113 protein-coding genes and 2 pseudogenes are annotated in these 110,750 nt (G+C 64.8%); 58 read left to right on the top strand and 57 right to left on the bottom strand.

The features are described 5' to 3' along the window. Positions 1-238 precede the first annotated feature (238 nt). The 6 genes from BMY35_RS33585 to BMY35_RS38475 form a co-directional block, all read right to left on the bottom strand. On the bottom strand, positions 239-859 hold the full coding sequence (locus BMY35_RS33585; RefSeq protein ID WP_371287229.1) for a Crp/Fnr family transcriptional regulator: 621 nt from the start codon (positions 857-859) through the stop codon (positions 239-241). 205 nt (positions 860-1,064) lie between these two features. Continuing rightward, positions 1,065-1,781, bottom strand: a complete 717-nt coding sequence (locus BMY35_RS33580; protein ID WP_093208815.1) for a Crp/Fnr family transcriptional regulator — start codon at positions 1,779-1,781, stop codon at positions 1,065-1,067. A 167-nt stretch (positions 1,782-1,948) separates the two neighbouring features. Further along, positions 1,949-2,299 carry a hypothetical protein gene (locus tag BMY35_RS33575; RefSeq protein ID WP_256230366.1) on the bottom strand — a complete coding sequence of 117 codons (351 nt, stop codon included), beginning with the start codon at positions 2,297-2,299 and terminating at the stop codon, positions 1,949-1,951. A gap of 94 nt (positions 2,300-2,393) precedes the next feature. Further along, entirely contained in the window at positions 2,394-3,188 is a 795-nt protein-coding gene (locus tag BMY35_RS33570; RefSeq protein WP_093208769.1) for a response regulator transcription factor, read from the bottom strand. A 599-nt stretch (positions 3,189-3,787) separates the two neighbouring features. Further along, the gene (locus BMY35_RS33565) at positions 3,788-4,009 is read right to left on the bottom strand and encodes a hypothetical protein (RefSeq protein WP_093208766.1); all 222 of its coding nucleotides are present in this window, start codon (positions 4,007-4,009) and stop codon (positions 3,788-3,790) included. 290 nt (positions 4,010-4,299) lie between these two features. Next, positions 4,300-4,446, bottom strand: coding sequence for a hypothetical protein (locus tag BMY35_RS38475; RefSeq protein WP_176947695.1), 147 nt, complete (start codon positions 4,444-4,446; stop codon positions 4,300-4,302). Positions 4,447-4,809: 363 nt separating this feature from the next. On the opposite strand from BMY35_RS38475, the gene BMY35_RS33560 reads away from it, so the two are divergent. Next, complete coding sequence (locus BMY35_RS33560) at positions 4,810-5,103, top strand: hypothetical protein (RefSeq protein ID WP_093208763.1); 294 nt, start codon at positions 4,810-4,812, stop codon at positions 5,101-5,103. Positions 5,104-5,465: 362 nt separating this feature from the next. Further along, positions 5,466-6,005 (top strand): hypothetical protein, encoded by a 540-nt coding sequence (locus BMY35_RS33555; RefSeq protein ID WP_093208760.1) that lies wholly within the window; start codon positions 5,466-5,468, stop codon positions 6,003-6,005. Positions 6,006-6,109: 104 nt separating this feature from the next. On the opposite strand, the gene BMY35_RS33550 is transcribed toward BMY35_RS33555, so the two are convergent. After that, the gene (locus BMY35_RS33550) at positions 6,110-7,186 is read right to left on the bottom strand and encodes a zinc-binding metallopeptidase family protein (protein ID WP_093208758.1); all 1,077 of its coding nucleotides are present in this window, start codon (positions 7,184-7,186) and stop codon (positions 6,110-6,112) included. 471 nt (positions 7,187-7,657) lie between these two features. On the opposite strand from BMY35_RS33550, the gene BMY35_RS33545 reads away from it, so the two are divergent. Continuing rightward, positions 7,658-7,918: a hypothetical protein gene (locus tag BMY35_RS33545; protein WP_093208755.1), complete on the top strand. Its 261-nt coding sequence runs from the start codon at positions 7,658-7,660 to the stop codon at positions 7,916-7,918. A 100-nt stretch (positions 7,919-8,018) separates the two neighbouring features. Here BMY35_RS33545 and BMY35_RS33540 read toward each other — a convergent pair whose 3' ends face one another. The 4 genes from BMY35_RS33540 to BMY35_RS33530 all read right to left on the bottom strand — a co-directional run bounded on the left by BMY35_RS33540 (position 8,019) and on the right by BMY35_RS33530 (position 12,953). Further along, positions 8,019-10,181, bottom strand: coding sequence for an amylo-alpha-1,6-glucosidase (locus tag BMY35_RS33540; RefSeq protein WP_093208753.1), 2,163 nt, complete (start codon positions 10,179-10,181; stop codon positions 8,019-8,021). Further along, positions 10,178-11,236, bottom strand: a complete 1,059-nt coding sequence (locus BMY35_RS33535) for a glycosyltransferase family 4 protein (protein WP_093208750.1) — start codon at positions 11,234-11,236, stop codon at positions 10,178-10,180. Before BMY35_RS33535 ends, BMY35_RS33540 begins: the two co-directional genes overlap by 4 nt. Positions 11,237-11,299: 63 nt before the next feature. After that, a complete protein-coding gene (locus BMY35_RS38050) occupies positions 11,300-11,578 on the bottom strand; it encodes a hypothetical protein (protein ID WP_093429448.1) in 279 nt (92 codons plus the stop codon). Between the two features lie 577 nt (positions 11,579-12,155). Beyond that, a complete protein-coding gene (locus tag BMY35_RS33530) occupies positions 12,156-12,953 on the bottom strand; it encodes an IS3 family transposase (RefSeq protein WP_093208748.1) in 798 nt (265 codons plus the stop codon). 807 nt (positions 12,954-13,760) lie between these two features. Here BMY35_RS33530 and BMY35_RS33520 point away from each other — a divergent pair. Both BMY35_RS33520 and BMY35_RS38045 read left to right on the top strand, forming a co-directional pair. After that, positions 13,761-15,623 carry a tetratricopeptide repeat protein gene (locus BMY35_RS33520; protein WP_093208745.1) on the top strand — a complete coding sequence of 621 codons (1,863 nt, stop codon included), beginning with the start codon at positions 13,761-13,763 and terminating at the stop codon, positions 15,621-15,623. Positions 15,624-15,859: 236 nt separating this feature from the next. Beyond that, entirely contained in the window at positions 15,860-16,072 is a 213-nt protein-coding gene (locus BMY35_RS38045) for a DUF427 domain-containing protein (protein ID WP_143080797.1), read from the top strand. A gap of 8 nt (positions 16,073-16,080) precedes the next feature. Here the strand turns inward: BMY35_RS38045 and BMY35_RS33515 are convergent, their stop codons facing one another. Then, positions 16,081-17,793, bottom strand: coding sequence for a site-specific integrase (locus tag BMY35_RS33515; RefSeq protein ID WP_093208742.1), 1,713 nt, complete (start codon positions 17,791-17,793; stop codon positions 16,081-16,083). A 550-nt stretch (positions 17,794-18,343) separates the two neighbouring features. Between BMY35_RS33515 and yjjJ the strand changes: the two genes are divergently transcribed. The 3 genes from yjjJ to BMY35_RS33500 all read left to right on the top strand — a co-directional run bounded on the left by yjjJ (position 18,344) and on the right by BMY35_RS33500 (position 23,084). Next, entirely contained in the window at positions 18,344-19,729 is a 1,386-nt protein-coding gene (gene yjjJ / locus BMY35_RS33510) for a type II toxin-antitoxin system HipA family toxin YjjJ (RefSeq protein WP_093208740.1), read from the top strand. A 351-nt stretch (positions 19,730-20,080) separates the two neighbouring features. Beyond that, positions 20,081-22,228, top strand: a complete 2,148-nt coding sequence (pabB, locus tag BMY35_RS33505) for an aminodeoxychorismate synthase component I (protein ID WP_093208737.1) — start codon at positions 20,081-20,083, stop codon at positions 22,226-22,228. Next, positions 22,167-23,084 carry a DMT family transporter gene (locus BMY35_RS33500; protein ID WP_371287228.1) on the top strand — a complete coding sequence of 306 codons (918 nt, stop codon included), beginning with the start codon at positions 22,167-22,169 and terminating at the stop codon, positions 23,082-23,084. Before pabB ends, BMY35_RS33500 begins: the two co-directional genes overlap by 62 nt. Before the next feature lie 70 nt (positions 23,085-23,154). On the opposite strand, the gene BMY35_RS33495 is transcribed toward BMY35_RS33500, so the two are convergent. Then, positions 23,155-23,727 carry a helix-turn-helix domain-containing protein gene (locus tag BMY35_RS33495; protein WP_093208812.1) on the bottom strand — a complete coding sequence of 191 codons (573 nt, stop codon included), beginning with the start codon at positions 23,725-23,727 and terminating at the stop codon, positions 23,155-23,157. A gap of 482 nt (positions 23,728-24,209) precedes the next feature. Between BMY35_RS33495 and BMY35_RS33490 the strand changes: the two genes are divergently transcribed. After that, positions 24,210-24,806 (top strand): acyl-homoserine-lactone synthase, encoded by a 597-nt coding sequence (locus BMY35_RS33490; RefSeq protein ID WP_093208732.1) that lies wholly within the window; start codon positions 24,210-24,212, stop codon positions 24,804-24,806. Positions 24,807-24,847: 41 nt separating this feature from the next. Here the strand turns inward: BMY35_RS33490 and BMY35_RS33485 are convergent, their stop codons facing one another. Further along, a complete protein-coding gene (locus BMY35_RS33485) occupies positions 24,848-25,558 on the bottom strand; it encodes an autoinducer binding domain-containing protein (RefSeq protein WP_093208730.1) in 711 nt (236 codons plus the stop codon). 244 nt (positions 25,559-25,802) lie between these two features. On the opposite strand from BMY35_RS33485, the gene BMY35_RS33480 reads away from it, so the two are divergent. Further along, entirely contained in the window at positions 25,803-26,780 is a 978-nt protein-coding gene (locus tag BMY35_RS33480) for a GlxA family transcriptional regulator (RefSeq protein ID WP_093208727.1), read from the top strand. A gap of 3 nt (positions 26,781-26,783) precedes the next feature. On the opposite strand, the gene BMY35_RS33475 is transcribed toward BMY35_RS33480, so the two are convergent. Beyond that, entirely contained in the window at positions 26,784-27,722 is a 939-nt protein-coding gene (locus BMY35_RS33475) for a ParB/RepB/Spo0J family partition protein (RefSeq protein ID WP_093208725.1), read from the bottom strand. Next, the gene (locus BMY35_RS33470; protein WP_240652248.1) at positions 27,719-28,498 is read right to left on the bottom strand and encodes a ParA family protein; all 780 of its coding nucleotides are present in this window, start codon (positions 28,496-28,498) and stop codon (positions 27,719-27,721) included. Before BMY35_RS33470 ends, BMY35_RS33475 begins: the two co-directional genes overlap by 4 nt. 136 nt (positions 28,499-28,634) lie before the next feature. On the opposite strand from BMY35_RS33470, the gene BMY35_RS38040 reads away from it, so the two are divergent. From BMY35_RS38040 to BMY35_RS33400, 15 genes are all read left to right on the top strand, one after another. Next, complete coding sequence (locus BMY35_RS38040; RefSeq protein ID WP_126472280.1) at positions 28,635-29,201, top strand: hypothetical protein; 567 nt, start codon at positions 28,635-28,637, stop codon at positions 29,199-29,201. Next, positions 29,198-29,575, top strand: coding sequence for a TrbC/VirB2 family protein (locus BMY35_RS33465; protein WP_240652236.1), 378 nt, complete (start codon positions 29,198-29,200; stop codon positions 29,573-29,575). Before BMY35_RS38040 ends, BMY35_RS33465 begins: the two co-directional genes overlap by 4 nt. An 11-nt stretch (positions 29,576-29,586) precedes the next feature. Then, positions 29,587-29,952 carry a VirB3 family type IV secretion system protein gene (locus BMY35_RS33460; RefSeq protein WP_093208719.1) on the top strand — a complete coding sequence of 122 codons (366 nt, stop codon included), beginning with the start codon at positions 29,587-29,589 and terminating at the stop codon, positions 29,950-29,952. Between the two features lie 24 nt (positions 29,953-29,976). Next, a complete protein-coding gene (locus BMY35_RS33455) occupies positions 29,977-32,484 on the top strand; it encodes a VirB4 family type IV secretion/conjugal transfer ATPase (RefSeq protein WP_093208717.1) in 2,508 nt (835 codons plus the stop codon). Then, positions 32,477-33,214, top strand: a complete 738-nt coding sequence (virB5, locus tag BMY35_RS33450; RefSeq protein WP_093208714.1) for a P-type DNA transfer protein VirB5 — start codon at positions 32,477-32,479, stop codon at positions 33,212-33,214. The genes BMY35_RS33455 and virB5 overlap by 8 nt, the downstream gene beginning before the upstream one ends. Before the next feature lie 17 nt (positions 33,215-33,231). After that, a complete protein-coding gene (locus BMY35_RS33445; protein ID WP_126472281.1) occupies positions 33,232-33,471 on the top strand; it encodes a hypothetical protein in 240 nt (79 codons plus the stop codon). Further along, positions 33,471-34,535, top strand: coding sequence for a TrbL/VirB6 family protein (locus BMY35_RS33440; RefSeq protein ID WP_256230353.1), 1,065 nt, complete (start codon positions 33,471-33,473; stop codon positions 34,533-34,535). The genes BMY35_RS33445 and BMY35_RS33440 overlap by 1 nt, the downstream gene beginning before the upstream one ends. Positions 34,536-34,688: 153 nt before the next feature. Next, positions 34,689-35,411 carry a VirB8 family type IV secretion system protein gene (locus BMY35_RS33435; protein WP_093208709.1) on the top strand — a complete coding sequence of 241 codons (723 nt, stop codon included), beginning with the start codon at positions 34,689-34,691 and terminating at the stop codon, positions 35,409-35,411. Beyond that, positions 35,408-36,238 (top strand): TrbG/VirB9 family P-type conjugative transfer protein, encoded by an 831-nt coding sequence (locus BMY35_RS33430; RefSeq protein WP_093208706.1) that lies wholly within the window; start codon positions 35,408-35,410, stop codon positions 36,236-36,238. Before BMY35_RS33435 ends, BMY35_RS33430 begins: the two co-directional genes overlap by 4 nt. After that, positions 36,235-37,566 (top strand): type IV secretion system protein VirB10, encoded by a 1,332-nt coding sequence (gene virB10, locus BMY35_RS33425; RefSeq protein WP_093208703.1) that lies wholly within the window; start codon positions 36,235-36,237, stop codon positions 37,564-37,566. The genes BMY35_RS33430 and virB10 overlap by 4 nt, the downstream gene beginning before the upstream one ends. A 37-nt stretch (positions 37,567-37,603) precedes the next feature. Further along, positions 37,604-38,683, top strand: a complete 1,080-nt coding sequence (virB11, locus tag BMY35_RS33420) for a P-type DNA transfer ATPase VirB11 (protein ID WP_240652239.1) — start codon at positions 37,604-37,606, stop codon at positions 38,681-38,683. Next, a complete protein-coding gene (locus tag BMY35_RS33415) occupies positions 38,649-40,553 on the top strand; it encodes a type IV secretory system conjugative DNA transfer family protein (protein ID WP_093208697.1) in 1,905 nt (634 codons plus the stop codon). The genes virB11 and BMY35_RS33415 overlap by 35 nt, the downstream gene beginning before the upstream one ends. A gap of 69 nt (positions 40,554-40,622) precedes the next feature. Then, entirely contained in the window at positions 40,623-41,735 is a 1,113-nt protein-coding gene (locus tag BMY35_RS33410) for an LPD7 domain-containing protein (RefSeq protein WP_093208695.1), read from the top strand. After that, complete coding sequence (locus BMY35_RS33405; RefSeq protein ID WP_143080796.1) at positions 41,722-41,994, top strand: hypothetical protein; 273 nt, start codon at positions 41,722-41,724, stop codon at positions 41,992-41,994. Before BMY35_RS33410 ends, BMY35_RS33405 begins: the two co-directional genes overlap by 14 nt. Positions 41,995-42,022: 28 nt before the next feature. Continuing rightward, on the top strand, positions 42,023-42,733 hold the full coding sequence (locus BMY35_RS33400; RefSeq protein ID WP_093208690.1) for a TraX family protein: 711 nt from the start codon (positions 42,023-42,025) through the stop codon (positions 42,731-42,733). 51 nt (positions 42,734-42,784) lie between these two features. Here the strand turns inward: BMY35_RS33400 and BMY35_RS33395 are convergent, their stop codons facing one another. Both BMY35_RS33395 and BMY35_RS38960 read right to left on the bottom strand, forming a co-directional pair. After that, entirely contained in the window at positions 42,785-43,873 is a 1,089-nt protein-coding gene (locus BMY35_RS33395; RefSeq protein WP_177213767.1) for a relaxase/mobilization nuclease domain-containing protein, read from the bottom strand. Continuing rightward, positions 43,866-44,432, bottom strand: coding sequence for a hypothetical protein (locus BMY35_RS38960; RefSeq protein WP_240652241.1), 567 nt, complete (start codon positions 44,430-44,432; stop codon positions 43,866-43,868). The genes BMY35_RS33395 and BMY35_RS38960 overlap by 8 nt, the downstream gene beginning before the upstream one ends. Before the next feature lie 478 nt (positions 44,433-44,910). Here BMY35_RS38960 and BMY35_RS38035 point away from each other — a divergent pair, with 478 nt between their 5' ends. Further along, a complete protein-coding gene (locus tag BMY35_RS38035; RefSeq protein WP_256230347.1) occupies positions 44,911-45,306 on the top strand; it encodes a helix-turn-helix domain-containing protein in 396 nt (131 codons plus the stop codon). A gap of 4 nt (positions 45,307-45,310) precedes the next feature. Here the strand turns inward: BMY35_RS38035 and BMY35_RS33380 are convergent, their stop codons facing one another. The 3 genes from BMY35_RS33380 to BMY35_RS33370 all read right to left on the bottom strand — a co-directional run bounded on the left by BMY35_RS33380 (position 45,311) and on the right by BMY35_RS33370 (position 47,893). Next, a complete protein-coding gene (locus BMY35_RS33380) occupies positions 45,311-45,937 on the bottom strand; it encodes a type IV toxin-antitoxin system AbiEi family antitoxin domain-containing protein (protein WP_240652243.1) in 627 nt (208 codons plus the stop codon). 406 nt (positions 45,938-46,343) lie between these two features. After that, positions 46,344-47,129 (bottom strand): DUF932 domain-containing protein, encoded by a 786-nt coding sequence (locus tag BMY35_RS33375; RefSeq protein WP_177213766.1) that lies wholly within the window; start codon positions 47,127-47,129, stop codon positions 46,344-46,346. Positions 47,130-47,533: 404 nt separating this feature from the next. After that, positions 47,534-47,893: a DUF2958 domain-containing protein gene (locus BMY35_RS33370; RefSeq protein ID WP_093208684.1), complete on the bottom strand. Its 360-nt coding sequence runs from the start codon at positions 47,891-47,893 to the stop codon at positions 47,534-47,536. A 320-nt stretch (positions 47,894-48,213) separates the two neighbouring features. Between BMY35_RS33370 and BMY35_RS33365 the strand changes: the two genes are divergently transcribed. The 4 genes from BMY35_RS33365 to BMY35_RS33350 all read left to right on the top strand — a co-directional run bounded on the left by BMY35_RS33365 (position 48,214) and on the right by BMY35_RS33350 (position 50,281). Beyond that, positions 48,214-48,471 carry a type II toxin-antitoxin system ParD family antitoxin gene (locus BMY35_RS33365; RefSeq protein WP_093208681.1) on the top strand — a complete coding sequence of 86 codons (258 nt, stop codon included), beginning with the start codon at positions 48,214-48,216 and terminating at the stop codon, positions 48,469-48,471. Then, positions 48,468-48,797, top strand: coding sequence for a type II toxin-antitoxin system RelE/ParE family toxin (locus BMY35_RS33360; protein WP_093208678.1), 330 nt, complete (start codon positions 48,468-48,470; stop codon positions 48,795-48,797). The genes BMY35_RS33365 and BMY35_RS33360 overlap by 4 nt, the downstream gene beginning before the upstream one ends. A 741-nt stretch (positions 48,798-49,538) precedes the next feature. Next, positions 49,539-49,856 (top strand): type II toxin-antitoxin system Phd/YefM family antitoxin, encoded by a 318-nt coding sequence (locus tag BMY35_RS33355; protein ID WP_093208675.1) that lies wholly within the window; start codon positions 49,539-49,541, stop codon positions 49,854-49,856. Positions 49,857-49,861: 5 nt separating this feature from the next. After that, positions 49,862-50,281, top strand: coding sequence for a type II toxin-antitoxin system RelE/ParE family toxin (locus tag BMY35_RS33350; RefSeq protein WP_093208672.1), 420 nt, complete (start codon positions 49,862-49,864; stop codon positions 50,279-50,281). Positions 50,282-50,817: 536 nt separating this feature from the next. Here BMY35_RS33350 and BMY35_RS33345 read toward each other — a convergent pair. From BMY35_RS33345 to BMY35_RS38460, 6 genes are all read right to left on the bottom strand, one after another. Next, a complete protein-coding gene (locus BMY35_RS33345; RefSeq protein WP_256230373.1) occupies positions 50,818-51,231 on the bottom strand; it encodes a DUF4189 domain-containing protein in 414 nt (137 codons plus the stop codon). A gap of 110 nt (positions 51,232-51,341) precedes the next feature. Beyond that, positions 51,342-51,827, bottom strand: a complete 486-nt coding sequence (locus BMY35_RS38585; protein ID WP_218153036.1) for a DUF4189 domain-containing protein — start codon at positions 51,825-51,827, stop codon at positions 51,342-51,344. Between the two features lie 69 nt (positions 51,828-51,896). After that, positions 51,897-52,493, bottom strand: a complete 597-nt coding sequence (locus BMY35_RS33335; protein WP_218153035.1) for a hypothetical protein — start codon at positions 52,491-52,493, stop codon at positions 51,897-51,899. Positions 52,494-52,507: 14 nt separating this feature from the next. Then, entirely contained in the window at positions 52,508-53,155 is a 648-nt protein-coding gene (locus tag BMY35_RS33330; RefSeq protein WP_143080795.1) for a hypothetical protein, read from the bottom strand. A gap of 22 nt (positions 53,156-53,177) precedes the next feature. Then, the gene (locus tag BMY35_RS33325; protein WP_143080794.1) at positions 53,178-53,936 is read right to left on the bottom strand and encodes a hypothetical protein; all 759 of its coding nucleotides are present in this window, start codon (positions 53,934-53,936) and stop codon (positions 53,178-53,180) included. Between the two features lie 47 nt (positions 53,937-53,983). Further along, positions 53,984-54,826: a PASTA domain-containing protein gene (locus BMY35_RS38460; RefSeq protein WP_093208794.1), complete on the bottom strand. Its 843-nt coding sequence runs from the start codon at positions 54,824-54,826 to the stop codon at positions 53,984-53,986. A 237-nt stretch (positions 54,827-55,063) separates the two neighbouring features. Between BMY35_RS38460 and BMY35_RS33315 the strand changes: the two genes are divergently transcribed. From BMY35_RS33315 to BMY35_RS33305, 3 genes are all read left to right on the top strand, one after another. Beyond that, positions 55,064-56,191: a helix-turn-helix domain-containing protein gene (locus tag BMY35_RS33315; protein WP_256230342.1), complete on the top strand. Its 1,128-nt coding sequence runs from the start codon at positions 55,064-55,066 to the stop codon at positions 56,189-56,191. A 64-nt stretch (positions 56,192-56,255) separates the two neighbouring features. Beyond that, positions 56,256-57,074, top strand: coding sequence for a DUF4189 domain-containing protein (locus tag BMY35_RS33310; protein ID WP_093208659.1), 819 nt, complete (start codon positions 56,256-56,258; stop codon positions 57,072-57,074). Further along, positions 57,052-57,438 (top strand): hypothetical protein, encoded by a 387-nt coding sequence (locus BMY35_RS33305; RefSeq protein ID WP_093208656.1) that lies wholly within the window; start codon positions 57,052-57,054, stop codon positions 57,436-57,438. The genes BMY35_RS33310 and BMY35_RS33305 overlap by 23 nt, the downstream gene beginning before the upstream one ends. Before the next feature lie 425 nt (positions 57,439-57,863). On the opposite strand, the gene BMY35_RS33300 is transcribed toward BMY35_RS33305, so the two are convergent. The 3 genes from BMY35_RS33300 to BMY35_RS33290 form a co-directional block, all read right to left on the bottom strand. Further along, entirely contained in the window at positions 57,864-58,214 is a 351-nt protein-coding gene (locus tag BMY35_RS33300) for a hypothetical protein (RefSeq protein ID WP_093208653.1), read from the bottom strand. A gap of 223 nt (positions 58,215-58,437) precedes the next feature. Next, positions 58,438-58,776 carry a hypothetical protein gene (locus BMY35_RS33295; RefSeq protein WP_093208651.1) on the bottom strand — a complete coding sequence of 113 codons (339 nt, stop codon included), beginning with the start codon at positions 58,774-58,776 and terminating at the stop codon, positions 58,438-58,440. Positions 58,777-58,926: 150 nt separating this feature from the next. Beyond that, positions 58,927-59,367 carry a hypothetical protein gene (locus tag BMY35_RS33290; RefSeq protein ID WP_093208648.1) on the bottom strand — a complete coding sequence of 147 codons (441 nt, stop codon included), beginning with the start codon at positions 59,365-59,367 and terminating at the stop codon, positions 58,927-58,929. 403 nt (positions 59,368-59,770) lie between these two features. On the opposite strand from BMY35_RS33290, the gene BMY35_RS33285 reads away from it, so the two are divergent. From BMY35_RS33285 to BMY35_RS33265, 5 genes are all read left to right on the top strand, one after another. Continuing rightward, complete coding sequence (locus BMY35_RS33285; protein ID WP_126472295.1) at positions 59,771-62,185, top strand: ankyrin repeat domain-containing protein; 2,415 nt, start codon at positions 59,771-59,773, stop codon at positions 62,183-62,185. A gap of 410 nt (positions 62,186-62,595) precedes the next feature. Continuing rightward, a complete protein-coding gene (locus BMY35_RS33280) occupies positions 62,596-62,880 on the top strand; it encodes an autotransporter outer membrane beta-barrel domain-containing protein (RefSeq protein WP_093208643.1) in 285 nt (94 codons plus the stop codon). Positions 62,881-62,891: 11 nt separating this feature from the next. Further along, on the top strand, positions 62,892-63,305 hold the full coding sequence (locus BMY35_RS33275; protein WP_126472297.1) for a hypothetical protein: 414 nt from the start codon (positions 62,892-62,894) through the stop codon (positions 63,303-63,305). A 427-nt stretch (positions 63,306-63,732) separates the two neighbouring features. After that, positions 63,733-64,254, top strand: coding sequence for a helix-turn-helix domain-containing protein (locus BMY35_RS33270; protein ID WP_177213763.1), 522 nt, complete (start codon positions 63,733-63,735; stop codon positions 64,252-64,254). Next, positions 64,251-64,670, top strand: coding sequence for a nucleotidyl transferase AbiEii/AbiGii toxin family protein (locus BMY35_RS33265; RefSeq protein WP_256230338.1), 420 nt, complete (start codon positions 64,251-64,253; stop codon positions 64,668-64,670). The genes BMY35_RS33270 and BMY35_RS33265 overlap by 4 nt, the downstream gene beginning before the upstream one ends. 208 nt (positions 64,671-64,878) lie before the next feature. Here BMY35_RS33265 and BMY35_RS33260 read toward each other — a convergent pair whose 3' ends face one another. Further along, positions 64,879-65,274, bottom strand: coding sequence for an ATPase (locus BMY35_RS33260; RefSeq protein WP_093208635.1), 396 nt, complete (start codon positions 65,272-65,274; stop codon positions 64,879-64,881). A 285-nt stretch (positions 65,275-65,559) separates the two neighbouring features. Next, the gene (gene radC / locus BMY35_RS33255; RefSeq protein ID WP_093208633.1) at positions 65,560-66,210 is read right to left on the bottom strand and encodes a RadC family protein; all 651 of its coding nucleotides are present in this window, start codon (positions 66,208-66,210) and stop codon (positions 65,560-65,562) included. A 464-nt stretch (positions 66,211-66,674) separates the two neighbouring features. Between radC and BMY35_RS33250 the strand changes: the two genes are divergently transcribed. Continuing rightward, positions 66,675-66,989, top strand: a complete 315-nt coding sequence (locus BMY35_RS33250) for a helix-turn-helix domain-containing protein (protein ID WP_093208631.1) — start codon at positions 66,675-66,677, stop codon at positions 66,987-66,989. Beyond that, positions 66,982-68,244, top strand: coding sequence for a type II toxin-antitoxin system HipA family toxin (locus tag BMY35_RS33245; RefSeq protein WP_093208628.1), 1,263 nt, complete (start codon positions 66,982-66,984; stop codon positions 68,242-68,244). The genes BMY35_RS33250 and BMY35_RS33245 overlap by 8 nt, the downstream gene beginning before the upstream one ends. A 93-nt stretch (positions 68,245-68,337) precedes the next feature. Here the strand turns inward: BMY35_RS33245 and BMY35_RS33240 are convergent, their stop codons facing one another. Continuing rightward, positions 68,338-69,000, bottom strand: a complete 663-nt coding sequence (locus tag BMY35_RS33240) for a TetR/AcrR family transcriptional regulator (RefSeq protein WP_093208626.1) — start codon at positions 68,998-69,000, stop codon at positions 68,338-68,340. Positions 69,001-69,130: 130 nt separating this feature from the next. Here BMY35_RS33240 and BMY35_RS33235 point away from each other — a divergent pair, with 130 nt between their 5' ends. Then, a complete protein-coding gene (locus BMY35_RS33235) occupies positions 69,131-69,832 on the top strand; it encodes a class I SAM-dependent methyltransferase (protein WP_093208624.1) in 702 nt (233 codons plus the stop codon). Continuing rightward, complete coding sequence (locus tag BMY35_RS33230) at positions 69,829-71,019, top strand: MFS transporter (RefSeq protein ID WP_093208621.1); 1,191 nt, start codon at positions 69,829-69,831, stop codon at positions 71,017-71,019. Before BMY35_RS33235 ends, BMY35_RS33230 begins: the two co-directional genes overlap by 4 nt. Before the next feature lie 162 nt (positions 71,020-71,181). On the opposite strand, the gene BMY35_RS33225 is transcribed toward BMY35_RS33230, so the two are convergent. Beyond that, positions 71,182-72,186, bottom strand: coding sequence for a LysR family transcriptional regulator (locus BMY35_RS33225; protein WP_093208618.1), 1,005 nt, complete (start codon positions 72,184-72,186; stop codon positions 71,182-71,184). A gap of 102 nt (positions 72,187-72,288) precedes the next feature. On the opposite strand from BMY35_RS33225, the gene BMY35_RS33220 reads away from it, so the two are divergent. Beyond that, positions 72,289-72,663, top strand: coding sequence for a nuclear transport factor 2 family protein (locus tag BMY35_RS33220; protein ID WP_176947697.1), 375 nt, complete (start codon positions 72,289-72,291; stop codon positions 72,661-72,663). Between the two features lie 378 nt (positions 72,664-73,041). Here the strand turns inward: BMY35_RS33220 and BMY35_RS38455 are convergent, their stop codons facing one another. The 4 genes and pseudogenes from BMY35_RS38455 to BMY35_RS38025 form a co-directional block, all read right to left on the bottom strand. Then, a complete protein-coding gene (locus BMY35_RS38455) occupies positions 73,042-73,218 on the bottom strand; it encodes a hypothetical protein (RefSeq protein WP_176947698.1) in 177 nt (58 codons plus the stop codon). A gap of 111 nt (positions 73,219-73,329) precedes the next feature. Continuing rightward, positions 73,330-74,313, bottom strand: coding sequence for a GSU2403 family nucleotidyltransferase fold protein (locus BMY35_RS33215; RefSeq protein WP_093208612.1), 984 nt, complete (start codon positions 74,311-74,313; stop codon positions 73,330-73,332). 308 nt (positions 74,314-74,621) lie between these two features. Then, positions 74,622-75,683, bottom strand: a complete 1,062-nt coding sequence (locus tag BMY35_RS33210) for an ArdC family protein (RefSeq protein WP_256230331.1) — start codon at positions 75,681-75,683, stop codon at positions 74,622-74,624. A 310-nt stretch (positions 75,684-75,993) separates the two neighbouring features. Next, positions 75,994-76,104 (bottom strand): annotated as a pseudogene (locus BMY35_RS38025) (XRE family transcriptional regulator); the annotation flags it as partial. 1,287 nt (positions 76,105-77,391) lie between these two features. On the opposite strand from BMY35_RS38025, the gene BMY35_RS33200 reads away from it, so the two are divergent. Next, complete coding sequence (locus tag BMY35_RS33200; RefSeq protein WP_256230329.1) at positions 77,392-78,207, top strand: type IV toxin-antitoxin system AbiEi family antitoxin domain-containing protein; 816 nt, start codon at positions 77,392-77,394, stop codon at positions 78,205-78,207. Here the strand turns inward: BMY35_RS33200 and BMY35_RS33195 are convergent. Beyond that, complete coding sequence (locus BMY35_RS33195) at positions 78,204-79,157, bottom strand: nucleotidyl transferase AbiEii/AbiGii toxin family protein (protein WP_256230327.1); 954 nt, start codon at positions 79,155-79,157, stop codon at positions 78,204-78,206. The two genes, BMY35_RS33200 and BMY35_RS33195, sit on opposite strands and share 4 nt — an antisense overlap. Positions 79,158-79,953: 796 nt before the next feature. On the opposite strand from BMY35_RS33195, the gene BMY35_RS33185 reads away from it, so the two are divergent. Further along, positions 79,954-80,214, top strand: a complete 261-nt coding sequence (locus tag BMY35_RS33185) for a hypothetical protein (RefSeq protein ID WP_093208604.1) — start codon at positions 79,954-79,956, stop codon at positions 80,212-80,214. Positions 80,215-80,275: 61 nt separating this feature from the next. Further along, positions 80,276-81,685, top strand: a complete 1,410-nt coding sequence (locus tag BMY35_RS33180) for a GAD-like domain-containing protein (RefSeq protein WP_093208601.1) — start codon at positions 80,276-80,278, stop codon at positions 81,683-81,685. Positions 81,686-82,089: 404 nt separating this feature from the next. Here the strand turns inward: BMY35_RS33180 and BMY35_RS33175 are convergent, their stop codons facing one another. After that, positions 82,090-82,419 carry a DUF5615 family PIN-like protein gene (locus tag BMY35_RS33175; protein WP_177213762.1) on the bottom strand — a complete coding sequence of 110 codons (330 nt, stop codon included), beginning with the start codon at positions 82,417-82,419 and terminating at the stop codon, positions 82,090-82,092. Beyond that, positions 82,416-83,378 (bottom strand): DUF433 domain-containing protein, encoded by a 963-nt coding sequence (locus tag BMY35_RS33170; RefSeq protein ID WP_093208599.1) that lies wholly within the window; start codon positions 83,376-83,378, stop codon positions 82,416-82,418. The genes BMY35_RS33175 and BMY35_RS33170 overlap by 4 nt, the downstream gene beginning before the upstream one ends. 34 nt (positions 83,379-83,412) lie before the next feature. Here BMY35_RS33170 and BMY35_RS33165 point away from each other — a divergent pair, with 34 nt between their 5' ends. The 5 genes from BMY35_RS33165 (at position 83,413) to BMY35_RS33150 (ending at position 86,960) form a co-directional block, all read left to right on the top strand. Further along, complete coding sequence (locus BMY35_RS33165) at positions 83,413-83,676, top strand: type II toxin-antitoxin system ParD family antitoxin (RefSeq protein WP_256230371.1); 264 nt, start codon at positions 83,413-83,415, stop codon at positions 83,674-83,676. Next, the gene (locus BMY35_RS33160; RefSeq protein WP_093208594.1) at positions 83,673-84,020 is read left to right on the top strand and encodes a hypothetical protein; all 348 of its coding nucleotides are present in this window, start codon (positions 83,673-83,675) and stop codon (positions 84,018-84,020) included. Before BMY35_RS33165 ends, BMY35_RS33160 begins: the two co-directional genes overlap by 4 nt. An 88-nt stretch (positions 84,021-84,108) precedes the next feature. After that, complete coding sequence (locus BMY35_RS33155) at positions 84,109-85,554, top strand: IS1182 family transposase (protein WP_093208592.1); 1,446 nt, start codon at positions 84,109-84,111, stop codon at positions 85,552-85,554. Positions 85,555-85,857: 303 nt separating this feature from the next. Then, entirely contained in the window at positions 85,858-86,403 is a 546-nt protein-coding gene (locus BMY35_RS38020; RefSeq protein WP_126472302.1) for a hypothetical protein, read from the top strand. A gap of 146 nt (positions 86,404-86,549) precedes the next feature. Continuing rightward, a complete protein-coding gene (locus BMY35_RS33150) occupies positions 86,550-86,960 on the top strand; it encodes a hypothetical protein (RefSeq protein ID WP_093208590.1) in 411 nt (136 codons plus the stop codon). 189 nt (positions 86,961-87,149) lie between these two features. Here BMY35_RS33150 and BMY35_RS33145 read toward each other — a convergent pair whose 3' ends face one another. Next, complete coding sequence (locus BMY35_RS33145) at positions 87,150-88,019, bottom strand: helix-turn-helix domain-containing protein (RefSeq protein WP_093208587.1); 870 nt, start codon at positions 88,017-88,019, stop codon at positions 87,150-87,152. Positions 88,020-88,205: 186 nt separating this feature from the next. Between BMY35_RS33145 and BMY35_RS33140 the strand changes: the two genes are divergently transcribed. The 3 genes from BMY35_RS33140 to BMY35_RS33130 are packed head-to-tail and all read left to right on the top strand — an operon-like array spanning position 88,206 to position 91,275. Then, entirely contained in the window at positions 88,206-89,075 is an 870-nt protein-coding gene (locus BMY35_RS33140; RefSeq protein WP_093208584.1) for a fumarylacetoacetate hydrolase family protein, read from the top strand. Between the two features lie 10 nt (positions 89,076-89,085). Then, positions 89,086-89,874 (top strand): alpha/beta fold hydrolase, encoded by a 789-nt coding sequence (locus tag BMY35_RS33135; protein WP_093208583.1) that lies wholly within the window; start codon positions 89,086-89,088, stop codon positions 89,872-89,874. 60 nt (positions 89,875-89,934) lie between these two features. Then, positions 89,935-91,275 carry a metal-dependent hydrolase family protein gene (locus tag BMY35_RS33130; protein ID WP_093208580.1) on the top strand — a complete coding sequence of 447 codons (1,341 nt, stop codon included), beginning with the start codon at positions 89,935-89,937 and terminating at the stop codon, positions 91,273-91,275. Here BMY35_RS33130 and BMY35_RS39145 read toward each other — a convergent pair. The 7 genes from BMY35_RS39145 to BMY35_RS33100 all read right to left on the bottom strand — a co-directional run bounded on the left by BMY35_RS39145 (position 91,210) and on the right by BMY35_RS33100 (position 97,847). Then, positions 91,210-91,428 carry a hypothetical protein gene (locus tag BMY35_RS39145; protein ID WP_371287226.1) on the bottom strand — a complete coding sequence of 73 codons (219 nt, stop codon included), beginning with the start codon at positions 91,426-91,428 and terminating at the stop codon, positions 91,210-91,212. The two genes, BMY35_RS33130 and BMY35_RS39145, sit on opposite strands and share 66 nt — an antisense overlap. A gap of 198 nt (positions 91,429-91,626) precedes the next feature. Next, on the bottom strand, positions 91,627-92,163 hold the full coding sequence (locus BMY35_RS33125) for a hypothetical protein (RefSeq protein ID WP_218153034.1): 537 nt from the start codon (positions 92,161-92,163) through the stop codon (positions 91,627-91,629). A 326-nt stretch (positions 92,164-92,489) separates the two neighbouring features. Then, the gene (locus BMY35_RS33120) at positions 92,490-94,040 is read right to left on the bottom strand and encodes a bifunctional 3-(3-hydroxy-phenyl)propionate/3-hydroxycinnamic acid hydroxylase (RefSeq protein ID WP_256230321.1); all 1,551 of its coding nucleotides are present in this window, start codon (positions 94,038-94,040) and stop codon (positions 92,490-92,492) included. Next, on the bottom strand, positions 94,037-94,900 hold the full coding sequence (locus tag BMY35_RS33115) for a fumarylacetoacetate hydrolase family protein (RefSeq protein ID WP_093208579.1): 864 nt from the start codon (positions 94,898-94,900) through the stop codon (positions 94,037-94,039). The genes BMY35_RS33120 and BMY35_RS33115 overlap by 4 nt, the downstream gene beginning before the upstream one ends. A gap of 24 nt (positions 94,901-94,924) precedes the next feature. Continuing rightward, entirely contained in the window at positions 94,925-95,830 is a 906-nt protein-coding gene (locus BMY35_RS33110) for a VOC family protein (RefSeq protein WP_093208576.1), read from the bottom strand. After that, complete coding sequence (locus tag BMY35_RS33105; protein WP_093208574.1) at positions 95,827-96,852, bottom strand: amidohydrolase family protein; 1,026 nt, start codon at positions 96,850-96,852, stop codon at positions 95,827-95,829. Before BMY35_RS33105 ends, BMY35_RS33110 begins: the two co-directional genes overlap by 4 nt. 20 nt (positions 96,853-96,872) lie before the next feature. Beyond that, positions 96,873-97,847 (bottom strand): Bug family tripartite tricarboxylate transporter substrate binding protein, encoded by a 975-nt coding sequence (locus BMY35_RS33100; RefSeq protein ID WP_093208572.1) that lies wholly within the window; start codon positions 97,845-97,847, stop codon positions 96,873-96,875. A gap of 87 nt (positions 97,848-97,934) precedes the next feature. On the opposite strand from BMY35_RS33100, the gene BMY35_RS33095 reads away from it, so the two are divergent. Further along, on the top strand, positions 97,935-98,876 hold the full coding sequence (locus BMY35_RS33095; protein WP_170217196.1) for a LysR family transcriptional regulator: 942 nt from the start codon (positions 97,935-97,937) through the stop codon (positions 98,874-98,876). 7 nt (positions 98,877-98,883) lie between these two features. Here BMY35_RS33095 and BMY35_RS33090 read toward each other — a convergent pair whose 3' ends face one another. Genes BMY35_RS33090 through BMY35_RS33080 form a run of 3 tightly spaced genes read right to left on the bottom strand, consistent with a single transcriptional unit; the run spans position 98,884 to position 102,066 of the window. Next, positions 98,884-99,309, bottom strand: coding sequence for a GlcG/HbpS family heme-binding protein (locus BMY35_RS33090; RefSeq protein ID WP_218153033.1), 426 nt, complete (start codon positions 99,307-99,309; stop codon positions 98,884-98,886). A 24-nt stretch (positions 99,310-99,333) separates the two neighbouring features. Further along, a complete protein-coding gene (locus tag BMY35_RS33085) occupies positions 99,334-101,076 on the bottom strand; it encodes a thiamine pyrophosphate-binding protein (protein WP_093208566.1) in 1,743 nt (580 codons plus the stop codon). 3 nt (positions 101,077-101,079) lie between these two features. Next, positions 101,080-102,066 (bottom strand): Bug family tripartite tricarboxylate transporter substrate binding protein, encoded by a 987-nt coding sequence (locus tag BMY35_RS33080; protein WP_093208564.1) that lies wholly within the window; start codon positions 102,064-102,066, stop codon positions 101,080-101,082. Positions 102,067-102,202: 136 nt separating this feature from the next. Here BMY35_RS33080 and BMY35_RS33075 point away from each other — a divergent pair, with 136 nt between their 5' ends. Together BMY35_RS33075 and BMY35_RS38580 are read left to right on the top strand one after the other, a co-directional pair. Then, on the top strand, positions 102,203-103,099 hold the full coding sequence (locus tag BMY35_RS33075; RefSeq protein ID WP_170217197.1) for a helix-turn-helix domain-containing protein: 897 nt from the start codon (positions 102,203-102,205) through the stop codon (positions 103,097-103,099). 96 nt (positions 103,100-103,195) lie between these two features. After that, positions 103,196-103,402, top strand: a complete 207-nt coding sequence (locus BMY35_RS38580) for a hypothetical protein (protein WP_126472311.1) — start codon at positions 103,196-103,198, stop codon at positions 103,400-103,402. A gap of 779 nt (positions 103,403-104,181) precedes the next feature. Here BMY35_RS38580 and BMY35_RS33070 read toward each other — a convergent pair. After that, a complete protein-coding gene (locus BMY35_RS33070) occupies positions 104,182-104,910 on the bottom strand; it encodes a nitroreductase family protein (protein ID WP_093208560.1) in 729 nt (242 codons plus the stop codon). Between the two features lie 58 nt (positions 104,911-104,968). Between BMY35_RS33070 and BMY35_RS33065 the strand changes: the two genes are divergently transcribed. Beyond that, positions 104,969-105,595 carry a TetR/AcrR family transcriptional regulator gene (locus BMY35_RS33065; RefSeq protein ID WP_093208558.1) on the top strand — a complete coding sequence of 209 codons (627 nt, stop codon included), beginning with the start codon at positions 104,969-104,971 and terminating at the stop codon, positions 105,593-105,595. Positions 105,596-105,772: 177 nt separating this feature from the next. On the opposite strand, the pseudogene BMY35_RS33060 reads toward BMY35_RS33065, so the two are convergent. From BMY35_RS33060 to BMY35_RS33045, 4 genes and pseudogenes are all read right to left on the bottom strand, one after another. Beyond that, positions 105,773-106,309: pseudogene (locus BMY35_RS33060) on the bottom strand (transposase); the annotation flags it as partial. 60 nt (positions 106,310-106,369) lie between these two features. Beyond that, positions 106,370-107,038: a hypothetical protein gene (locus BMY35_RS33055; RefSeq protein ID WP_143080790.1), complete on the bottom strand. Its 669-nt coding sequence runs from the start codon at positions 107,036-107,038 to the stop codon at positions 106,370-106,372. Then, positions 106,999-110,211, bottom strand: coding sequence for an autotransporter outer membrane beta-barrel domain-containing protein (locus BMY35_RS33050; protein WP_093208545.1), 3,213 nt, complete (start codon positions 110,209-110,211; stop codon positions 106,999-107,001). Before BMY35_RS33050 ends, BMY35_RS33055 begins: the two co-directional genes overlap by 40 nt. A gap of 382 nt (positions 110,212-110,593) precedes the next feature. After that, positions 110,594-110,734, bottom strand: coding sequence for a nucleotidyl cyclase domain-containing protein (locus BMY35_RS33045; RefSeq protein WP_256230369.1), 141 nt, complete (start codon positions 110,732-110,734; stop codon positions 110,594-110,596). Between the last annotated feature and the right edge of the window lie 16 nt (positions 110,735-110,750).

Here is a 110,750-nt window from a genome sequence, read left to right as displayed (position 1 = left end):
TCGTCGATGGCAATCCATGCGGCGGGTCGCAGCCACTCCATGTGTCGACGCACGTGCGGAACGCAGTTGAACATGAGCAGAACAGCGGCGAAAGTAGTTGATTTCCTTGGACAAACATTCCAGCACGCCACGAGACATTGGTCAGCCAAGCCACTGAACATTGGTCAATGCCGATTCTGTGCCACCAGACTTTGGTCTGCGCGAAGTGAACAAACAGGAATGCAATTGTCTGGTCGTCCTACCGCTGGAGTGAGTCCAGCGTGTCGGCGTAGGCCTTCCGATCTGACGCATAGCAGCCGCACGCTGCCGTTTCCAGGCCGCCGCGATCGAGCACCGTGATATCGCCCCGGTGGTAGGCAATCAGCCCGCTGTGCTGCAGGGCGTTGGCAGCCACGGTGATGCCCACGCGTCGCACGCCGAGCATGTAGGCCAGGAACTCATGCGTCACGCGAAAGCTGTCGGCTTGGGCGCGATCCTGGCTCATCAGCAGCCACCGGGCCAGACGTGGGCCGATCTGATGGAAGCGAAGGCATCCGGCTGAAGTTGTCAATTGGTCCATCAGCACGTAGAGATAGCGGTTCAGCACGCGTCGCAGCGCCGGGCTGCGCTCGAGTTCCTTTCGGAAGGCTCGAGCGTCGATGCGCCACGCCTTCCCCGAGCCCTGCACCACCGCACGCAGGGGCGTCATTCCCACGCCCAGCACCATCTGCACGCCCAGCATGCCCTCGCGCCCGACCATGCCGACTTCGAGCTCGGGGCTGCCGCCCGTCAAGGTCAGCAGCGAAATGAAGCCCTCCGTGGGGAAATAGGCATAGCGCGTGCGCTCTCCGGGCGTGCACAGCACGTCGGCCCAGATCAAGGGAGCAGGTTCGCAGAGGGCGAGGAAGCGCCTCCGGTCCCTCGCGGGAAGCCGTTGGATCAGGTGGTTCTCTACGGTGGTCAATCTCGCCCTCCGCTGTGTTGGCAGTCCGAACGAGTCTGCAACGAGCGCCGGGAATTCACCGTTCGATGGCGCACACAGTGCGCCGGCGTCCGCGGACGCCGGTCATCACCACTCGCAACACCTACACCGCGACCCCATCCGGCAAAAGCCGGTCGTATTCCTTCTTGACCACCGCGTAGCACTCGCAGGTGCGTTGCTCCAAGCCTCGGCGATTCAGCACCGAGATGCGACCGCGCGCGTAGCGGATCAGCCCGGCCCCCTGCAGCTTGAGCGCCCCCTCGGTCACGCCTTCGCGGCGCACACCGAGCATGTTGGCGATCAGTTCCTGCGTCATCACGAGCTCGTTTCCTTCCAGCCTGTCCAGGCTCAGCAGCAGCCAACGGCAAAGCTGCTGATCCAGAGAATGGTGTCGGTTGCACACCGCCGTCTGCGCCATCTGCGTGATCAGCGCCTGGGTGTAGCGCAGCAACAGGTGGAGGATGGGAGGACGTGTGAATTCTTCCTTGATGGCCTGCGCCCTTAGCCGGAAGCCCTGCCCTGCGCTTTGCACGACGGCGCGGCTGAGCGTGGATTCTCCGCCCATGAACAGCGAGATGCCGACGATGCCCTCGTTGCCAACCACAGCGATTTCGGCCGATGCGCCGTTCTCCATCACGTACAGCAACGAGACGATGGCAGTCGTTGGAAAGTAAACGTGGCTCAGTGCGATGCCCGATTCGTACAGCACCTGACCCAGCGGCATTTCCACCGCTTCGAGTTGCGGCCGCCAGCGTTGCCATTCGGCTTCAGGCAGTGACGCCAGCAGCTTGTTTCTTCTCGGGTCGATCGCAACGGGCATCGCGTGCTCCAGACGGCTCAGGAGATGAATCGGCATCCGGTTTCAGGCGCAGAGCCTCCTTCAGTATAGGCAGCGGTGACATTTTCTGTGCGCTATCGCACATATCGGCTTCTCGCGAACACCCCGGCCGTTCAACCCAAATCACGGTGCCGAAAACGCCGTTTCCTTCAGCAAGCAGGATTTTTCGCTGGCGATGTCTGCCGCTGTTCCGGCACGGCATGACGCACCTCAGCGAGGGCCCGGCTGATCAGCTCGCCCATTGCAGACAGGCTGCGCTTCAGGACGGTCCCGGTGGCACCGCCCGCGGTTATGTTGCCGAGTTTGAGGGCGTGGATCGCCAGGGTTGCTGTCCCGAGGGCGCTGCGCACCTCGTGCACCAGGAAGCCGAAACGCTCGGCCACGTCCAGGCTCTGCTGGCGGGCAATCTGCGTGTCGCGCTGAAGGCTGAATTCGGTGTCCTTCTCCCGCACGCTGACGGGACGCCAGAGATTGGCGGGAGCGCTTGCCATCGAGTTCACCCCAAGCTTTTCAAACAGCAGTGGAAAGCTCCAGGATTCACGGCCCCGGGGACTGGCTCGCGATCGATCGCCTTTGAGGGGGTTGGCAGCCTCTCTACAGAAGGCCCTTGTTCGTCGCACAAGTCACAGCCTGCGCGCGTGTGTGGACCTGCAGCTTGCGGTAGATGCTTTTTATGTGGACGTTGACGGTTTGCGGACTGATCCTGAGTTGTTTCGCGATAGCGGCGCCGACGTTCCCGAGCGCAATAAGCTGCAGCACCTCCAGTTCTCGTTCGGTCAATGTCGCGCGGCCAGTCGGTGGCCGGACAGGATTGCCATTGGCGCGCGAGTGGTTCAGGTGAGCGAGCAACCTGCGGGCCAGGGTCGGAGTGACAGCAGCTCCGCCGTTGACCACATGCAAGACAGCCTGTGCGTAGCTCTGCAGCCACGCGGTTTGGACCAGGTAGCCTGAGGCTCCGAGGTCAAACGCATGCAGGGCCTGGGCCTCGTCCAGGCGCGCTGAAATGGCGATGACTTCGGGCGTACTGCGATGCTTCTTGGCCTCTTCAATCAGTTCGAAGCCGCTGCCGTCCACGAGGCAGACGTCCACCATCAACACCTCGAATTCGAGCCGCATCAACAAGCGTCGCCCTTCGCGCAAGGTGTTCGCCTGGGCTTCGAGCTGGATGCGACGATCGTCAAGCAACTCCTGTGCGATTACACGTTGGATCGAGGGATCCGGAGCCACCAGCAGCACTCGTACCGGCTTGGCGTGTTGCCCAGCCAGAAAGTGCGGCCACTGAACCGCAGTCGCACTTTGCGGGGCCGGCTCCTCAAATTGCCCGCGCCCCGAGTAGTTTCGCGTCCGACCTTCCTCGCTCACTACCAAGCTATCGTTTTCTCTCTCCATTTGCAGCTTCCTTTTTGATCATCGGTATTGCTTGGACTGTGGAATTCGGAGCGCTTCCCTCAATGCAGAGGATTCCTTCATGTCCGCCCTAACTCCAAGGACCATGGGCCAGCGATGTCTGTGGCGCAGGGCCGTCCCTTTGGCTGTGCAGTCGATCTGCATGGAAAGAGCTTGGGAAGAAGCTTCGCCGTATGGCCCGTTCAACAGAACCATTCGTGCCGCTTGCTCGAACGTGATCGCTCATACGGAACAGGGACAACGTGCCAGTTCAGAGGCGCGAACCTCGCTATCCAAGATTGCTTGCCTGCCGTGGCGAAGGGGTTTGTCAGACATCCGCAAAGTCCGTTGCGCTCTACTTCGCTGGCGGGGTCTCTGGAGCTGGTGTGACGATTACAGTAGTTCTTTCGCTGGGCTTGCCAGTCTCCCCTTTCTTTCCATCGACGCCTTGGGCATCCGCTATACCGGCCACGCTCAATACGCCGAGCAGCGTCAAAGTCAGTGGTAGATGGCTCATGCAGAATCCTTTGAAGGCCCCTCGGACTAGGCGCATTCCGGGCATGAGACGGTGCTCCAGCGAACACAGGCGCACTGCGCTTTGGCTAGGGGGCGGTATGCCCGACGTCGGCGGCAAACCAGCGAAAGATCTTGGCCGGATTTCTCCAATCGCTCGTGTACCGAACGAACAGGAAGCCGGACGCTGCGTTGCCGATCGCGTCGATGGGAATGCCGGCAGCCTGCAACGCTGCCTCTTCTTCTGCAACGCTCGTGTCGAGCGGCAGCTTCAGCGTGACGGTCGCGCTGTGGATGACTTGCCTTGTCATTGGCTTTTCTCCCTTGAGTACGCTGGCACGTTAGAAAAGTCGAGAAGATCGGTCTGTGCGTTGCCGCACACAATGAGCGCTACGTTCCCCGCGAGCGGGTCCGAAGGAAACACCGGCAATGGCTCGACCTGAGCAGAAACGCCGCCTGTATCTCTTCGTGAGAAAGCACTGCCTGGAGTGCGGTGACGTCCAGTGGCAGTGCCGGCGCGCAGACGGGATACGCCGCCCAGGCCGTGTTCGGCACAGGAGTGAAAATGCCCGCTCGAGGCGGGCATCGAAAAGTTGAAACGTCAGGATTTGCCGTGCTGCTGGGAGTCGGTTTGGCGAGGCTCCGGCTTGTGGGACGGCTGGCCCTGCTGCTTTTGCTTCTCCGGCTGGGATTGGTCTTGCTGCTTCTGCGGCTGTGGAGCCGGCTTCTTGTCTGGGTGGTTGGACATGGAAGAATTCCTGGTGACGCAGCGACATTGACTGCCAGTCCATTCAGCTGCAACGAGATCCTGCGGCTGTAGGCGTTTGCCGGGACAGGAGGTAAGAAGTCGGGCTCTGTGTGCAGTCGGCCTCCAAGGCCGAATCTTCGATCCGAAAACGGCTCTTTCACAGGCGCCCTGGACAGCGACGGCCTGCCAGCATCGAGGCTGCGCTCTTGATGGGCGGGCGCCTAAGCTACCTCTACCAGCGCTGGATGGCCGTCGACGAAATCATGGCGTGGCTCCGGCGCTCGGTCTGTGTGCTATCGCACAGTCCCATCTTCCTTTCCGCGGTAGGTTCACGACTCCGACCTCTTCCGAATGGAGGACTCCATGACTCCCTCCCAATTCACCGCCGAGTCCCTGCTTCGCACCTACCTCGGTGGTCGCAGCATGCCGAAGATCCTGCGTGACGCAGTTGTATGGGTGATCGAGGCCCGGCTGACCAACAACGAGACGCCGACTCTCGATGAAGCGCTGCGCATGGACATCGATAACCATGCTGTAGCGCCTCCTGGGCAGCCGATCGCACGCGCTTTGCAGCGTCGCTTGGGCGAGATGGAAGTCGCAACGCATGCAAGCGCAAGACAATCAGCGCCCAGAGAGTTCGGAACCTCTGTGTATTGATACGAGTGCCTGGATCCCAAGGCCATCCGTTGCTTCGATTTTTTGCTCGGCGGTCCGTACGGCCGGGACGCCATCGAGGTTTGCTCGCAGACCATGGCAGCGCATCTTGCGCAGACTATTCCGGCAGGCTCCGGTACGCCTTCGCAAGGGAGTCTTTTTCGGCCCTCTACCTGGGCGCGAGACACCACACAAGCACTTTCGTCGAACACGACGACACGCAGTCGGCCTACAGCGGCAACCGTGCCGGCCTAGTCAGTCGCAGGCTTAGCAGGACCGCTGTGGACCGGGCGTACTCATGTCCCTTTGCGGCTATGTTTGCTGGCGCACGGAGGCTCACCCAATACAGGTCTAAGGTGAAACGCATGGATGCAGCTCCCAAGCCCTTGAAAGACGTGCTGTCCGCAGGCCGCAGCGACGGACTCGTGCCGGATCGAGCGCAGTGGACGACGTCAGTAGATGCCGTGTCCATGGATGGCGGATTGCGCTACCACGCCGACGTTTTCAAGAACGAGAGTTTCGTCTGCCGCATGGCGCTGTCGGGCAAATTCGAAGATCAGGCAACGGCGGAGAACGAATTCGAACGTCGCCTGAGAGGCTGGATCGCCGAATACGAGTTGGGCGATGAGTGGTTGCCTGGGACGGAGTCGGACACGCGAGCCAGAAAAAGGCTGCCGGATATCGGCGACGGAAGGTCTGAGTCGGGAACGAAGATGCTCTACGCCAAGCTGAAGTGGGAGGTTGCCTGTGAGCGGCTGGCCTGCGCCTTGGATGCCGGGCCGAGCTTTTCTGCGGATGAGAAAGGGGATCTGGAGCTCGCGTTCAAGTTGGTTCGAGCTGCACTGGAGGAAGTCTGCACGGCGTTCAAGGCCCGTACGGGGCAAGAGGGCGCAGCGGTTGGATAGCCCCGAGGGCGAGGGCATCGCCTGTCTTTGAATGCAGCTTGCACAAGGACGCAGGCAGAGGGCTTTCCCCTCCGCGATCTGGTGTCACAGAGGACAGGCGACGCTCAGCAGCGCGGCAGGAAATTCATTGGCATGCGACCCGCGCTTGCGGCGCGCACCACGCGGTGGATGAAGTCGAGCTTCTCGATCACCGGCGGAACAATGACGAATGGATAGCTGTCGTGCGCGCCGAGGCTGCGGTCCATCGCGTTGATGAACTGTGAGACGGGCAACCATTGCAGGATGATGAGCTCATGGATCGATTCGGCATCCAGGTCGAGCGGGCGCACTTTCAAGGCTGGACCGGACGGTGAGGGAAATTCCAGGTGAGCACCCCAGGAGGCGGCTGTTTCCAAGCCATCCACCAGGTGCAAGTAATGGGCCCAGGTTTCGGCCCAGTCTTCCCACGGATGCGAGCTCGCATAGGCGCTGATGAAGTGTTGAGGCCAGTCGCGGTCTGGCCATGCATAGTGGGTGTTCAGTGCCGAGTCGTAGTCCGCGCGTTCGTCTCCGAAGAACGATCGGTACTCCGTGACCCACGGCGTGTCGCGCACCAGCCGATCCCAGTAGTAGTGGCCAATCTCGTGGCGAAAGTGACCCAGCAGCGTACGGCTGGGCTCGTGCATCGAAAGGCGGATGTGCTCGCGGCAGGCATCGTCCGCTTCGGCAATGTCGAGCGTGATGATGCCTTCGTCATGCCCGATGAGTACCCGCTGCTGCGAGTTCATCTGCTCGAGAAACTCGAACGACAAGCCATTGACAGGGTCTTCGCGCTTGTTGGGTGTCGGCAGTCCAAGTTCGATGAGCGTGTAGAAGAGACGGCGCTTGGCCTGTTCGAGCGCCGCCCAGTAGCCGTGGTTTTCCGACTTGGCCAGCGCAGGGATCGTGTGGGTCGTTCGGCACGACAGACAAAGGCCGTGGTCGGTGAGAGAGGGCACCATCCAGTTGCACCCATTCGCCTCGCGATTGGCGCACGGCCTGTATGCGGGGCCTTCCGAGCCCAGGCGGCGCCATGAACCCTCGTGCGAGACCTCGAAGGCAAGCATGCGCTGCGCATCCGTTGCGTAGCCGAGGGACGAGCTGCAGACTTCGCAGCGAAGGTTCTCGAAGAACACGCGATTGCCGCAATCCGAGCAGCTCATCTGCTTCACGCAGGCACCCAGGTATCGGCATCCAGCGTGTTCTTCAACGACGCCTCTCGATGCGCATCGGCTTGTATGTCTCGATTCAAAGCGGGGTTCCGTTCCGATGTTGCCGAGGACGCGGCCGTCCTGACCGAGAGGCTTGCTTGCGCGGAGTTGGCGATGGGGCTTGTCTCGCCTTGCCACATGCCCCTCATGGGATCTTCATCAACCAGCAGTGGATGATTTCGATCTTCCGTACTTGTGTGCGAATCATTTTGCGCTCTCAACTCTGATGTCGCCAGAGAATTCGGGCCGCGTCGATGTGGGATGTAGTGCGATCCGGCCCGCTGCGGTGGACCCTGCAGTCGGGCAACGCGCGAAAGTCCCTGCACTCTGTCCATCGGCTGGAGTCACGGTGCCAGTGCCGTTGCGTTGGTGTCCTTGCAGGTCCATCATGTATGAAGTCAAGCTTTCGCAAACGGATCGGCGATGGAACAAATAGAAAATCTCATACAGGTTGAAACCGGACCGCGCCATGTCATTCAGGGCACATACCAAGGTGTCCGCATTGAGGTCATCGCCGGTTACAGCATCGACACGGACGAGTGGTTGTTCCACGTGCGCCTTCACGACAACCAGGGGCGTGCCGATCGCTTGACGGGTTGCCCGACAACCCATCGGGCTCATGGGCTGCAAGACGCCTTCGATCTGGGCCTCGAACTCGCCGTGTCACACCTGAAAAGCCGCTGAGCTCCTCCTGCAACTTGCGAAAGCAGGCTCCCTGGGGGCGCACATGACTTCTTTCTTGCATGCCGCTGCAATTGGCTCGCGCCGTGGCAGCCAGCGTGCATCACAGGCGAAGATCGATCTGCAGGCTGTCTGCCCCTGATCGTCGTGAGGCCACCGCCTGCATCGTGCCGCCCCTGCGATGCAGGCGCAGGTCCGCCGTTCCCTGGGGTAGCCGCAAATCACGCAGCACGAGCTCATCGATCTCGCTGGGAAGCACCGGTTGAGCCACTACGATGCGGCCGTGCATGGCATCGATGTCGATGCCCAGGCAACCCTGCAGGAGCATGAACACCGAGCCGGCGGCCCAGGCCTGCGGCAGGCAAGCCACCGGATAGGACACGGGTGCCTCGCCATGCGCCTTTTCAAACCCACAGAACAACTCGGGCAGGCGCATGCCAACCTGGCTGGCGCATTCGAACATCTCGCTCGTTAGCCGCGCGGTGCTGTCTCGCTCGCCGTAGCGAGCCATGCCGGCAGCACACAGGGCCACGTCATGCGGCCAGACCGAACCGTTGTGGTACGACATGGGGTTGTAGCGGATGGCCTTGGATGACAGCGTGCGCAACCCCCAGCCCGATTCGAGCCCGGACGCCAGCAGTCGGCGTGCCACGGCGCGCCCGCGCGCCTCGCTGGGCAGCCCGGTGTACAGCAGGTGGCCGGCGTTGGAGGCATAGACGCGGCAGGGCGCACCAGCTCCATCCAGCGCGAGTGCGTAGAACTGCATGTCCTCCTGCCAGAAGCGCGATTCCACCCGTTCGGCCCAGGCTTCGGCGGCTTCCGCGTAGGGTGCGGCTTCTGCATCGTTGCCGAGCCACTTCGCCAGCAGCGCCATGCCTCGAAGCGCAGCGACCGCATAGCCTTGGACTTCGACCAGGGCGATAGGGCCCTCGGGTGTGCGCCCGTCTTCGTGGAAGATCGCGTCGTGGCTATCCTTCCAGCCCTGGTTGGCCAAGCCGGACGCCTGGGCACGCGCATAGGACAGGAAGCCGTCGTGACGGTAGGCGTTGCGCTGAATCCAGTCCGTCGCCGCCACCAACGCGGGCCACAGCCCCACGATGAACGAACGGTCGGCGCTGCGCCGTGCATAGGCCGCGGCCAGCATGACGAACAGGGGCGTCGTGTCCACGCCGCCGTAGTAGCGACCGAAGGGCAGCTCGCCCATGGCGGTCATTTCCCCTTTGCGCAGCTCGTGCATGATCTTGCCGGGCTCTGCATCGTGGAATGCCGAGGTTTCCTGTGCCTGGTGGCTGGCGAGGTACGCCAGCACGCCACGCGCCAGCGATGGCTTGAGCCACAGCGTCTGCAGCGCGGTGATGATCGCATCGCGACCGAAGGGGGTGGAGAACCAGGGGATGCCCGCGTAGGGGTACGGACCCGTCGGCAATGCCGTGGTCAGCAGCGCGAGGTCGGCGCCCGAGCGGTCCAGCCAGGCCTGGAACTGCCGCGACGAAGTCCGTATCCGCGCGCCGCTGCGCTGGCGGATGCGCATGCTCCGCCTGGCTGCCGCACCCGCAGCCCGGAACTGCGCACGCGCCGGGGCCGACGCAGCAGGGCCGATGTCCACGTACAGCGCGATATCCTCCCGGCCACCCAGGATGAGATCGAAGTGGCAGCGTCGCTCGTCGATGGCGGTGGGCTCAATCGAGAAAGCCAGCCGAGTGCACCGCGTGACGCCGTCCAGCCCCCGGTAGCTGAGCTCGATGCTCGCCGCCTGCACCCGAGGCGCAAGAAACTCCCCCCGCTGCGGACGGCGCTCTCCGCGTACCTCGAAGGTGTCGCTGAAATCGGCGCCATAGACCAGCTCGAGCTGCAGTCGCGTGGCCGTCGTGCTGTAGTTGCTCAGAGTGATGCGCTCGCGCAGCAGACCGTCCCACAGCAGGCGTCGCCGCTCGATGTGCACCACGCCTTGAGGCAATGAGTCGCCTCCCAGAGGAGGCAGTGGCCGATTGGTGAGGTGCGCGGTAAAGAAGACGTTGTCACGGCTCACGTCGCTGGACAACAGGGTCGGTCGTTCGCCCTCCAGCAGGAGGTGAAAGCACGACAGCAGCCGCGTATCGTCCTGGAAGAAGCCATCGCCCGAGCCCGCGATGTCGCCATAGGTGTCGGCCACCGCAAAGCTGTCGCCATCCTTGAGAACGAACAGGTGATCGGGCGTGCGCGGCACCGAGGTGTCCGCCGTGGTGGATCGAGCGGGTTGCGCACCCTCGGGATGAGGCGAGGTCATGCCACTTCACTCTCGCGCAGACGGCGGGCATGCACCAGTTGCCAGTAGAGCCGGGCATAGCGCTTGGCCATCGCTTGCGCGGTGAAGCGCTCGTCGAACGCCCGGCGTACGCGCGCACGCGACAGGCCGGTGATGCCGTGCACCGCCTTCACGGCCCCGGCAATGTCGTCGACGATGAGGCCGGAGATGCCGTGCTGCACGACCTCCGGAACAGAACCGCAGCGCCAGGCGATGACCGGTGTGCCGCATGCCATCGCCTCGATCATGACGAGGCCGAAGGGCTCGGGCCAGTCGATCGGGAACAGCAGGGCTCGCGCGCCACCCAGAAAGGCACTCTTCTGAGCGTTGCCGATCTCGCCCACGAACTCGATCAGCGGATGATCCAGCATCGGCCGGATGCAGGTGTCGAAGTAGACGCGGTCGGCGGCGTCCACCTTGGCCGCGATCTTCAGCGGCACGCCGGCGGCCTTCGCGATCTCGATCGCCCGATCGGGCCGCTTCTCCGGCGAGATCCGCCCGAGGAAGGCGAGGTAGCCGTCCTGTGCCCGCGGGCTGAACCGGTATTGGTCGGGCAGCATGCCGTGCTGCACCGTGGCGTACCAGTTGGCCTCCGGCAGTGGAGCACGCTGGCTGCGGGAAATGGACACCAGCGGGCACGAAGGCCAGCGCGCATAGACGTCGCGCAGGTCATCGATGTCGAGCCGGCCATGCAGCGTCGTGAGAGTGCGTTCCGGCATCCCCTCGAAGAAGGGAAAGTGGATCAGGTCGACGTGGAAGTGAATGACGTCGAAAGCATCGGCCCGCCGTCGCACCTCATGGATCATGGCGAGGTGGCTTGCCAGGTCGGAGTTCAGGCGCCCGCTATCCAGCCGCAGTGGCTGGGCGCGTGTCGCGACCAGGCGGGCCTTGGTCTGGGTCTCGCCCGCAGCGAACAGCGTGACTTCGTGTCCTTGGTCAACCAAGGCGTCGGTGAGGTGCGCTACGACGCGCTCAGTGCCGCCGTACAGCTTGGGCGGAACGGCCTCGAACAGCGGGGCTACCTGTGCAATCCTCATCCTGTCGCTCCTGCGTCCGTGCTTTCGAGCATGAGGATCAAGAACATCGCAGGCCCATGCGCTTCAGGGTTGCCCGGCAATCGCCCCGCGTGAGCGGATCAGCTCGGCATAGTCGGCGGCGTCGGAGAACCGGTCGTAGCGATAGCCCGCGAACGTGTACTGGTGGCCATCGAATCCGATCGCCAGGTCCTTCATCCGGGCTGCCGTACCCAAAGGTTCATTGGCCCGGCCCGGTTTTGGCGTGTTGGGTTCGAAGCCGGCACGGCCGCCTTCGTTGAGGAGCGAGTCCTCGGCCTGGATGGCTTCGGACGGGCGATGACCGAGGGCGACTGAAGAGTCCATGGGAAGGTCTGACCGAACGCAGGCACGCCCTGGGGGAATCGCAGGTAGTAGCAGGTCGCAATCACGCTCAGCAGGGGAATGCAGGCCGCGATTCAGTTCGAGCTGAGGGGGAGGATGGGCGTCTTCGCAGGAAGATCGTCGGAAATGGAGTTGACAGAACATTGCTGCCTCCTTCGGGGGCGTGCTGAATGGCAGCGACAGATCATCATCTGCCTATAGTCGCGAATCACCTAGCGTTGCTTTGACCTATCTTTTGTGGTGCCAATGCGATCTGGTTGTTGGGTGCTACATGGCGCATCATCGCGATCTGCGAGACGTCCAGATAGTTGTCGGTCGTCGTCGACTTCGTCGAGCGCGGTCTGGTCGCTCAAGAAATCCCCACCGAGGCCAAGACCACCGCCGCTAGTTAGTTGACGGGCAAGCTAGCGGACTACTGGCGTTGGGGGCCGGTGTTCATTACCGAGTGAGGAAAGCCGATGCTCGTGCTGCTGAAGATTGACGGCCATGTATTGAATTCCGCAGATCCCTGACCCTAGATTGGAGTGAACCCCTGCGGCTGGACCACCCGGAGTCAGATCTAAGCCGCTTGCTGGACTAGTTGATCTTCGAACTCGTTGGGGGACCGATAGCCAAGCGCCGAGTGCAGGCGCTTGGCGTTATAGACCTCTTCGATGAACCTCGGCAGCCGGGCCGCGACATCGGCGAAGGTCTCATAGCCGCCGATGTAGATGTCCTCGACCTTGAGCGTCTTCATGAAGCTCTCGGCCTGTGCATTGTGGTACGGATTGCCGGGTGAGCTCATCGAGCCGCGCAGCCCCGCTTCCTGCAAGGCCCTGCGGTAGGTCTCGCTTGCGTACTGCGCCCCGCGGTCCGTATGGAAGATGCAGCCAGGCGCAGGGCATCGGCTTTGCACGGCGGATCGCAGTGCCGCCAAGGCCAGCGTCGTATCGATATTGCGCGAGATCGCGTAGCCCACCACCTTGCGGCTGCAGGCATCCAGAATGGCCGCCAGATAGCAGAACCCCGTGGCAATCCGGATGTAGGTGAAGTCAGCCACCCACACCACGTTGGGCTGGGTCGGGATGACATTGCGGTACAGGTTTGGAAAGATCGGCGAGTCATGCCTGCTGTCGGTGGTGCGCACAAAGCGCCTGCGCGGCTTGATGCCTAAGCCTTGGGCCCTCATCACACGCGCGACACGCTTGTGATTGACCACATGCCCACGTCTGTGCAGTTCGTGCGTCACGCGCCGGTAGCCATAGCCAGGCAACTCGTCCTGAATGCTCTCGATCAGTTCGATGAGGCACCCATCGTTGAGGTACTCGCTGGTCGCCGTCGACCGATAGTAGAAGGTGCTGCGCGGCAGTTCGATCACTTGGCCCCCCGTCGGATGGAGCAGGCTGCGGGCCGGTGACGATCAACAAGTTCTCGTTGTCGCTCACGAGGCGCAGGCGTGGCGTTTTTTTGACCAGGTCCAGCTCCATCGTGAGCTGGCCGACCTTGCGCTCAAGCGCAGCGATCTTGGCTTCGTACTCCGCGATGACCGATGCTTCGGCCTCTTCGGTGCTGAGCTCACCCCGGTCGTACTGCGTCAGCCACAGCTGAATCAGATTGGTCGACAGGGTGTACTTCCTGGCCGCATCACGGCGCCCGATGGCGCCGCTGCAGATGTCCTGGCACAGCTGGATCTTGAACTCCGGCGCGTGGCGCCGGTACGGGCCTCTCGATGACATGACCTTCTCCTGGTTGAAGGCTCAGCCAGCGTATCAGTTCTGATTTGCCCGGTGGTCCAGCCGCAGGGGTTCACTCCAGCGTTCACTAATCTCCACTGGCGTTCCGCAGCACGATGTCGCACTTCATCAGACGCCAGTAGTCGTCGCCGTCGATAGGCTTCTGCCGTGGAGGCACTGCCGCACGCAGGGTCAGGTCTTCGGAAGTGAAGCCGATGACGCGCGCGGCGAGGCCTGGCCCGAGCAGGCGTTGTGCTGAATCGACCACTTGGCGCGCGGCTACGGCAATCGACCAAGTATGGGGAGGCTGTTCAACTGAAGATCGTCGGGATCTGTTCAAGCGGACGGCACCCGCTCTGCCCGCATGGACAATGCATGGAACACATACGACACAACAGGGAGGAATGGCCATGTCATGGTGGAAGCGCATTTTCAGGAATCGAACCGCCGGAATGGATGAGATCGATCCTTACGCCACGCACGAGTCCGACAAGAAGCCTGCGGCCGAATTCCGAACCGGCACCGCCGAGTTCGAGCTCTTCATCGCTCAGAGCGAACTCGATGGCGGCGAGAACCTTGCGCACGGTGCCGAGCATCTCGCCAACCTGCTCAAGCTGGACCCAGCCCATGCGCCCTGGCTCGCGCTGGCGCAGCAGTACGCGGCCCGCGCCGGTGCCGATCCGGTCGGCACGCTGCTGCCCGAGGCAGAAGAACGCTATGCCAGCACCGAGGCACTGCGCGCCTGGCTGTTGCAGCACGAAGGCCGGCTCGAGGAGGCGGTGGAGTTGATCGTCGCAGTCATGCAGGCGGCGCCCGATGCGAAATACCTCGACGCCTGGGTGCTCGGATGGGTCGAGGCCGAAGGCACGCTCGAATCGATGTCGTCCACGTCGCAACTGCGGCTGGCCAAGGCGCTGATCGAGGCCTCCTCCGAGGCGCGGCTGACCAGCGCGCGCAGGCTGCAGGCGATGCAGCGCTGGTCGCAGGTGCTCGGGCGTCTCACCCCGCCCGAGGACATGCAAGCCGCATGGCGGATGCTGCACATCGGCCTGCTGCGGCGCGCGGGACGCTTCGACGAGGCGCTGCAGGTGGCGGGCCCGCTGGCCGACGCGCCCGACTGGCATATCGCGACCGCCATCGGCCTCGTGCTGCGGCAGCAGCGCCGCATGTCCGAAGCCGAGGCGGCGTTCCGTCGCGCCATTGCACACGACCCTAACACTCTGAGCACCTTCCTCGAAGCGGGCGACGGCTGGCTCGAGAGCGAAGACTGGCAGGCCGCGCTGGGCTGGTACGAGCAGGTGCTCGCCCGCGAGGCCGGCCATGCCTGGGCGCAGCCCTCTTCCTGGCTCTGCCAATGGAAACTCACGCAGGATCAGGCATGGAGCGACCGCCTGCTCGAGGCGGCGAAGGCCGGTAACGAGCGGGCCCGGCGGCTCTGGGTAGACGCTTTCGCAGCCGTGCCTGAGCCGCAGGACGCCAGCGCCAACGTGTTGCGGCAGGTGCGGGACAACCTGCGGAGCAAGCCGCAGCCGCCCGCCGCGGACCAGCGGGAGCCGCAGAAGCCCAATCGCATTTCCATGGCCGTGTCGTCGCTGGAGGCCCCGTCGAACGCACTGGCCTTCGCGCTCGAATTTGCCGCGGCCGGGACGCCGACCGAATTGGAGATGAAGTTCGAGAACATCCCGCAACCCGATCCGCGCGAACCGGTCGAGCCCGTGGCCTACCCGCTCTGGCGCTACACCGGCACCGAGGGCCAGGCGGCCCTGCCGCCACCGGCGCCGCACGTGCAGGAGCGCATCGCCCAACTGGCACGCGCGCCGTACCGCCCTACTGCCAACTGGGCCGCCGCGAGCCATGTCGCGCTGGCGCTGGGCCCCGCCTCGGGAGAAGACCGGTCGCTCGACGTGCTGGCTTGCATGGTGCATCCGCCGACGCTGCCGTCTGGCACACCCGCGTTGGCCTGGGTGCCACGCGTGCAACTGGTGGCCGCGCAGGTGCTGGCGCAAGTCGACGAGGGCTGGGAAGGCTCGCGCCGTCGCGAGTTGCTGCTGTCAGTGTTATTCGGCCCGAGCGACTGGGCCACCAGCGCCGCCATCCAGGCGCTGGCGTGGATTGGCCAGGACGAACCCGCGCATGCGCTCGACATCCACCGCTGCTTCGAGCGCCTGGAAGCCCACCGGCCCGACAGTGGCTATTGTTGCTGGCTGGCCACGCTGTACGACTCTTGGCGGCACCTGCCGGTGCTGTTCGAGCCGGAGCGCGAGGCGCTGGCGGTCAAGCTCGCCGAGCTTTCCAGCGACGAAGCCGAAGGCTGAGCGCGCTGGGGCAAGCTTCGCCGCTCCTGAAACTGGATGAGTGGACTCTCGCGCGGCCCTTCACGGCTGGCCGGTTGGAAATGACGTCCTGACATGCATCAGGGGACGCGTACGCCTGTTTCCGTCTCCGTATCCGCCTTCTCTATCCAAGCGATGCATCGGCACTTGAGCATGCCGACGCCGGCTTCGATGGAACTGCATGGCTGGCACAGCACGAGCTTGCATCGCTGCTCGCCATGAAGAGCAATATCGCCCACTACGGAGAACCACCGAGTGCCCCTTCAAAGGAGCAGCCAACTCCACGGGTTGATCTCGGCAAAAGAACGCTGGAAGACGCGGTCTGGGCCTATGAGGATCCGCGTGACGAACATCACGGCCCGAAGACGAAGCTTGCCTTCTACGACGACAAGTTTCCCGAGATCCATGTTCGGGTTGCGCGCCGCACGTGAGCGGCTCCTCACCATCCTTTCGCTGATCCGGAGATCCGAGCCGGAAAGGCTTCTCCAATTTGCCGCGCTCTCTTGACCTCGTCGGTATGCAGGTACACCGACGTGGTCGCTACGGACGCGTGCCGCAAGTTGTCTCGCACGGTGGTCAGCTCAGCGCCCCGTGCGAGGGCGTGGGTTGCATGGGTGTGCCGCATCCAGTGCGGTGTCGCACGCTTGAGCTTGTCCGCTACGGACGCATTCACGCTCTCCAGTGCTTGTGCGGCATGGAGAAAGAAGCGGCGCATCACAGCCCACAGGCGCGATGCGCTGATCCCTGCTGCGTCCTCTGTCAAGCCTGGCAACAGCGCAGTGTTTGGGCTCCAGCGAGAAGGCGTCACCGGCAAACCTCGCTGGGCCAAGTACTGATCGAGCGCGCCGCGAGCCAACAGTGGCAGGGCGACCTTGCCGCGCTTGTTCCCCTTGCCCACGACGTTCAACCAGGTATCGCCCTGCGCATCCGGCTCGATGCTGCCCAGTCGTGCATCGACCATTTCGCTGGGCCGAAGGCCGGTCGCGTACCAGAAATCCAGCACAAAGCGCAGTCGCTGAGCCCCCTCCTCGCTCCATCCACCGATCCATTCGATGCCGTCGGCTGTGGAGCGGATCAGGCTCCATTCGTGCTCTGTAAATACGCGAGATCCGTCGAAGGCTCCCCCGTGCCCTGCGCCCTTGACTTTCACGCCGGCGAATGGATTGGCCAGCGCATAGCGCTGCTCGATCAGCCACCGGTACAACGCGCCGATCACCGACAACGCGTAGGCCACCGAGCGCGGTGCCAGTGCCCCCTGGAAAGGCCGCCACTCCGCGGACGTACGTGGCCGCGCCGGGCCGACCCATCGTTCCCGCGGCGAGGGTCGTCGCAAGAATGCGCGGTACGCAATGGCATCCTCTGTCGTCAGCGATGACAGTGCCCTGCCGCGCTCGAGGATTGCCCACAGCATGAGCCGCTCTGCCTCCTTTCGGTAGGCGCGCTGGGTGGCTGCAGACTCCTGCAGCGAAAGCCAGGCCCGGACGGCTTCATAGTCATTGCTCGCCGACAGCGTACAAGTAGCCTGCGGCGCCCTGAAGGTGCCTCGGGAACCGTCGACCTCCTGCGGCACGATCAGGTGTTCCCATGGCGAGATCTCGGTTCTCGGCGCAACCACCAGCGCCCTCGCCCGCTCGGTCAACTCGGGGTTTGCGGCAAAGAACTCCTCGATCTGGCGTGCGCTGCGCGCTCCCAGCCCCGGCACGACAGCCCACCATCGACGCCGGCGCGGCACACGTAGCGTCAGATCCGCCAGGGTCCGGATGCCAGAAGTCTGCAGGGCTCGTGCAGCGCGCGTCGGCAGCCAGCGATCGACGCTGTCCGTCACCATCGGCACAGGCAGCGGCAGTTGCTGCAGCTTCTCGATCGCGTCCCTCACCGCCCGAGCACGCTCCTCACGCTCGGCGGCGGGATGGGCGATCAACAAGGCGAGATCGTCCCGGTGCCGCTGCCGCGCGAATTCCGCCAACTGGCGACGGATGCCACTCAGCATGGCGCGGGACGACTGTCCAGTCGCCCTGCTCTGCCCAAGATACTGGGCCACCGCCGCGCGAGCCGGTAAACCGGCGTACCAGGCGCGCAGCGCCGCCAACTGCGACAAGGTCGGGAAACCAGCGCTTTCTGACTCCACCCCGTGCACCGTGCTCCTTTTCATGATCTTCAGTTTAGCCTCGAAAAGTTACTATCGTGATAAGAAGAGTTATCTTTATAGAAGAAAAGGCTTTGACATTCCGCGGCCTCCATTCAGGTCCGAGGCCATCGCTTTTGTCTCGTGCGACCTCGGCGTGGCGCGCCTGCTGTGCGACGCGTGCTGGTGATGCGCGAACGACACATCGTCGACAAAGCCCCTCGCGCGAACTGCTCGACCGGCCACGCCACGAGTACATCAGTCGCCTGGCCCGCGGCGATCCCGGGCTCCCTGCATCCAAGGACTTCCCGACGTCCGCAAAGTCTTCGACCGATGCAGGCGGCACGATTGGGAGTGAATCGAAGCCCACGTCACTCGGCAGGAGAGTACTCAGGAGCGGGTCGCCACGGGACTGCCGCCTCCGGAGTCGGTGGAGCCGAAGGCCTCAAATCGTCTCCGGGGCAATCAAATTTGCCCCCGACATAAAATCGTTTCACACATCGTTTCACAAATTAGATTGCGATGGTTACTTTCTCAATATAAATTTAAGATTTGATCATTCCATATATCGTTTCACATGGCCGCTGATCCTGTTGCGATCCTCCGAGCCAAGGGGCCCCTTCAGGCTGGCGCACTTGCTGACGCGATGGACGTGAGCCGCCCTACCCTGAGCCGAGTCATCCGCGCAGCGGGGGCCGAGGTCATCATCCGCGGAAACGCCAGACGCACAAAGTACGCGGCCCGCCGCGCGCTCAGAGGGGATCTCAATCCCATCCCGCTCTTCCGAATTGATCGCGATGGCAACCAGCACGAGGTTGCCATGCTGGACCTGCTGTATCCCGACGGGACTGCCGCTGAGTTTTCCGAGAGGCTCGGCTGGCCACTGGACGACGAAATGCGGCAGGGATGGTTTGAAGGGTTGCCGTACATGTTGCAGGACATGCGACCTCAAGGCTTCCTGGGACGCAACTTCGCACGACACCATGCAGCCTTGCTGAAGGTGAGCGATGACCCGACGACCTGGTCGGACGATGACGTGCTGTATGCGCTCTCCCTGCTCGGTACCGATGTTCCAGGCGATCTGCTTGTCGGCGAGGCTGCGGCCAGAACGTGGCTTGCGCAGGTTCAGGCGCAAAGCGAGGGTCTCGGCTCCCATGGATTGAGCGACGATCAGTTGCGGCAATCCTATCCACAACTCGCTGCAGACATGCTGGAGCTTGGCGTGGCCGGTTCGTCGGCAGGCGGGGAGTTTCCGAAGTTCACCGCCATGCGGAGCATGGATGGGGAAGACCGGCATGTTCTCGTGAAGTTCTCCGGCTCCGATGATTCCCCAGGCACCCGGCGTTGGTCGGATCTGCTCGTGTGCGAGCACCTTGCGGCCTGCGCATTGACCACACATGCGGGCATCAAAGTGCCCCAATCAAGAATCCACCTCCTTGCGGGCCGAACATTTCTCGAGGTCGATCGGTTCGACAGGCATGGCGCCATCGGCCGCTCTCCTGTCGTCTCCTGGAGCACCCTGAACTCGACCTTTGTCGGCAGTGGCGGGCGCCGTTGGCCAGAAGGCGTCGAGCCTCTGGTCCAGAGAGGCTGGGTCACCAACGAAGACTTGCGCTGCATCGATCTTGTCTGGCACTTCGGACAGCTCATCGGCAATACCGACATGCACGACGGCAACCTGGCGTTCCAGCCCATCCAGGATGCCGAGCGGGCGGTACTACAGCTGGCTCCGATCTACGACATGCTTCCGATGACCTACGCTCCTGTGCGCGGCGTGGAACTTCCCCCGAGGACCTATACCCCGCAGTTGCCTCTGCCCTCCGAGCGAGGTGCCTGGCAGCGGGCTGCGCGTGCCGCAATCGCATTTTGGGAGAGCGCGGAAGCTGACAAGCGAATCAGCACCGAATTCCGGGACATGTGCGCTCAGAACTCCCGGACACTTCGAAGAAGCAGCCGTATCTGACGCTTGAACCCCAGCGCGTCCAATCACGACCGAGATTGGTCCTGGACTTCATCAGTTCTACTTGGACCTTGAAGACAAGAAGTAGCGGCGGGGAGATCTTGGAAAAGGCACAAATGAATGGCCACGCCGTCGAGGAACGCGGGCCACATGTCGATATCAAACCCGCCCTTACCGCTGCTCCTCCCGCACGCCACGACCGCTCGGCCATTGGCCAGGCACCGTGAGGACAACGCCTCCGCTTCGAGCGTGCTTCGCACATAGGCACCCCTGGGGCAACTGGCACATTGCGCAGTGGCTCCCCTCCAGCGGTTCGTCAACGATGCAAGTGCAGCCATGCGCCAAGGAGTCCCCATGCGCACCCTCTTGATCGACAACCACGATTCGTTCACCTACAACCTCTACCAGTACCTTGCCGCCTGCAACGCCGAGCCACCGGTCGTCGTGCGCAACGACGAGATGAGCTGGGACGAGGTCGAGCGCATGCCGTTCGACAATATCGTGATCTCGCCGGGGCCTGGGCGTCCCCAGCATCCCGCGGATCTGGGTATCTCCGCAGATGCGCTGCAGCGCTCCCGCAAGCCTGTGCTCGGTGTCTGCCTTGGCCACCAGGCCATCGCCCACCATTGCGGCGCCCGCGTCGACCTGGCTGTGCGGCCCATGCATGGACGCCTGGACCGCATCTCGCACGCGCAGCGCGATCTCTTCCAGGGCATCCCCGACCGTTTCGAGGCGGTGCGCTACCACTCCCTCGCGGTCACACAACTGCCCGCCTCCCTGGAACCCCTGGCCTGGACATCGGACGGCACACTGATGGCGCTGCGCCACCTCTCGCGGCCCTGGTGGGGTGTGCAGTTCCACCCGGAATCGATCTGCACGGAATTCGGTGCAAGGCTGTTGCGCAATTTCCGGGAACTGACCCAGGAATGGCACGCACAGGCATCGCGACGCGAGGCCAGGCATCGCCTCGGGCCGCCCCTTCGGCTCGAAGGGCCGCAGGCGCTCGCGCTTCATGCCGAGTGCATCGATACCACCGCCGAACCCGAGGCGGTGTTCATGGCGGCATTCGCGCCAAGCGACAGCGTTTTCTGGCTCGACAGCAGCCTCGCTGAAACCGGGCGCGCGCGCTTTTCCTTCATGGGCGACGCGAGCGGTCCCCGGGCCCTGGTGCTGACCTACCGCACGGCGCCACGCGAACTGCTGGTGCATCGGGGCGACGCCGGTCAGGTACGCGAGGAAAGCATCTTCGATTACCTGCGCGACCATATTCCCGGCCGGCAGCCCGACGGGCCAAACCTGCCCTTCGACTTCGCCGGCGGCTTCGTGGGTTACTTCGGCTACGAACTCAAGCGCGAGCTCGACGGGGCGCGCATGCACGACGCCGACGCGCCGGATGCGACATGGATCCTCGCCGACCGCTTCCTCGCTTTCGACCATGCCGAACAGCAGGCGTGGATCGTCTGTCTGGACGAGGCCGTTCTGGGGAAGGAGAACGCCCGCTGGATGCGGGCCATGCGCGAATGCATCGACAATGCTCGGACACCGGCCCGTGACACGACGGCGGATGCGGCCAGCGATCTGCACTCACTGCAATGGCGAGTGGACCTGAACACCTACCGCGACCTCATCCTTCGCTGCCAGCATGAGATCCTGCAGGGCGAGACCTACGAGGTCTGCCTGACGAACCAGTTGATCGGCGAAGGGCGCATCGATCCGCTGGAGGTCTACAGGGCGCTGCGCAAGCACAACCCCGCGCCCTATGCGGCCTACCTGCGCGCTGGCGGTCGCGCCGTGCTGTGTGCCTCGCCAGAGCTCTTCCTGCACATCTCGGCCGACCGTCACGTGGAATCCAAACCCATCAAGGGTACCGCGGCACGCGGCGCCACACCCGCCGAAGACCTGGCGATCGCCGAGGCGATGGTCGGCGACGAGAAGACGCGCGCGGAGAACCTCATGATCGTCGACCTCCTGCGCAACGACCTCAACCGGGTGTGCGAGATCGACAGCGTCCACGTGCCCAGCCTGTTCGCGGTGGAAACCTACGCCACGGTGCACCAGCTGGTCAGCACGATCCGCGGCCGGTTGCGCCCAGGCCTCGGGGCTGTGGACTGCGTGCGCGCGGCCTTCCCGGGCGGGTCCATGACCGGTGCGCCCAAGGTGCGCACCATGCGGATCCTGGATGAAATCGAGGGTGCTGCCCGCGGCATCTACTCCGGCAGCATCGGCTACCTGTCGCTGAACGGCGCGGCCCAGCTCAACATCGTGATCCGCACGCTGGTGGCCGTCAATGGCCGGATCTCCATCGGCGCCGGAGGGGCCATCGTCGCCATGTCCGACCCGGACGCCGAGGTCGAGGAAATCGTCCTGAAGGCACAAGCCCTGTGGGATGTGCTCCGGCGCTGCGGGGCGCCGCTCGGCCCACGGCCGGGGACGGCGGCTGATGCGCAAGCGACGGTCTCGCAAGATCCGACACCGCTCCCGCCTTCTTCCAGCGATGGCTAGTGCACATGCCAACCGCCGGGGGATCGCCCTCATGCTGGTGGCGATGTGCTGCTACGTGTTCAACGATGTCTTCGTGAAGCTGGCTGCGCAGCACCTGCCTCCCGGGCAGGTGCTTGCCGTGCGCGGCCTCTTCGCCACTCTCTTCGTCCTGGTCGTAGCCTGGGGAGCACGTGCCCGATGGCGGACGGCACTGCGCCCCCTTGTCGGGGTGCGCTGCGGGCTGGAGATCACGACGGCGCTCGCTTCCGTGCTCGCCTTGTCGCTGGTGCCGCTCGCCACCGTCAGCACGCTCATGATGACCGCGCCGCTCATGATTGCCGTCACCGCGATGGCGCTGCGCTGGGAGCCCTGGCAAGGCAGCCGGCTCGTCGCCGCCGCCGCCGGCTTCGCGGGCGTCTTGCTGGTGATTCAGCCGGCCACTCGGCTCGATGTCCCGACTGCCGGCCATGTCTGCGCACTGCTGTGCGCTGCCTCGCTGGCCGGCCGTGACCTGGTGACGCGTCGCATCCCGGCAGGGGTCCCCTCATCGCTCATCGCTGCCGCGACCACGCTCGCGGTCTGTCTGGCCGGTGCGCTCCTGGGTTTCACGGAGCAATGGATCGTGCCTACGCAACGTGAAATCGCCGCGCTGGCCGCTGCCGCCAGCTGCGCGACGCTGGGCAGCTATGCGCTCATCGCCGCCTGCCGCGGCGTCGACCTGTCCGTCGTGACGCCCTTTCGCTACAGCTTCATCGTCTGGGCCTTGCTGCTGGGGTACGCGATCTGGGGAGATGTGCCACAGCCTCTCGCAGCACTCGGCGCCGTCCTGATCCTCGCCTCGGGAGCGTTCACCATCTGGGCGGCGCGCCGCCCGTGAGCGAACGGGCGGACGCTGCAGATTCTGCTGCGCATGGGCTGGCCGGGGCACAAGGCCCGCGGATTCGCCTTCAATCCCGCAACGAGAAGACCGTGCACAGGCAGATGACCGGCGCTTCGCTGATCGTGTCCATGCCATGCGGTGCGCCTGCCTCGAACAGCAGCGAATCGCCCGGCCCGACCTCGACCACCTTCGCGCCGTAGCGATAGCTCAGGCGACCCGAGAGCACGTAGAGGAACTTGAGCCCGGCGTGCTGGCACCCCGTGTCGGGCTCAGCCCCTTGTGCCAGGTGAATCAGATAGGGTTCAACGGCGAGCTTTCGGGATTGCAGGTGTCCCAGGAGTTCATAGCCGTAGCCTGCCATCGCACCCGCGCAATCGACGCGCAATCCCTTGCCGGCGGGCACGTGGCAGAAGTCGGCGCGGTCGAATCCATCGGCAAAAAAACGCGAAACGGCCACGTTCAGTCCGCCGGCGATGCGCTCGAGCGTCTCGACCGAGGGAGAGACCAGGCCGCGTTCGACGCGCGAGAGCATGGAGGACGAAATGCCTGCGTGCTGTGCGAGCTGCCCGCCCGACACGCCGGACGCGATGCGAAGTGCCTTGATTTGTGCCCCGATACGCGAGGCGCAGGGGCTTCGCACCGGCGCCGCGGGTGCCTGCGGCGTCGTGAGCGACGCCGGGAGCCTGATCCGTCGTGCGGAAGGAAACGGCGATGCGACCTGCTTGCGTCCCATGCACTCAGCGCCTTCTTGTTCCGCCCGGTGCCGACGGCACATGCACGGGAACGACCAGGCCCACCACGCGGACACCCGGGCGCCACTGGCGACGGTCACGGGGGAAGCGGAAGAAACGCATGACCGGGCTTGGTAGAACAGGGGCCCGAGTGTTCTTCTCGCCGCCCTTTCTATCAACTGTTGCGCACCGCGTCATTTCCGTCCACAGCCTTCGCAGCCGGCGAACCCGGTCGCCGCGGGTCTCGGTCCACTCCGCTTGCATCGGGTGCAAGAAGCCCGCGTACGCCGAACAGCCCCGACGCCTGCCGACACCCCTATCAACTCTGTCAGTTTCCGCGCGATTTTCATCAGGCTGTAATGCGGGCCTCATCGACCAGAGGGGAAACGCCATGGAGATCATCGCAGGACGAGTCGACTCATTCTCCGCAGGACTGCTGTTCGACATGGCGCGCTACCGGCATCACGTCTTTGTCGAGAAGCTGGGCTGGCAGCTGCACACGCGGGCGCGATTCGAGCTGGACGAGTTCGACCGGAAGGACACCATCTACCTGATCGCCCGCAATCCGAAGGGCGAGATCGTGGGTACCAGCCGCCTGCTGCCCACGCACCGGCCCTACCTGCTGGCCACGGTCTTCCCTCAACTCCTCGGGGATGTCCCGGCGCCGTGCTCGCCGCAGATCTGGGAGCTGTCTCGCTTCGCCGCTGTCGACGGCGCGCACCTTGGAGGAAGTGAAGTCCCCTGCGAGTCCCCGCTTGCGCTGGAGATGCTGGGCGTGGCGATGCAGGTGGTCGCCAGGGAAGGCGGGCAGCGGCTGATCAGCGCCTCGCCCATGGGCATCGAGCGCATTCTCCGGCGGGCCGGCCTCTATGTGCATCGGATAGCGCCGCCGATGCTGGTCGAGGGGCAGTACCTGTTCGCCTGCTTCATCGACGTGGACAGCGCATGGCGTCCACTGCGGACCTCCTCCGGTCATGCGACCTCATGAACAGGCGCCCGGCCCGGCCACGCCAAGAAGCCGTCGACCGTTCAGTTCAGGACACCGAGGCGCGAGGAAAGTGCCACGGCCGAGTTCTTGTTGTTGGCGTGCAGCTTGGCGATGGCGTTGCGGAGGTGGTAGTTGACCGTCGACTTCGACATGCCGAGGATGACCGCGATCTCCGCACTCGTCTTGCCGTCGGCCGTCCAGCGCAACACCTCGACCTGCCGGCTTGTCAGCGGCTCCGACCCCGCGAGCGGACTCTCTCCCAGGTGGTCCATGAGCGCACGGTGCGCGGTGTTCACCAGCCATTGGAGCCAGTGATCCTTGGCGCGCATCTCCGCGGCCGTGAGCGGTTCGCTCGATCTGGACAGAGACAGCATGCCAACGCGCGCATCGGGCTCAAAGACCGACTGCGCCCAGCCGATGCGAAGACCGAAGGAGCGCGCCTCGTCCCACATCTGCGGTGTCCTGCGGAACACCTGATCGTTCCAGATCACTGGTGCTGCGCTGCGCAGGCCATGGGCAACGGTGGGATCGATCTGCAGGTAGCCCGCCTCCAGATAGCGGTGACTCCAGCGCGCGTCGTAGGTGCTGAGCATCCGGGTCTGGGGCCGGGTGAAGGGCACGAAGGTGCGCAAGCCGTAGGCGCATTGCTCGAAGCCGAGATGCCGCGCAGCCATGCTGATCTGTTCGAGGACCTGGGACGGCTCGCTTGCCTCGATCAAGCGACCGAGGACCTCTTGTGTCCAGTCGTTCATAGGTGCTCTTCCCACATCGCCGACGCCCTGACCTGATCGTGGGCGCAATGACTGCTCTCCAGCAGATCTTGTGGCAACGGCTGGACAGTCTAGAAGCGCCACGCACTCCCGAGACGGCAAATGACCACCATTTCTGCCAATCTCGCGCACCAGGACTTCGCGTTGTCGTGGGATTCAGCATGGGTTCAGGAAGATGGTTCGAACTGCGGTTCCGATCCCAATACGAAATCAATGACCTCCAGCGATGCACAAGGTATGGCTCCTGCTGCTGCCCGGATTTCCCCTCGTCGACATCAGCGGCATGCTGAGCGTCTTCGAGGCGGCCAATAGCTTGCTCGAGCAGGAAGACCAGCCTGCAGCCTATGACGTGCGCCTGGCTTCTGCCTCAGGCGGTCCTGTCATTGGCTCCAGCGGCGTGTCGCTGTCCACGGACGCCTTGCCGCGTCAGCTCGCGGGCCGCACGAATACGCTTGTCGTCGCCCTCCGGCCGGATGTGTTTCCGGATGCCGGTGAAGCGGCGGACGCGCAGTACCTGCACGAATGGCTCATGAACAGCCGCGGGAGCCTGGTCCGCTGCGCCGTCCTGGGGCCCGGGACCCCGTTGTCACCGGTAGGCACTGTGCGGCTCCAGGACATCCCTGCGACACGCGCTCACTTGCAGTTGCGCGAAGAGAGCGCATCCCCGTTCACCGACCACATGGCCACGCAGGGTTGGCCAAGCATCGAGCCAGGCCAGGGGCTGGACCTGGCGCTGTCGTGGATCGAAGCCGACTGGGGAGAAGCGTTCGCGAACACGCTGGCCTCGCGCCTGCCGGATCCGCTCAGCGAGCGCTACGGCGTGAGGCGCTATCGCAGCGCGCTGATCGAGCAGCCCTCGGATGAGCCCAGGCTCGCCGGATTGCACCAGTGGATTGCGATGCATCTGCGCGAGGAGCTCGGCGTCGAGCGGCTGGCAAGGCAGATCCACATGTCCACGCGCTCGTTTGCGCGCTTCCATGTGCGCGCGACAGGCTTCACGCCGGGATGTGCCGTGCAGCAGATCCGTCTCGATTCGGCCTGCCGGCTCATCGAGACCAGCAAGCGCCCGCTCAAGGCCATCGCCGCGCAATGCGGCTACGGATCCCAGGAGGTGATGCGAAGGGTCTTTCTGCGCGGCCTGGGGATGACGCCGAGGGAATACCGGCGTCTTCACACAACGGCGAGCGGCGCCGGCCTCCCGTAGCCGTCAACAGCGGGACAAGCTGCCGGCATCGCTATCCTCGGTCGCCCAGCACACCGGCCGCAGATCCGCCAAGGGGAGCAGGACGCGCTTGCCATCACCGAAGCGAACCTCACCGACATTGCCCTCCTGCGCCTTGATGCGAAGAGTTCCACGCCGCCCACCGTGCTCCACCACCAGCACCGTGTGTCCGCCGCTGACCACCTTGGTTGCCTTGCTGCTGTTGGCCGATGATCCGGGGGAGCCTGCGGGGGCGGAACGCGGCAGGCTATCGCTCACCTCTTCCAGGTGCGCGCGGTTGATCGGCCCGCCTTGTGCCAGAAGTGCTTGAACCGCCTTTGGCCGCTCGCGGGCGACAGCCGCCAACCGGTAGAGCATCCGCACATCGCCGCCGATCCTTCCCTCCTCCACCGCCCGCCGCAGTTCCTCCGGCGCATCTCCGAGCCTGGCAATCTCCGTGATGAAGGAGCGCGACTTGCCCAGCCTGCGTGCGATCTCGGCGCGGGAATGCCCCTCCTTCTCTCGCTGTGCGATGAAGGTGGACAGATCGAATGGAGACATGTCCTCGCGGTGCAGGTTCTCGGCCGCCTGTGCAAACGGGTCGATGCGTTCGTCCACGAAAGCCGGAATGGTGATCAGACCGGCACGGCGCGCGGCCCGCACCCTGCGCTCCCCACGGTTGACGATGTACCGGTTCGCCTGCGCCGGGTGGGATCGAAGGGACACCGGCTCCAGCACACCATGCTGGCGGATCGACTCGGCCAGTTCCGCGAGACCCGCCTCCCGTACGGCGCGACGCGGCTGTGCGGGGTCGAACTCGATGCAGTCCAGCGTCGCCTGCTGCGGTGCACCCGCCGCGGCGCGGACGGCCGTCGCCTGCGCCAGCAGGTCGGTCGCTCTGAACTGCGAAAGCGCGCTCAGATCCAGGCTACCGTGCGCAATCATCCCTTCGTCTCCGCCCGTACCGCCTCGCCCGGATCTGCAATGCGTTGCTGCAACAGCTCGAACACCTGCAGCACTTCGAGGCTCGCCGCGCGTGCCGCACTCTTCGGCAGTTGCCATACCGGCACCCCCTCGGCCAATGCCTCGGGAATGGCCGACCGGATCGAGATCCGTGCCGGAACGACGAACTCCCGGAAATTCAGGGCCAGTTCCTGCATCGCCGCTTTCTGCCGCAGCGAATGCGGGTTGAAGCGGTTCAGCACGATCCCGGCCAGTCGCAACCGCGGGTTGTAGCGCTGCCGGATGCCGAAGATGGTCTTGAGCATGTCCGTGACACCGTCGATGCTGTACTCCTCCAGTTCGATGGGACAGACGGCGGCCGTCGCCGCCATCAGCGCCGCGCTCATGCGCAGCCCCAGTGCCGGCGGCGTGTCGATCACGACCGCGTCGAAGTCCCGCGCCAGGCGGATCACGTTGTTGCGGAATGCGGGAATCACCTCCTCCGGCTTTGCAAGCTCGACATCGGCCAGCAGCCTTCCACCCGTCACCATCGCAATGGACTGCCCGCCAGTTGCCACCGTCGAGGTCCCGCCCTGCTCGAAGAGCTCGATCGTCTCGACGCCAGTCGCGAACCGACGCAGCGACTTGGTGCTGTTGGCCTGGGTGTCGAGATCGATCACGCACACCGATTGGCGATGCACATCGGACAGCCAGAATGCGTACAGCACGGCCAGCGTCGATTTGCCGACACCGCCTTTCTGATTGCCGAAGACGACCACATTGCCCAAGGCTTGCTCCTCGCGATTCGCTGGCTGCGCGGGGCCAATCGCGCGAATCTAGCGCCGCGAATCGCCGCACCGCCACTGACAAAAGAGACAGTCGACACGCGCGCAACCGCAGGTAGACAGTGCGGCCATGCGAGCAACGAATGGTCACTGCATTGGCACCATGCTGAAAGGCGGGCGAGCAGCCTGCCTCTCGCTGCGTGCCGCAGCCGGACTGATGGTCTGTGCGGGAAGCCTCTGCGCCCAGCCCCTGCCCGCTTCGGTGCAGGTGATTGCCCCATCCGAACAGACAGCCCGCGACAAGGAGCGCATCGATATTCTTCGCCAGGAGCTGAGAAAGTCGGAGGGGCAGCTCGAAAGCCTCGTGCGCCGCAGAGCCGAGCGTCTTGCCTTGTCCGACACGCAGGCCGTCAACGAAGCCGACGAACAACATGCTCGCCTGCTCGGCGATATCGCAGGCCTCAAGCGGGAGATGGCTTCGATGGTCCACGCAACCGGGCGTGCCCTGCCGACCAGGCCCGTCGCCGGCCACGGCCGGCATCGCGCGATCGCGGGCTGGAACGAGTCCCCTGCCCCCTGGTGGGATGTCTACGGCAACGGCCAGGCGGCAAGACTGCCTGCATCGCCGGCTGCCGCACCCGCACCCTGGGCAGGGCCTGCAAACCGATCCCTTCCATCTGCCGGAGTAGCGCCATGACCGCATACCTGGTTCACAGTTCGCCCCCCTCCACCCGGGCCGGAGGCGTCGCCGAATCGGCAGGGGCAAGCTCGGCGCATGCAGGCCGTCGACGCTTCAGCCGCCGCACGCTCCTGCGGGTCACGGTGTTCGCAGCCCTCCTTCCCGCCATCGCCTTCGGAGGCAGTCCCTTCGCCACCGGCGCGAACGCCACTCAGCAGCAACTGGTGGCCATCCTGACGCCGCTGGCGGCAGTCGCCGTGATGGTTTCCGGGGCCATGGCCTGGTTCGGACGCCTGAGCTGGTGGTGGATGGTCGCCGTGGTGATCGGGACCGTGCTGGTCTTCGGCGGTCCGCAGATCGTGTCCTGGATCCGGGGCCTGTTCGGGGTCTGAGGAGACAGAAGATGAGCCGCTGCCTGGGCATCGTCGCCGACCCTCTCTTCGTGGGCATGACGCGGCCCCCGATGGTCTGCGGCGTGACCTATGCAGCCATGATGTTCAACATCGTCGTCACCACCGAGTCGTTCATCGTCACCACGAATCTCGCCTGGCTGCTGGCCTTCGTGCCGGTCCATGGGGTGCTCTACCTGGTGTGCCTCTACGAGCCGAGGTTCTTCGATCTGCTGCAGCTGTGGGGACGCACGCGTCTGCCAGCCCTTCTGGTTGGCAACCTGCGGTTCTGGCGCGCCAGCTCGTACAGCCCGCTGGTGGTGGATTTGCCGGATCTTCGCGGCCGCCGGCGCTCCTGCTGCGCCGACGTGTTCATCTAGACGCCCAGCCCAGGGACGTGCGCGATGCCACTGCTCTCCCGCTCCAAGAAGACGCTGCGCCGCGAAGTCCGTGCCGCAGCCATGATCCCGCTCGCATCCCACGTGGACGAACACGTTGTGCGGACATGCGCGGGCGACTATGTCCAGACACTGCGGCTGGCCGGTGCGTCCTTTGAAAGTGCGGACGACGAGGACATCAACAGCTGGCACGAGCGGCTCAACGTCCTGCTGCGCAACATCGCCTCGCCCAACCTGGCGCTGTGGACCCACGTGATCCGGCGCCGCGAGACCATGTGCCCGCAGGGCCGGACCGTCCCTGGCTTCGCCCGCGAGGTGGAGCAGCGCTACCGCCAGAAGATGGCCAGCGAACGGCTCATGGTCAACGAGCTCTACCTGTCGCTGGTCTTCCGGCCGCAACCCACGCACATCGGCGACGCTGCACTGCGTCTTCTCAGGCGCGCGGATCCGGCGGGTGCACGAATGGAACTGCGCGACTCCCTCGACGCCTGCGGCAAGCTGCGCCAGGAACTCCTGGCGGCCCTGGAACGCTACGACCCGGAGGTGCTGGGCGTCTACAGGCTGCCGCAAAAGGATGCACTCTTTTCCTCTCTGCTGGAGTTCCACGGCCTGCTGATCAACGGGGAATGGCAGCGCATGCCACTGCCTCGCTCGCCGCTGAACGAAGCCTTGGCCACCACCCGTCCCTTCTTCGGCAACGAGGCCATGGAGTACCGAACGGACACTCGAACCCGCATCGGCGCCTTCCTGGGCATCAAGGAATATCCGACGCCCACCGCGCCGGGGATGTTCAGCGCCCTGCTGACGGCGCCGTTTCCGTTCGTCCTGACCCAGAGTTTCACCTTCCTCGCCAAGGGCACAGCCACCGACATGATGAGCCGCCAGCACCACCGCATGGCGGCCGCTGGAGACCTGGCGGTCTCGCAGGCCGAAGAGCTCGAGGACGCGCTCGACGACCTGATGAGCAATCGCTTCGTGGTTGGCGACCATCACTTCAGCCTCCACGTGCTGTCCGACGACGACACCACCGCCGGCGAGCCCGAGGGAGTCCACAGACTGAAACAACTCAACGACCATGTGGCCCGGGCTCGCTACCTGCTGGGCGACACCGGCATGGTGGTGGCCAGGGAGGACCTGGCGCTGGAGGCGGCCTTCTGGGCACAGTTGCCGGGGAACTTCTCCTACCGCAGCCGCAAGGCTCCCATCACCAGCCGCAACTTCGCGGCCATGTCGCCCTTCCACAATTTCCCCACCGGCCGCGCGATGGGCAACTACTGGGGCGATGCGCTGACCGTGTTCATGACGCGGGCCGGCTCCCCCTACCATTTCTCGCTGCACACCAGCGATCCGCGCAGCCCCGAAGGTGGCAGCCGGCGGGATGTGGGACACATCACGGCCCTGGGGCCTATCGGTTCCGGCCGGACCACCCTGCTTGGTTTTTGCATGGTCGCCATCTGCAATCGCCTCGACGCCACCCAGATCATCTTCGACAAGGACGAGGGACTGCACATCCTCGTGCGAGCGCTGGGCGGCCAATACCTGCCGCTGAAGAACGGCGCGCCCACCGGCTGCAATCCACTGCAGCTGGACGCGTCCGTTCCGGACAACCTCGAATTCATGAGGCACTGGCTCAAGCGCCTTGTCATGCGCACACCGAACGACCTCCTGACGGTGCGCCAGGAAGACGATCTTGAGCAGGCCCTGCATGGCACGCTCAAGCTCGAGCGCCCCTTCAGGCGGCTGTCACGGCTCGCGGCCTTCCTCGACATCACGGATCCGGAGGGCATGCACGCGCGTCTTCGCAAATGGTGTGACTCGGAACGCGGGGACTATGCCTGGGTCTTCGACAACGACCACGACGAGATGACCCTTTTGCTTGCCCGTCACGCCTTGGTCGGCTTCGACGTGACCGACTTCCTCGACAACGAGACGATCCGCGCGCCGCTGACCATGTACCTCTTCCATCTGGTCCACCAGATGGTGGACGGCCGCCCCCTGGTGTGCTGGATGGACGAGTTCGCCAAGCTCCTCGGCGACCCAGCCTTCACGCAGTTCGCCAAGAATGGCCTGGAGACCTGGCGCAAGAAGAACGCGAACATCGCCACCTTCACCCAGAGCACCAGTCACGTGCTGGGATCCAGCATCGCGCGGACCATCGTCGAGCAGACGCCCACCAAGATCCTGTTTCCCAATCCGGATGCGGACTACGACGAATACACCCAGGGTTTCAACCTCACGGACCGGGAGTTCGCACTCATCAAGCAGGAGCTCGAACCTGGCTCGCGCCAGTTTCTGATCAAGCAGAACCATGCGAGCGTGGTCGCGCAGCTCGATCTGCGAGGATTCGACGAAGTCCTGCATGTCATCTCGGGGCGCACCGGCAACGTCCGCCTCATGCGCGACTTCATCGAGAGATACGGGCCCCAGCCCGACCAGTGGCTGGCCCCTTTCCGCGCGGCCCTGGCCATCCATCCCGCCCGTTCAACCTCGCCCCTGGAGGTCTCCCATGCATAGGCGTCTTTTCCTTTCTTTCCTTCTTGCCGCGACGGTGTTCACGGCATCTCCAGGCGCGAAGGCCGGCATTCCGGTGATCGACGTCACGGCCGTTGCCAACCTGATGCAGCAGATCATGTACTGGCAACAGCAGATCTCCTCCATGCAAAGGCAGTACGACCAATTGAAGGCCTCGAAGGATCAGTTGGCCCAGACCTACGGCGCCATGACCGGCACGCGAGGCATGGAGCAACTGCTGCCGATTCCGGAGCACGCACGCAACTACCTGCCGCCCACGTACGGCGAACTGATGAGCACGCTCAATGGCTCATCGGCGAGCTACACCGGGCTGGCCGGGCATGTCCAGTCGATCATGAAAGCCAACAGCGTCCTTTCCGGGACGCAGATGGATGCGCTCAGCCCCGAGCTGCGTCAGATCGTCGAGCAGGGTCGGCAGTCCGCGGCCTTCCTCAACGGAATGACGCAAAGTGCCTACCAGAACACCAGTCAGCGCTTCTCGGCGCTGCAGCAGTTGATCAACCGCATCGCCACCGCTCAGGACCCCAAGGCCATCCAGGACCTTCAGGCTCGGATCCAGGCCGAGCAGAGCATGCTCACCAATGAACAGACGAAGCTGCAGAGCCTCTATCAGATCGCTCAATCCGAGGAGCTCACGCGCAAGCAGCGCATTCGGGAGCAGTCTGCTTCGGACATTGGCTCGACAAGGGGCCTTCCCGCCGTCACCTACTAGGCATGCAGGACCTATCCATGCAGAAGACGGTCCTGATGCTCCTCGCGGGCATCTCCACCGCAGCAACGGGAGTCGGGGCGTGTCGACTCTTCCATCATCGGCCCAGAGAGACCGCGCCCTCAGCAAACGCGAAGCCGGCCGTTTCGCCAGCTTCTTCGTTGAACCCGAACGGCGGCCAACTGACGCAGCAAAAACTTGATATCGGCAGCACGCGCGACCTGAAGCCGGTTCCCATCCCGCAGGGCAACGCTCACTAGTGATCTCGATCATGGGCTTTTTTGCTCAATTCTTCTCCTGGCTCGACAGTCAACTGACCAACTATGTTGGCACGCACTCGGCGCGGGTCGCGTCCGCCATCGAGCCCGCCGCCGTGACGCTCGCGACCGTCTACGTAATGATCTGGGGCAGCCTCAGCCTCGCCGGGCGAATCCAGGAGCCCATCTGGGAGGGCGTCAAGCGCATCCTCACCATCGCAATCGTCCTCGGTGCAGGGCTGCGCTTGTGGACCTACAACCAGGTCATCACGGACACCTTCTATCGGGCACCTGAGCAGTTGGCGGCCTCCTTCGTCGGCACCACAACTGTCGTGAATGTGATTGATCAGGTCTGGCTTGACGGAACGGCGGTTGCTGAACAGCTCCTCAACAAGGGAAGTGTGTTTGATCGCGACTTTGCGTTCTATATCGCAGGATTCCTGGTCTATCTGCTGGTCGGTCTGACTGTTGTCGTGACGGCTTTCCTGCTCGGTCTGTCGAAGGTGGCCATTGCGATCCTGCTTGCCTTGGGTCCGGTCTTCATCGTCCTGCTCTTCTTTGATGCCACCCGGCGATTCTTCGAATCCTGGACCGCACAGCTGGCGAACTACGCGCTCATCGGCGTGCTCACCGTGCTCGCCGCCGCATTGCTTCTCAACATTGTGAAGGCGTATGCGGCGAGTGCGGCGGCCACGGGCGCAGGAATCACCATTGCTGCCAGCGCGAGGGTCTGCATCGCCTCAGCCCTGGTCTTCCTGGTGATGCGCCAAGTCATGCCGATCGCAGCAGGGCTTGCAAGCGGTGTCGCACTCAGCACCTTTGGTGTCATCAGCGGAACGCTTCAATGGGGGCTCGGCACTACGAAGAGAACCAGCAACGAATTCGGTCGCGGCTTGCTCGACGGCCTCCGTCGAGAACCTGGCGGGCGGTGGGATTCATTCCGCCGTCTGGCAGGCAATCGCGTAGGTGCCGGCATGGCCTCCGTCGGCCAGATCGGCGCATCGCGCCGCGGCGGTACGGTCCTTCCAAGGGAACGGGTCATGCCGAGTTCCTCCCGCAATCGCTAGCGGTGGTGCATGCGATGAAACCCTGCGTCGCGCTCATCATGTTGGCCGTGCTCCTGGCGGCCTGCGGCACCCGTCCACCCCAGCCACCGGAGTGCGAGGGTCCGCTCACGCCGATCAACACGCCGGCCCGCACGCCGCGTTCGGGAGCAGTCAATGCGCCGTGACGCCGCGCCGGAAAGCTATCTGCTCGAGGCCCAGAGCTGGGAACTCGACCGCGCGCGTCGGGCGGAGCACTCCGCCAAGGTCGCGTGGATCGTTGCCAGTGTGTCCATTGTCATCGCGGTCCTCGCGGCCGCCGCCGTCGCCGGCCTTACGCCTCTGAAGCAGCCCGTCCCTGTTCTCATCCGGGTCGACAGCAGCAGCGGGATCGTCGATATCGTGCCCACCTACGAAGGAACAGCCGATATCGAGCAATTGGTGACCCGCAACCTCCTGCAGAACTACGTGATCGCACGCGAGCGCTACTTCTACGGCACCGCGGAGGCGGACTACGAGTTGGTCGCCGCCCAGAACTCGCCGCGACTGAACCAGGAATGGGCGAGCCTGTGGGCCACCGACAACCCAGCCTCGCCCTTGAACGCCTACAAGGACGGCACCTCCATTCGCACGCAGGTGCGCTCGATCACTTTCCTCAAGCTGGACAGCGGCAAGGACCGACTGGCCCAGGTGCGCTTTACCCGTTCCACGCGCGCGGGCGGCAACGGGGAGGAGCAGGCCAGTCATTGGGTTTCCACAATCGATTTCGCCTATGTCCGCCCGTCGAAGGACGACAAGACGCGCTCGCTCAATCCATTGGGTTTTCGTGTCGTGGAATATCGGCGAGAGCCCGAAGTCGCCACGATGGGCGCGGCACCCGGCAAGCAGGATGTGCGATGACACGCCGAAGTGCACAACTCGCGATCGGCTTGGCGGCGGAGCTGGCGTTCGCCACACCCTTTGCTGCAGCAGCGACCGTGCCACCGGCCGGCAAGGTCGACGCGCGGGTGCGGGTGGTCGCCTACAACGCCGATGACGTGATCATTCTCCAAGGCTACGTCGGCTACCAGATCCATCTGCAGTTCGCTGAGGGCGAAGAATTCGTGAACCTGGGCTCGGGTGACAACGGTGCCTTCGACGTCGGCACCGAGCGCAATCACTTCTTCATCAAGCCCAAGGAGCCAAGCGCTTCCACCAACTTCACCGTGCTGACCAATCGACGGGTCTACCACTTCGACTACGCCGTTTCGGCAGCCACGTCCACGGGCGTGGCCAGCAAGCGCATGATCTACTCGGTGCGCTTCGTCTATCCGGAGGACGAAGCCCGCGCTGCGGCCAAGGAAGTGGAGCGCCGCCGTGCGGAGGCCTTGTTGAATCGGGAGACGGTCAACCGGCCACGCAACGCCGACTACTGGTTCTGCGGCAGCGATTCACTCAAACCCGTGAGCGCCTACGACGATGGCGTGCACACCCGGCTGCGTTTCCGGTCGAGTTCGGATTTTCCGGCCCTCTTCGTCCGGAACGACGATGGCTCCGAATCGCTGCTGAACTTCCACGTCGAAGAAGACGAAGTGGTTGTCCACCGCGTGGCACGTCGCCTGGTGGTGCGTCGCGGCAAGCTGGTCGGCTGCATCGTCAATCAGTCCTTCGCCGGCAGTGGCGCGCGCGCCCCCACCAACACCACGGCACCTGGCGTGCAACGCGTCATCACGGGAGAGGGTCCATGAGCGTTCCGGACCATCCTCGCCATGGCACCCGGGTCGAGACACCGAAGGCATCCGATGTACCCGATATCGACCCGGATACCGGAGAGATTCTGTCTTCACGGCGCACCTCGGATTCACCGCGCGAGCCGCATCCTGCGGCCGGAACAAGCACGACGATCCGTGGCGAGCGCACCATCCCGTCGGTCAATCGCGAGCGCTCCATCCAGGCCCGTATCAGCGGCTTCCTGGCACTGGCCACGATCATCCTGCTGGGCGCCGGATTCTTGTTCTGGTACTACAGCACGCAGTACACCAAGACGCGGGATGCCGAAGAGGCCGCGAGAAAGGCGAGCGCAGTTCGTGCCGGCGGGGAGATGAAGGTGCCGCCGCTGGGTCGCATTGCCATTCCCGGGACTCCGCCAGACCCGGTGCCGATGACACCCGGCCCGCTCACACCGCCCTCGCCAGCAGTGACCAACACGAGTCCGCCGTCAAAGACGACCGAGCAGATCGCGCTGGAGCGTCAGCTGGGACTTCCCGTGCTCCGGCGTACGCAGGCGCCGCTGCACACAGGAGCCATGACACCACCAGCATCGGCGGAGCCGATCCTGGTGCCCGGCGGCGTTCCCGGGATGGCGCAGTTGATCGGGGCGCTGCAGGCTCCCAATGCCGGTTCGCCGACGCCCGCTGGCAGCAGCCTCGCAACCAGCCTTCGCCCCACCTCCACCCCAGCGGTGTCAGCCCAGCTGCTGCCCACGCGGCGCATGCTGCTGCCCAAGGGCACGTTCATCGATTGCACCCTGGAAACAGCCATCGATTCCACCTACGAAGGCATGGCCACCTGCATCGGCAGCAGCGACATCTACGGTGCCGATGGCAGGGTCGTGCTGCTGGAACGCGGCACGAAATACGTCGGCGAACAGCGCGGCGTTCCACGCCAGGGGCAGGGCCGGGTCTTCGTCGTGTGGAACGAAGCCCGCACCCCCGCTGGCGTGGTGGTCCAGTTGGCCTCCCCGGGCACGGATGAGCTCGGACGCAACGGCCTCCCGGGATTCGTGGACACCCATTTCTGGGACCGCTTCGGCGCGGCGCTCCTGATCTCGGTGATCGACGGCACGATGCAAGCCATCGCCGCTCAACAGCAGCGCGGCGCGCGTCTTGCCAGCGGCGGCGGCGTGGTGCTCGCCCCCCAGGGCAATCGGGATGTCATCACGGAGGTATTGCGCAGCACCATCGCGATCCCGCCTACCGTCATCAAGAACCAGGGCGAGCGGATCCAGATTCTGGTCGCCCGCGATGTGGATTTCAGGGGTGTCTATGCGCTTCGAACCGATCCCACCGCGCCTTGACCGGGAACCTGGCCACGCGGCAGAAGGCGGACAAGCCATGCGAGAACCCGCGCCTGCTGCCGAGTCCATCGAGCCGCCCTCGTCCCTCGCCCTCTTCCTGAGCCCGCTCAATCGCCTGCTGGACGATCCCGAAGTCACCGAGATCTGCATCAACGCGCCCGGCGCGGCTTTCGTGGAGCGGCAGTCTGGCTGGACCCGTGAGGCACTGCCGTTTGCCAGCTTCGACTGGTGCATGTCCATTGCCAAGCTCGTGGCGAACTTCACCAGGCAGCGCGTCTCGGCGAACGAGCCCCTGCTGTCCGCCACCCTGCCGGGCGGCGAACGGATTCAGGTCGTGCTCCCACCCGCGACGCTCGCGCAGACCGTTTCGATCACGATCCGGCGTCCGTCCAACGCACTCTGGACGCTCGAAGACCTGGAAGGCATGCGCCTCTTCGCGCCGACACGCAGCGCTCCCGCGACGCGAGCCCGGTCATCCGATGTCACGCCCCGATCCATCGAAGACAAGGAACTGGTGGACCTCCTCGCGCGCATGCAGTTCGTATCGTTCCTGCGTCGTGCGGTCCAGCTGCGCAAGAACATCCTCCTCTCCGGTGCAACCGGCTCCGGCAAGACGACGGTGGGCAAAGCACTGATCCTCGAGGTGCCCGCCGAGGACCGTCTCGTCACCATCGAGGACGTCATGGAGCTTTCGCTGCGCAATCAGCCGAATCACGTGAGGCTCTTCTACTCGCAGGGCGCCCAGGGTCAGGCCGAGGTCACGCCCGGCCAGTTGCTGGCCAGTGCGAAGCGGCAGCGGCCCGACCGGGTCTTCGTGTCCGAGTTGCGCACGGGCGAGGAGGTCTACGACTACCTGGTGTCCGTGAACACCGGACACCCCGGCTCGATCACCAGCGTGCATGCGGACAGCGCCGAGCTGGCCTTCGTGGCGCTGGCGCAGCTCATGAAGCGCAGCCAGGCGGGCCACGGCATGAGCACCCGCGAGGGGGTGGAACTGGCACAGATGAGCGTGGACATCGTCGTGCAATGTGCGAGAGACAGGCAAGACGGCCGGCAGCGGCGCATCGTGCAGGAGATCTGGTATGACCCAGGCACCAAGCTCCGAGGGCTTGCCTAGCCTGTTCAGGATTTCGGTCGCGCTGCTGGCTGCGGCGGTGGTCGGCCTGTATGTCGCGGCCCATGCCTTCCTGATGGCCATGGGATTGCCGACGCGGGAGGCCTCGTTGCTCACGCTTCGCCAGTACTGGGAGGCCCATGGCGAGCGGCCCGATGTACGGCGTGCGCTGGTCACGACGCTGCTCGCCTCCGAGGTCCTGTTGCTGGGCTTGGTAGGGGCGACGATGCTGCCCAGGCGCCGGCCCCTGCACGGCGATGCCCGATTCGCCACCCGGCGCGAGATCGGGAGGGCGGGCCTCCTCAAGGAGAACGGCATCATCCTCGGGCACCTGGGCCGTCGCTACCTGGTCCTGCCCGGCCAGCAAGGCGTCGAGCTCGAGGCGCCACCGCGCAGCGGCAAAGGTGTCGGCGTCGTCATCCCCAACCTGCTGAACTGGCCCGGCTCCGCCATCGTGAGTGACATCAAGGGCGAGAACTTCATGCGCACGGCAGGTTTCCGGGCCGCGCATGGTCAGCAGGTGCACCTGTTCGATCCCCTGTCGGAACACGAGTGCTCGGCGCGCTGGAATCCGCTCGGTTACGTGTCCGGGTCCCCCTACCGCTGCATCGACGACCTCCAGCGCATCGGCACGATGCTCTTTCCCGACCCGCTGGCCGGCGATCCGTTCTGGACCTCGTCGGCCCGCTCCCTGTTCCTGGGCATCGCGCTCTACCTCTTCGAGACCGAAGGCAGCACGCGCACCTTGGGCGAGGTGCTGCGCCAGGGAATGGCCAGTGATGCCGAGGGCTTCCAGAAGCATTGGAAGCGCGTGATCGAAGCTTGCGAGCGCGCCGGCTATCCCCTGTCGCAGGAGGCGGTGCGAAGTCTCTACGACGTGATCGACCTTGCGCCGACCACCGCCTCCAGCATCCGCAAGACCTTCACCAGCCGCCTGGACCTGTGGCTCAACCCGATGATCGATGCGGCCACCTCGGCCAACGACTTCGATCTGCGCGACCTGCGCAAGCGTGCGATCTCGATCTACGTGCAGATCAATCCCGACAACATCGCCCGGCTGCAGCCGCTGCTCAACCTCTTCTTCCAGCAGGCCATCGGCCTGCAGACGCGGGAACTCCCGGAAACCAATCCCGAGCTTCGGCTGCAGCTCCTGCTGATGCTCGACGAGTTCCCGGCCCTCGGCCGCATCCCTGTCATCGCCGAATCCACGGCCTTCCTGCCTGGCTACAACGTGCGCACCGTCGTCATCGTCCAGTCCGGTTCGCAGCTGATCGAGAAGTACGGCATCGAAGGCGCCAAGTCGATCCGCAAGATGCTGGCCGCGCGCATCGTGTTCCCGCCCAAGGAGTACGAGGACGCCGAGGCGATTTCGCGCGAATTGGGCACCTGTACCGTTCGCCAGAAGACTGTGAGCCGGCCGATGTGGGGTGGCGCGGGAGGTTCCGGCAAGGCGACGACGGTCAGCATCAGCGAACAGGCGCGCCGCCTGCTCCTGCCCCAGGAAGTCAAGGAGCTTGGACCGGATCGGATGATCCTGTTCTACGAGGGACTGCGGCCGGTGCTCGCGCGCCGCATCTTCTACTTTCGTGACAAGTTCTTCGCCAAGCGCGAACTGCCGCCACCACCGGTGCCGAAGCTGGATGTGGATCATCGCGGCTGTGCCACCCGCGACTCCCGGGCGGCGACGCCCGGTGCTGAGCAGGGAATGGCCAACGCGAACCCAACCCCCTTTGACAACGAAGCGGCGGGCCGCGACCTGAAGCTGGAAGACTTCTCTTTCGACTTTGGCGACGTGGTGATTCCCGCAGAGAAACTCAGCGACGAGGAGCTCCGGCGCCACGCCGACGAGTTCGTGGCACGGATCCTGGACTGATGGATATCACTTCGATGCACCTCGGATCGCCCGATCGTTCAGCGTGCAGCACTCATCCGGAGGAAGCCCATGTCCAAAGACCACTCCTCAGACAAAGCCGCGAGCGGCGCTGAAGACACCGATTCGCAGGGCTTTGCCGGCGAAGCCGAAGGAAGCGCGCCTCCTGCGGGCCGCGGCCGCCACAAGGTCCCCGATACGGTCGAGCGCCTCTACCTGCGCATTGACGATCGCTACTTCTTCCCGGATCGCACCCTGGCCTTCATCGACGACGGCAACCGCATCCGTGTGCGAACCGAGAACCGCGCGGCGCTGCAAGGCGTCGTGGCGATTGCTCAGGCGCGCGGCTGGCGGGTGCTCAAGCTCAAGGGTACCGAGTCTTTCCGACAAGGCATGTGGCGCGAGGCCACACTGCACGGCATCGAGGTCCACGGTTACAAGCCGACTCCGGCTGAAATACTTCAGGTTCAACGTGCGCTGAAGGGTTTGCAACCCTCACAGGAGCCTGAACGCAAGCCGACGCCACAGGCGGTATCGGTGCCCGGCAGCAATGGCTCATCGAGACATCGCATCCAAGGCATGCTGATGGCGGCCGCCGCAGCGCCATACCGGTTCGATCCGAGCGCGCGCATGTCCTTCTACGTACAACTTCGCACCGAAGGCGGCGATCGCACCATCTGGGGCGCGGACCTCGAGCGCGCCCTTGTCGAGTCGGCTTCGCAGCCGCGCATCGGGGATCAGGTCGTGCTCACACAGCATGGTACCCATCCAGTCAATGTCCGCGTGGCGACCCACAACGAGCATGGCGAAATGGTCGGCGAAAAGAAGGTGGTCGCGCAACGCACCCGATGGAGCATCGAAACGCCGGACCACCTTCGCGCGATCGAACGATCTGCCCAGCAGGTGCGCAGCGGAGAGCTGCAGGCCGACGCGATCCCGGCCGAGCACCCGGAACTGCACGCGGCCGCGCAATGCCTCAGACTGGCCGAGCAGTACGCCCGGCGCCTGACCAGCGATCAGGGTGGACAGCAGCGGCTCATGGAGCTGATCCGTGAGCGGATGGCTGACGCGCTGGCACAGGGCCGATCCATCCACCTTCCGGACCGGCGGCCTGACCATGTGCCACAGCACGTCCGTCAGCGCACGGCACGGAATCACGAGGAGCCGAGCCATGAGCGCTTCTAGGCGGCTCCCGAGTGCGGCGTTGAAGTTCGCGGCCTTCGCCGCGGGCTTTTCCTGCATCTTCTTGCCTTCGGCGCTCGCGGAAGGCGCGCCACCCACGTGCGCGCCTGTGCAGCCCCTCTCGTACATGGCGGCCTTCACGCCCAGCCTGGCATTGCCGCTCGTGCTGGTCGTCCGCACTGTACCGGCGCTCGCCGCGCAGTACAGCGCCGTGTGGCAAAAGCTGCGGGACGACGGCATCGATCAGCGCCCTGCGTATTGAGCCGCGCCATAGTCCGAGCCTACACGTCATGTCACGAAGCCAAACAGCATGCACTCGGGTTAAACAACCGGCGCCAACAACCTGCTGGACGGTCTCAGAAGGCTCGCTTGAAGCACTCAAGTGGGTGGGCCTGGTGCTCATGACGGGCGACCACATCAACAAGTACCTGCTGCATGAGGCAATCCCTGCGCTCTACGCTCTGGGGCGCATGGCAATGCCACTCTTCGGCTTCGTGCTCATGGCCCATCTGGCGCGCCCTAACGCTCTTGCAGCCGGTGTGCATCTGCGAGTCATGAAGCGTCTGGCGATCTTTGCACTGCTGGCCACACCTCCCTTCGTCCATCTGGTGGGCTGGTGGCCTTTGAACATCCTCGCCACGCTCCTGCTGGCGGTGCTGATCGCTTGGTTACTCGGACAAGGTGGATGGTTTCGCCGCTGCACTGCGTTGATTGCCTTTGTCTTCGGTGGTGCGATGGTCGAATTCTGGTGGCCAGCGCTGCTCAGTTGCCTGGGCGCCTGGGCCTTCCTGCGCAAGCCTGGCCATCTGCAACTGCTGGGGTGGGTCCTGGCGACGGCCTCGCTCGCAATCATCAATGGCAACTTCGCTGCCTTGGCCGCGCTGCTCTTGATTTGGGGAGCGAGTCAGGTCGATATCCCAATGCCGCGCAGCCGCTGGATCTTCTACGCTTTCTACCCAACGCACCTCTCGCTGATTGCCAGCGTGCTGCAGCCGATGTGATCCACCTGAAGGGACTGCACGAAACAAGACCTACCGGCCCCGCGATTCCCGTCACCTGGCGACGGAACGCTCCGCAGTCCGGCCTTTTGCCTGCTCCTTCCAGCGCTCCGCAAGTTGTCGTGCATCGGTCTGAACGGTCGGCATGCGTGCGACGAATCGATCCACCTGCGCGGCGAGTTCGTCGTCTCCCTGTCTTCGCAGCAGATCGGCCGTTGCGCGCCAGTCTGCTTCCACCTCTCCTCGGGTGTGCTGCATCTTCTCCTGACCGGCATCGAGACCTTTCCCTCCTGATTGGAGAATCCGCAGCACGCTGCTCAGCTTGGTCTGCATGAAGGTCGATGTCTTCGGTGATGGGCACCTGGCCCGTTCGTCAGACGATAGTTGCCTCGATGCCTGCAGCGCCCGGAGCCGATGATGGATTGCATCCTTGTGCGGCTTTCGGATCTGCCCCCTCACCTGCCGTGGCGTCGCATTGGCAGCCACACCCTGCTCGCGCATCAAGGCAGCGAACTGTTCGCGCCATTGCCTCAGCGTGTCCTTGCGGATGTACAGGCGCTTGCCAGGCTCGAACTCATGCTCGCTCTTGACCACCAGGTGCACATGCGGATGCGGCTGGTCGGTGTGCAGCACCATGGCATAACGGTGCTGCAGCGCGAAGTTCTCGCGCGCGAACACACGCGCCGCGGCCAGCACCTTCTCTGGTGGTGTGCCTGCCGGCATCGACAGGACGATGTTGTAGGCCAGCTTGGCGCGGGTGTCCTTCTGGCCCGGAGTCGGCCTCGGCTTGTGCTGGCTCCTGCACAGGTCTAACTGCCAGTCCAGCGTGATCTCGCTGGCCGCGCCTCGCCCCTGCTGCCTCAGCCCCTCGTCCGTCTCGATCGGCAGCTTGCCGTGCCGCCCGATGTAGTCCAGATGCGCCCGGACGCCGCCGGCGTCGCGGCCACCGCCAGAGACTTTCACCATCACCTCGGGCGTGCGACCCACCGTGCGCCGGATCTGTGCGAGCTCGTCTGCGCCGAAGCGCAGCTTGCCGCCGGGCCCTCGCCGTCCATGGCTCACGATGTCCAACGCCATGTCGCGCTCGGCGCCGGTCGACGGTCCAACACGGCTTCGCGCCAGACGCAGGGTCTGCCTAGGCATGGACGGCCTCCCAGCTCACGAGGTTTCGGCGCACCACGGCGGCCGTCGCCTCACGTGCAGCCTCCACCTCCCGCCGGACCATGGCGACCACGTCGCCCAGTTCCACGGCCACCGGCTGCGCACAAGTGTTCGGCATGCCGAACATTCGAAGCTGCCTTCCCAGCGCTGCCAGTTGAGCGCTGACGGCCTTGATCTGGTCCAGTTCGGTCGGCGGCATCACTGCCGAGCCATGGACATGGTTGTGAATCAGCATGACCAGGTAGCTGCCTGTTTTCATGCCACGGGCGCTCGCACGCTCCGCCGCCAATACGCGGTCTTCTAGGCGAAGTCGCAACGTGATGCGATCCGTCGCAACACCACGGACCGTTGCATCGGGCGAGCCGGGTTGTTCAGGGGCAATACGCGCCGTCGGACTGTGCACCGTCAGCGCATCGTCGATCAGCCTGGAGAGGAAGCTTGATTCGCTGAGTTGATGATGTGAGGCCAGCGCGGCGAACCGCGCCTTCGCTTCGGGCGGCACCCGGGTCCCAATCACGCTCGATCGAGAGGGCTTGGTCATCGCAACGCCTTGGCTGTTAACAATGTCTGACGGCAGTCTATCCTGCCCTCATAGCCGCACAAGGACTCCACTCCCCGTTCAATCTTCCTCTCCATGCTCTGCTCGCACGGTCCGTGGTTCAAAACAAGCCAGCGCACGGCTTCAGGATCAGCGGGATACCATCCGGTCAATTCGACGCGTCACACGCCCCTTCTTTTTCGGAACGGCCATGTCTGCCGGACTTGCGCTGGAGGTTTGGAACGACACGGAAAAAGATGCTCGCAAAGCGAGCAGGCAATACGGCAGTCGCCGTGATGGATGGCGATCACCTTGATCGCTGTCTCAGGCAGGTGCGCAAGCAATCCATCCGAATGCCTGCCGCGGCTGCGGCAGATATCCTGCATGACCCTCGCAATGTTCGGCATGCCGAACATGGCGGGAGGGGTTTCGCTGCTACGTACCGATCCCTCTCCCGCGGGCCTCCTGCGACAAGGAGACAATGGGACGCCGGCTCGATGGAAAGATTCAGCCGTATTGGACCGATTCAAAGAACCGAATGCCCTCCCCGTCCCCCGTCCTCATTGCCACAGCGGACCACCGTCTCGCCTTGCTGGGACAGCGCATTCACGCGCGTCGCAAGGCGCTAAAGATCAACGCCAAGACAATCGCTGAAGCCGCAAAGATCTCACGCATGACACTGCTCAGGATCGAGCGCGGCGTGCCCTCGGTCACGATGGGGGCGTACATGAATGTGCTGGAGGCCTTGGGGCTTGCCATCGACCTGAACACACCGGCAGTGCCACCCCTATCCGTCGTGCCTCCGGAGCGGATCGGGATCGTCGAAGCGCACCTTGGCGACAACAAACGGGTAGCTCGCACCGCCGCGGCGCGATGACCACTCATCCAGGCACCTCCAGATAGGGACGCATCACGCTCGCAACGCGGCAGATCTTGGCGTAGTGCCAGAGCTCGGCCACCGTGGCCTTCTGCTGCATGCGCGCAGTCCGCAGGGCTTCCAGCGCCACGTCCAGGCCGATCTTGTTGCGGTGCTTGAAGCAGTCCGCCACTGTCTTGGCCACGCCATAGACACGCAGTCGCACTTGCTCGCGCTCAACCACGTCGATGCCTGCCGAATAGGCGTCGCCGCAAGCCCGAATCATCCGGATCGGCGGATGCCCGATGCGCGGCGTGTGGCTGCCGCGCGGCATGGCGATCCAGACCTGGCGCGGCGGCTGTGTCGTCAACTCATGGAATTGCAGTGCGCTGAGCAAACAGAGCACCGCCCGGGGAACTTGGGTCGCAACGGCACGCCAGGTCTCGTGCTCGCAACCACAGCGTTCGGGCAGGCCGTACAGGCCGCGCCCCACCTTCTCCAGAAGACCTGCGTCGCTCAGACGCGCCAATGCGCTGCGGGGCACCGCAAGGGCGCCGAGATCCTTCGGTCGCAAGATGCCCTTGCAGGCCAATAAATCGAGAATGCGTCGGGTGTGAGTGTCCAGCAGGATGATCCGGGCAGCAGGGGCCATGTCACCGTCACCTGCAAGCGTTTGACGAAATCAAGGAACATGAGAGCGTGGCGTCGACGACGCACAGCGGCACATTCGCACCGGGGACCGGGCAACACGCACCCTCATCGAGGATCCACGCATGGCCCCAGCCGCCTGCCCACGCTCGTGCGGCCAGATTTGCATTCAACTGCGCGGGCGGAAGCCGCCAGTTTTTTTCCAAAATGCTGATGTCCGTACTCCCGGTGCTTGGAAAGAAAGAGTTCGCGAGGCCCACGGTCTGCCCACGGGACAATCGATGGACAGCTCGCAGGTAAATTCCATCACCGCTCCATCAAGAAACGAACCAGATGCCTCGGCGCCTGCGGTCCGTCGGAGGTCGTAAGCAAGAAGGAAAGGGCCGGAGCCGAAGCTCCGGCCCGCCGCGTCAGCGGCCGATGCGCGCGAGCGCCAGGCGCCACAGGCCCGTGTTCAGCCGCACGCTCTCGCGGATGGCTCCGATGCCCCGTGTACGCATCGCGCGGCCGGTGGCCGTGCGGCCGCACACGCCGCCGCGCAGCACGTGCTCCTGGACCGCATTGAAGGTCCGCCAGACATCGTCACCGATGTCGGCCAAACGCCGCCGCTCGAGCCACTGCGCAGGCTGCACTGGCGGCTCGCCCTGGCCCGGATAGCGCAGCGCCAGCGCCTCGCGCGCGAAGTCCAGCTGCTGCGCCTGCGAAAGGACGGTGGCACGCATCGCCTCGACCGCTTCGCCCACCCGTGCGAAGTCGCCCGCAATCCGCTGCGCGGCCTCGACCACGCCCGCCACCACATTGCCGCGATGGCTCACGTGGACCAGCCCGAAGTCGCCGATCGCCGCGAGCAGCCCGTTGGTGCACACGGGCCGGTAGAGCCCCGCGCGCAACTGGTAGGCGCTGCGCCCGTCGTGCGAGTTGATCAGCACGATCTCCCCGAGCACGTCGCTCAGCGAGAGCGACTGCACCACCGGCTGAAAGCGCAGCATGTGCAGCGCATGGCCCTCTCGATCCGCGTCGCCGCGGCGCGAGCGGGTCTGCACCGCCAGCGTCGGTGCGAAGCCCGCCTCCCCGAGTGCGCGAACGATCTCGCGCGTGCTGATGAAGACATACTTCGGCCCGGTACAGGCCGCGGCCTCCTCGGCGAACACCGCCGGTGCGCTCGCCGCGAGTTCCTGCGGCGACAGGGACTTCATGGCCGCAAAGGCATGAGTCGTTGGAGAGGAGGAGGACGAAAACGAAGACGAGGAAAAAACAGACGACGCGGAGAGAGGCATGGATGAAGTCATGAGGAGCTCCTGAGTGATGTGCAGGCGGGATTGCCTGCGTCACCCCGGGCTCACGCGGCAGCGCAGCGCTCAGGGCCGCCGAAGGCGCGCGGCACGCGCTGAGCACGCACGCACGTGCGCGCGCAGGGCCTTGAACGCGAGAACCGCGTGATACCCTGACCCGACACAGGCGAGCCCCTCCCGCTTGGACCTATCCTCTCCCGGCCCCTCTCTCACCATCTTGAGCTGTCGTCTTGCGCCATGTCCCGGACGCTCAAGAAAAAACCGCCGGGCATGCCGGCGGCCAGGCTTTCAAGGGCCTTCCACGCGCCTCAGGCCTGGATGCGCCCCGCGCTGCGAGCCACCTTCGCATAGGCACTCAGGCGCCGATCGGCGCGGAAATGCAGGTCCTGCTCGATCGGCAGCCCCAGCATGCCACGCAGCCCGGCCAGCTCCGACAGGCGTACGCAGCCCAGCTCCGGAAAGCCCATCCCGAGGTCGCACAGGCCGAACGCGATATCAGGGTCCCCGGGGTCGATCGCGCCGAGCAGCCAGGTGGCACCCGCATCGGGCGTGAACAGCTTGACCACCGGCAGCGGATCGAACTCCGCCTGCGCCCACGAGGGCATGCCGTTGGCCAGCAGTTGCGCGAACTGCGCGTCGGTGAGGAATGAAAAACTGGAAGCAGCCATGGCGTTCTCCTTGAACGGTTGCGGGCGGGATTGCCCAGTACCGTCGCGGGCACGCCGCAGCGCAGCGGTCAGGGTTCGAAGACGGCCCCTAGGGCCGCCAGCGCGCCGCAAGGCGCGCGCAGACCTTGACGGCGAGAACGGTGTGCCACGATGAAGGAGCCAGCAAGCCAGCCCCACGCACCACCACTGCCGCCTTGTTTCTCTTCGACGAAGCGAGCCGCGCCTGAGACCTACACAATGGGCGGGAGGCGTATCGCGCCGTCTCGGGTTCAATTCAGGTCATTCTTGCCAAAATTTGCCATCAAATCTATCATCACGCCATGAGCACGATGAACATTTCCCTGCCCGACGCGCTCAAGTCCTTCGTGGACGAACAAGTCGAGACGCGCGCATTCGGGACCAGCAGCGAGTACGTGCGTGAGTTGATCCGCAAGGATCAGGAGCGTGTGCATCTTCGTGGCCTGCTGCTCGAGGGGGCCGCGTCAGCGCCTGGGAGGCCGGCCGACGCGGCGTACTTCAAGACGCTGCGCGACCGGGTTCGTGCAGCCGGCAAGCCGAAGGCCAGCGCGCGCAAGTGAAAGCCAGGGAGATCGTCCCGCGCGCGCAAGCCCACGAGGACGTAGACGCGATCATTGAGCACTACCCGAGCGAAGATGCCGAGCATGCCGCGCTGGGTTTCATCGACGCATTGGAAGAGGCCTACGCGCACATTGCGCGCCACCCGTCCACCGGCTCACCACGGTACGCGCACGAACTGAATCTGCCGGAGCTGCGGTTCTGGCCGTTGACGCGCTATCCACACCTGGTCTTCTACGTCGAGCACGGGCCACACATCGATGTGTGGCGTGTCTTGCATGGGCAGCAGGACATTCCTGCGCGGATGCGGGTACCGGGCGAGGTCTGACGGCCTGACAAGGCCTGGTTCGAAGACGGCCCCTAGGGCCGCCAGCGCCGCGCCCAGCCGCTGCGCGCAGCCCTTGACGGCGAGAACGCCGTGCAACGCTGAAGGCACCAGCAAGACCGCCCCCACCCTCTTCTCCCCCTCTGCTCCCCCCGCTTTCTGGCTCCCCGGGATCCGGGCAGCACGCGCACCGCGCGCCCCGCTCGGAACGGATCCCTTCAGGGGCACCGCGACAGGGACTTCCTGGCGACGAGGGCTTAGGTCGATGGAGAGGACGAGGACGAAGAGGAGGAGGAAGAAGAAAAAGCCGACGCAGCGGAGAGAGGCACGGATGAAGCCATGAGGAGCTCCTGAGTGACGCGCAGGCGGGATTGCCTGCGTCACCCCGGGCTCACGCGGCAGCGCAGCGCTCAGGGCCCGCCGCAGGCGCGCGGCACGCGCCGAGCACGAAGCGGCGCCCCCTTCCCGGTGTTCGGCATGCCGAAGACCGGCAAGAACAAGCACGGCGCGCACGCACCCTTGCTTTGGCACATCGGCGCGCCGGTACTTCGATCCGCAGGCGGCGCGGCAACGCACCGTGGACCTCATGGCTGCCACTAGGCGCTCATCTGGCCCATCGTCATCCGCAACGGCGAAGACCCGGGCAAGGTTCTTCGCAAGCCGGGCCATCCAGCCGTATTCAACAATTCAAGAGAACCTTATTTTGAGCAAAATAAAGAGCACTTAAAGTCCCAGGAGACTCACATGGTCATCTCGGTGCGCGACATCGTCCCCTTCTCCACGGCTCGGACACATTTGTCCGATCTCGTGCTGGAAGTCCAGAACGGTGCGGAAAAGATCATCACCAAGAACGGTGAACCGGCGGTCGCCGTGATTGACATCAAGCGACTGGATCACTATCACCGGCTGGAACGCGCGCATGTCCACTTGCTCTTGTTGGAAGACGTGGACAAAGGCCTTGCCGACGTCAAGGCCGGCCGCACCATTGACGCCAGAGCGGGGCTCAGCGCCTTGATGAAGCGCAAGCGCAGGACGGCGACCGGCGGGCGCGACAAGGACTGACTGAAATGCGGGACGCCGACGGCGATGAACCTCGAGCCAACGTCCGATACGCAGCGAGCTTCGCCCGGAATCTGGAAGCTATCGAGACGTACTGGTTGGAAAACGGCTTCATCGAAGGCTACGACCGTCTCTTGGTTGCATTGACCGAGACGGTGGTGCCCAACCTGGAGCGGCATCCGGGCATGGGACGCCTGTTCCTGGAAAGATCCGTCGACTCGGTGGAAGCCGAAAGAATCGGCAAACGCATCGTCTCCCAGTTGTCCGGGCTCGGGCGGGATGCGCGTATTCGCGAATACGCGATGGACGATCATCTGGTGCTCTATGTCCACCTGCGCACCAGGTCAGATCCGTCGGGCGCCGAGCAGCTGCTGGCCGTCAAACATCAGAAGCAGCTCGGGTGCGATCTGTTTGCGAGGAACAGATAGGCGCAGGCACCGCGCCGGATGCCGGTCAGAGGCCCATCCTTGCCGGTCGCCTGCCGCACGGCGTCAGGAGCATCACCGACGCCCGCAGGGTCCGCCGGCGTCTTTCTTGGGCCTTGTTGGCATACGACAGCACTCTAAAGTTGCCGGGGCCGTACGACCTGCCGGTGCTCGTTCGGCACGCCGCACGAACACCGAGAGGCAGGCAGAAGGAAAACAAGAAAAGCGCGTCGGACCGAGATCGCGGCTACGCCGCGTCACGGCGCCGGATGGCCGGCGACCGTGGGTCACAGGCACCCGGCCGTGCGCTTGAGCGTCATGCGCGACCGGCTGGACCCCGGCCGGACTGGCCAGCCCTCCACGAGAACCACGGCCAGGTGCTCGGCATGGGTCAGCACGAAGACGTGCTCGCGATGCCTTCGGGACTCGTGCCGGCAGGACCACTTCCCTCTGCGTGAAGCTGCGTGCCCGTGCCTGGCAGGCAGCAGGGCAATGGGGTTGCCACTTTCATGCGGGGTATCCCTGGCTTGCCTGGCGGCTCAGCGAACGGGCACCGCCATGCTGCACCTGCTGTAGACGACCTTGCAGGAGGTATCGGCGCACAGCTCCAGCACGGTGCTTTCCGCTTCGCTCAACTTGCGTGCGCTCGCAACGCTGTAGTGCGTGTCGCTCTTCGCGAGCGCGACGCATCCGTTGGAATATGCGGAGACCAGCTCGCACTTCTTCGATCCCAGGGAAATGCAGTTCGCCATGGCGATTCTTTCCGCCTCGGGTCGGCTGGATTTGTCGCGCGACGCACCGATGTTGCCCGTGTACTGGGCGTCCAGGGCGACCGCTCCCCATCGCTCGATGTACGTGACGCTTCGTGGCCCTGACGAGGCCTGTGCCCCGGCTTGGCCGGAGCCGGGGAGAGGCCTGCACGAGGACGTGCCTGCCCCGCCCTCAGGAACCATGCCAGTTGGGCAGCCGCCCTCTGCATGGGACAAGGTGACCGTCACCAACACGCAGCAAAGCAATAGTATTTGCGCTCTCATCGACATCTACCTCGGGTCGGCTCTGCAGGTCAGCGAACGGCGATTGCCTTGCTGCAGTCGGCGAAAACGACTTTGCAGGAAGCTTCGTCGCACTGCTTCATCGCCGCGCCCTGAGCGTCGCTCGGTGTGGGCCGGCTCGCGATTCCAAAGTGAGCGGTGCTCTCTGCCAATGCCACACAACCGTTGGAATAGGTCGAGATCAGCTCGCACTTCCTGGAACCCAGGGAGAGGCAGTTCTCCATGGCGATCCTTTCTGCTTCGGTGCGGCTGGACTTGTCATGCGAAGCGCCCACATTCGCCGTTGCGTGGGTGTCCATCGCAACGGCCCCCCATCGCTCGATGTACGTGACGCTCCGGGGCCCCGACGGGGCCTGCGCCCCCGGTTGGCCAGGACGCCGGCAGGAGGACGCGCCCGGGCCGCCTTCGGGAACCGTGCCGGCGGGGCAGCCGCCCTCCGCGTGAGCGAGCGGCTGAATGCCGAACAGGCAGACGAGCAGGGGCAGGAGGAATCTCATGGTGACCGGAGATCCCGATGCGGACCATGTGTCTCGCTCATGCAGTTTCCTCGCCATATTCAACCCTCCTCAGTAAGTCCTGCGCCAGACAAGAAAGATGTCCTTGCGGAAATTGCTGTCCTTGTTGCCGGGAATCTGCTCGTCCCGCGTCGGAATGAACATCGCCGTGTAGACGCTGATGGTGCGGTCGTCCACCTCGAGGTACATATCCGGCGCGCCGGCGACAGGACCTGCGTGGAAGTCGGTCATCTTTTCCCTGGGAACGGCATGCCAGACCAGCTCGTCCCGGAAGATCCGGCCGATGTCGACGCTCGCCTCGTGCGTCGCACCGTCCTTCGATGTCCAGCGCACCTCGGCCGGACCAGGAAAGTTGCGGATACCGAGTTCCGTCGATCCCCATGCATTGCCGTTGTCGTCTGCGGGCTTGGGCGGCGAGGCCTTGCCGTCGGGCTGCCGCGCCTGCTGGTGGCCGTTGTAGACGACCGTACAGCCGACGCTGTCGTAGCACAGCGCCTGGAAGTTGTGGCGCTTGAAGCGCAGCGGGACCTGCCGGGTCAGCGCCGGCGGTTCGATCTCCTGCTCCCGATCGGCCGGTTGGGCATGACCCCATCCGGCCGGCTGAAGAAGCAGACAGAGCAGCAAAGGCAACGCAGTGCGATGACGCATGACCGAGCCGTTCTCTATGGTTGCTTTGCGCGCTGGCAACCCATCTGCTTGATCAGCGCCGACGGATCGTCGGCATCGAAGAAGAATGCCGAATGGACCGGACTGGAAGCAGGATCGGGCCAGGCCTGGAGCCTGCCGCGCGCGAACAGCTGGCGCCCTTCTCCGGGCCAGCTCAGGCGCATGAAGACGTCCCTGCTCCAGGGCGCCATGCCGCCTTCGTCCCACGCGCAGTGGTCGGCGAGCAGCGTGACGGTCACGCCGGGCTCGAGCTGCTGCCGCAGGATCTCGCGGAACTGCGTGGTCGGCTTCTGCCGGCCGGCCGGCGGGATCAAGACGCCAGCCGACGTGGTCCGGCCTTTCGCATCGCGCTCGATGGTCAGCACAGCCTGCACGGACGGCTTGCCGGGTGCGCCGGGCAGCTCGATCGTGCCTTCGGCTTCGGGGCCCGCATCCTTGCCGTTCGTCCACCGAATGCCGGGGTGCGGTGCGTAGGGGTTGTAGGAGGCCTGCCTGACGACATCGCCGAGCAGCAGTTTGAGCGGCGTGTCGTTGGCCGGCGCCGTCTGCGGCGATTGGGCGTATGCAGCGCTTGCGAGCAGCGAAACCGACATCGCGAGGGCGCGCAGACTGCCGCAGGCAATTCGTGAAGGGACCCGGCGCATGGGAGTTCTTTCCTTTTCCGGGTCAGGACGCCTTGCACCGCATGCCTGCGATCCGCAGCTGCGGCTTGCTTCGATAGAAAACGAAGTTCGTGACACCCGGCCCCTGGTTGCCGCCGTCTTCATCGACATAGGTTTCCGCGAACAGCGGCATGGCGATGCCGGGGATGCCCAGCTCGTAGAAGGCGTTCTTCTGCGTGTTCGGTGCGCTCGTGCCATCGTCGAGCGTGCAACGGCCGGCAATGGGCTTGACCGCGGCATCGCTGCCGAACTGCCGCTGCAGGATGCCTTGCGTGTCGTCGCTGGGGTAGAACTTCTGCAGTGCGATCGACAGCACATCGCTCGCATTGCCGTGGAGCACCACGCCGACGTGGCCTTCGTTGTCCTTTTTGACGCCGGCCTGCGCACCGACCTTGCCATCGGGTACATCCACTTCGCCGAAGCCGGCGAGGAGCATGTCGCCGCCGCGATAGTGCGTGGCGTCGGGCGAGACGGTATCGGGGTTGTCCAGCGGCTTCGCGTCGCTCCAGCGCACGCCGGCCACACTGTCGAACGCTGCCCAGGGAGCAGCGGCCTGGCCACCGAGCACGCCCAGCAACCCCTGCAGGGACGATGCCTCGGCGCTGACCGGGACAGGGGTGGCTGCGGGGGCCATGGTGGAGTTGGCAGGCGGCGATGCAGGCGATGTTGCAGCGGGCTCGCACGCGCTCAGGCAGATCAGCAAGGCACCAGCCGATGCGGCACGCAGGCTGGTGCGACGCACGCGCGCGGACAGGCATTGCATGTGAAGGGCTCCTCGGGTTCGATGAAGTCAGCGAAGGCGCTGCGCATTCAGCGGCACTTGACGTCGTAGTCCGAGACGGTTGGAAGGTCCTTCTCGCCCACGGTGGTCAGGGTCAGCCTGCCGGCCGGACCGGCATAGCCGAAGTCGCAGTAGGCGAGGCCGGTGCCCGCGCAGGACTCGGCCTCGGTGATGCCGCGTCTGACCAGCGCGGCCTGCCTGGGTTCAGGGCTGGCCCCGCCCCGCACAGGCTTCCAGCCCTTGTCGGCCAACGCCTTGCGCGCCTTGTCGATCGGCATACCGTAGACGTTCGGCACCTTGGCCTGCCCCTTGCAGACCGACTCTTCATCGGCCAGCTTGCCCAGGCGCACCGTGCCGTCGGCCTCGACATGCAGATCGCCCACCGGCGAGCCGACGATGTCGCCGTCCCACACGCGCACGGCGCCGCCTTCGAGCGCGGTCAGGTTGCCGATGGCGGTGTCGTCTGCCGACTTGCCGTAGGCGAGCGCAACGAGCTTGTCGCCGTCGAACACGGCCACGTTGCCCTGGGTGATGTTGCAGGTGCCGCTGGTGCCGGCTTCCATCTGGCCGGCGAAGCTGACGGCGCGGTAGGCGCCCAGCGGCAGGTCCGCCATCACGGCCCAGCCCTGTGCGGCCACCAGCCGCGCCGCCGCCGACTTCGGCTGGATCACGCGCCACGGGCAGCCGTCGCGGTCGCTGGCGCTGCCGCCCGCCTTGGGCAGGTTGGCGATCGCCTTCATGCGGATGTCCTTCAGGTCGGACGCCACGCGCGGTGCGGACGCATCCGTTGGTGCATTCGGTTGCGCAGCCGCCGGCAGCGAAAGTGCGAGGCTGAGCGTGAACGCAGCCCCCAACACGGCAGATGCATCCATGAGGTTCGGAAATGGGCGTGACAGCATGAGGAGAGCTTGGGAAGACGTTGGTTTCGAGGCGTGGCTGACGCAACGATTGTCGAAGCGTAGCGGGTATGGCGGCGTCCAGTTTCCACCTGATGTAGATGAAATTGCACCTTGGCCCAGAAAGTGCGGGACTAGGATGCGCGCTCGATGTCGCGACTCCGCGAAGATATCCGATGCATGCCTCGATGCCGTCCAGGCTCACAGGATGCGATGTTCCTGGCGCAGCGTGCCTGCGTTGCAACGCCGCTCGGCGATGATGCTTGGGTCATGAGAAGAGAGCTCGTTGCCATGAATGAGTCGGACGCCGTTCCTGTCTTCAGGTTTTCCACGGTCGACTACCCCGAGCGGGATCGATTTCACCTCTGGGTCAAGGACAACCTCTGCGACTGCAGGTTCGAGGATGACGGCTACGGCGCATTCGATGCGGAAGCCACCGGCGCGGCACTCGGCCCGCTGGTCATCTCGGGGAGACGCTGGCCCAAACGGCCGCGGCCTTTGACCTACGCGGTCCATCGCAACGCACGGCGCATCCGACTGGACGGCCAGGAATCCTTTCGCTTTACGTTGCTGCTCAACGGGCAAGTGACCCGTCGATCGATGGGCCCGGATTCCATCAAGAAGCCCGGTGATCTGTTCTTCTACGATGTCGCGCAGATCAACGATTGCATGGTCGAAGCCGGGGACGTGATCAGCGTCGTCGTGCCCAGGCACCTGCTGCCCGGCTCTGCTGCACTTCTGCATGATCGAACGCTCGGAAGCGGCATCGGCCGCCTCCTGGGCGATCAGATACTGTCGCTGTTTCGCAATCTCTCCAGCCTGCAGCACAAGGACGTGCCCGGCGTCGTCCAGTCGACGTTGCTGCTCATGGCTGCCGCCGTTTCGCCAACGGTCGAGGCGATTCACGAGGCGAGCAGCCCCATCCGCAGGGGCCTGCTCGAGCGGATCCGGCATCACATCGATGCGCACCTGCTGGAGCCTGATCTGACGCCCGAGCGGATCTGCCGGGACGTCGGCGTGTCGCGGGCCAAGCTCTATCAACTGTTCGAGGAAGACGGCGGGATCATGCGGCAGATCCGGCGCAGGCGACTGCGTCATGCCTATCAGGTGCTCAGTGACCCTCAGCGTCAACATGTGCGAATTGCGGAGATCGCATGGAGCCATGGCTTCTCGGACGAGAAGTACTTCTATCGTCTTTTCAAGGCCGAGTTCGGTCATACGCCGAAGGAGACAATGGAGCGCCGCTCAGGCCCGACGTTTCTGCCCTACGGTCAGGTCCCATTGAACGCGGGGAGCAGCCTTCCTGGATGGACGTTGCCATTCGGTGTGCTCAACAACTGATCGGGTGTTCAGCGTTCCGACCGGCCGATTCTGAAGCTGACGGCAGCGAAGAGATCACAAGACCATGAAAAGAGCACTCCTCATATTTTTCCTGGCCTCGCAGAGCGTGCTTTTCTTCGGTCCCCAGGCTCGCGCGCAGGTGGCTTGCCCTTCGGGTTGGATCCCCTATAGCGCGACGTCCTGCGGGCCCGCACCCAATTCGCAGCAATCTCCCAAGCCCAACGACCATGGCGCCCCCCTCCAGTTGGGGTCTCGTTGGGGGGCGATCGCCACCGATGGAGTGAAGGGTGTGCTCGGGACTGCCACCGGGGAGCGCAGCGAGCAAGGTGCCGCAGGCAAGGCATTGGCGGATTGCCAGGCCAAGGGGGGAGCGCCCTGCAAGCTCCAGATTTCCTATGCCAATGGATGCGCAGCGATGATCGTCGGGGGTCGTGGATTCAGTACGGCCTACGCCGGCACCAAGGAAGAGGCCATACAGAGAGCCATGGCGGTCTGCCGCAGCGATGGCGATACCGAATGCCATGTGTACTACACCGATTGCAGCCTGCCGAGACGGGACTCCTGGCCGCAGGTCTCTGTCCAGAGACTGCCAGCGTCATGGCTTACGAAGAGTGGAAAAGATGCGACTCAAAATCCTTCTGGCTGGTTGCGTGGCTTGCATCAACACTGCCGGACACGTTCGGAAGCCCCGTCCTCCAGGCTGGGTCGACGCAGAGATACCAAGCGACCGGTGCACCGAGCTGCACTGTGGCTGCACCGCATTCAGCTTGCCAAGGCAACCGAAGTAGAGATGTCCGCCCCCAAGGTACACAGACCTTTCCGGGGCGCATCACTTTCGGGCGTCACAGAGGAGTTGCACGATGACACTGACAGCCAGCATTGACGAGATCGCCAGCAGCCTGGACGGGCTGGATCCGCCCTGGCTACCTCGCTACGACCTGCGCGCCTATGCCGCCAAGGTGGACAACGAGTGCGGATACACCTCCGACATGATGGTCGGCATGGAAATACACACGAAGATGTTCGAGGAGGTCGTGGCCTTCGTGCAGTTGTGCGGCGCGTTTGCTCAATTGCACCCCTCGGATGCGAGGCAGTATGCGTGTATGCGTGATGACAGGGCGGGGATCGACGACGCGCTTGCCCGCAATGCCAGCCACGCCTGCCCGACCTACACAGGGTTGCTGGCGCTGCTGATCGAGCGGGGCATTCTTGTGCCGCGCGCGCAGAATCCGGCCTCACCTCGGTAAGGCATGGCGCACCAGCCCGTGCGCTGCTGCATCCTGAAGGGCGCGCGGCTTCAACATTTCGCTTCCCACCGGCGATGGCCATCACCGCAGCTTTCGTGCGTACCTTGGCAATCGCGGCGGAATCGCCAGATGCCTCAGCCACTTTCTGTTCTTTGATGGCGTTGACGACAAAGGCATCCAGTGCCGGCTCGATGACCCAGACAACCCCTTCAAAGGGGCCGGCTCGGCTCGGCGCGTTCTGCGAATTTGTTGAGCCCCTGCTGCAACTGTTCGAGATGCACCGGATGGTCCCTGAGCACGTCGCGCAGCCGCGGAGGAATGGGTGGGGAAGCGAGTCTAGGCATCGCAACTGCCTCCTGCAAAAAATTCGAGGGCCATCGACCGGTGAGCCTGGTGGGGCCTCGTCCAACGGTCCACTGGCGGCATCATTCGGACACCTCCTTGTTCTCCTGGAAGTAATTCCAAAAGCCGTCATGGCCAAGCCAGCGGGCCTTGGAGCGCGCCCGGAGCATCGCCCGTTCCTTTTCCCTCGCCCGCTCGATCGCGGTGGGGTCGCCGCTGGCCTCCGCCGCTTGCCGTTCGTCGTGTGCCTGGGTCGCGAAATCTGCCAGCTCATCTTCAAGCGACCAGATGGCTTCATCGAATGGCTGCAGCCTTGGTGCGGCGTGGTCCGCGAATTTGTCAAGCACCTTCTGCAGCCGCGCGATCTGTTCCGGATAGTCCTTGAGCAGCTCGAAAAGCTTCGTGGGAATGGGTGGCGAAGCGAGTCTTGGCATCGGCTGACCCTCCTGCAAGCAAATAGGGGGGTTTCGCTGGCCGTGAGTTGGGCGTGTCGTCGGACTTGTACGTTCATCACACGCAGTGGACGCCTTGCTTCCTCCGGGGCGACTTGACATCGCATGAGCCTGGTCGGGCAAGGTGTTCGCGCAAATCACGGACTTTCTCGTGCCGGGCGGCAGGATTCCGCGCGTTTCCCTTCTTGAGATAGATCGAGTGAAGCTATGGCTCCTTGGAGCGAGGGAAATCCGCAGCTCCAAGTTCGAGCGCCATGCTCCTGATCGCGTTCAGCGTGCCGTAGCCGGGGTTCTTCCGGCAATGCTTCACCACGTGGTTCACGACCATCTTCTCCGAGAGGTCTGGGTAGATCCTTTGTGGGTTGTACGTGTTGTATGCGGAGATATAGCCGCGCGCGTACTGATGCAGCTGGGCGCGGACCGACGGGTCTCGCTGATGCTCAAGGACCGTGCGGCAGGGCAGACCCTCGTAAACCGAAATGACGGGCTTCGTGGCAAACGCCGTTGAACCGAAGAGTGCCGCGACAAGAAAAATTGCTTTCACAGGAGTTGACTTTGCTTGGATTTGCAGCGGCTGCAATGCGAGCGATGCGGGGACATCAAGACGTCTCACTCGAGGAGGCGAACCGCAAGCGAAGAAGTACAACTGCCGTGCAAACGAGCTACCGTTGAACAATATGCCATGGCTCACCTCCTAGCGCAGCGGTTCGAACGACGGCGATGTGAAGCCGCCCTCCATCGTGCCGCTCAATGCAGTGCCGCTGCAGGTCCACGTCCAGCGCTCGAACGTGTAGTTGCTCTGGATCCAGCGATTGCCGGCGGCGTCGCCGCCAGGCGAGCGAACCGACCAGCCTATCTCTGCGTTGTAGTGTGCTGCATCGCGTCCGTCGATCACGACGCCTTTGGTATCGACGATCTTTTCGCGCGTTGCACCGTTCTCGATCGGCTGAGGCCCCTTGTCTGCGCCGCTCTTGTCCTGCGCATGCAACTGCCGCAGACGCTCCACGCACGCGGCGAAGCTGGCGAATGATTCCGGTGGCGTCTGGCGCAGCGGCAAATGTCCGCTCGCATGGACCGATGGCGCGAACAGTACCAGCACGCTCAGCAAGCAGGGGCTTGCGTCGAGTCGCTTCATCCTTGAGCTTCCTGTGTATGTTTCATTCTTGCCTGCTCCGGTTGTCGTCCTTCCAGAGGACACTGCCACTCCACTTGTGCTGCAAGGATCCATGATCGCTGCGACTGGCGACCTACCTCCGCCAGACGGTCTCCCAGTTTCGCCCGTACGGATCGAAGGCAGTGATCGATTCGGACGTCACAGGGCAAGCAGGATCGAGCGGTGTGGAACGTCGGTACGGAGTGTGCATGACCTTCCTCGCGCCGAAGTGGACTCCGCTGAGTAGATTGGTGGAATCTCGTCCCACGCGGTCATCCGATGATCTCGACCTCGCCGTTTCCATTTCACGGGCGCTTCTCACCATCTTCATTCAATGCGGTGATGAGACCGTCATCATGGCGATCCCGTCACCCGCGAGAGTTCCATGAAGAAGATCCTGAATCTAGGGCTAAGCACCGTGATCGCGTTGTCGCTCGTACTTCTGTCCACGGGGGCGAGCGCCTTTTCCGGCGACGCCACGGACAACGCATTCGCCGCCTTGCTTTCGATGCCAGGCGCCGAGCCGGAGCAGGGCTACTGGGATTTTCCGAAGCCTGATGACCTGCCGGCGCGCGACGAGACGGCCCTGATCACCTATCTGGCGAAGCAAATGAAGGACGGCGCGGACCCCAATGCCTACCGGCACCTCGGCACCCTGCTCCACCACGCCATCCGCGCGGGCCAGCAACGCACCGCGATCTGGCTGCTTGCTCATGGCGCGGATCCGCGCAAGACGCTCCAGGGCGGCACGGACACCGCCGTGACACTCGGCGTTCGCTACAAGCGCGAAAAGGTCCTGCTGGCACTGAAGTCGACCTATGGCCTCGTGCCCGACACGACGCCCGCGTCATCAGCAAAGCCGCCACCCCAGCCCGTGGATGCCAGGCGCATCGCTTCACTGACCTTCGGCTCCCCCGCCGACGACAAGCTGGCGCGGGACTACATGCGCCGGGTGGCGATATCCGTGACCTCCTACAACCCCCAGAGCGACCGGACGGCCACCAGCGAGGCTGCCGTTGGTCAATGGACTGCGCTGGCCGCCCGCCTGAACCCCGAGGTCTATGCCCGCATCATGGACGACGATCAGGCCGTGAGCGACCTGGTACTGATGCACAGCCGCTCCGCCGCGGGCCTGGACGCGGCCCTGTCGGGCGTGCCCGCTCCGGTCCTGCAGCGTCGCGTGAACGCCGCGGTGCGCGGCCTGGCGCAGCGTGCCGCGCTGCTCGGGTCCTCGGGCGACGCCCTCCCCGCCTACGGGCTGGCACCGGAGCTCTGGCGCACGCTGTGGCGACATCTGCCTCGACCGATCGACTACACCGAGTGGCCCTCGCTGGCCGGGCGGATCCAGCCCGAGCTCTGGGGCGAGCTGTTCGCCAGCGGCTACGCCAACCGCGACGCGAACACCGCGTTGCAGTGTGCGCCTGCCGAGATGGGCGCGAAGGCCTTCGAGGCCGCTTGGCCTGTCATGCTTGCGCAGTTCGGCAACGCCCGCGACACCGTACCGATCACGATACTGAGCCAGTTCCGGCTCATCGGCTCGCAGTACCCCGACTGCGCAACCTCCAGCGAGGCCGACACCCACGCAAAGCTGCTTTTCCTTGCATCGCAGGGGGCAGCCCGGCCGATTCGCGGGCTGGACGCCAAGCGCGTCGCAGCCGATGCCAAGTCACTGGTGCCAGCCGTGAGCCCCTTCATTGACAACACGGCGAGCGGCAAGCCCAGGCTCGTCGACGCGCAGGCGAACTGCACCTTCGAACTGACCGAGCCCTTGTACCGCGAACTCCTGAACCACGCGACGGTGAAAGGCGACCAGGACACCGTGGAGGTTCGCGTTGAAACGGTTCAACTCATCGAACTCCCCGGTGATGCTCGATGCAGCTTGCTGGTGGGAGGCAGCTCGCAGGTCGACGGCTATGTGGGCGGCCTCGTGGACACCTTCACCGGGCCAGAGAACAACCCCACGCCCTCGTGCCCCGATCCGAGCGACCGGTACGAGGTCTGGCGCGAGCGCGGCGGCAAGGTCAAGCGTCTGAACACCGATATGGGCGGCGACGATGGCGTGCCCCGGCTGATGCCGGTCCAGGACACGGTGACGGGCCATCGCTATTACCTCCACGACGGCATGCAGTACGGCAGGTGCCATGGGGCGCTCAGGCTGCCGTTCACCTTCGAATGGAAGTCGTCGGCACAGGGGCCTGCGCTGATGAAGACGACGGCATTGCCCGAGCTGGAGGAGGCGCTGTATGCGCAGTGCGATGTCGGCGACAGGGCCGGTGTGCGATGCAACGGCATTTCCGCGTTGAACGCGGTCGCCCCTTCTGCGGCCGCCTCCACTCGAAAGGATGCCTTCAACAGCCTGGATCTCCAGACGTTCCTCAAGGTGTTTCGCAAGACGCAGTTCGACGACTACCAGGCCGCGGTACAAGCGCTGGACAGACCGCGCCTGCAGGCCTTCAAGACCGCAGGCGTTCCCGGCCCGTGGACCGCGGAAGCCATCAAATCGCTGGCGCGCTCGGATCTGCCGCTGGCCGACCGGCGCCGGCGCATCGCCTGGCTGTTTGCCGACCATGACCAGCTGGCGCGGGCGTTGGACAACGAGGTGCTGGCGTCGCTGGCGGACTGGCTGCCGCGCGAAGACTGGGGCCCGATTCTGGGCGTCGTCACAAGTCACCGGGACGTCTACTACGGCCTTGGCTATCTGCGAGCCGGCCTTGCCGAAAAGAAACGCGATGCACTTGCCTGCGACATCGACCGCGCCCAGGGCTTGATGTGTGGCGAGACCTGGGGCGCTGACCGCTAACACCAGAGAGGCCAGGGCAGCAACGCTGAAGGGCCGCCGCAGGCGCGCGGCACGCGCCGAGCACGCGCGCATGTGCGCGTCCAGGACCTTGAACGCGAGAACGAGGGGGAGCCTCAGGGCTTTCACAGGCAAGCCCTCCCTCTGCAGCCGCCATGTCCCTGTAGTGCATCGAACAGACCCTCATCGCGCTGGCGGCCAGCTGCAGGACGACCACGCCCATGCCCGGCAGGAAGCCGGCCACCATGAGGCATGTCGGGCCGCGCGGCGCCTCCATTCCATTCAGACGTCGCTTCAAGGCAACGCGGCTCAGTTTTTTACGAACTTTGAACGACTTTCGTTCTACACCGCATGTTGTCGGGGCGGCGCGGCAGGCCCCATCATCTGCAAGACGCAACTTGTAGGAGATGCGGATGGATTCACTCTGCGCCAGCAAACTGTTCCGTGAAGCCGGGCGCCGCGTCGATGTGGGATCCGTGGCACTGGAGCCTTGCGTGCGTTTCGCCTCCGTGCGGATGCATGGCGACGCTTTGGCCGAGCACGGCGGGTTAGCGGCGCTCGACAGCGAAGGCGGCAGCATCAATGCGAGGTTCGCGACACCGACCCTGCGCCCGCAGCGAGAGACCTCCTGCGCGGGCCAGTACCGCAACGAACTGCAGGACCACGGATTCAAGTTCACTCTGAATTGGGCTTTCTGAGGGAGATCGCGATGACCGCTCGGAACTTTTCAACCATTGCTGCAGCCAGCAAAGCCGTCAATTTCGTGCTCGCGGAAACGGAGCTTGGAGCCACGCCAGCGCACTACTTCGAGCCGACCAATCTGGGTGGACTGCCGCCGACGGAGTCTGAGCTCAGGGTCAAGGAGGACACGGAGCTGGGCAATCGCACCCGCTTCGCGACCCATATGTGCCTCATGTCGGCCAGTCAGGCCTTGAAGGCATGCCTGGACCTGCTCAGTTGTGAAGTCGATCTGCCTCCCCGTGAACGCGTGCGCAAGTTGGCGGAAATCGCCAGCAAGGCACGCGCCGCCGAGGAGATGGCTGCGCAGGCCGCCGGCGTTCTATTGGGCGAGGTCAACATGCTCGAGAACGCCTCGATCGTGGTCTCGCGCGGCGCACCGTGAGCTGGTGCAAGCCGCGAAAATTCCCAGTAGCTCTTCCAGCGACACGTCGCTCGCACCTGCCCCGCAATATGTGGTGGATAGCAGTTGCTGCAACGGTTGTCGCAGTCAAGACCTTACGTCAGGCGCAACACGCGCGTGCTTGATCTTTGCCGCGCCGGAGTGAAATCCGCCAGGGAGATTGGTGGAATCCTGTCTCATGCAGGCATTGCAGCATTCTGGTTGACCTCTTGCGTTTCACGGAGGCTTCTCACCGCTCTCATTCAATGCAGCGTTGGCACCGCCACCATGGCGATCCCGTCACCGTCAGCGCTCCCCCTCCCCGCCGCGCGGCGAGCCGACATGGGCAATCCCAAGGCAGCACCATATGTGCACCACCCGGATGTCGAATATATTGGACATTTGCCCTTTCGTTCGACAGAGTGCAGACATGTCCACCCTTCACGAAATCGGCAACGCCGTGCGCACCCGCAGGATGGAGATGGGGCTCACCCAAGACGCCCTTGCCCGCATCAGCGGGCTTTCGCGTTCGACCGTCAATGCCGTGGAGAAACAATCCATCGGCAACCTGAGCATCTCGAAAGCCGTCGCCCTGCTCGAATCCATCGGCCTGTCGATGAGCGTCACGACGACCGGCGCGACCCATGCTTCGTCTTCTCATAGGAAAGTTGCTCCGGCCAGGTCCGCGCTAGAACGCGCTGCAGCCACGGCCGGCGTGAGCTACCAGTCGGCGATGACCGCCAGGCAATTGGAAACGGCGCTCGTCACGGATGACGCCCCACTGCGAATCCGGCCGCATCTGCAGGTCTTGTTGGACGAAGCGCCTGTCTCGCTGCTCGCGAAGGTGGTGGACGAAATCCATGCCGAAAAAGGCATGGCGAAGGCCCGGGTCTGGGACCGGATGCGGCACCTGGCGCACGAACTGCAGTGCTTCAGGCCCATGTGGCAATGACGAAGGTCGATTTCACGCGCGAAGGCCCGTGGCGCAGCCTTTGGCCCAAGGCACTCGGCCTCATGTCACACCTGGAGAGAGTCACAGTCGATCCGCAATGGACCTTCGGCGGCGGCACCGTGCTCATGCTTCGCTTCGACCACCGCTTCAGCAAGGACATCGATCTCTTCGTACCCGACCTCCAGTACCTGGGACACGTGAATCCTCGCCTTGGTGGCCCCGCAGAGGAACTCACCAGCGAGTACGAGGAAAACGCAGAGTTCATCAAGCTTCAACTGCCCGCAGGCGAAATCGACATCGTGGTCGGGGCTGCACTGACGCAGCCGAATTGCGAAATCGTTGACTACGAGGGGCGCCCGATCCATGTCGAAACATCCGCCAGTTCCACGGTACTTGGAAGCATGCGAATCCATTAGCCGACTTCGGCATTGATCGAGTCGGTAATGAAAAATAGAACCGGCCGTCACGATGTCCGGGTCTCTCGACGGCCTACGGCAGCACCTGCTTGGGTTTTCGTGAGGGCCCGTCTGGCAGCCAGTCCTGCGACCTGCAACCGTCGCAAAAGAACAGAAGTGCACCGCCTCGCGGTTCGCGAAGCGGCGCACGAAGGACCTCAACGGATCCTCAGTCCTCCTCGGGTCCGACCATCGCCTGCAGCCGCTCGATCACGCCGGGTTCGACGAAGACGCACGGCACATCGGGCGCCAGCGCCACGTTGGCCACACGCACAAGGACTTCGCGCTTCAGGTGCGCAAGCCGCCCCGTGCGCCAGGCCTGCTCGGGCCGCATGTGGTCCTGGTCCGCCGGCACGCCGCTGCGCTGCGGGTCGCACTCGATGAGCGCGACGAAGCCCTCCTCGAAGAGCCTGCGATGCTCGGCGCACAGGCCCCAGCCTGTCACGGTGTGGCGCTTCATGCTCTGGCGCAGGCGCCTGTCGAACAGGATGCCGCCGGTGTCGAAGCCCAGGCCGCATACCAGGCAGAGGTGCTGTTCCATCGAAACGTGTGATTTCTCGTCCATGACGATCTCCGGTTGTCCGGGCGGAATTGCCCGCCGCCGGGACCGCACGGCGCAGCGCAGCAGTCAGGGGTCGAAGACGGCCGCCAGGCCGCCAGCGCCGCGCCCAGCCGCTGCGCGCAGCCCTTGACGGCGAGAACGCCGTGCAACGCTGAAGGCACCAGCAAGACCGCCCCCTCTTCTCCCTCTCCCGCTTTCTGGCTCCCCGGGATCCGGGCAGCACGCGCACCGCGCGACCCGCCCGGACCGGATCCCTTCAGGGGCGCCGCAGCGCCCCCGCGGCCGCGCTCAAAGCAGGCCGCGCTCGGCCATCGAGGCCACCCGGTTCGCGCCCACCACGATGTGGTCGAGCACCCGCACGTCGATCAGCGCGAGCGCCGACTTCAGCGCCTCGGTCACCGCCAGGTCATCGGGCGACGGCTCCACCACCCCCGACGGGTGGTTGTGCGCCAGGATCACCGCCGAGGCGTTGTGCTGCAGTGCGCGCTTGAGCACCTCGCGCGGATAGACCCCCGTCTGCGTCAAGGTCCCCCGAAACAGGTCCTCGAACGCCAGCAACGTGTGCCGCGCATCGAGGAACAGCACCGCGAAGCTCTCGTGCGCCTGCCCCGCGAAGTGCAGCTTGAGGTAGTCCGAGACGGCGTACAGCGAGCGGAACGCCTCGCCCGGGCGCAGTTCCTCGGCCAGCAGCTCCCGCGCCAGGCGCAGCCCGCACAGCAGCTGCGCGCACCCCGGCAGCGACGAGTCCCGCGCGAAGCACACCAGCTTGTGCAGCGAACGGCCCTGCGCCGCGTACAGCCCCTCGGCTTCGGCGCCGAGGAACGGACGCAGCGCATCGAGCACCTGAAGCTCGCGGGCCGTGAAGGCCGACGGTCCATGAAAGGAAGCCGGGGAAGACGAAACAACGGAGGAGGACGAGGAAGAGGAAAGTGCGTTCATGACGAACTCCTGTGGGTGACACAGGCGGGATTGCCTGCGAGACCCCGCCACCCCGTCGCAGCGCAGCGCTCAAGGCCGCCGCAGGCGTGCGGCACGCGCCGAGCACGCACCCACGGTGCGCGCGCAGGGCCTTGAACGCGAGAACGAGGGGGTAGCCTCAGGGATCACAGGCAAGCCCTCCCCAACCCACACACCGGTCACGAAGGTACCCGCGTGCGATCCCATTCGCCGCCGCACGGCGAGCGCGCGTCCATTGCAGGCGGGATGCTCGACACTGGCGCCAGCACGCCGCAGTACTGCGGTCGGGTTTCGAAGAAGACCGCGAGGTCCGCGAACAGCGCGCACGCTGAACGCAGCAGCCAGCCCCGTCCTCTCTCCCTTGGCGTCGGCAACGGCGGACCATCCATATTTAATTCCCCTATTACATAGCTTAATCAATAAAAACCGAGATAATCTACAACACAATGGATTTACAAATCAGCACTCCAGAGGAGCTGCTCAAGCGACTTTGCGAGCGTCTTCGCAAGGAGCGGTTGACCCAGCAGATGACGCAGGTCGATGTGGCCGCGCGCGCCGGCCTCGGGGTCAACACGGTGTCCAACCTGGAGGCCGGCCGAAACGTGACGTTCGAGAACGTGATTCGCGTGGCCATGCTGCTCGGACGCGCGCAGGAGCTGGAGGAGCTGTTCAAACCGAAGCTCGACAGCGTGGAAGACATCCTCCGCTACGAAAACAGCGCCACGCGACACCGCGTCAGAAGGAAGACCGGGAATGCCTAGGCAAGTCGACGTCTTCTATGACGGCTGGGGCGAGCATTGGCGATGGGGCACGCTCGTGTCCTCCACCGCCATCACCGGACGCCCCCTCATCGCATTCGAATACAGCGATGAAGCACGCAGCAGGGGGCTGGAACTGTCGGCCTACACCCTCCCCTTGAAGGGCCCGAAGCTGCGCAGGGACTTCCCTGCGCATCAACTGGGACTTCCCGGGCCGATCTATGACGCCTTGCCCGACGGCTGGGGCATGCTGCTGATGGACCGCCTGTTCAAGCGGCGCGGCCTCAATGCCGCACGCATCGGTCCTCTGGAGCGGCTGGCGTACATCGGACCCCATGCGATGGGAGCCATGTCCTTCGAGCCCGTGGCCGCCGAAGTGCTTGCGCCGAACGAGGGAATCCCCCTTGCCCAGCTGGCCGCCGAGATCCGGGAGGTCCTCAATGGCGAAGGCGGGGAATTCCTGCAGAAATTGCTGCGCATGGGCGGCTCGCCGCAGGGAGCCAGGCCCAAGGCACTGCTTTATCGCGACCCCGGCACCGGCGCCTTGACCACCGCAAGTGCGCCCGGCCTGGAGGCATGGCTAGTGAAGTTCCCGGGCCAGCATGAACACCCCGAAGTGTGTGCGATCGAAGCCGTCTACGCCGACTGCCTGCGCCAATGCGGCATCGAGACGCCGCAGACAGGGTACAGCGAACTCCCGAACGGCCAGGCAGCCTTCGCGACCAGGCGCTTCGATCGGCAAGGGGAGGTGCGGGTGCCGATGCAAAGCCTCGCTGCCTTCACCGGCGCGGACTTCCAGACCCCAGGAGCGCTGGACTACGCCAATTTCTTGCGCGCCACCCAGATCTGCACCAACGATGTGCGGGAGAAATCCGCCGCCTTCAAGCGCGCTGTCTTCAATGTTGCTTTCAACAACCGGGACGATCACTCGAAGAATTTCGCGTACGTCATGTCCTCGACCGGGCAATGGCGGCTGGCGCCGGCTTATGACGTCACCTTCTGCGAAGGACCGGGCGGCTATCACCAGATGGACGTGATGGGCGAGGCTCTGGAGGTCGAGCGCAAGCACCTGCTGCTCCTCGGCCAGCAAGAGGCGGAGCTCTCGGGTCACGACGCAGGCCGCCTCATTGACGGCATCTGCGACGCAGCGGCCGGATTCTCGGTGATGGCCAGGAACACCTACCCTGGCCAGATCACCCAGGACACCATGCGCGCGATTCAAGGTCGAATCAACGACAACATCGGGCGACTCCGGTAAAGCGATCCGCAGAGGCCGCAGAAGACCCGGCACGCGGCAGCCTCGCGGTCCTGACTCGAAGACCGATAAAGGCCGCACCGACAGGCCGGCAACCTAGGTCAGATACTGGAGCACGAGCCGGGTCACTTCGTCGATGAAGCTCTCCACCCGGTCGTCCGCGAGAAGCTGCGGCTGATGCAGCACGGCGCCGTGCGCCAGGGTCTCCACGGTCGACACGCAGACGAAGGTGGCCAGCTCCAGGTCCAGGGCGCGGCGCAGTTCGCTGCGATGCGCCTCGAGAAAGGCCCGCACCAGCTCGTTGGCCTCGCGCTCGAACCCCTCGACTTCGGCCAAGCGGCCGGTGCGCGGTATCTGCTCGACCAGCACGCGGTGCAGCTGCGGGTCGACCCGATGGGCGCGGATCATCACGTCGACGATCTCGCGCATGGCCTCACCGACCGGCCTCTGCGCGACCCGGGCCAGCGCATCGCGCAGGATGCCGAGCATCTCGCTCTTGTGCCGCTCGATGACCGAGGCCACCAGCGACTCCTTGGTCGGGAAGTACTGGTAGAGCGAGCCGATGCTCACGCCCGCCTCCGCGGCGATGCGGTTGGTGCTGGCGCGTTCGAAGCCTTCGCGCACCAGAACGCGAGCAGTGGCCTCGATCAGTGCGTCGACGGTCGCGCGCGAGCGTTCCTGCGACGCCTGCTTCCTGAGGTTGAGGGCCGGCGCGCGCGCGGCGGCGGCCTTGGTTGGTTTTCGAATGCGAGTAGACATTGCGAGTAATTACTCAGATTATGACCGCTACCGCGATGCATCGAAACCCCGGGGCGGTGCGAGCGGCCGCCGCCCGCCCGCTCTTTCGTCTCGAACCCCTTTCGACATTCGATCCATGCAAGGAAACGCAATGAACAGAACGCTGCGCCCGTCGCGCGATTTCACTCCGGCCGTGCCGGTCCTCGGGGCCTACGACCCCATCGTGTCCCTCTTCACGCAGGAGCGGCGCTGGCGCTCGGCGCTGCTGTCGCAACTCGCGCCGAAGCCCGGCGAGGTGATTGCCGACATCGGCTGCGGCACCGGCTCTTTCCTGGTGCTGCTGGCACTTCTGGGCAAGGACGCAGCCCCCGGCCAACTCGTGGGCATCGATCCGGACGAACGCATCCTCGAGCGCGCCCGCAGGAAGCTGGCCGACGCCGGCGTCGCCTGCGAACTGCGCCAGGGCTACCTGCGCGACGCGGCGCGCCTGCTCGCGCCATTGCGGCCCGACAAGATCGTGTCGAGCCTGGTCCTGCACCAGGTGCCCCTTGCGGAAAAGCGCGCGGGTCTGGCGGCCATCCACGCGGCGCTGCGGCCCGGCGGCGAGCTGCACATGGCCGACTACGGCCTGCAGCGCACGCGCGCCATGCGCTGGCTGTTCAAGCTCGTGCAGGCGGTCGACGGCGTGCAGGACACGCAGCCCAACGCGGACGGCATCGTGCCGGCGCTGATGCGCGAGGCCGGCTTCGCCGAGGTCGAGGAGACCGCGGTGATCCCGACACCGACCGGTTCCATTTCGCTGTACCGCGGCATCCGCCCGGCCACCGACGACCGGCAGGAGCAGCCGGCATGAGAAACATCAAGCCCGTGGTCTTTGCCAGCGTCGCACTCTCGGGGCTCACCACGGCGGTGATCCTGCCGATCCTCGCGCCGCTCGTGCGCTCGCTGCACCTGTCGGTGCAGCAAGGCGGATGGATGCTGTCGATCAGCTCGCTGGCGATGGCTGTGATGGCCGGCCCCTGGGGACTGGCCAGCGACCGGTGGGGCCGGCGCCGCGTGATGCTCGCCGGCTTTGCCGGCATGTTCGGCGCGTACGTGCTGTTCACGGCGATCGTGCTGCAGGGGCTGTCGGGCCTGCTCGCAGGCACATGGCTGCTGCTGCTGGCCACCGGCGCACGTGCGCTGCTGGTGGCGTTCCTGCCCGCGGTGCCGGCGGCGGCGCAGGCACTGATGGCCGACCACACCGCGGCGAGCGAGCGCGCGAGTGGCATGGCGCTGATCGGTGCGGCCAGCGGCGTAGGCCTGGTGCTCGGGCCCGCCATCGGCGGACTGCTCGCGGTCCGCGGTGTGGCCTGGCCGCTGGTGGTGGCCGGGGCGCTGTGCCTGCTGGGCTTCTTCGTCGTGTGGGCGACGGTGCCGAAAGGCATCGGGCCGCCCGCGGGCGGAAAGCCCCCGTCGGTCAGCCCGTTCGCGCCGCAGCTGCGGCCGTGGATGGCCGCGAGCCTGATGTCATGGATCGCCATCGTGACCATCCAGATCATCGCGGGCTTCTATTTCCAGGACCGCCTCGGTCTCGAGACGTCGCAGGTCGGCCCGAAGCTGGCCACGGCACTCACGACGACGGGGCTGGCCCTGTTCGGCACGCAGATGCTGCAGGCCAGGTTCCTCGGATGGCCGGCACGCCGCATGGTGGTCGCCGGCAGCACCTTCTGGGTGGCCGGCCTGCTGGCGTTGCTGGGCACGGCCACGATGGGCGCCTACGTCGCGGCCTTCGCGCTGCTTGGCGCGGGTGCGGGCTTCCTGGTGGCCGGGTCGATGGCCGGCGCATCGCTGGCCGTGCCCTCCGACCGGCAAGGCGCCGTCGCGGGCCTGATCGCCGCGATGCAGGGCGCAGCGCTGGTGGTGACGCCGGCCGCCAGCACCGCGCTGTATGAGATCGATCGATCGCTGCCGTTCGCCGGTCTCGCGGCACTGTTGTGCGCGCTGGCCGTTTTCTTCGCGCTGCCTTCGTTCCGCGTGGCTGGACGCCAAGGGCACTGAGCAGGCCTGCGAAAGCCTGCGAGTCGCGACGAGGCGTCAACTGCGGCCGGGTGTCTCGACGCGCATGGGCAAGGCGCACGACTCGTCGCCTTGGTGCGCGCCTTGCTTGCGTCCAGCAGAGACCTTCATGGAAACCCTCGACGGGGCCACTGAGAGTCGGATCTAGGCCGCTTTCCGGAGCAGTTGATCTTCGAGCTCGCTGGGTAAGCGATCGCCAAGCGCCGGATTCCGGCAAGCGCCCCGGGCCTGCGATGGCGACCCGGGCATCATGCCAGCCACAAAGTCGATGAACGCTCTAACCTTGGCCGGAACGTGGTGCCGGCTGGGGTAGTAGACGTAGAGAGGGAACGTCTCGTCAGGCCAGCCCGCCAGAACCGGCTCCAGCGTGCCCGCGCGCAGGTGCATGTCGATCCCGAGGTCTATCACCTGGGCGATCCCGTAGCCCGCAAGGCAGGCCCCGATCTTGGTTCCCGCATCCGTGACTGTCAGATTCCCGCGAACGGCCACCTTCACCTTCTCGTTGTCGCGCCAGAACTCCCATTCGAACGGCCTGCCGGTCGCCGGATCGATGGCGAGAATGCATTCATGGCCATCGTCGACCAGGTCCTTCGGTGACTGCGGTCGACCGCGTCGCTCCAAGTAGGACGGCGCGGCCACAGTCAAGACGCGCGGACTGTAGAGCCTGCGACAGACCAAGGCTGAAACGGATGGCGGACCAAACCGTATGGCGAGATCGAATCCGTCACTCACCAGGTCCGAGAGGTCGTTCCTGGTCTCCAACTTCAGCTGAAGCGCGGGATGGTCCTTCAGGAACTGGGTCAATTCCGGCGCTAACACAAGGCGGGCGAACACGGCATCGCACGCCACACGGAGTGTTCCATTGACGACCGAGCTTTGGTCCGAGGCACTGTTAGTCGCCTCTTCGATCCCCTGAAGCAAAGGCAGCACCTTCGACAACAGCTCATGCCCTGCGTCCGTCACTTCAACGTGTCGGCTGGTGCGATGCACAAGCTTCGTACGCAGGCGATCCTCCAACCGTTGGATCGCACGACTTACCGCAGGCTGCGTCTTTCCCAGGCGAGATGCGGCACGACCAAAGCTCTTGAATTCGACCACGGCTGCAAGTGCAAGCAAGCCGCCGACGAGGCCTCCATCGAGGTCTTCCATGATCTATGTGTTCCTGTAATGGCTGCGATGACCGATTCGCAGTATCCGGCGGTGCGCAGATCTTTCACCATACGAGCCCTTCGACTATCCAAGAAGCCAGCAATGACCCAAACCCAAGCCATCGTCGCCTTGATCGAGGACTACTTCAATTTAGCCTATGAGCCCAAGAGCCGTGACTTCAACAAGATCTTTCACCCGAACTGTCTCATCCAGTGGGTTCAGGACAGTCAACTGAACACCATGTCGTCACCGGCCTATGCGGAGCTCATCAAAGGGAGGCCGAGTCCTCAATCGACTGGTGCGCCCAGAGATGAGGCAATTCTCTCCATGGAAAACATCTCGGACATTCTTTCGACAGCAACAGTGAGGGTACGGATCGGGACGAAGCTCTTCAACGACCACTTCGTCATGCATAAGATAGAGGGGCGCTGGTTGATAGCGACCAAGGCGTCCTTCGTCGTGCGTACGTTCGACTGAGAACAGCACCGATCGCCAGCGCCAATGGCACGCCACCGGCGCGTGGAGCGAGCGATGTCGCCAGAAAGATCGGCAAGCTCCTGCGCGTCGAAGCGGGAGGCAACTTTGCCAGCTTCACTCTGGGAAAGACGACGCCCATCGGTCTTCGGGGCGGCTGCGTCAGGTTTCTTGTGAATGCCAGTCTGGCGGCCAGCCCCACAACCCCGCAACCGCTGCAAGAACCGAAATGCATCGCCCCGAACTCAGCAAGGCGGCGCATCAAAGGCCTCAGCGCGGCATCAATCCGCCGGCCCCATCATCGCCTGCAGCCGTTCGATCACGCCGGGTCGACGAAGACGCAGGGCACATCGGGCGCCGGCGCAACGTGGACAACCTTGCTCAGGTCAAGTGCGCAAGCCACCTGGTGCGCCAGGCCTGCTCCGGCCGCACGGGGTCTTGGTCCACCGGCACGCCACTGCGGTCTGGGTCGCACTCGACCAGCGTGACGAAGCCCTCGTCGAACAGCTTTCGGTGCGCATCGCACAGGTTCCAGCCCGTCACGGTATGGCGCTTCATGCTCTGGCGCAGACGCCTGTCGAGCAGGAATCCATCTCGAATGCACGAACCGCATCTTCAGCGCGCCGATGCTCGGCAAGGGCCCTCTCGTTCACTGTATGCCATTGATGATCAACCATGCGCGAAGACGCGCTGCGCGATGCCCTCTACAGCGCGGCGGCACTCGACCGCTGGAGGCTTGGACACCACCCGATGGTCGGCGATCAACGAGTCCACCAGCACGGCCTGGCATTGCGCCACGTGAGGCTCCTGCATCGTCGCCGGTCGGGCTTCAGCGAGCGCGTGATTGATCATCGCAAAGAACTGCGGATCGAGCGTGCGCATCGTGGCCATCGTCCCGGTCTTGCCGATGACGACCTGCTCGAATTTGCCCGCATGCCGGATCTCCGTGGCCATCTCGGTGGCCAGGGTTCGCCAGTAGGCGTTCTCGGCCCAGCATTTCGAAAGCTCGCGCTGGCGGCCAAACTTGAATTCGACCAGGAAATAAGTTCGCTCGCCACTCGCTCCTGCGGGGGCAACTTCCACGATCGCATCGGCGGCCTGCCGCAGTTTCAGCAGCGCAGCCTTGATGGCACTCTCCGGGGCTTCGAGCAGCACCTGCAGGTGCTGCTTCGCGTCTTCGACGACGCTGCCGTGAACGGGCGAGGCAACCTCCTCGACTCGCACGCCCGAGGGCTGACCATACGCGAAGAGCGCCGATGTCCCCAACACCACACTGCCTTCCGAAAGGCCGGCGTCTTCGAGTTGGCGAAGCACCTCCACGACGGGGGTGGGGACGGCGCCGGCCCTGACCGCCTTGTTCATTCGCTCGCACGTCTCCACACTTTCCTTGAGCGTTCGAGCCCGCTGCTGCAATTGCGCCTTTTTCTGCTTGAACTCCTCGAACTCGCGCTCCGTCTCGGCACCTCGAGGACCGACATAGGTCACCTTCCCGTGCACCTTATGGGCAAGATACTCGTAGGAGCCGACCTTCTTCCAGAAGAGGCTGCCCTTCAGCCGCTGCGACTCCTTCCGCACGCGGGCGTACTCTCTGTACACCCTTGTGGCATCCAGGATCTGCTTAGCGGCAGTGTCGGAGGTTCGCGGCAGCTTCATTTGCACCTCCTAGATTTGGCACCGGTTTTGGGCCGATTTACTCCTTGGCCATTGCTTTTCTATAAAAAGGGGTAAATACCCCCGCTGAGGCACCTCCCTCATCACGCCATGGCGCGAAGATCGCGCTTGCTCGCCAGGTCTCTGCGCAGAAGACGACATGTCAGGAACGCCGAGTGGATTCAGGCAGACAGCCTCGGTGCGCGCACACCAGGCGTGAAGCATCCCGGCAAGGAGTCTGACCGCCACTGGCTCACGAAGATTCGTCCATGGGCGCCGCCCAATCGCAAGTCCAACGAGGTCCGGGCCCCTCAGCCATGGCCGAACGACTCGAGCGGATCCAGCCTCGGCATCGCCCTCGCCGCGATGAACGCGAAGGCCTCATTTGCATGGCGCGCGGCCGCGAAGATGGCGGTGGGATCGCTGCGCAGCAGCCGAAGCCACGCATCGAGACAGGCGACCGTATGCCCCTTCATGGCCGTACCGGGCAGGCTGCAATGGCCCATGAGGAAGATGCTGCCGAGCTCGGCCACCAGTTCCTCGAACGCCCAGGCCGCATCGCCCACCCGATGGCCGAAGCCGCGGTCCATCCGACTCGCATGACCACTCCAGTGCACCAGCGCGCGCAGCACGGCCGCGCAGTGGGCTTGCGCGCTCGCAAAGGTCGCGGGCCACGGCATCCGGATCTCGTCGGCCCCCGGCACGTACACCACATGCTCATAGCCGTAGCGCATGCGCGCATCGCAGCCGCACAGCAGACGCAGCGTGCGCTCGACAGGCAAACAAGACGACAGCGGCATCTCCTTCGTAGCGCAGCGCGCGAGGACTTCTGGGGGAAGCCCCTCGATCTGTGCGACGTTGAAGAGCCAGAATGGCTCGCACCGCAGTCCGCCTCGCGACAAAGCCCCATCCCCCGCGCCACGCTCGAACTGCGCGCACAGCACCGCCCGTTCGCCCCGGCGCACCTGGGCGCCAAGCCCGGCGGCCTGCCGGTAGGTGAGCCAGACGTTGGAGGCATAGCCCTGCGCGGCCAGGGCGTCCAGCAGCAACAGCACATTGACCCCGCGATACGGCACGCCCGTGTGCCCATTGCACGGCATTCCATGTGCCGCCGCGCGCGCCCACCGTTCGCGGAACACCGACTCCCCTCGCGCGAGCATCGCAGCGACCCGGTCGGACACAGCCCGTCGCACATCCATGTCGGCGCGTTGGCGAAACGTCCTCCCGGAGGACCATTGGCCCTTGCCTTCAGAACGGCCTGCTGGTGGTGAGCCCTCGGGGGGCACGGGGGGAACGCCCGCGGCAGTTCGGATGGCCACTGCGCGCAGAAACGGAATCGACGACGACATCGGCGATGAAGGAATGGCGTGCATGGCAGGGCCTTTCTGCGGGATGTGCCGCGGTGCGTGAACTGGACATCTGATCTGCTTTCGGAGCCGCCTCGACGCGGGGTCCGCGCGCGAACGGACCGATGTCCAGGGACCGCCCGGAAGCCGCAGCCGAGCAGTGCGAGGACCGGGTGAGGACGGTGGCAAAGCCCTCGCCCTGGATATCGGTCACAAGCGCGCGATGCGTCGGCAAGGAGGCGGCCCCGAAAGCAGATGTCCACATGCAGCACAGCCCACGACAGAAAGCGCATGCCACCACCCTTCCCCCGCGCCAGGAGGACCGCCAGCGCCCACCCTACTCCCTCAGCGTGTAAATCGCCGACAGGTACGACACCAGTCCCGAGTGGATGACCTCAATGCCGTGCAGCGCCGTGGTGTCGAACAGCAACGTATCCCCTGCCTTCACTATCAGTGGGACAGCGACCATGTCCTGCGCCTGGCCGAGGCAGACCCAAGAACGAGCGGCATGCTGCAGCCGGCCCCCGGGAGCACAGTTTCCTAGTCGGTCCCCAAGGTGGACTGCCTGGCGACTCTTCGCCAAAAGCGGGGCGCAGGTTGCGACATCGATCAGCACCACGCGTGCGCCCTATGTTGCGTCCCTTCACCTGCATCGGCCACACGAACGCCGCACCCTGCACCCGCGACACCGCACAGACCGACCTGAACGATGCAACATGGCCCCCGAAGAGCACGCTCACGGATCGTCGAGCAGAACTACCGGGACCTTGCCACACAAGGTCGTATCCGCATCAAGTCGAGAAGAGGGCCAGTAGTTCGAGACGATCTGGGCGATCGGCTGATTCGTCTCACCCGGGGAAGCAACTCCAACCCGAAGAAAAATCGGGGCAAGGCCTCGGGCGAAAGCCTTCTGGCACTGCCGCGCCGCGGGGCACGGCGACCATCTCCATCTCGGTCATCTGCTCGATCCGGGTGACGGGCATGATCCGAGCGGGCCGGCGCAACGGCACCATGCGCAAGGGGATGCGGCTCAGGAGGAATTCGCAGCCAATCACCAATGCCCCAGATTTCTCATACATAGCTCAGATTTTTTATAGAACCGACTCGTAGAGCAAATTTTTAAATACAAATCGAGGCCTGCCTTGCCTTGACCTCCGTTCTGAGACGCCTGAACTGCAATCGGGAGGTGGCCGAACCAGGCAAGAAGAATCTGTTCCGCCTCCAGGGACTCGGTGATGCCCCCTTGCTGTTGAATGCCACCGAAAATTGATCCTCTGAATGGAGTGACTATCCCGACGAGGGGAGCCACTCCAAATCCAGGGGCAGAGATCGGTGCAATCCAACGCCCCATGGCTGACGAGAAGGTGAAGCTCGCACACAAAGGCAGGAGGGCAGGAGGCTGAGATAGGCTCGAAAGCCTATAGGCTTTCGAGCCTATCTCATGCACTACCTCTTTGTCGATGCATTATTCGGGGGATTACCAGGGAAGCAGCTACGTCAAATGCGTCATCAATCGTTCATCGTGCTAATTGGCATATATGCCAATTAGCATATACATGCAGATCACCTTTGTCAACTGCCATAGGCAGTAACCTGCTTGACTTGCAATTCGTCCGCGAATTTGATATGCTACGTGGCATATATGCCACGTAGCACGGCAAACTCAGTCACCGATCGTTCTCGTCTCCAGATCGCCAAACCAGACATCCTGGCGTACTTCGCGGCACGCCCTCCCGTGATCAGACCCAAGCAGATGATGGGCATTCTTGCGCGCGAGCGAGCGGATTGGCGTCTGGCTCAACGCACAACCCTTAGCGATTTCATCGCCTTCCTCAAGAAGCAAGGCAAGCTTCGGGAACACAGGTTCGCATTCCCCCATCAAGCGGAGACGCTGTATGTCTGGGGGGATCTGCCAACGATGGAACTGCTGCTTCATTTGAAACCGCGCAGCTACTACAGCCACTACACCGCCATGCGGCTCCATGGCTTGACGGAACAGGTTCCGAAGGTTCTCTGTCTCAGCCACGAGCGATCCAGCGACACGCAGTGGAGCACCCCTCTCACCCAGTCGGCGATTGACGACGCGTTTCAGCAGCCGGCCCGCATCAGCAACAATTCCGTCGATTTCAAGAACTGGCAGGTGCTGTTGATCAACAGTGCCAACACGGGCGAGTTGGGCGTGCTGGAACACGAGGCCCAGCTGAGTTCGGAGAGCCGCGTGAGCGTGCCGGCCACCAGCATCGAGCGCACATTGATCGATGCAGCCGTGCGGCCCGCATACTGTGGCGGAGTGTTCGAGGTGGCCAAGGCCTTCGAACTGGCGAAGGACGTTGTTTCGGTGAACACGATGGGCGCGATGCTGGGTAAGCTGCGGTTCACCTACCCCTATCACCAGGCCATCGGCTTTTATCTGGAGCGTGCGGGCTACCGTGCCAGTTCGCTGGACCTGATGCGCCGGTTTCCAATGGAGTTTGATTTCTATCTCACCCACGAGATGAGCGCGACCAGGTACGTGCAGGCTTGGCGGCTGCACGTACCCGAAGGCTTTTAGGCCGGCGCCGCGCGGGCCTTAGCCAAGACATCGTTGGCCAGCTTCACAACATAGTCCACATAGAAATCAAACTCCTGCAGGTCGAAGTCTCGGCTGACGGTGGCCTTCACCGAAGGGAAGCCCTGGCGGTGGAACTCGCGATAGCTGTTGATATTGCCGAGCCAGTCCAGGTCGACATGCTTGAGTTTGAACATCTGGCGTGTGATGTCCAGGGCCTTGGGCGAGAGCATGTCCAGTGCCAGTCCTTCAACCAGGGTGTGGATGTCGAGAAAGTCGCGGGCGCGCTGCGAACCAGCGCGGTTGTTGCGCTTGACGACAGGGGCGTACTCGTTCATCTGCTGGCAGATGGCTCGCAGCTTTTCACAGGCGATCATCAGCGGCGAATACACGTAGATGCGGTAGCCATCCAGCTCGGTGGATTCCTTGTCATCGACGTACTCGAAGCGACTGATGTCGATGAAGAACTTGCGGCCCTGCCCAATGCTGAGCGCTGCGTTCCTCAGCCTCGGAAGTTCGTTTTTCAGCGCCGCAAACTGGGCATGCGGCACCAGCTTGAACTCGACGCCGTAGCCACCCCAGAAGCCGGCGAGATCCGGGCTGACTTCGGCCGGCCGCTCCTCCATCTTGAGATCAAAGGGTTCGTAGCCCGCAAGCCGAAATGTGCGTTGCAATGCAAGCTCAATGCGGTCCTGCACGGCTTCGGGCTCATCCGGAAAATCATGGCGCATCGAGAAGTCGAGGTCGACAGATTCACGCGAGGTCAACTTGTGGATAAGGGCCATCGCGTTGCCACCTTTCAGCACCAGCTGATCCATGAGGTCGTCGTCGGAAAACATGGCCATGACAGCCAGTTTCTTGATCTGATCAAGGGTAATGTGTTCGTCGTTTTTCTTGACGCGCGCGCTCTTTGCCATGTTCTTCCAGTACTGGCCAAGGTGGTCCTGGAGCATTCTCGGCCGCTATACCTGAGCGCGGCTTTTCCTCCAGCTTGCCGGGTTGATGTTGCCATATGCAAGCGATCCCAAGAAGCGTCGGCAGCCGAATCGCCCGAGCAGGCGGAGACGACGCAGACACGAAAGGTGACACACATGAGTCGCGGCAATCGATCGATGAGCACGTTGAACATTTCCTTTGTTCCACACATTCAAATCCTTCGTGGACGAGCAAGTCCAAAACGCGCATCCGATACCAGTAGCGAACACACGCGCGAGCTGTTCCGCAAGGCTCAGGAGCCCCTACATCTTCGCGACTCGCTGCTCGGCAGAGCCGCCTAGGTAACCGGCCAATGCAGCCTACTTCAAGGCATTACGCAGCCGGGGACGTGCCGCGGATAAACCAAGGACCACCGCACGCAAACCCACAGATTCCATCATTGAGCACGATCTGGACGAAAATGCAGCACATGCTGCGCTGGGCTCCATCGACGCTTTGGAAGAGGCCTATGCGCACATTGCGCGCCCCCCTTCCACCGGCTCACCGCGGTACGCACCTGGCGTTCTACGTTAAGCGCGGCACCATATCGACGCGTGGAGCATCGAAAGCCATTGATCGCTCGGCCCGCCGTATCGCTTCACATCGAGGAAAGCAGCAAACAATGCCTGCCTCATCTCGGCAAGTGCAGTGCCGCATGGCCACCCACGACGAGGAGAACACGCGTCGGGTGGCGTCAGCCGATTGACGGCCTCGTGACCCCTTGGCTACATTGCTTCAGCACAGGAACCTTGGGGAGATGCGTTGGTCGGAAATTTGTACTACGCCCTCATCGGCACCGCTGTCGCGGTATTCGTAGGCAACCTGATAACGACGGTGATCGTGCTGCGCAGCGACTTCTACTCGCCACAACAAAAAGGACTTCAGCTGGCCCTGGTATGGCTGATCCCCGTGATCGGCGCGGCATGCTGCGTGAGCTTTGCAGCCGTTCACAGGCGCTCGATCCCCAGCCCTCAGCTAAGATTTCCCGAGGGCGAATCCTTCAACCTGCCCGGCGGTGAGGCCAACAGCCTCTGAGCCTGGCGCTCGCCGGCCATGGCAGGCCTCGCGGCCCCTCCCTTCTTCGTCATCCAAGCCCATGTTCGGTCGCATCAAGCTCCATCCATTCATCAAGGCAAACCCTCCGCATGCCAGCTGCGTGCCAGCGACGAAGGATTTGCTGGGCCGATACGAGGGGCGGCTGCCCGTCGCACTGCTCGAGCTGTGGCGCAAGCACGGCCTGGGACTCTACGGCCGCCGGCAGATCTGCTTGATCGACCCGGATGCCTGGCAATCCACACTCGATCGGTGGATCGTCTCGCTGCCCAGTGCCACCGTGCGCGTGCCCATTGCGCTCACGCCGTTCGGCACGCTCCTCTTCTACAGAAAGCTCACGGCCACGGACGAGGACGTCTCGACGCTGAACCCCGTGAGCCGCAGCACCCGCGTCCTGAGCTGGAGCCTGGCGGACTTGTTCAATGGCGTTCTGAGCGATCCAGGCCAGGTCGATGAGTTCATCCGTCCGGCCATGCTCGACGCCGGACGGCAACAAGCCGGTGCCCTGAGCGCCGGCGAGGCCTACCATGTCGATCCGATGCTTCTGTCCATGCAGATGCTGAAGATCGTCAGGACGGACGCGCTCGCACTTCACCAGCAGTTGCGTGCACAGGTCGACCGCGAGCAGGCCCCGCCGGCACCAGCGCCCAACAGCGTTTCCGCGGCCCTGCCCGAGGAATACCGCTGCGCCTTCAGAGATGTGGAAAGAAAAGACGGCCACCCGAGCGGGCTCTACCTGTCAACCTACATCGACTGGCGCCGGCTCCTTGCACTGCAGGCGGATGGCAGCTATCAGTTGCTCTTCTGGAAGAACGACCACAAGACCGGCGAGCCCTCGGGCATACGGCACTACAGCGGGCACTATCGGGCGATTGAAACAGAGGGAGGCGACTGCCTGCTGCGGCTCGACCTGGTGTTCACGCGCAACTCGCTGGGCAGCGATGTCAATGACGACGCGCTGTACCTGATGCAAGGCCGTGCGGGTCCTCTGCTGCTGCAGGCCTGCCGCCTCGAGGACATGGCGACGGCCATCGGCGGGCGCGCGACGATGGGCAGTTCGGAGCACTACTTCCGGCCCACGCGGCTGGCCGATCCGTTTCCCGGTGAGGACTCCGACGGGATGGCCGCTCCCGCGTTCGAGGACCTGCCCGCCGCGTTGCAGGCATTGGTGCATCGCGAGCCGCTGCGGGCCACGATCGTCGAAGTCGGTGCCGCCCCCACCGACCCGGACGACTCCACCGTGATGGTCTGGGTGGACCTGGGCAGCGAGGACGGCCTGCGGATGAACATGCCGCTGATTTCACCCAAGAGCAGCCCGCGTGCGCTGCACGGCTGGGTGTGGGAGGTGAGCCCGAGGCGTTGTGGCATCGGCATCGAGGTGGAGCGCGACGAGACCGGGGCCATCGTCAACGGACCTCAGGCAGGCGACGTGCTCGTCACCCGGGCCGACTGAAGCGCGCGAGCCAACCGGCAAGACCGAAACGAGAAGAGGAAGGGGAAAGCGGACTCGCTGACGCCTCCCCGAAGAACCCCTCTTTTCGTTGGCCGAATCGAGGCTGTCCCGGCCCATGCAGAACGCTTGCTTGCGCACCTGAGCAGTCGCATCGATGAACTGCTTTCGCGCAATTGAATGGATCCAGATGGGGCTCGCGTGTCTTCAGCGAAGCCCCTTCGCCCGGGTGGAGGCTGGCAAGGCCCGTACATACAGCACCGAGTCGACCTACCCGGCTCGCTCTCCGAAGTTGTGGATGCCCCCACAAAAAGCGGCTCCGAGGCCACGCTAGGTCAGTTCGGGCGAGATGTACCGCGACACCTCTGCTTCATCGCCATCCAGCGTGACTTCGATGACGGTGTTGATCAGATCTTTGTCGTCCCGATCTCCTCAAGGGCAACCTCGAAAAGCTGGGCCAGCGTCGTGCGGTCGCGTTGCGCCGGATGACAGTTCAAGCACACCAAGCCGGGATGAATCTGCTCCTTGGTGGTATGGCCGCCCCGACTCCTTTCACCGCGAAAGTCTTTGCTGTTGTTTGTGACCAGGACCATGTTGCCGTTGATGGCCAGCAGCGCCAGGTTCCAGTCCTTCAGCCCTGCTTTCCCGACCCAAGGAACGAAGCTCGCCGCATGCCCTCGCGCCTCGGCGATCTTGACCAACTCCGGCGGCAGGCACTCGTCGATCAGGAACCTCATCGGGCGCCGAGCTTCACCCGCTTGGACGACACCGTTTTCCAGCCCGGATTGAGATCACCAAACGACTTCGGTCGGCCGCGTTGCGGATGCGTCTTCACCCATAGCGGCGCCGCTTCGACCATCTCGTCGGTCAGCGTCGGGAAAGACTCTCGAATGACCTTTTTGCTCTCTCCGGAAGCGATCCACGTGGCGACGGTCCGAACCGGCACACGCGTGCCAACGAACACGGGTTCACCGCCCATGGTTGCCTCGTCCGAATTCACCAGCGCTTCCGCCTTGGCCAGCACCGCTGCCCGATGTGCCGTCTCCTCGGCAAGACCTTTCAGGTTGACGCAGATCACGTCGTCGATCGAAACCGTCCAGTTCAGCGTGGAGACATTGGCAGACTGCTTGTCCGCAAGGACGGCGAGAGATTTTCCGATGCGCTCAGCGAGCTCGCCCATGACCTTTTTACGAGCGTCCTTCGTCAAAGCCGCACTCTCGTGGAAGTAGAACGAACCAAGCACGCAGACGAATGTATCGAACCTACGAGCCGCCCTGGCGGCTTCAAGCAACAAGGGCGGCAGCAGTTCCTCGTCAACGAGCCGATGGATGTCGCGCTCGTCGACGTTGGCGATGAAAGCAGCTTCCGTAGCGCTGCTCTGACGCATGACCATTTCAGTCATTGCGGGTTTCCAAAAATTGTTCCGATACATCGGATTATTTATTAGAAGCTGAGTCTTGGCAAATTGAAGCACCTCGCGGGACGCGATGCCGAGGTCGCTCAAGTCAAGCGGCCCGTACGCCTGCGACAGGGAGGGAGCGCGATGATCCGAGCACAGGACGCCTTCCGCAACACTGGCATCGCATGCACAGGCCACCCATCGCCGTGCCAGCCGGCATTGCACAGCACGAAACTCCGCCGTCGACCAACGCGCGCCAAGCCAGGCCGGCCAATCCTCTATGGCAAGGCTTGCCATGGCACGGTAGAGTGCATCGCATGACGATGATGAAATTTCCCTTCCGGATGAGATGAAGGCGTTTGTCGAAGCACAGGTCGCGGAACGTCGCTATGGCAATGTCAGCGAATACGTGCGCGACCTGATCCGCCGGGACCTGGAGCGCGAGCAACTCCGAACAGCCCTCCTTGCCGGACTTGAATCCGGACCCTCCGACGAATGGACTGCCGTGCACTTCGACGCGTTGCGCGCCGAGATCGCCCATGCCGGATCGGCGCAGGCCAGTTCGTCGATGACGCACCGCAGGAGCAAGAGATGAGTGACACCGTTGTCCTCTACCGCCCTACCGGACCTGAGGAGATCGCACTCGTGCGGCAGAGTGGATTTACCAAATGGCCGCCACGCCTGCCGGAGCAGCCCATCTTCTACCCCGTCACCAACGAGCAGTACGCAATCGACATCGCCAGCGATTGGAATGTCAAGGCAAGCGGATATGGTTGCGTGACGCGATTCCATGTGCGCAAGGCTTTCATGGACCGCTACGAGATTCAGAAAGTAGGTGGTGACCACCATACGGAATGGTGGATCCCCGCCGAGGACCTCGACGAACTCAATGAGAACATCGTGGGCGCTATCGAAGTGATTCGGGAATTCAGGGCCTGAGCAGCGGCAAATCTCGGCCGAGGCTGTGTGGAAACACCCTCGATGGTCACCTATATTGAGCCAACCCGTCTGAACAAGGTGGTGGCTCATGAGGCGATTCGAGAGCGAGGACCGGCGGCAAGTGACCTTGATGCCAGAGTGCCTGGACGACTATATCGGCGAAGACAACCCGGTGCGAGTCGTGGATGCCTTCGTCGGGGAGCTTGATCTGCACGCGTTGGGCTTCCAAGGTGTCGAGCCAGCAGCAACCGGACGACCTTCGTACCACCCATCGGTGCTGCTTAAGCTCTACATCTACGGCTATCTAAACCGCATTCAGTCGAGCCGGCGCCTGGAGCGCGAAGCGCAGCGCAACGTGGAACTGATGTGGCTCACCGGCCGATTGGCGCCTGACTTCAAGACTATCGCAGACTTCCGTCGGCACAACGGCCAGGGCATCCGCAACGCGTGCCGTCAATTCATCATCCTGTGCCGCGAGCTCAAGCTGTTCACCAGCGCTGTGGTGGCCATCGATGGCAGCAAGTTCAAGGCAGTCAACAGTCGAGACCGCAACTTCACACCCGGCAAGATCGACGGGCGCCAGAAGCAGATCGAGCAGAGCATCCAGCGTTACCTAGACGCCCTGGAGACGGCCGATCGCACCCAGCCTGCCGAGGTTGAAGCCAAGACCGAGCGACTGCAGGACAAGATCAAGAAGCTGCGCAATCAGATGAAGCAGCTCGACGACACCCGAGAAGAGCTGAAGGACGAGCCCGACGGCCAACGCTCGCTCACTGACCCTGACGCGCGCTCGATGAACTCACAGGCCACGGGCTCGGGCCTGGTGGGCTACAACGTGCAGGCGGCGGTCGATGCGAAGCACCACTTGATCGTGGCGCACGAGGTGACCAACGTCGGCAACGACCGCGCGCAGCTGAGCAAGATGGCCAACGCTGCGCGCGAAGCGATGAACAAAACCAAGCTGCAAGCACTTGCTGATCGCGGCTACTTCAACGGCACGGAACTCAAGGCTTGTGAGGATGCGGGCATCGCGGCCTACGTGCCCAAGCCGATGACCTCCGGCGCCAAGGCGGACGGTCGCTTCGACAAGAGCGACTTCATCTACATCGCGAAGGACGACGAGTACCTATGCCCAGCAGGACAACGGGCCATCTTCAGGTTCAGCACTGTGGAGAAGAGCGGCCTGCATGCACGCCTATATTGGACCAGCGCCTGCCCCAGTTGCCCGCTGAAGCCTCAGTGCACACCCAGTGCCTATCGGCGAGTGCGGCGATGGGAGCACGAAGCGGTGCTCGAGCGCGCGCAGCAGCGACTGGATCGCAAGCCTGATGCAATGACGTTACGACGGCGCACCGTCGAGCACGTCTTCGGCACGCTCAAACACTGGATGGGTTCGACCCACTTCCTCACCAAAACGCTGGCGAACGTGGGCACTGAGATGAGCCTGCACGTGCTGGCCTACAACATGAAGCGGGTGATCTCGATACTGGGCATGAGCAGAACGATGAAGGCGATGAGATTGATCGGGGCATGAGCCCCCTTTGCTTGCCTTCTTGCCCCTCGGGCGTGCCACGCTGCGCGTCCAGCGGCCCACAACAACTGGATGAATCAGTCGCTGGTTCGGCATACTCGCAAGTCAGGCCGTTTCCACACAGCCTCGGCCAGGACCGGACATTGAGAGCAAGCTGATATACAAGGACTAGCCGCCTGTCGCCGGCCGAAATTCCTCCAGCTTCGGATCGAAGCATTCAACCCGAAAGAATTTAGTAGGTGCGATGTGTTCTACGTTGAATCCGATGTGCTCCGCCTCCTACATGAGGTTCCATATTTCCGTTTCATGAAGCCGCAAGCGGCGCTTCGATTCTGGACAAGACTGCGAGACGATGGGCGGGAGTTGGCTTCGCTTCTCTGTCAATTTCCGTTGGTGAAGTATGAGCCGCTCGATACGCTATATGCATGCGCAAAAGCGGCCAGCGCACTGGACGAAAAACTTGTAGCCGATCTGTCTACTCATTATTCGTGGCAGGGCGTCGTTGAAGCATCCTTTCTTGCTGCGCTCCGACCTCACGCTGCCTATGCAAGCCATCTACGACGGGCTCGCGACAGCGTGCCCCACAACGGATGGATCGTCGATTTGGCTCTGAGTGAGGTGCGCGGTTCAGCTTGTGAGCGGCATCTGGAGCATCAGAAAGTCATTCGAGAACTGCGCGAAATCATCGAGAGAATCCCGGAGCAGCCCACTGCCCTGAGACGTGGACCAACGACAGGCGAATTGCTTCAATTGCAATCTTCCACCGTCGCAGTTGCCAATGCCTACAAAGAGGGCGGCGTGGCACAAGCAAAAGCCGCCCTAGATGCGTCGCCTTGGCGCGACTTTCTCTAGACGGCGTACCACGCGAGATGGCGCACTCTCCCAAGCCGGTCGCCCCGGGGGTTTGTGCGTATAGTGAATCTTGCATTGGGGTGGCATGAACGACTACAGGCGGCCACGAGCAGTCATACGATTTCAACGCTCAAAATCTATCAAGCATGCTCACGGACATCCTGATTGCCTCGACTGGCGATGCACCCGAAATTCTTTCCGCTGCTTCTGGTAGCTGGCCTCGCTTGCAGTTCAACTCTTTGGACAACATGGCGCTCGCCGGACTTTGGTCCGCTCTCGGCGGAACTGGCGCGGTGGATTTTGAGGGTGAGAAGTACCTCCTTGCGCACACGGAGGAGCGATGGGTCTTTGAATTTCCGCAGGACTTCGTGCAAAGGCTTTCTGCGGTGCAGTCCGGCGCCGTCGCGGAAGTCGCAATGTCCTGGGCCAAACACGATGAACTGGTGCATATGGGCGCCGACGGCCCTGGCGTTGAGCCGGTCGTAGAGGCGATGAGCGGATTTGCTCGGCAGGCGATTGGTCAGGGCAAGAGCCTCCTGCTGTTTATGTGCCTCTAGCGACAAATCTGCTCACGGCCAGCAGCCGTCGTTCGTGTCGCGACGGGCAATGGCCGCTTCGGACGCGAAGGCAGCCACCCGCGCACAGACGCCCACATTGATGCTGCTTGGTGTTTGTTCAGCGATTCACGGCGATGGGGCGTTTGACTTTGATCCGGTGGCAGGCCACGCCGCAGCGCCTCCACGTGCCTAGGACGGCTGGCCTTCACGCGGTATTCCCGTGACAGTGACTGGCGAAGGCGCACGTGTGGCCCGCTTGAAAATCGAGGGCGAAATCCCGGTGTGTTCCTTGAAGAAGCGCGAAAAGTTGCCAGGCGCTGAAAACCCCAGGTCGAGCGCCACGTCCGTGAGTTCGCCGCCTTCACTGACGCGCCGCATCGCCTCCTCGACCCTCACCCCGCTCCAGAACACCTGCGGCGTCGTGTGCAACTGGTCTCGAAACAAGGCAAAGAAGTGCGCGCGCGAAAGGCCGACCTTGGCCGCGATCTCGTCGATGGTCGTTTTCTCGGACACATGGGCACGCATGTGGGCGATGGCGGCGCGCAGGCGATGGTCCAGCGCAACGCCGATGCCGCCCGCAACGGGCGCATCAACGCCGCCGGCCGTGGAGGCCGCGATGGCCGCCTCCAGCAAGCGCTCGACTTCCTGGTCGATCCGCTCGCGTCCGCTGCCCGCGGAGATCATCAGGTCCAGTACGCGCCAGCATGAACGGCGCAGCGCAGCCCCGATGGGCACGCGCGGCGAGGGAAACCGGAAGCTGCGGTCCTTCGCCTGGCCAAGCTCGTCGAGCCACTCCTTCTTGATCATGAAGACGATGAACAGGCTCGAGCCGCTGTCGTCCAGGCGAACCATGTCGTGCGCCTCGAACGCGTTCACGCCCAGCGCCACGCTTTCGCTGTAGGGCACGGTTTCCGCGCCGACATGCGCGCACGCGCGCGCTCCGCCCAGCCAAAGGGCGAGCTGCGTCTCCGAGTGCGCGTGCGACACCAGATTGGCGCTCGCCTCCAGGACGATCGCCGTGCCGAACGCGCCTTCGTGAAGTGCATAGGCTTCCTGCATCTGCGTGCTTCATCGAGGTGGTTTGCGGCGATTGTTCCTCCCCCGCCCCCTGGCCGGCATGGCGCCCCCGGGTAAGTCCTTAGGAGCACACCAGACGATTTGATATGCCGCCGGACCGGCCGATAAGCGGGGTCGGCTCGCAATTTCTAGAGTTACCGCATCGCTGGAACACAGGAGCAACTCTTCATGCGAATCGCCACTTTCACGAGCGAAGGCCACCGCAAGGTCGGCCTCGTCTCCACCGACGGAAAGACCGTCACCCCACTGCAGCTCACGCAGGCCCAGGCCGAGGGCGGCGTGCTGACGCTGATCGAGTCGCTGGCCGATGGCGGCTCGCTTCCGGAGGTCGCCGGTCCCGCCATCGACTTGGACAGCGTGGTGCTCGACGCGCCGCTGCCCAAGCCGCGCCGCAACCTCTGGTGCGTGGGGCGCAACTACCATGCGCACGCCAAGGAGTTGGCAACCTCGGTGTTCAAGGACAACGCGGCCAGGACCGACGAATGGCCCATCGTCTTCACCAAGGTACCCGAGTGCGTCGTGGGCCCGCACGACGACGTGTTCGTGCCTTCCGAGGTGTCCACGCAGATCGACTACGAAGCCGAGCTGGCCGTCGTGATCGGCAAGGGCGGCAAGAACATCACACGCGCCGCCGCGATGTCGCATGTGTTTGGCTACACGGTCGTCAACGACGTGACCGCGCGCGATGTGCAGGTGCGCCACGGGCAGTGGGACATGGGCAAGTCCTTCGACACCTTCTGCCCGATGGGGCCGTGGATCGTCACCGCCGACGAGTTCGACGGCACCAGGACGCGCGTGCGCTGCTGGGTCAACGGCGAGCTGCGCCAGGACGGCCCGACCGAGAACATGATCTTCGACATCCCCACGCTGATCGAGACCATCTCGCGCGGCATCACGCTCTACCCCGGCGACGTCATCGCGACCGGCACGCCGGCGGGTGTGGGCATGGGCATGAGCCCGCCGCGTTACCTGCGCGCCGGCGACGTCGTGCGTGTGGAGATCGACCGGCTCGGCGCCATCGAGAACAAGTTCGTCTGAGGGGCTGTGCATGACCACTCAAGTACTGAACGATCTGAGCGTCGAAATCGACGGTGACGGCGAGGCACTGCTGTGCATCCACGGGCTCGGCGGCTCCTCGAACGCCTGGACGCCCGTGTTGTCGGCGCTCGGCGGTTTTCGGCGCATCCGGCCCGATCTGCCGGGCAGCGCAAGGTCACCGCTGCCCGCGGACGGCAAGGCATTGTCGATCGAGCGCTACGTGGACGCGATGGTGAGCCTGCTCTCTGTGCTCGACATCGGCAAGGTGCATGTGATGGCGCACTCGATGGGCACGATCGTCGCCCAACATCTGGCGCTGCGCCGCCCCGGGACGGTGAGATCGCTGGCACTCTTCGGGCCGCTGGCTGCGCCCTCGGATGCCGCGCGCCCCAGCATCGCAGCCCGTGCCCACGCGGCGCGCGGCAGCGCGGCGGCCATGCAGGAGATCGCCGATGCCATCGTGAAGGGCGCGACCAGCGCACAGACGAAGGAGTTGCAGCCGGCGGTGCTCGCGCTGGTGCGAGAGAGCGTGATGCGCCAGTCGCCCGAGGGCTACGCGCAGAGCTGTGCGGCGCTGGCCGATGCGCAGCCGGCCGCGCTCGAACGCCTTGACGTCCCGACGCTGCTGGTCACCGGCGACCAGGACGGTGTGGCCCCGCCGGCCAGCGTCCGCGCCATGCAGGAACGCATCGCCGGCAGCCGCCTCGTCGTGCTCGACGGATGCGGCCACTGGACGACTTTCGAGCAGCCGCAGCGCTGCACGCAAGAGCTCGAAGCCTTCTACGCGGCACTGCACTGAGGCGGCGCCGGATTCCATTCGACCACCCATGGCCGGCCGTACAGGCCGAAGGAGACAACGATGACCCGTATTGCATTCACCAATGTCCGCATCTTCGACGGCTCGGGCGAAGACCCCTACACCGGCGATCTGCTCGTGGAAGGAAAGCGCATCGTCGAAGTGGCGCGCCTTCCCAAGCGCGTGAGCACCGACGACGCGCGCGTGATCGACGGCAAGGGCCGCTTCCTCATGCCGGGCATGACCGAGGCCCACACGCATTTCTCGTGGAACGACCAGCCGTCTCTCGCGGCCATTCAGTTCATGCCGCCCGAAGAGCACATGCTCTGGTGCGTGCGCGTGGCCAAACGCTACCTCGACATGGGCTGGACCTGCGCGATCGGCGCGGCTGCGGCCAAGCCGCGCCTGGACGTGGTCCTGCGCAACGCCATCGATGCGGGCGAGTTCCCCGGCCCGCGCTACCTGGCCGGCAGCCAGGAGATCACCACCATCGGCGCGCTGGGCGACAACACGCTGCCACACATGAAGTTCGAAGAACTCAGTTTCGGCAGCGTCTGCAGCGGCCCCGAGGAGATCCGAAGATCGGCCCGCACCTTCATCAAGTACGGCGTCGATCACCTGAAAATCAATCTGTCGGGCGAGTACATCGCCGGCCTGCCCGCGGAAATGTCGCCGTTTGCGGAAGACGAGGTCGCCATGCTGGCGCAGGAAGCCAAGCGCTACGGCAAGCGCATGGCCGCGCACGCGCGCTCCAGCGAATCGGTCAAGCAGTGCGTGCGCCACGGCATCGAGATGGTCTACCACGCCAGCTTTGCCGATTCGGAAGCGCTGGACATGCTCGAGGCGGCCAAGGACCGGCACTTTGTCGCGCCGGGCATCGGCTGGCTCATCCGCACCACCTACAACGCGGCCGAGTACGGCATCACGGAAGCCGTCGCCACTCAGATGGGATACAAGCGCGAGCTGGAAATCGCCTCGGCTTCGCTGCGCGAGATGCACAGGCGCGGCATTCGCATCCTGCCGGGCGGCGACTACGGCTTTGCCTGGATGCCGCACGGCACCAATGCCAACGACCTCCAGTACTTTGTCGACTACATCGGCATGACACCGAAGGAGGCGCTGATGGCCGCGACACGGCTGGGTGGCGAGATCATGCAACGTCCCGATGAATTGGGACAGCTGAAAGCGGGATTTCTCGCAGACATCGTCCTGATCGATGGCGACCCGCTGCAGGACCTGTCGCTGCTGACGGACCCGGCGAAGGTGCAGCTGGTGATGAAGGACGGCGTGGTCCACAAGGACTGCGCCACGCCCGTGCCGCCGCATGCCGCGCTGCATCTAGCAGGCGCCGACACACCGCTGCAGGAACAGGGCGTCAAGGAAGCCTTGGCAGAGATGCACTGACCCACCAGGTTCCGCTGCTCGTTGACAGGTCGCGGCGGGCAGCAGCAGCGCCCGCTCGGACGGGATTGCGTCTGACCCGAAGGGCAACAAGTCATCCCATCCATGCGGGGCCACGGTGTGGAGTGGGCTGACAGCCTTCAGGCCGGCTCCCACACATGTCGCATGTTCCGGCCAGGTAGACACCCCCTCTTGGAGCGAGCGCAACGGGGAGACAACTTGACCAAGACTCTTCAGGAGCTGTGATGCACAGTCGCTTGGTTCGTCGCCTCCCAGCGCAGTTCTGGCATCAGCGTCGTCAATGCAACTGGCGCCCGCAGGCCGTTCTGCGAACGCCGCAGGCGAAGCCCGCGGTCAATCTCCCTCCAGCTGCGTCTCCAGCTTTTTCGCGACGGCACTGTAGTGCCGTGCCGAAGCGGTATTCTTCTGCCCGGCATAGTGCGCGCTGACCGCGCGTGCCGCGCGCAAGGCGGCCTCGAAGCCATCGTGCCGCTCCTGCCATTCGGTGTCGCGCGTCCCGATGTCTCCAGCAACGAACCGCCCCACCCGAAAGCCGCCCTCCAGATCGACGGCACCGATCACCGGGATGCCGTCGCGCAATTCGCCGTAGAACGCATAGCCCGCATTCGCACCGACGCGGGTGCGGAGCATGCCGATCCCGGATGCCTTGCCGGATTGGCAGCTTCCGCTCCAGTAGGTAGGCGCCGCGCCCAGCGAGGCCGGTGCCACGAAGCGACACCCTGTCGCGGGGTCCTGCGACCATCTCATGTCGGGGTTCTGGCCGGCCGCCAGCATGGGCGCCAACGACAGGGCGAGCGCCATGACCGTGGCAGCACGAAGTCCGATGCGTGAGCCCTGTGAACCCTCTTTGCGCGAAATGCTGCATCCCATGGCGTGGCATCCTTCCCGTTGGAACCTGTGGACCTGCCGCCGGCGAATGGCGGGCGTGAGCAACGGGAGATTCTCCTACGGCTTCATCCTTCAACAGAAAGGCCGTGCGCCCTGCCTCACGAGGATTCCCTTGAGGGCTCCTTGTTCGTCGCAGTCTTTGCCCGGCTGGCGCCCGAATGCACGCCGGGCTGGCAGCGATGGCTGTCGCGCGGCCTGCATGCCATCGACACCCCCATGCGGTGGAACACGCGAACGAACCGGGGCACTCGCCGCAACAGGGCGTCCCTCGCGCCTCGGCCTCCTCTTTCGCTCACTGCGCGATGCTCTCACGCAATGCAGGCCGACGCTCCAAGAGCCGCCGCAGCCTCCTCGCACAGGGCAGCCGCTTCGGCGGCGGTCCCGGCCACGCCATAGACGTAGTTGTCAGGCCGCAGGAGCGCGGCGACACACCCGTGCCGTTGGAACCAGTGGGCCGCAACACCCTCCACATCGTCCGCGCTGCCGAGCGCGACCACGGTGAGGCCAGGTATCGAAGCGTCACCAGCCCGCTCGACGCCCGGTGCAAGCACGAGCCGCCAGCCATGACCTGCCAGCTCGTCCATGCGCTGGCGGGCTCCCGCTGCACCAGTCAGCCACGGTTGGGGAAACAGGCCGCCGCGTGCCGCGCTGGCTTGCCCCGACAGGAACCCGTCTTCCAGGCGCGGCAGGATGTCCTGGCGGGGCGTGTCCTGCACCTGGCCTGCGCACTCCTCCAGCAGGCGAGCATCGCGCGCTCTGGCCTTGGCCACGTCCCGCTCGCAGATGACGGCTCCCACGCCCTTGATGCGGCTGGTGAGCTCGCGCACGTGGGCCCGGCGTTCCGTGCCATAGCTGTCGAGCAGCGCCTCGCCAGCGTCGCCCCACACCTCGCCTTGCAGCACGGCCGCGAGCTTCCAGCTCAGGTTGGCCACATCACGCACGCCCTGGCACATGCCCTGTCCAAGGAAAGGCGGCTGCATGTGCGCAGCGTCTCCGGCCAGGAAGACGCGCCCATGGCGCCACTGCTGGGCAACAAGCGCATGGAAGCGGTAGCTCGCCTGGCGCCACAGCTGACCGTCGTCGGGCGTGAGCCAACGCGACAGCAACTGCCAGGTGTGCTCGGCCGTGGCGACCTGCACGGGGTCTTCGCCCGGCAGGATCGAGATCTCCCAGCGACGATGGTTCTTCGGACCGATCACCAGGGTGCACGGGCGCTGCGGCTCGCAGTACTGCACGCTCACCTTCGGCAGCTTGGCAAGGCCGCGCTCGTTGACCAGCACATCGACCACCAGCCAGGGCTCGTCGAAGTCCAGGTCCTGCATCTCGATGCCCAGTTGGGTGCGCACGCCGCTGCTGCCCCCGTCGCAGGCCATGCAGTAGCGCGCACGCACGGCGCGAGCCTGTCCCCCGGAGCCGATCTGCAGCATGACGCCTTCCGGGTCCTGCGCGAGCGCGCCCATCTCCACGCCCAGGTCCACCGTCACGTTGGGCAACTGCGCCACGCGCGCGCGCAGTGCCCGCTCCACGGGCGGCTGCGTGAACACCATGGAAGGCGTGTACCCCTGCGGATAGGGAGGCGCCACCATGGTCATGCGCCGGATCAGCTGACCGTCGGCGCCGAGGTACTCGGAGTTGGTGAACGGCTCGATGTAAGGCTCGACAGCCTCGACCACGCCCAGCTGCTGGAACACGCGCATGATCTCGTGGTCCAGCGAGATGGCACGGGGAATCTGGTGGACATCCGGCATGCGCTCGCACACGTAGACCTTGAATCCTCGCTGTCCCAACAGCCCTGCGGCCACCTGCCCCACCGGGCCGTATCCGACGATCGCGACGTCGTAGATGTCGCTCGTGCTCACGCCGCCTCATCCGCAATGGGGTTGGAGAGAAGGCCGACGCCATCGATCTCTATCTCGATGGTGTCGCCCGCGCGCATCCATACGGGTGGAGTGCGCGCCTGGCCCACGCCGGCGGGCGTGCCCATCACGATCACGTCGCCCGGCTCCAGGGTCAGCACCTGTGCCAGCAAGGCGATGGTCTCGGCGACGCTGAAGATCATGTCGTCGGTATTGGCGTCCTGCATCACCTGGCCATTCAGGCGGCTCTGGATGCGCAGGCCCGCGGCGCCCGGCGCCAATTCGTCGGCGGTGACCAGCACGGGTCCGAAGCCGCCGGTGCGGTCGAAGTTCTTGCCGATGGTCCATTGGGGCGTGCGCTTCTGGTAATCGCGCACGCTCATGTCGTTGAAGCAGCTGTAGCCGAAGACATAAGCCAGCGCCTGGGCCTGGGGCGTGTGCCGAGGCACCTTGCGGCCGATCACCACCGCCAGTTCGGCCTCGTAGTCGAAGCGTGTCGACACCTTGGGCAACCATCCGGCCTCCCCATGGGCCAACAGCGACGAGGGCGCACGAAAGAAGAACCAGGGGTAGTCGGGCTTCTCGCGACCGCCTTCCTTGGCGTGATCGTAGTAGTTGAGGCCCAGGCAGACGATCTTGCCGGGCTCGGGCACCAGCGGCGCCAACCTCGCGCCTTCAAGGGGCTGACGCTGACCCGATCTCAGTGCTTGCCGCGCCGCGGCCTGCAGGTCGACGCCGGCGCTCAGCGCGGCGCGCAGGTCGGCCGGCACCAGCGCGTCGGCATCGTTCAGATCGATCAGGTCCTGGGCGTCGACAAGGGCCAGGCGCGGTGCGCCTTGGCGCAGGTAGGTGGTGAATTTCATCGGGATGTCACTCGGTTGGAAAAATCAGGGGTTCGTTGCGAAGAAGATGCGCCGCTGTGCGTCCTTCAGGGCGGCGCCGGGGGCGGCAGAGATGCCCCACTGGTCCACGCGGCCCGGCGGCCACTTCCAGTGCTCGGGGCCGTGCGCCTCGTAGCCGTCGTCGATCTGCTCCACCTCGGCCGTGTACTCGATGACGACGCCGAAGGGATCGATGAAGTAGTTGAAGAGGTTGTTGCCCGGGCCGTGCCTGCCGGGGCCCCACTGGATGGGAAACCCCGCGTCCTTCATGCGGCCGCCGCCGCGCATCACCGATTCGAAGTCGGGCATGAGGAAGGCGATGTGGTTGAGCGCATCGTTGTCCGAGATGCCGATGGCGATGGTGTGGTGATCGCGATCGCAGTTCATGAAGGCCATGATCCCGGTGCGGTCTGCCAGGCGAAAGCCCAACGCCTGCTGCAGGAAGACCTGCGTCTCGTCCACCGCGTGGCTGTTGAGCACCACATGGGTCAGGCGGATGGGCCGGTCCTTGACCGTGGGTCCCTCGGGCTGCCGGCTGTCGCCGTGCACCACCTGGAAGATGCGCCCGTGCGGGTCCTTGAACTTCAGACCGACGCCACCGGCGGGATCGCGCGTGAGTTCGTGCGGCGGCGCCAGCAGGGTGCCGCCGGCGGTCACGACGCGGGCGGCCACGGCATCGAGCGCCTCCCGGCTGCGCGCGCGCAGCGTCACCTGGCGGATGCGCGGGACCTCCGTGCCCTGGTGCAGCGCCAGCAGGTGGCCGTCGCCGCCCGTGCCGCGCAGGTACAGCACGGAGTCGCCGCGGTGGGCGACTTCCAGCCGCCAGGTGCCGGTGTAGAAGGCTTCGGCCTGCGCGAGGTCGGGCACCTCGAGCGCCACGCTGCGCAGACCTTGGATCCAGGGGGAGCTCATAGGGTCGTCTCTTTCTTGGGAAGGCCGAGGAATCGCTCGGCGTTGCGATGCACCAGGGCCGCCACCGTGGCTTCATCGAAGCCGGCGGCCTCGATGCGCTGCACCGGCGTGCGGTCATGGAAATTGAAGGGGTAGTCGGTGCCCACCATCAACTGGCCGGCGCCGAAGCGATGCACCAGGTGGCGCAGCAGGGGCTCGTCGAACACGAGCGTGTCGTAGAACAGCCGCCGCGCCTGCTCCGCGGGCGAGGCCGTGATGCTCTCCTTCAGCGCGGGAAACACTTCCCAGCCCTGCTGCAGGCGAGGCAGCAACGTGGCCAGCGTGCCGCCGCCATGGCTGAACGCGATGCGCAGGCGCGGCCGGCGCAGCAGCAGGTTGGCCGTGATGACCGACGCGGCCGCCAGGCCCACGTCCCCCGGATAGGCCAGCACCTGCTGCAAGGGCGCGGGGCCCACCAGCCGGTCCATGCCGGCCGGGCGCAAGGCGTGCACGAACACCGCGGCCCCCAGGGCCTCGCAGGCTTCGAAGAAGGCATCGAACTGCGCGGCACCCACGGGCGCATCGTTGACATTGCTGCCGATCTCCACGCCCGCGAACCCCAGCGTTCCCACGACGTACTCGAGCTCGGCAATCGCCAGGTCGATGTCCTGCAGCGGCACCGCGCCGAGCGCCGCGATGCGGCCGTTGCCCTGCGCCACCATGCCGGCCATGCAATCGTTGGTGTAGCGCAGCAACTGGTGGGCGTCGTGGGCGGCCATCCAGTACGACAGGAGCTCCGGCATGGGCGAGATCACCTGCAGTGCGAGCCCCATGCCCGGCAGATCCTCGAGCCGGCGTGCGGTGCTCCAGCAGCGGTCAGACACCGTGCGATACACCTTGTTCGCGATCATCACGTGGCGATGGCAGGCGTGGGCGGGCGCCATCGAGGGCCAGTCGGCCGGCAGCCTGGAGCCGATGTAGCTCGGGAAGTGCTCGGGCACCACATGCGCATGCACATCGATGCCGCAGCGGCAACGGGTCATTTCTTTTCTCCAGCGCAGGGCTATTCGGGCCGGATGTCGAGCTGCCTGACCAGCTTGGCCCAGCGCTCGCGCTCGCTGTGCATGAAGGCCTCGAACTCCGGCACCGACATGCGCTGCTCGGCCTGCGAGCCGAGGGTCTGCAGGCGCTGCAGCACCTCGGGCTGCTGCATGACGGCTTCCAGGTCGCGGTTGACGCGCGCGATCACCTCCGTGGGCGTACCTGCCGGCGCAAAGAGACCGTTCCATCCCGTGTACTCGAAACCGGGGAAGGTCTCGGACAGCGCGGGCACGTCCGGCATGCCCGGCTGCCGCCCGGCGGTGCTCACGGCCAGTGCACGCACCTTCCCCGCGGAGAGGTATGCAGTAAGAGCCGCATCGGGCAGGCAGACCAGCGGCACCCGCCCCCCGATCACATCCTGCAGTGCATCGGGCGCCTTGGTGTAGGGCACATGGTTGAAACGCACGCCGGCCATCCCGGCCACGCTGTCGGCCAGCATGCCGGAGAAGGTCTTCGGGCCTTCGGTGGCGATCGCGACGCTGCCCGGTTGCGCCTTGGCCAGTGCCAGCGCCTCCTTCAGATTCCTGGCCGGGAAGTTCGCCGCGGCAGCGATCACGAAGGGGCTGCGCCCCACCAGCCGCACCGGCGCGAAATCCTTCGCCGGGTCGTAGGGCAGGGCCTTGAAGGTGTAGGCATTGGTCACCATCGCCGCGGTGGTCGCGTAGTAGAAGGTGTAGCCATCGGGCTGCGACCGCGCCGCCGCCAGCGCGCCGATCACGTTCTGCCCGCCCGGCTTGTTCTCGATCACGATGGGCTGGGCCCAGCTTCGCGCGAGCCGGTCGGCCACGTAGCGCGCGAGGATGTCGGGCCCCGAGCCCGCGGGCTGCGAAAGGATGAACTTGACGGGGCGCTGCGGCCAGTCGGGCTGTGCGCGAAGCAGCCCGCTGCCCGCCAGCGGAAACAGCGTCGCCGTCCGGACGAAATCTCTGCGTTGCATGGAGTCTCCTTTGTTCTTGGAGCCTGGATGCTAGGAAGCCTCCCAACATCTGAACAGTCGATGACGCAGATACATAAAATCCATTTCATGGATATTCGATCGGTCGACCTCAACCTGCTGGTGCTGTTCGATGCGATGGCCAGGCTGCGCAGCGTCAGCCGCGCGGCCGAAGCCATCGGGCTGAGCCAGCCCGCCACCAGCGCCGCCCTGGCGCGGCTGCGCGCAACCTTCGACGACGACCTGTTCGTGCGCGCCGGCGCGCAGATGGAGCCCACGCCGCGCGCGCAGGCACTGAGCCCCGTGGTGCAACGTGTGGTGCAGGCGATCCAGGCGGAGATCCTTCAACCGGCTGGCTTCGATCCGGCGAGCGCGGAGCGCAGCTTCACGCTGCTCACCCCCGACATCGGCGAGGTGGCGTTTCTCCCCGGGGTGCTGCGACGCCTGCGGCAGGCAGCGCCGCTGGTGCGGCTGCGTGCGCTTTCCATGCCGCGCACGGCGGCCGCCCATGCGCTGGAGGCCGGCGAGGCCGATCTGGCCGTGGGCTTCTTTCCCGATCTGCAGAAGGCGGGCTACTTCCGCCAGGCGCTGTTCAGGACGTCCTACACCTGCATCGCCTGCGCGCACAATGCGGCAGCGCCTTCGCGCATGACGGCGCGGCAGTACCTGGCGGCGCGGCACATCGTCGTGCGGCCCGACGGGCGCGAGCACATGCTGGACCGCTTCCTGGAGGACAAGGGCTGGCACCGGCACGTGACGCTGGAGCTCTCGCATTTCATGAGCCTGTTGTCGCTGCTGCCCGGCAGCGACCTGGTGGCGACCGTGCCCGACGACATCGCCACCGTGGTGCAGCGGCATATCGCGGTGAAGACCATCGAACTGCCCTTCAAGCCGCCGCAGCTCCAGGTGCAGCAGTACTGGCACCGTCGCATGCAGAACGATGCATCCAACCGCTGGCTGCGCGGACTCTTCTACGAAGTGAACCGGCGCGACGCCAACGCACGCCTGCCCGACTGGCAGGCCGCCGGGTGAAGGTGCTTCAGCCGGCGCTCAGCCCCGCCGCCTGCACCCCGGCGATGCAGATGGCTTCATCCTCGTCGCCGGTGCCGCCACTGGCACCTACCGCGCCCAGCAGCGTGCCAGCCGCATCGCGGATCACCACCGCACCGGTCTGAGGCAGGAACTTGCCCTCGGCCGTGGCGGCCAGCGCGACGAAGAAGTTGGGGTTGTCCCTCGCGCGCTCGGCCAGCTTGCGGCTGGCCACGCCCATGCCCACCGCACCCCATGCCTTGGCACGCGCGATGTCGAAGCGGAACATGCTGGCACCGTCTTCGCTCACGAAGGCCTTGAGATGGCCGGCGGCATCGAGCACCGCAATGCCCATGGGCTGGTAGCCGGCTTCCTTCGATTTCGCGAGGGCCGCATCGATGATGGTGCGGGCTTGCTGCAGGGTCAGGCTGGACACGGGCTTTCCTTTTCTTTCATTCATTCAATGAGCGGCCGCCCCGGGGCCGGCGACAGCCTCGAAGCCATAGCGGTTCATGCTGGCGAAGGCAGGCATGGCGGGGTGCGGCACGAAGCGTGTGCGGCAGTCGAGCACGGCCGGCAGACCCGAGGCCAGCGCGCGGCGGATGGCGGGCCCGACCTCGGCCAGGGCCGTCACACGTTCGCCGTGGCAACCGAAACCCCGCGCGATGGCTGCATAGTCTGTCCCGTCGAGCGCGGTGCCCAGTTCGAAACCGAGCGCATTGCGTTGACCGGCACGGATGATGCCCCAGGCGGCGTTGTTGTGGACGATGATGAGCACCGGCAGGCGGTGACGTCGCGCGGTGTCCAGTTCGTTGAGCGTGAAGCCGAAGGAGCCGTCGCCCGTGATGAGCGTGACGGCCCGCTCAGGCTGCTGCGCCTGCAGCGCGATGGCATAGGGCAGGCCAAAACCGAGGTGGCTCATGCCCGGCTCGTGAAAGCGCGTGCGCACGTCGAGCACCGGCGTCAGGTCGTTGCTCCAGAAGCTGGTGTGGCCGCCGTCGAAGACGGCCAGGCCGTCTTTCGGCAAGGCCTCGCCGATCGCGCGCGCCAGCGCCGCGGGGTGCATGGCCTCGCCCGGTTCGCCCTCCTCCCCCAGTGCCGCCAGGCGCGACGCGTACGCCTCGCGCGCCTGCCGCAGGTCGCGCAGCCAGCCGCTGTCGACGGCACGCTCCAGGTCGGCATCACCGGCTGCGAGCAGATCCTCGAGCGCGGCGCTTGCATCGGCTTGCAGTGCGAGTTCGTGCAAGGCGGGGTGCCCCAATGCCGACGGATCGATGTTGATGCTGATCAGCCGCTGCGGCCGCCGCGCCAGCGGCCCGTGCGCGTCCCACATCCAGGACGACCAGCGGCATCCCACGGCGAGGACGAGATCGGCGCGCTCGAAGGCCAGCCGCACGGGCTCCCCGGCGATCAGGCCGCCATGGCCGATGAAATGCGGGCTGTCCGAGGCCACCACGCCGAGCGCCATCTGCGTGGGAAGCACCGGCGCCTGCCAACGCTGCGCAAGCGCACGCACGCTGGCGGCCGCGCCGCTCGCGACCACGCCGCCGCCGGCCACGATGAGCGGGCGCCTGGCCTGCGCCATGAGGGCCGCCGCGCGGCGCACATCGTCGGCATGCGGCCGGACACGCCCCACGAAGCGATAGCTCGCCGGCGCAACGTCGAACTCCGCCTCCTCGAAGCTGCAGGACTGGCTCAGCACGTCCTGCGGAATGTCCAGGTGCACCGGGCCGGGCCGTCCGCTCAGCGCCTCGCGAAAGGCGCGGCGCACGAGCTCCGGCAGGCGGCGCGCATCATGCGCCACCGCGTTCCACTTGGTGATCGGCCGCGTCAGCGCCACGGTGTCCAGGTCCATGAACATGCCGCTGTGCGGATAGCAGGCGGCGCGATGCTGGTTGGTGGTGATGGCCAGCAGCGGCAGGTTGTTGTTGAAGGCCACGCCCAGGCCGGAGGCCAGGTTGAGACCGCCCGGCCCCATCTCGCCCAGCGCCACCGCGATCCGCCCCGACGCGGCATGGACACCGGCCGCCATCATCGGGGCTGCGCCTTCGTGCCGCACCCCGAGGAAGCGCAACCGTTCCTGATGCGAGATCGCGTGCAGCAACGGCCCCAGCTTGCCGCCGACGATGCCGAAAACCTCCCGCACCTGCTCTGCGAGCAGAAGCCGCACCAGCGCCTGCGCGCCGTTGATTTGCAGCGCCATGTCCTAGTCCTCCGCCGTGAAATGGGCCGCCTTGACGATCGGGGCCCAGCGTTGCCGGTCGGCGCGCACGATGCGGGCGAACTCGTCGGCGCTCTGGTGCATCGGCTGCAGTCCCACCTTGGCCAATGCCTCGACGAATTCGGGCGCTGCGAGGCCCTCGCGCACGAGCGCGTTGAGGCGCTGCACGGTCTCGGCCGATGCGCGCGCCGGCAGGAACCAGCCCAGCCACTCCTGCACCACGATGTCGGCGAAGCCCTGCTCGACGAAGGTCGGCACCTCCGGCAGGAAGGGCGAACGCTGCGCGCTCGATACCGCCAGGCCCCGCAGCTTGCCGGCGCGGATGTACGGCATCACCTCGCCGAGCACGCTCACGCTCACCGGCACCTGACCGCCCAGCACGTCGTTGAGCAGCGGCGCGCCGCCCCGGTAGGCCACCGCCGTGAGCTCCGCGCCGCTGGCCTTCTGCAGCATCATGCCGACGAAGTGCAGCGCCGAGCCGGCCGCCGGCACGCCGTAGTTGGCCTGCGGCGGATGGGCCTTGGCCCATTTCACATACTCCGACGCCGTCCTCACTTCCGCCGGCAGACCGGGCCCGGCTGTCAGCACGAACGCATAGTTGACGGTGCTGGTCACCGGCACGAAATCGGCGATCGGGTCGTAGTTGAGCTTCCTGTAGGTGTTCGGATAGAGCGTCATCGGCGAGCTGGGAATCTGCAGGATCGTCAGGCCATCGGGCGCCGCACGCTTGACGTACTCCACCGCGATGCGCCCGCCCGCCCCTGTCTTCGGCTCCACCACCAGGCTGGCGGCGTACTTGCCGCGCAGCTTCTCGGCGAGCGGGCGTGCCACGTGGTCGCCCATGCCGCCGGCGGGAAAGCCCGAGACGATGGAGGCATTGCCGTTGAGCTGCGCGAGCGCGCGTTCCCAGGGGGCGAGCGCGGCCAGCGCACTGCCCGCCTGAAGAAGATGAAGGAAGTCTCTGCGGTCCATGGCATGTCTCCTGGGTCTGGGGCCCTTGGCTGTCGATGCATCGATCGTGAGGCCACCGAGGGCTGCCGCGAATGGACAAATCGCACCATGGCAGGTAGTTTTCCGGCCTCGATCGCATCTGCACGATCTGCACGCCGTGAAATCCGCTGCCAGGCCCCTCCTCCTCGTCCCCTTCCGTGAAGTCCGTCATGAGCAGCCCGACGACTGCCTGCACTACGAGCTGGTGGCGGTGCGCGGGCGGGAGATGGACTGGACGATTCCGGCGCATCGCCACGAGGGCCTGCACCAGATCCAGTTTCTGGAGCGGGGTCGCATCAGCGGCACGGTGGATGGGCGAGCGGTGCAGGCCGATGCCCCGGCCATCCTGCTGATTGCCCCGGGCTCGGTGCACGGCTTTCACCACACACGCGACACTTCGGGGCATCAGCTCACCATTCCCAGCGCCACGCTGCAGCAACTCCTGGCCGGCACACAGCTGGCGGAGACGAGCCTGGGCAGCTCCTTCTTGCTGACGGAGCTGGCGCCCCCGGCGCACGCCGAATGCGCCACGCTCTTCGCCATGCTGGGGCGCGAGTTCCACGGCCACGATGCTGGCCGGGTGCCTGCGCTGCTGGCCACCGCCACCCTGCTTGCGGTCCTGCTGCTGCGCCTGCACGGCGCATACATCCAGAAGACGCAGGCGCCCGGTGCGCGCGATGCGCTGGTCCAGCGCTTCCGTGCGCTGGCAGAGCAGCACTTTCGCGAGCACCGCGGCCTTCCTTTCTATGCCCAGCAGCTGGGCGTGAAACCCGACCACCTGAGCCGCAGCTGCCGCAATGCGACGCAGCAGTCGGCCCTGCAGCTGCTGCACGAGCGACTCATGCTGGAAGCGCGTCGACTGCTCGCCTATACCCCCATGTCCGTGGCAGAGGTGGCCGACACCATCGGGTACCAGGACCCGGCCTACTTCAGCAAGTTCTTCACTCGCGCCACCGGCCACTCGCCTTCACAGTACCGTGCGCTGGCGGCCCAGGGGGTCAAAACACCTCGTTAGGCACATGCGGGCCCAATCACCGGTCTCGGCGGAGCACACGCCCTCCTGCCCGACCCCGCCACCGGGTACTTCGCGCCCCCTGCAGGCCGGAACCCCATGGCCATGGTCACGAAGGCGCAGTACTTCCCATGCATCGCGAACCGTCGGGACCGGCTTGGTCACGCGACCCGAAGCCGACGAAGCCGACAACCCTTTCCCGTCACGCAGTTGATCAGCATCCGCTCGCATGACGACGCGGCCGCGCTCGGGCATCAGCAGGCACTCGCGCAATCGAGCACGAAGCCCCGGGCCCGCCCAGCATGACCCGACGCCCTCCATGATCGATTCACGACGAGTTCGGAGTCGACGCAGACAGAGTCGAGATCCCGCGGTCGATCTGCGCACGTGCAGTGCCTGCAGCACAGCTGGCGAAGAAATAGAGACAAAACCACCAAGCTCCTCCTCGACCCCCTATTAGTTTCCTCATTGCAGCCCACGCGGCTTCCTGCGCGGCTGGCACGAACCAACAACATGCCCGATGCGGCCTTGAGGAGAAGAACATGAGCGCTTGGCGCTGGGGGATGCGCGCGTTGGAGCGGCACTGTTGCGGCCGATTTTTCGCAAGCGCACGGCGAAGTCGTGTTGACGGTGGGCGCGGCGCCGGCTCGACGACCGCTTGCGGCTCAACGGGGGGCGCCCGGCGGCACTGGTCTCAAGACGGTGAACGACCCACTGCAGAAACTCGTAGGTCGCCCGAGCAGTCAGTCGCCGCGACTGACCTGAGGCCAAGCCTTGACCACGACACCCATCGCAGGGGAAGAGTGGCGTAGTGGGCGTGGTATCCGGTATTGGTCTGCGACCAGTCCTCCAGCACAGCGACCAGGCGCCCGGATGAGAGGTGCTCGCCAACGGCATCGTCGGGCAACCAGGCCAGACCGCGCCCGCCAGGTGCGCGGCGACGACCATGCCACTCGAGTCGAATACGAGCCGGCCCGTGACGTGCGCGTTGACCCGAATTCTTCAAGTCGAACCTGAAGTGATCCAGGAGCCCGCTGGGCGCGCACAGACCGAATGCCGCCAGTGGCGCCGTCCGGCGAGCGGGTTCAATGCTCCACGACCAGGTCCGGCCATTCCCGCCGCCATTGGTGCTCGAGCCGCGCCTTCTCTGCGCGGTGGCCCAGGGCGATGACCACAGGGATGACGGTGCCTCGCGGCAGCCCGAGGATCTGGCAGATCCTGGGTGCCGAAAAGCCTTCCATCGGGCAGGAGTCGATGCCTCTGGCGGCCGCGGCCAGCATCAGGGTCTGCGCCGCGAAGCTCGCGTTCCTTGCGACCCACGAGCGGCTCCCCAGGTGGCCGATGGGGAGCAGCGCCAGGCTGGGTCGCACGAGCGCGGCGAGCGCTGCGAGCGGCGTCCAGAGGGCCCACGAGCCGAGTTCCAGGACGCGCCGGAACATCTTCACCTGCCCGCGGTGGTAGTCCTTCGAGCGCTCCGGCAGGCTGCTGGAGGCCTCGACGTAGGAAAGCTGTTGGCTCGCCGTCCGCAGCGCGATCTCGCGGCTCGCTGCGACGATCACCAGCGTGGGTGCGGAGACCGCGGCACGCTGCCCGCTGCAGGCCTCGGCCAGACGCGCCTTCAATGCGGGTTCGCGCACCCAATGGAGCTGGTAGGGCTGTAGGTTGCCGCTCGAAGGCGCCCGGGCGGCTTCCTCGAGCACGGCGCGAACGTCGGCGTCGGGCAGCGCCGCCGGTGCGAATTCCCGGATGGCGCGCCGGCGTCGATTCACGTCCTGGAAGGCAGCCCAGAGCGGCGATGTGTCTTGCTTTTGCATGCTGAAATAGTAAGCTTTGACTTGTTTTTTTGAAACTTGCATTTGGAGCTTCGCGCCCATGAAAACCGTGCGGCCGACCACATCCCCCCGGAAACAGCCTCGGCAGGCGCGCTCGCGGGCCACGGTGGACGCCATTACGCAAGCTGCGGCTTACATTTTGGTGAAGCGTGGCTGGGAGGGTTTCACCACCAATGCGATCGCCGAGCGCGCCGGGGTGAACATCAGTTCCCTGTATCAGTTCTTCCCCAACAAGGAGGCCATCGTCGCCGAGCTGCAGCGCCGCCACATCGAGCAGACGCGCCGCAAGTTGGTGGAGGCGCTGCCCCGGCTGGCCGGGCAGCGCTCCTTGCGCGATGCGCTCCTGCTGCTGGTGGGCGCGATCGTGGACGAGCATCGGGTCGCGCCCGCCCTTCATCGCGCCTTCGCCGAGGAGCTGCCGCGGTCGGTGAAGTGCCCCACGGAGGATGAAGCGGCGCTCCGGCGCCAGGCGCTAGAGGCGCTGCGGCCGTTCATGAAGAACGTGCCGAATCCCGAGGTCGCGATAGAGATCGGCGTGGTCGCTGCGCGGGCCGTGATCAACGGCGCGGCGACGCATCGGCCTGAAGTGCTCGGCCTCCCGCAGTTCCGCGAAGAGGTGGTCGCCTTGCTCCAAGGGTACCTGCAGCGCCGGGCCTCATCGGCCTGAGTGGACGAAGTGATCACCAAGTCGAGGTCCGAAGAAGACGTTGGCATCAACTGGCGCTTCGCGCGGAAGAAGCAGCGCCGTGGCCATCAGGCTGAGCAGCATCGCAAACCGTCTCATAACGATGATTCTGGCGTTCGCGCTCAGCATTCCTGGCGACCGCTCAGGAACGGTGTGCTGTCATTGTGAGCTTGAGGGCATCCAACGATGGGGCAGCAGGTCTGCAAGGTCGCGCGCCCGTTGGGTCGGGAGACGCATCAGCACGTCACGAAGGTATGCAGAAGGATCGTGGCCGTTGAGCTTCGCCGTTTGGATGAGGCTCATGATGGCCGCGGCTCGCTGCCCGGCCAGCAACGTCCCGGCGAACAGCCAATTCTTGCGTCCCGTGGCCCATGGCCTGATCTGCTGCTCGTCGAAATCGTTGTCGATGGGCAAGGCCGGGTCGCCAAGGTGGCGCGTGAGCGCCGCCCAGCGGTTCAGGCTGTAGTCCACGGCCCTTGCGGTCGCCGAGCCATCGGGCACCTTCGGCCGGAAATCCAGCAACCTGCTGTGCAGGACCTGCGCGATCGGCGCCGCGCGCGTTCGTCGTTCTCGCAAGCGCTCCTCAGGAGGCAAGTCCTTTGCCTCCCGCTCGATGCCGTAGAGCTGACAGATGAACTCGATGGCCGCGGCCGCCAGCGTGCTCTTGTTGGCCAGGTGCAGCTCCACGAACTTGCGGGTTTCAAGACCTGTTGCATCTTCAGATGGATCGGTCGGGCGTTCGCAGACACAGTTGCCTCACGGGCCCTTCCCAGCGGTCCTGGCGCTCTTTGCCGTCAACGAAGCGCGAAGGGGTGCCAGGTCGTAGAAGAAGTATGGCCCCGAATATGTCACGACCCCATCGTCGGCTTTCTCGGTGCTGCGTGGAACGATGACGACGGCTCTGTAGGGCTGTTTCGGCACGGAGAAAAGCACGCGTCTTTGCATGGATCGACCGGCTGCGAGCGGCTCGCCGAACGGTGTCTGACCTGCCTCTGGCGGGTTGACCAGCCGAGTCAGCATCTCATGGGGCTCGTACAACGCACCGGCCGCATCGACCAATCTGAACACGGGCTGGAACCTCACGAAAAGTGGCTGCTCTGCCATGTTCGTGATCTTCACCTGGAGCAGGACAAAGTCGCCCTTGTACTGCTTCGGTGAATCGGCGGCGCTGCTGTCCACGACGAGGTTGGCGTACCGGGCTTCCTGAAACTCAAAGGCGACGTTGTCCCGCGTCACCTGCGTGCCCCAGGCGAAACTCTTTCTTTCTCCATCCCCGGCCATTGCGAGGAGTGGCGCGAAGACCAGGCCGACAGCCACCACCATTGCGGCCCAAGCGCCGCGCTCATTCAGCCAACCTGCCAGCCGGCGACGAGGATTTCTTGCCATCATTGCCACTCGTAACGCAAGCCCGAGCGCAGGCTCCATGTCCGCCGGATGCCTTTGGCGGCCAGGCTGGAAGCCTCGAAATAGACAAAGCCTCGCCGCGGCAGGAACGCGAAGCGGCCGCCTACCCTCACTTCACCGCCCGCGCCGTTGCGGCTTTCGGTTTCAACAGGAAGGCTGCCGCTCCCCTTGGCGGCAGTGATCGACAACCCATCGCCGAAATAGTTGATCGCAGAAAACCGCAGATAGATGTCACCGCTCAGATCGAGCAACCGCACAGCCTTGCCCAGGAGCACGCTGGCCCTGACCGAGCCAGCGTCGTCGTTGTCCTGGCTGATGGTCACGCCGTTGCTCGCCACGTGCTTGTTGGCCGCCAGGCGGCTCGCGGTCACCGCCAGTTGCGGCTCCACGAAGGTGTCCTGAGGCAGAGGGAAGCGATGCCCGGCCTCCGCGCTGACTTCGTATCCCTGCATGCGGTACGTGCCGGTGACATGCCGCGACAGCGAATCGAACGACGCGTACTTGTTTTCCAGTGCGGCGGTCCGTGCGCCGATCTGCAGATACGTTCCGCCGTCATGGACCCAGAGGCCATAACCCGCGAGCTCGACGGCAGACGCCTTGCCGTTGCCTCGCTCATAGGTGGCGCTGGAGTTGATGAAGCTGGCGGAGCCGCCCGCATGGCTTCTCCATCCATCGAAGTACCCCAGGTTCCGATCGAACCCGATGGAAAGACCGCCATAGGTCTGACGGTACGTCCTCGCGTAGTCGGTCCTGGCGTCGAAGCCACCGCCATCCACTTCGGCCCAGATCCCGGAACCTTGGGCGCTTGCATCGCTTCGCACCGACTCGGTCCGGCGGGCGATTCCGTTTGCGCGCAAGGCCCAGAGGCTGCGGAGGCTGTCGCCTGCGTCGGCGGCCGTCTTCACGGTCTCCGAGGGAGTGACGCTCGTCGAGACTGCGGACTGGCTGCTTGTGGCACTTGTGCTGCTTGCGCTGCTTGTACTGCTCGAGGTCGTGCTTGTGGTGCCCGTCGCCGTGCCGGTGTCCTCGCCCAAGATGCTCAGGCCGGTCAAGAGGACCTTGCTTGCGTCCGTACTGAGCGTCACGTTGGGCGAATACGAGAACCGCACCAGGTCGTTCTCGTAGCTCCATTGGTTTGTTACGCCCTGAACGGCCTGCAGCCGCGCTGTGCCGCCGCCAGCAGCCGAGGCGTCGATCACGACGATGGCCTTGCTCGCAGGGATCACCGTACCGGTTTTGATCGTCGAGGCATTGACCCAGCTCGTGTCGTTGAGCGCAGGGTCGTACACGACACTGACCCGTTGCGTTCCGGTTGCGTTGAAACTCGTCACGCCGCTACCGAACTGAATGCTGTCGGCCACACCGTTGCGCACGTCGCTGAGGATGCGAAACGTGGCGCCATCCCCCAGATTGACCGTTGCCGCGTTCGTCGAGCTCTGGATACTGAGAACGCGCAGCGAGTAGGTTGGAATGCTTCCCGCAAGAAAGCTTCCCCAGGTGGCGGCCGTGTCGATCGCACCGCCGTTGGCCAGCGTCAGGGTGCCCGAACCGAAGTCGGCAGTCACGGTGCCGGTACCTGTAGGAATCCAGGAGGCCCCTTTGGAAAACGACAGGTTTGGCGAGCCGGCGGTGTAGACCGTGGTGTCCGAGGTGTCGGGGTCCGCAAAACCGCTGACGGATCCGCGCAGGTACGAGTCCGAGGTGTCCAGGTTCACGTTCAAGATGCCGGTGTACTTCGTGCCGGCGGCGTTCGTCACGCTGCCCGTCACCAGGTCGCCTTGCAGCTTCACGGGCTGCCCGCCCGAAGCGTTGACCGTGACTGTCGCATCACGCCCGTCCGCCGCCACGTTCCAGATGGCATAGCCATTGCCCGTGCCGGTGGGCGACGTCGAAATGCTCAAGCCACCCGCGGCCGTCAGGGTTCCGCCGTCGTTGCGGATGCCGTAGACGTCGCAGCCGCTGCATGACGACGCGACCTGCAGCGCCACGTTGTCCGTCGTCGAATTGAAATTCAGCGTGCTGGCGTTGTTGACGGCGTAGGCCTCCGCCGCGGCAGAGACGCTGACCGTGACCGCCTTGCCGAAATTGATGGAGGACGTGCCCGGATAGCTGTTACCGATCCCCGTTGGATTGCCGAACGGCACGTAGCCGGTGGTGCTGACCACCGAGATGTCCACGTCGCCTCCGAAGGTCATTCGAGCGGTCCGGTGTGTGTTGGCAATACCGTATGCGGACCGACTCCCGGTGGCCGTGATGCTGCTGGATCCATCGATGGTGAGCACCCCTTGATTGCGAATGCCGAAGACCGTCGATCCGTTGGCAGCGGCGGTGAGATCCAGGTTGCCCGTCACATGCAGCCGACTGTTCTGGTTGTCGTTGTAGATGCCGTGCGCGTTGTCGCTCGGGTACGCGCCCGTCGCCGAGATCGTCAGGTTGCCGTTGAAGGTGATGCTGCTCCTGCCGCCCCCGGAGTTGTGGACGCCATCGGAGTTCTCCCGCTTGCCGCTCACCACGATCGTGGTGTCTCCGTTGAAGGTGACCGTGCTCTGGTAGACCCAGAGGCCACGCGAGTAGCCCGGCGTGCTGGTGCGTATCGTTGTATCGCCGTTGAAGGTGACCGTGCTCTGGGATGCGTACACGCCGATGGCGATGCTTTCCTTGTTGTCGGACTGGGCATGGATGGAGGCATTGCCGTTGACCACGAGACTCCCGCCATCGACGCTGATGCCCCTGGACAGCCCCAAGGTCGAATCCGCCGTGCCTCTGGCCGAGGAGATGTTCAACGTGCCGCCGGCGGAATCCAGCACCACGGGTGATGAGCCGGAGGCCGAAGTCAGCAGGACGCCATACACGTCGCCGCCGGTCGCCTGCACGCTGATGCTGTCATCCGCCGCAAAGGCGTAGTGCAACGTGCCCTGAGATGCCGTGATGACGTAGGCTGGCGAATAGTTGCCGGTTCCGCCTGCCTGGTCGTTCGTCTGCACGCCGGTGACCGTTCCTTCGTAGGTCGTGGCTGCAAGCCCGGTGACTGGGCGCACCACCGCGACCACGAACAGGATCCGGGCAAGGAGCGACGCCAGATGCAATCCTGGAGATTCGCGCAGTGCAGGCTCGCCGTCTCTGTGCAGGTCGCGCGGGATCTTGTGTGTTCTTGTTTTCGTGGAAGGCCAGCAGGGCGCGCCGGGTAAGTGCATTGGGGAGAACTGTCTGGCTGGATGGCATGCCCGTCGAGGGACAACGTCGGGCCGGCTTCCGGGAAGCAAACCAGCTCTATTGTTTTTGACTTTGAGTGCGCCCGACCAGCATCAAAATTGAAATTCAACCGCTCACTTCTCGACGCAATCGCTGGCCCCACTGCGAACGAGCGCACACTTTAGGCCTCGTCAGTCGAGTTGCAGCGATGCAGCGAGCAGACGACGCCGCCCCTGCGCGCGAGGCGGGCACGAATCATCCTTCGCAAGACCCGGGGCGATTCGGTTGCTTCAAAGAGAGCAACGGACAGACTCCCAGAGATGCAAGTATTCGCGACGGCGGTCGACGCCGGGAGGGCTCACCCATGGGCGGCCGGCTGCGATCTCACGACGGCGGTGCTTCACCGATCAGCCCAGGCGCCACCTGCACGTTGTTGCGCCCCGCTGCCTTGGCCTGGTAGAGCATCTCGTCGGCCTGCTTGACGAGCGCGGCCGCCGTCGTGGCGCCGCCCCGGTAGAACGCCAGGCCGATGCTCGTGCTG

This window comes from Variovorax sp. YR750 (assembly GCF_900109805.1).
In the GTDB taxonomy this organism is placed as follows: domain Bacteria; phylum Pseudomonadota; class Gammaproteobacteria; order Burkholderiales; family Burkholderiaceae_C; genus Variovorax; species Variovorax gossypii.
Note: the sequence above shows the minus strand (reverse complement) of the source record. Positions and strands in the feature narration are given on the sequence as shown.

Excerpts from the sequence above, each read along its gene's own strand:
- BMY35_RS33580 (WP_093208815.1), bottom strand. The coding sequence starts at position 1,781 with ATGCCCGTTGCGATCGACCCGAGAAGAAACAAGCTGCTGGCGTCACTG.
- BMY35_RS33570 (WP_093208769.1), bottom strand. The coding sequence starts at position 3,188 with ATGGAGAGAGAAAACGATAGCTTGGTAGTGAGCGAGGAAGGTCGGACG.
- BMY35_RS33565 (WP_093208766.1), bottom strand. The coding sequence starts at position 4,009 with ATGACAAGGCAAGTCATCCACAGCGCGACCGTCACGCTGAAGCTGCCG.
- BMY35_RS38475 (WP_176947695.1), bottom strand. The coding sequence starts at position 4,446 with ATGTCCAACCACCCAGACAAGAAGCCGGCTCCACAGCCGCAGAAGCAG.
- BMY35_RS33560 (WP_093208763.1), top strand. The coding sequence starts at position 4,810 with ATGACTCCCTCCCAATTCACCGCCGAGTCCCTGCTTCGCACCTACCTC.
- BMY35_RS33555 (WP_093208760.1), top strand. The coding sequence starts at position 5,466 with ATGGATGCAGCTCCCAAGCCCTTGAAAGACGTGCTGTCCGCAGGCCGC.
- BMY35_RS33550 (WP_093208758.1), bottom strand. The coding sequence starts at position 7,186 with ATGAGCTGCTCGGATTGCGGCAATCGCGTGTTCTTCGAGAACCTTCGC.
- BMY35_RS33545 (WP_093208755.1), top strand. The coding sequence starts at position 7,658 with ATGGAACAAATAGAAAATCTCATACAGGTTGAAACCGGACCGCGCCAT.
- BMY35_RS33540 (WP_093208753.1), bottom strand. The coding sequence starts at position 10,181 with ATGACCTCGCCTCATCCCGAGGGTGCGCAACCCGCTCGATCCACCACG.
- BMY35_RS33535 (WP_093208750.1), bottom strand. The coding sequence starts at position 11,236 with ATGAGGATTGCACAGGTAGCCCCGCTGTTCGAGGCCGTTCCGCCCAAG.
- BMY35_RS38050 (WP_093429448.1), bottom strand. The coding sequence starts at position 11,578 with ATGGACTCTTCAGTCGCCCTCGGTCATCGCCCGTCCGAAGCCATCCAG.
- BMY35_RS33520 (WP_093208745.1), top strand. The coding sequence starts at position 13,761 with ATGGATGAGATCGATCCTTACGCCACGCACGAGTCCGACAAGAAGCCT.
- BMY35_RS38045 (WP_143080797.1), top strand. The coding sequence starts at position 15,860 with ATGAAGAGCAATATCGCCCACTACGGAGAACCACCGAGTGCCCCTTCA.
- BMY35_RS33515 (WP_093208742.1), bottom strand. The coding sequence starts at position 17,793 with ATGAAAAGGAGCACGGTGCACGGGGTGGAGTCAGAAAGCGCTGGTTTC.
- yjjJ (WP_093208740.1), top strand. The coding sequence starts at position 18,344 with ATGGCCGCTGATCCTGTTGCGATCCTCCGAGCCAAGGGGCCCCTTCAG.
- pabB (WP_093208737.1), top strand. The coding sequence starts at position 20,081 with ATGCGCACCCTCTTGATCGACAACCACGATTCGTTCACCTACAACCTC.
- BMY35_RS33500 (WP_371287228.1), top strand. The coding sequence starts at position 22,167 with ATGCGCAAGCGACGGTCTCGCAAGATCCGACACCGCTCCCGCCTTCTT.
- BMY35_RS33490 (WP_093208732.1), top strand. The coding sequence starts at position 24,210 with ATGGAGATCATCGCAGGACGAGTCGACTCATTCTCCGCAGGACTGCTG.
- BMY35_RS33485 (WP_093208730.1), bottom strand. The coding sequence starts at position 25,558 with ATGAACGACTGGACACAAGAGGTCCTCGGTCGCTTGATCGAGGCAAGC.
- BMY35_RS33480 (WP_093208727.1), top strand. The coding sequence starts at position 25,803 with ATGCACAAGGTATGGCTCCTGCTGCTGCCCGGATTTCCCCTCGTCGAC.
- BMY35_RS33475 (WP_093208725.1), bottom strand. The coding sequence starts at position 27,722 with ATGATTGCGCACGGTAGCCTGGATCTGAGCGCGCTTTCGCAGTTCAGA.
- BMY35_RS38040 (WP_126472280.1), top strand. The coding sequence starts at position 28,635 with ATGCGAGCAACGAATGGTCACTGCATTGGCACCATGCTGAAAGGCGGG.
- BMY35_RS33465 (WP_240652236.1), top strand. The coding sequence starts at position 29,198 with ATGACCGCATACCTGGTTCACAGTTCGCCCCCCTCCACCCGGGCCGGA.
- BMY35_RS33460 (WP_093208719.1), top strand. The coding sequence starts at position 29,587 with ATGAGCCGCTGCCTGGGCATCGTCGCCGACCCTCTCTTCGTGGGCATG.
- BMY35_RS33455 (WP_093208717.1), top strand. The coding sequence starts at position 29,977 with ATGCCACTGCTCTCCCGCTCCAAGAAGACGCTGCGCCGCGAAGTCCGT.
- virB5 (WP_093208714.1), top strand. The coding sequence starts at position 32,477 with ATGCATAGGCGTCTTTTCCTTTCTTTCCTTCTTGCCGCGACGGTGTTC.
- BMY35_RS33445 (WP_126472281.1), top strand. The coding sequence starts at position 33,232 with ATGCAGAAGACGGTCCTGATGCTCCTCGCGGGCATCTCCACCGCAGCA.
- BMY35_RS33435 (WP_093208709.1), top strand. The coding sequence starts at position 34,689 with ATGCGCCGTGACGCCGCGCCGGAAAGCTATCTGCTCGAGGCCCAGAGC.
- BMY35_RS33430 (WP_093208706.1), top strand. The coding sequence starts at position 35,408 with ATGACACGCCGAAGTGCACAACTCGCGATCGGCTTGGCGGCGGAGCTG.
- virB10 (WP_093208703.1), top strand. The coding sequence starts at position 36,235 with ATGAGCGTTCCGGACCATCCTCGCCATGGCACCCGGGTCGAGACACCG.
- virB11 (WP_240652239.1), top strand. The coding sequence starts at position 37,604 with ATGCGAGAACCCGCGCCTGCTGCCGAGTCCATCGAGCCGCCCTCGTCC.
- BMY35_RS33415 (WP_093208697.1), top strand. The coding sequence starts at position 38,649 with ATGACCCAGGCACCAAGCTCCGAGGGCTTGCCTAGCCTGTTCAGGATT.
- BMY35_RS33410 (WP_093208695.1), top strand. The coding sequence starts at position 40,623 with ATGTCCAAAGACCACTCCTCAGACAAAGCCGCGAGCGGCGCTGAAGAC.
- BMY35_RS33405 (WP_143080796.1), top strand. The coding sequence starts at position 41,722 with ATGAGCGCTTCTAGGCGGCTCCCGAGTGCGGCGTTGAAGTTCGCGGCC.
- BMY35_RS33400 (WP_093208690.1), top strand. The coding sequence starts at position 42,023 with ATGTCACGAAGCCAAACAGCATGCACTCGGGTTAAACAACCGGCGCCA.
- BMY35_RS33395 (WP_177213767.1), bottom strand. The coding sequence starts at position 43,873 with ATGCCTAGGCAGACCCTGCGTCTGGCGCGAAGCCGTGTTGGACCGTCG.
- BMY35_RS38960 (WP_240652241.1), bottom strand. The coding sequence starts at position 44,432 with ATGACCAAGCCCTCTCGATCGAGCGTGATTGGGACCCGGGTGCCGCCC.
- BMY35_RS38035 (WP_256230347.1), top strand. The coding sequence starts at position 44,911 with ATGGGACGCCGGCTCGATGGAAAGATTCAGCCGTATTGGACCGATTCA.
- BMY35_RS33380 (WP_240652243.1), bottom strand. The coding sequence starts at position 45,937 with ATGGCCCCTGCTGCCCGGATCATCCTGCTGGACACTCACACCCGACGC.
- BMY35_RS33375 (WP_177213766.1), bottom strand. The coding sequence starts at position 47,129 with ATGAAGTCCCTGTCGCCGCAGGAACTCGCGGCGAGCGCACCGGCGGTG.
- BMY35_RS33370 (WP_093208684.1), bottom strand. The coding sequence starts at position 47,893 with ATGGCTGCTTCCAGTTTTTCATTCCTCACCGACGCGCAGTTCGCGCAA.
- BMY35_RS33365 (WP_093208681.1), top strand. The coding sequence starts at position 48,214 with ATGAGCACGATGAACATTTCCCTGCCCGACGCGCTCAAGTCCTTCGTG.
- BMY35_RS33355 (WP_093208675.1), top strand. The coding sequence starts at position 49,539 with ATGGTCATCTCGGTGCGCGACATCGTCCCCTTCTCCACGGCTCGGACA.
- BMY35_RS33350 (WP_093208672.1), top strand. The coding sequence starts at position 49,862 with ATGCGGGACGCCGACGGCGATGAACCTCGAGCCAACGTCCGATACGCA.
- BMY35_RS33345 (WP_256230373.1), bottom strand. The coding sequence starts at position 51,231 with ATGGTTCCTGAGGGCGGGGCAGGCACGTCCTCGTGCAGGCCTCTCCCC.
- BMY35_RS38585 (WP_218153036.1), bottom strand. The coding sequence starts at position 51,827 with ATGAGATTCCTCCTGCCCCTGCTCGTCTGCCTGTTCGGCATTCAGCCG.
- BMY35_RS33335 (WP_218153035.1), bottom strand. The coding sequence starts at position 52,493 with ATGCGTCATCGCACTGCGTTGCCTTTGCTGCTCTGTCTGCTTCTTCAG.
- BMY35_RS33330 (WP_143080795.1), bottom strand. The coding sequence starts at position 53,155 with ATGCGCCGGGTCCCTTCACGAATTGCCTGCGGCAGTCTGCGCGCCCTC.
- BMY35_RS33325 (WP_143080794.1), bottom strand. The coding sequence starts at position 53,936 with ATGCAATGCCTGTCCGCGCGCGTGCGTCGCACCAGCCTGCGTGCCGCA.
- BMY35_RS38460 (WP_093208794.1), bottom strand. The coding sequence starts at position 54,826 with ATGGATGCATCTGCCGTGTTGGGGGCTGCGTTCACGCTCAGCCTCGCA.
- BMY35_RS33315 (WP_256230342.1), top strand. The coding sequence starts at position 55,064 with ATGTTCCTGGCGCAGCGTGCCTGCGTTGCAACGCCGCTCGGCGATGAT.
- BMY35_RS33310 (WP_093208659.1), top strand. The coding sequence starts at position 56,256 with ATGAAAAGAGCACTCCTCATATTTTTCCTGGCCTCGCAGAGCGTGCTT.
- BMY35_RS33305 (WP_093208656.1), top strand. The coding sequence starts at position 57,052 with ATGACACTGACAGCCAGCATTGACGAGATCGCCAGCAGCCTGGACGGG.
- BMY35_RS33300 (WP_093208653.1), bottom strand. The coding sequence starts at position 58,214 with ATGCCAAGACTCGCTTCGCCACCCATTCCCACGAAGCTTTTCGAGCTG.
- BMY35_RS33290 (WP_093208648.1), bottom strand. The coding sequence starts at position 59,367 with ATGAAGCGACTCGACGCAAGCCCCTGCTTGCTGAGCGTGCTGGTACTG.
- BMY35_RS33285 (WP_126472295.1), top strand. The coding sequence starts at position 59,771 with ATGAAGAAGATCCTGAATCTAGGGCTAAGCACCGTGATCGCGTTGTCG.
- BMY35_RS33280 (WP_093208643.1), top strand. The coding sequence starts at position 62,596 with ATGGATTCACTCTGCGCCAGCAAACTGTTCCGTGAAGCCGGGCGCCGC.
- BMY35_RS33275 (WP_126472297.1), top strand. The coding sequence starts at position 62,892 with ATGACCGCTCGGAACTTTTCAACCATTGCTGCAGCCAGCAAAGCCGTC.
- BMY35_RS33270 (WP_177213763.1), top strand. The coding sequence starts at position 63,733 with ATGTCCACCCTTCACGAAATCGGCAACGCCGTGCGCACCCGCAGGATG.
- BMY35_RS33265 (WP_256230338.1), top strand. The coding sequence starts at position 64,251 with ATGACGAAGGTCGATTTCACGCGCGAAGGCCCGTGGCGCAGCCTTTGG.
- BMY35_RS33260 (WP_093208635.1), bottom strand. The coding sequence starts at position 65,274 with ATGGACGAGAAATCACACGTTTCGATGGAACAGCACCTCTGCCTGGTA.
- radC (WP_093208633.1), bottom strand. The coding sequence starts at position 66,210 with ATGAACGCACTTTCCTCTTCCTCGTCCTCCTCCGTTGTTTCGTCTTCC.
- BMY35_RS33250 (WP_093208631.1), top strand. The coding sequence starts at position 66,675 with ATGGATTTACAAATCAGCACTCCAGAGGAGCTGCTCAAGCGACTTTGC.
- BMY35_RS33245 (WP_093208628.1), top strand. The coding sequence starts at position 66,982 with ATGCCTAGGCAAGTCGACGTCTTCTATGACGGCTGGGGCGAGCATTGG.
- BMY35_RS33240 (WP_093208626.1), bottom strand. The coding sequence starts at position 69,000 with ATGTCTACTCGCATTCGAAAACCAACCAAGGCCGCCGCCGCGCGCGCG.
- BMY35_RS33235 (WP_093208624.1), top strand. The coding sequence starts at position 69,131 with ATGAACAGAACGCTGCGCCCGTCGCGCGATTTCACTCCGGCCGTGCCG.
- BMY35_RS33230 (WP_093208621.1), top strand. The coding sequence starts at position 69,829 with ATGAGAAACATCAAGCCCGTGGTCTTTGCCAGCGTCGCACTCTCGGGG.
- BMY35_RS33225 (WP_093208618.1), bottom strand. The coding sequence starts at position 72,186 with ATGGAAGACCTCGATGGAGGCCTCGTCGGCGGCTTGCTTGCACTTGCA.
- BMY35_RS33220 (WP_176947697.1), top strand. The coding sequence starts at position 72,289 with ATGACCCAAACCCAAGCCATCGTCGCCTTGATCGAGGACTACTTCAAT.
- BMY35_RS38455 (WP_176947698.1), bottom strand. The coding sequence starts at position 73,218 with ATGAAGCGCCATACCGTGACGGGCTGGAACCTGTGCGATGCGCACCGA.
- BMY35_RS33215 (WP_093208612.1), bottom strand. The coding sequence starts at position 74,313 with ATGAAGCTGCCGCGAACCTCCGACACTGCCGCTAAGCAGATCCTGGAT.
- BMY35_RS33210 (WP_256230331.1), bottom strand. The coding sequence starts at position 75,683 with ATGCACGCCATTCCTTCATCGCCGATGTCGTCGTCGATTCCGTTTCTG.
- BMY35_RS33195 (WP_256230327.1), bottom strand. The coding sequence starts at position 79,157 with ATGCTCCAGGACCACCTTGGCCAGTACTGGAAGAACATGGCAAAGAGC.
- BMY35_RS33180 (WP_093208601.1), top strand. The coding sequence starts at position 80,276 with ATGTTCGGTCGCATCAAGCTCCATCCATTCATCAAGGCAAACCCTCCG.
- BMY35_RS33175 (WP_177213762.1), bottom strand. The coding sequence starts at position 82,419 with ATGAGGTTCCTGATCGACGAGTGCCTGCCGCCGGAGTTGGTCAAGATC.
- BMY35_RS33170 (WP_093208599.1), bottom strand. The coding sequence starts at position 83,378 with ATGGCAAGCCTTGCCATAGAGGATTGGCCGGCCTGGCTTGGCGCGCGT.
- BMY35_RS33160 (WP_093208594.1), top strand. The coding sequence starts at position 83,673 with ATGAGTGACACCGTTGTCCTCTACCGCCCTACCGGACCTGAGGAGATC.
- BMY35_RS33155 (WP_093208592.1), top strand. The coding sequence starts at position 84,109 with ATGAGGCGATTCGAGAGCGAGGACCGGCGGCAAGTGACCTTGATGCCA.
- BMY35_RS38020 (WP_126472302.1), top strand. The coding sequence starts at position 85,858 with ATGAAGCCGCAAGCGGCGCTTCGATTCTGGACAAGACTGCGAGACGAT.
- BMY35_RS33150 (WP_093208590.1), top strand. The coding sequence starts at position 86,550 with ATGCTCACGGACATCCTGATTGCCTCGACTGGCGATGCACCCGAAATT.
- BMY35_RS33145 (WP_093208587.1), bottom strand. The coding sequence starts at position 88,019 with ATGCAGGAAGCCTATGCACTTCACGAAGGCGCGTTCGGCACGGCGATC.
- BMY35_RS33140 (WP_093208584.1), top strand. The coding sequence starts at position 88,206 with ATGCGAATCGCCACTTTCACGAGCGAAGGCCACCGCAAGGTCGGCCTC.
- BMY35_RS33135 (WP_093208583.1), top strand. The coding sequence starts at position 89,086 with ATGACCACTCAAGTACTGAACGATCTGAGCGTCGAAATCGACGGTGAC.
- BMY35_RS33130 (WP_093208580.1), top strand. The coding sequence starts at position 89,935 with ATGACCCGTATTGCATTCACCAATGTCCGCATCTTCGACGGCTCGGGC.
- BMY35_RS33125 (WP_218153034.1), bottom strand. The coding sequence starts at position 92,163 with ATGGGATGCAGCATTTCGCGCAAAGAGGGTTCACAGGGCTCACGCATC.
- BMY35_RS33115 (WP_093208579.1), bottom strand. The coding sequence starts at position 94,900 with ATGAAATTCACCACCTACCTGCGCCAAGGCGCACCGCGCCTGGCCCTT.
- BMY35_RS33110 (WP_093208576.1), bottom strand. The coding sequence starts at position 95,830 with ATGAGCTCCCCCTGGATCCAAGGTCTGCGCAGCGTGGCGCTCGAGGTG.
- BMY35_RS33105 (WP_093208574.1), bottom strand. The coding sequence starts at position 96,852 with ATGACCCGTTGCCGCTGCGGCATCGATGTGCATGCGCATGTGGTGCCC.
- BMY35_RS33100 (WP_093208572.1), bottom strand. The coding sequence starts at position 97,847 with ATGCAACGCAGAGATTTCGTCCGGACGGCGACGCTGTTTCCGCTGGCG.
- BMY35_RS33095 (WP_170217196.1), top strand. The coding sequence starts at position 97,935 with ATGGATATTCGATCGGTCGACCTCAACCTGCTGGTGCTGTTCGATGCG.
- BMY35_RS33085 (WP_093208566.1), bottom strand. The coding sequence starts at position 101,076 with ATGGCGCTGCAAATCAACGGCGCGCAGGCGCTGGTGCGGCTTCTGCTC.
- BMY35_RS33080 (WP_093208564.1), bottom strand. The coding sequence starts at position 102,066 with ATGGACCGCAGAGACTTCCTTCATCTTCTTCAGGCGGGCAGTGCGCTG.
- BMY35_RS38580 (WP_126472311.1), top strand. The coding sequence starts at position 103,196 with ATGGCCATGGTCACGAAGGCGCAGTACTTCCCATGCATCGCGAACCGT.
- BMY35_RS33070 (WP_093208560.1), bottom strand. The coding sequence starts at position 104,910 with ATGCAAAAGCAAGACACATCGCCGCTCTGGGCTGCCTTCCAGGACGTG.
- BMY35_RS33065 (WP_093208558.1), top strand. The coding sequence starts at position 104,969 with ATGAAAACCGTGCGGCCGACCACATCCCCCCGGAAACAGCCTCGGCAG.
- BMY35_RS33055 (WP_143080790.1), bottom strand. The coding sequence starts at position 107,038 with ATGGAGCCTGCGCTCGGGCTTGCGTTACGAGTGGCAATGATGGCAAGA.
- BMY35_RS33050 (WP_093208545.1), bottom strand. The coding sequence starts at position 110,211 with ATGCACTTACCCGGCGCGCCCTGCTGGCCTTCCACGAAAACAAGAACA.